Raw genomic sequence first — 114135 nt, 5'->3', positions numbered from 1 at the left:
GCTCTGCCATGCGGAAAACAGAAGGTTCCGCTTTAGAAGAACCCAGCTTTCCCAGCCTTTTTCCCTGCAAAATTGTTACAAAACTGTTATCAGATTTTGGCGCTGCTTCTGTTTAGATTCCACAACGAGCGTCCAGATGTCCGCTGCCAGCGGACATCCTGCTGTGAAATTTTCCCCCTCCGCCCCCTCAGCCTTGCAATCCCGCCTGAAATGGAGTACAATACGGGCATACCGTATTACATTAGGAAAAGGGGAAAGGGATATGATTCGTCACATTGTCATGTTCAAATTCAAGGATTCTGCCAACGGGAGATCCAAAGAGGAGAACCTGCGGGAAGCCAAGGCCCGTATGCTGGCCCTGGGAGAGGAGATTCCAGAGTTCACCCGCTTTACTGTAAGCTTCGGGGCAGGGGGGCAGGCGCCTGGGAATTATGACTATATATTAGTATCGGAATTTGACTCCCTGGAACAGCTAACCGCTTACCAGAAGCATCCGGCCCACGTGGCCTTTGGGCAGTTTGTGAAGGAGCTGCGGGAGCCGGAGGGCCGGGCCTGCATCGACTACGAAGTATGACGGCCGGAGAGAGGATTTCCTGCCTGCTTAAGGCAGAAGGCACCCCCCGGATGAGGGACACCATGGGGGCCGTCCTGCTGCTGGCCTGGCCCGCCATTGTAGAGCAGCTTATGATTACCCTGGTGCAATATGTGGATACCGCCATGGTAGGCTCCCTTGGATCTGCCGCCACCGCCGCCGTAGGGCTTACCGCCAGCACCACCTGGCTGTTCGGCGGCATGTTTAACGCCGCTTCCATCGGTTTTTCCGTACAGGTGGCCCAGCACCTGGGTGCGAGCCGGGAAAAGAGCGCCCGGGATGTGGCCTGGCAGGCGCTGGGTTTTGTGGGGATTTTCGGCCTGCTTTTAGGCAGCATTGCCGTTGCCCTGTCCTTCCCCCTGCCTGCCCTGCTGGGGGCGGAGGCTGCTGTACGGCCCCAGGCCTCGCTGTATTTCCGCATTATTGCCTGCGCCATGCCCTTCACCCTGGGGGCCAACATGTTCAGCGCCATTCTGCGCTGCGCCGGGGACACCAAAACCCCCATGGTGCTGAACCTGATGATAAACGTTTTAAATGTGGTGCTCAACTTCTGCTTGATTTATCCCGCCCGCACCCTCACACTGTTCGGCTTCAGCGTGCCTGTGTGGGGGGCTGGCTGGGGCGTGGCAGGGGCGGCCTTTGCCTCCGGGTGCTCCACCGCTGTTGTTTTCTTTCTATTTTTACTAGTCATGTTCCGCAGGCGATCCCCAGTGCAGTTAAAGTGGAAACAGCGCTGCGGCTTCCAGCGGGAGTGCCTGCTGGCAGTTTGGCGGCTGGGGCTTCCCGCCGCTTTGGAACGGGCTACCCTCTGCGTGGCCCAGATTGTGATAACCGCTGTGATTACCGGCATCGGCACTGTGGCGGTGGCGGCAAACCACCTGGCGGTTACGGCAGAGTCTATCAGCTATCTGCCTGCCTCCGGCGTGGCAGTGGCTGGCACCACTTTGGTGGGCCAGACCATGGGCGCGGGCCGCAAGGATTTAGCCAGGCGCTTTGCCCGCATGGTTTCCTGGATGGGCATTGCCATTATGACTTTAGGCGGGGCTGTGCTCTTTGCCTTTGCCCCCCAGCTTATTATGATTTTCTCCAAGGATCCGGAGGTTATCTCCCTGGGCGCCCAGGTGCTGCGCATTGTGGCCTTTGCGGAGCCGCTTTTCGGCGCTTCCATTGTGGCTTCCGGCGCGCTGCGGGGCGCGGGAGATTCCAAAGGCCCCTTCTATATCAGCCTTGCCACCATGTGGGGCGTGCGCATTACCCTGTCCTTGCTGCTGGCGGGACAGCTGGGGCTTGTAGGCGTGTGGCTTGCCATGGCGGCAGAGCTTTGCGCCCGGGGGCTTATCTTCATGGTACGGCTGTACCGGGGCAAATGGCTGGAGATTTCCCTTTTCAGGAGCTAAGATCTGGGGGCGCGGTCTTGCCTGCCGGCTCGGTCGGTTCGCGGCTTGTCTGCCGCAGGCAGACGCTCACCCCAAACCCCGCAAACCTTTTAAAAAAAGGTTTGATCCCAAAACTGGTTTATAGGAGGTGCGCCCTTGGAATATCATTTGGAACTGGGGCCATGGGGCCAGATTTTCCCTGTGCCCTGCGCCCTGGTGGACAGGCATTTAAAGCTTGCCGGGCGTGAGCAGCTTCAAGTGCTGCTGTGGGCCTTGCGCCATGCCGGGGAGGGCTTTTCCTCCCAGGGGTTGGCCCAGGCCTTAGATCTATCAGAGGAAAGCGCCCAGGAATCTTTGGAATACTGGGCGGACAGAGGGCTTCTGGCGGAAACCGCCCCCGGGGAGCTGTGCCCTGTCCCCCAGCCGGAGGCCCCTGCCCCCTTTGCCCCCGCGCCGCCCCCGGCCCCGGCACAGCAGGCGTCCCCGCCTGTACGCCAAATGCCCTTGCCTGCAGAACAGGCGCAAGCCCAGCCTGCGCCCGCCCTGCCTCCCAGGAAGCGCATGGTAAAGCCCGACACCGTGCAGCTTGCGGTGCGGCTGGAGGAATCAGACGGGCTGCGGTTTCTGATGCAGGAGGCGGAAAACGTGCTGGGGAAAACCCTTTCCCCAGCCATGACCACCCTGCTGCTCACTATCACTGATGACTACGGCCTGCCTCCCGAGGTAACCGTTATGCTGCTGCACTATGCCCAGGAGGTGGGGAAAACCGGTACGGCTTATCTGGACTCTGTGGCCCGGGACTGGGCGGAAAGCGGGGTGTTCTCCTTAGAGGCTGCCGACGCCAAGCTGCAGGATTTAAGCCAGCGCCGCCTGGCCTGGAACAAAGTGGCGGGGGCGGCAGGCCTGCCCAAGCGCTCCCCCAGCAAAAAAGAAGAGGAAGCCGCCCTGCGCTGGGTGGAGCAGTGGGGCTTTTCCCAGGAAATGCTTTCCGCCGCCTATGAGCGCTGCGTGGACAATACGGGAAAATTCAGCGCCGCCTATATGGACAGGGTGCTGGAAAGCTGGCACACAGCCGGCGTGCGGAACCTGGAGGAGCTTTCTGCTCACGAGGAAAAGAAAAGAGCCGCCCGGCAGGCAGAAAAAGCCCCTTCCCAGCCCTCAAAACCCGGGGCTGAAGGCGAGAAAAGCTATGATATCGACGAACTTGCCCGCATGAGCTTTTTCCACCTGCCAAAGGATTTGTAGCGGGCATGGCAAAAACCTGAACGGAGGGCGTTTATGGGATATGGACGAAAGATATATGACGAGGCCTGCAAGAAGCTGGAGCGCTCCCGGCGGGAGGCGGAAAGCGCGGCGGCCCGGAAGGCGGAGGATTTTTACCGCCTGTGCCCTGAGGCCCGGGAAATCAAGGCGCAAATGGGCGCAAATGCCTGCGGGGCCGCCAGGGCTGTCATACAGGGTGGCGACGTGCGCAAGGCCTTGGAAGGCCTGCGGGACAAAGGCCTTGCCCTGCAGCGGGAATATGAGCGCCTGCTTTCCTCTCACGGCCTTTCCCCTGCCGACCTGCAGCCCCCTTATGCCTGTCCCCGCTGCAAAGACACAGGGTTTGCGGACGGGCATATGTGCCAGTGCCTGAAGCAGATGCAGCGGGCCATGGCTTTTGAAGCCCTCAGTATGAACGCGCCTCTGGAGAAAAGCACTTTTGAGCGCTTTTCCCTGGACTACTATAAAAGCGATCCCCGGGCATTCCGGCAGATGGAAAACATCCTCACTGCCTGCAAGGACTATGCCGCCCGTTTCCGGAGCAACTCCTCCAGCCTTTTGTTCCGGGGGCCTACCGGCCTTGGCAAAACCCATCTTTCCCTGGCCATCGCGGGGAAGGCCATTGAAAAGGGATACGGGGTGGTGTATGGCTCTGCCCAAAGCTTTGCTGTGGCCCTGGAGCGGGAACGCTTTGACCGGGGCGGGCCGGACTCCCCTGGGGACACAAACTCCCAGCTTGTGTCCTGCGACCTGCTGATCCTGGACGATCTGGGTACAGAGTTCCCCTCCCAATATGTAAACGCGGCGCTGTATAACATTGTGAACACCAGAATGCTGGCGGGGAAGCCCACCATTATCAGCACAAACCTTTCCATGCAGGAGCTGGAGCAGCGCTACAGCCAGCGCTTTGCCTCCCGGCTGGCAGGGTATTACGGGATGCTGGAGTTTTTAGGTACGGACGTGCGCTTTCTCCGGGCGCAGCAGTATAGTTGACGGTGCATACCGATTTTCAAGCGCGTTTACTATATCGCTGAGAACTGCAAATTCCTTTTTCCTCCCATCCGCTTATTATGTGAAAAACCCCTTGCCAGCAGGCAAGGGGTTTTCTCTGTAAAGTATAATATGCAGCCATCAGGAGTTGGCCCCTTAACCCGCCGCTCTTTTCAAAAGCGCCTTACACCTTGCGCGCCGGTGCAAGCGGCTTTTTAATGATACATACCCCCATTTTCACGAACATCTCTTTCAAAAGGGGCAGCTTTGCCAAAGGGGCCATCCAGGGGCGAAGGGGCGCTTCCCGGTAATAGAAGGGCACAACCCCCAGATTCCGGAGGATGCCCTGAAACTTTTTCAGGGTCATCTTGTTAATATACCCGAAATATTCCTCCCCGTTTTCTTTTTGGGAAATGCGCAGGGAGATCCGTTCTTTCTCGTCAGGCATTCCCTTCACCAGTTCTTTATAGGCGTTCACCAGCATCTTTTCCGTAAAAAACAGATGCACCCAGGGCATGTTTATCACATCGCTGAGGTGCGCCCCGGTGGGATGGAAATAGGGCGGGAAGTTGATATAAATGGCCCCCTGGGGGCTTATAAGCCGCAAAGCCTCCTGCAAGGTGCGCTCCGGGTCGGACACATGCTCCATAAAGTCATTCATGATAATCGTGTCAAAGGAGCCGTCTGCAAAGGGCAGGCTGAAAGCGGAGGCCCTAATAAAGGTGAACCTGTCCTTATAGCCCAATTGTTCCGCCAGGGCATTTGCCTCCTCCTCATAGTGCTCCACCACGTCCACCCCTGTGACGTGCTTTGCGCCCAGGGAGCAATAATAAAGGCTTTTCCCTGCCGCGCCGCAGCCCATGTCCAGCACCAGCTTGTCCCGGAACATTTCCTCCGCTGTGCAGGCCTCCAGGAAAAATTTTATGGTGTCCCCGCCCTTGCGGTACTGCCACTGGGCATAGGTTTCCCGGCCCTCGTTCTGCAGGTTGAAGGGATGGGGCACCTGGGGGAATATTTTATTGGTAAGCTTGATGATCTGTGTGGCAATGCGCATAGCCTGCTCCTCCTGTCTGCGGCGCTCTCCTGTTCCAGTCTTTGCCTTCAGAGGGAGGATTATGCCGTTCCCTTACTGGAACGGCATAAAAGAGGGATCCCTCTTTTGGTATCAGGGCTATTTTACCATTTTTCTCCCGCCTTGTCAAAACAGGCGCTGCTGCTTCTCCCGTTGATCGATAATCTCCCCCGCCGCTTTCTCCAAATCAGGGAGGAAGGCGGCAAGGCTTTGCAGGCGGGAAGCGATATCTTCTTCCCGGGAAATGCCCAGATCCGCCAAAAAAGCCTGGAAGGCCGGCAGGCGCTCCCCGCTTAGGGCAGGGTTGTCCATGTCCAGGATGATGTGGCAGCGGGCAAAGGTGGCAAGCATCCAGAACACCGCGTCTTCCGGATATTCTGTGTCCAGCAGCTCCCGGCTGCCGCCAATAGCCACAGCCGCACCCTCCTGGGAGATATCCTGGCGGAAGGGGCAGCCTGCCGAGGGGCCTGTGGAGGCGCAGGCCAGGGAGAAGGTTTTTTCCAGCCCGTCCATATGTGTCAGGAGGCGCTCTTTGCCCAAAGGCTCCGGCACCAGCAGGGACAGCAGCCTGGGATAAAAGCCCTCCATGCCATAGGCTTTCAGCACCTGCCGGGCAGCGGGATACCGTTTGCGCACTGTGCAGTTTTCCAGGTTTGCCAGCAGGATGGGGAAACAGGCGATGGCTGTGGTGAAGGCCCAGCCGTTTGCCTTCTGGGCAAAGGACATGCCTTCCGGGCGGTATCCTGCCACAGCCTCCCGGATGCGTCTGTAAAAGCTTTCACAGCGGGCCTCAACCCATTCCCTTTTGGCATACGCCTCCCGCACCTGCTGGTGCAGGGCAGAGAGGGTTCCCTGGGGATCGTACAGGATTTCCCCGGCCTGGAGGGCATAGGCCAGATAGTGGGTGGAGAGCACATGGGGCAAATCCTGAAACTCTGTTTCCTCTATGGAGGAAATTTCCAGCAGCACGCCCTGCTCCCGCAGCTTTCCAAGCTTTGGGGGGCAGGCGCCTGCCTGCCAGACCAGCATTATATCAACGTCCGAGCTTTCGGGCCACTGGGCATCCTCCGCTGCCGCGAGATAAGAGCCGGAGACATAGGCGCCCGCAAGCCCTGGGGAATTTTCCCGGTATTTCTCCAGCCAGTTTTGGGCCGCTTTCTTAACGTAACTTTTTTTCACACGGATCCCCCTTTTGTTTTCAGTGAATTTTTGTTATACTATAAGAAGCGGCGGTTTTCCCCGCCTTTATCTCTCTGCTACTAATTTTAGTATAACATATCAAAGCCTTTGGCGGGAAGCGGTTTTTTGAAATCAGGAAGGAAGATGCTTTATGGTGCAGCCCCAGGCGCTGTCTATTATAAATGAGGTTCGCAAGGCCATTGTGGGAAAGGATACCATTATCTGCAAGGTGCTTATGGCCATGCTGGCAAAGGGCCACATCCTCTTAGAGGACAATCCCGGCGTGGGCAAGACCACCCTGGCCCTCGCTTTTTCCAAGGCCATGGGCCTTTCCTACACCCGGGTGCAGTTTACCCCGGAGGTGATGCCCACAGACGTGGTGGGCTATTCTGTTTTGAACAGCGCCACCGGGGAGCTGGAATACAGGCCCGGGGCGGTGATGGCAAACCTGTTTCTGGCAGACGAAATCAACCGCACCAGTGCCAAAACCCAAAGCGCCCTGCTGGAAGCCATGGAGGAGGGGCAGGTGACAGTGGACGGGGTTACCCGTAAGCTGCCCCAGCCTTATACAGTCATTGCCACCCAGAACCCCCTGGGTTCGGCGGGCACCCAGCCTTTGCCAGAGTCCCAGCTTGACCGCTTCATGCTGCGGCTGTCCATCGGCTATCCCACCCCGGATCAGGAAATCCAGATATTGAAGCAGACCGAGGGCCAGCGCCCGGTAGACTGCCTGCACCGCACTTCCTCCCTGGAAGATCTCCGGAAGATGCAGGAGGAGGCGGCCCAAGTGCATGTGGCAGACGATCTGTACCGCTATGTGCAGAAGCTGTGTACCGCCACCCGGGAGCACCGGCTGGTGCGGCTGGGGGCAAGCCCCCGGGCAGGAGGGGCCTTGGTGCGGGCGTGCCGGGCAAGCGCCTGGATGGCTGGCAGGGACTACGTAATCCCAGCCGACGTGGGCCTGCTCTTTTACAACGTGATGGAGCACCGCCTGGTGCTGGATCCCCAGGCAAGGCTTAATGACCGGGACGCGCACAGCGTGCTGGAGGAGATCTTCCACGATGTGCCTGCCCCCAAGCTTATCGGATAGGGGGCGCTTTATGCTGATAAACCGGCTGAGCTACCTTATGATCCTTCTGGGCACCGGGCTGTTTTTCATCTGCTTTGACGGGTATATCTCCTACTATGTCTTTCTCTTATCCCTGGCCCTGCCCCTCTGCTCCCTGGTTATCTCCCTGCCAGGGATGCTCACCATGCGGGTGCGGCTTTTCCTCCAGGAGGACGGCTCTATAGCCCGGGCGCGCAAGGGCCAAAGCGTGCCCCTGCGCATAGAGGCGCGCTCTCCCTGGCCCCTGCCCAGCGGACAGGTGCGTATGCGGCTGACTGTGGAAAATTCCCTTACAGGCGGGACGCGGCAGGAACACCTTATCCTTACGGTGGGCGGCAGGCCCCTGCTGCTGGAACACGCCCTGCACTCCGCCGCCTGCGGCCTTGTCACCTGCACCATCAGCAAGGTGTCTGCCTGCGACCTGCTGGGGCTTTTTGCCCTGCCTATCTCCCTGCGGGGGAAAAACCGGTGCTCTGCCTTTTTCTTCCCCCTGGTGTACAGCCCCGCCCTTTCCGTACAGCCCAGCCGCAGCCCGGACAGCGACGGGGATCGATACTCCCAGACAAAGCCCGGGGACGATCTCACCGAGCTTTTCGGCCTGCGGGAATACCGCCAGGGGGACAGGCTTTCCCGGGTTCACTGGAAGCTGTCCCAAAAAACCGGGCGGATGCTGGTGAAGGAGCCAAGCCTGCCTTTGGCAGACTGCCTGCTTTTCCTGCTGGATTTAAACGGCGCCGGGTCTGAAACGGACTTGCTGCTGGACGTGTTTGCCACCCTGTCCTCTTTTCTTTTGCAGCAGGAGGCAGCCCACCGGGTAGGCTACCGGGAGGGGCAGTCCCTGGCCCTTCTGGAGCTTTGCGAGCCGGAGGATGCCCGGCCCGCGTTGGAGGCTGTGCTCAGCGCCGGGGGGCGGGCGGCCCTGCCGCCCCTGCGGCGGGAGGATTTGCCCCGGGGGGTATCCCATGTGCTGTACCTATGCTGCACCCCGGACACAGAACGTGTCCGCTTCCTCCGGGATCTCTACCCTGCCGCCAGGTTCACAGGCTTCTGCACAGGCATAGAGCTTGCGGACTCCAACCCGGGCTTTATCCCTGTCCTGCCGGGGCAGGTGCCGGAAACCCTTAACGGCATGGTGCTGTAACTAGAGCGTGTACACACAAAGCAATCACACGCATCATTTCGGGTTATTTTCATGGGCTTCTGTGTTAGGAATCCCACAAAATCCCCTCGAAAATCTGCATATTCAACTTATGTGAACACGCTCTAAAATGAAGCAAGGAGGGTGAAACATGGCGAAAAAAAACGGAGAGAAGCCCCGGGAGGCCCTGGAACAGGATCTGCTTTTAGACAAGCCCCGCCTGCAGCTTCCCCGTTCCAACCCGGTTTTCGAGATATTCTTTTACACCCTCCTGGCTTTGCTGGGAGGCTTTGGGGCTTTGTGCTGCTTTTCCACTGCCTTTCACCTGCCCGTCTATCCTGCTCCCCTGCTGGCGGCAGGCACGCTGTGCGCCGTCCTGGGCGTTATGCAGTCCCTGCTGCCCCGGGGGCGGGCTGTGGTGTTTGCCGGGGGCATCCTCCTTTGGGGCGGCGCTATCCTGTACTTCTCTAAAGAGGCTGCCGAGGGTGCGGGCCGGGTTTTAAACCTTATCCTCCAGGCCTACAGCGAAAAGCTCCAGTTCCCCCTGCGGCAGTTTGCTGTGCCGGAAGCAGGGCAGGAACAGGTTTTTTATACTGCAACCGTTTTTACCGCCATGCTGCTGCCCCCCTTCTTCTGGGCTTTGGCTTGGACCCTTGTGCGGCGGAAAAACGGCCTGGGGGCCTTCAGCCTGACAGGGGCTGTGCTCTCCCTTTCCATGGCCCTTTCCATCCTTCCCGCTTTCTGGGCGCTGTGCATGCTGCTTTTGTTCTGGTGCGTGCTGCTGCTCAGCGCTACGGTGCTGGGCAGGCGGCACAGGCTTTTAGACGAGCAGAAGCGCTTCCTGGTTTCCGGGGCGGCTGTGCGCCCGGTGCTGCTGGTGCTGCTGCCCATCACTGCGCTGTGTATGCTGGGGGTATATCTGCTTTTCCCCCAGGAGGATTACGCCCGGCCCCGGTTTGTAAACGATCTGCGCTCCGGCATGGCAAACGGCTTTGGCCTGGAGGCAGTTCTGCAGGGGGGCCAGGGCACCAACAACAACCGGGTGGCCCTGGACAACCTGCGGGAGCGGGGATATTCAGGGAAAACCGCCCTGCGGGTAAAGTATGACTGGGAAAACGGCGGCGCGGGCCTGCGGGAGGATCAGCAAAAAGGCTACCTCAAAAGCTTTGCAGGCAGCGTGTATACCGGGCATAGCTGGGAGAAGCTTGCCCCGGAGGACATGGCTGCCCTGGAATCTTTCGCCGCCCCCGGGCAGGCCCAGACCATGGAAGCCGCCTTTCAGGCATATCTGCCTGTTTCCTCCTATCCCCTGGAATATGATTACACCCTTTCCGTAGAAAGCGTAAGCGCAAACCCCCGGTGTATCTTCTCCCCTTACGGCCTGTCCTCTGACGAAGAGGATTTATCTTCTTTCCGGGCCGTGTTTGAAGGGGACGGTTTTCTGCGCTCTGAAAACCTGTTTTCCGGCACCCCTGCCTATACCCTGGAGGGCGTAAGCCTGCCCAGCCAGCACCTGAGCTATGGCCTGCGGCTGGCAGAGCACTGGGAAGAAAAGCTGATTGACCATAAGGATGAAGCTTATGAACGGGCCTTTTTCGCGGATCAGCGCAACCGGGAGGCCTATGGCGATACAGTAAACAGGGAGGGCCTGCTGTTGCAGCTTGCAGGAGGCGATTTGGACAGGGCATCCCAGCGGCTGTTCCAGCCCCTCCAGGTAAAAGCCCCGGACTGGGCCAAAGCGCCCTTATCCCTGGAAGGGCAGGGCTTGGTAGACTTCACAGAACAATACAGCCAGTTTGTCTATGAAAAATACCTCCAGCTTCCCGATGGGTGCCGCCCCTTTTTAAGCAGGTTCCGCCAGTCCCATGGCCTTACCTCCCCTCAGGAGGCAGGGCAGGACTTGGCAGAATATGCCTATGACTTTTTCCTGGACCAATTACAGCAGGTGCTGGCGGAAGGGTATACCTATACTTTAAAGCCCCCTGTGATGCCGGAAGGGCAGGACTTTGCGGAGTTCTTTTTAAGCGAATCCAAAACAGGCTACTGCGTACATTTTGCCACCGCTGCTGTAGCCCTGTGCCGCTCTGCCGGCATACCCGCCCGGTATGCCGAGGGATATGCCGTCCCCTCCGGCTACAACGGCACCTGGGTGGACGTGCCCGACAAGAACGCACATGCCTGGCTGGAGGTCTACTACAGCGGGATGGGCTGGGTGCCAATAGAGGTCACCCCTGTTTCCCTGGAAGCCCCTGCCACCTACTATAACGCCCAGGCTCCCTCTGCCGGCACAGTGCCCGGGGAAGTTCTGGAGGGAGAGGAGCTGCCGGAAATCAGCGCAAGCCCTTCCCCCACCCCCACGCCTGCGCCCACTGCCTCCCCCTCCGCAGCGCCCTCTCCCAGCGCTGGGCCTGGAACAGGCAGCGGCCCGGCAGAGACGGAAGGAGAGACTTTCCCTTCTGTGCTTGCGCTGGTTTTAGGCATTGCCGGGCTTTTGGCCCTTTCCCCCGCGGCTCTGTGGGGCAACCGGTTCCTTCACAGGCACTGGCGGAAAAAGGCCTTCTCCCAGCGGGACAGAAGCAAGGCCGCCCTGGCCCTTTATGCCCACCTGTTAAGGCTTCACGCACTGGAGGCCTCCCTGTATTACGGGGAGCGCAAGCCTCCCCCCCACTGGGAGGAAACAGCCTTGAAAGCCAGGTTCGGGCGGGAGATGCTTTCTTTGGAGGAGCTGCAGGTTCTGGCAGCGGACGCGGCAAACCTGGAAGCCGCCTTAAAAGAAGAATTGTCCGGCGACCGCCGTTTCTATTGGCAATATGTCCGGGGCCTGCTGTGAGGAACTGCTACGCAACGGCCTATAGGCCGCGAGACGCTGTCTCGCGCTCTGCAACCCCTTTTAAAAAAGGGGTTGACCCTAAAACCATTTTTAATATAATTTTTGTATGCCCACAGCGGCAAAGCTGTTTTATTTAATATACACAAGGAGGTAAAACGGTATGAAAAAAGTAAAGCTGGGCATTATCGGCGTGGGGAACATCGGCACTACCCATGTGAAAAACATCACAGAAGGGCGGTGCCCGGAGCTGGAAATCACCGCCGTGGCAGACCGCAGGGAGGAGCGCCGGGAATGGGCCAGAGGCGTCCTGCCCGCCGGCGCCGCCGTATTTGAAGAGGGCGAGGCCCTGCTGCAAAGCGGCCTGTGCGAGGCTGTGCTTATCGCTGTCCCCCACTACCAGCATCCGGTTCTGGCCCAGGCGGCCTTCCGGCAGGGCCTGCACGTCATGTGCGAAAAGCCTGCCGGGGTGTACACCAAGGCTGTGGCGGAGATGAACGAAGCCGCGGAAAAGAGCGGCCTTACCTTTGGCATGATGTTCAACCAGCGCACCAACTGCCTGTACCGGAAGATGCGGGAAATGGTGCAGGGGGGCGAACTGGGGGATCTGAAACGGGTGAACTGGATTATCACCGACTGGTACCGCACCCAGATCTATTACGACTCCGGGGACTGGCGGGCCACCTGGGCCGGGGAAGGCGGCGGCGTGCTCTTAAACCAGTGCCCCCACCAGCTAGACTTACTCCAGTGGATCTGCGGCCTGCCTGTGAAGGTGCAGGCTTTCTGCCACGAGGGCAAGTGGCACGATATTGAAGTGGAGGACGATGTGACAGCCTACCTGGAGTTTGCAAACGGCGCTACAGGCGTGTTTGTCACCACCACCGGAGACGCGCCGGGTACCAACCGCTTTGAAGTGACGGGCACAAAAGGCAAGCTGGTGTGCGAAAATGACACACTCTCCTTCTGGAAGCTGCAGGAGGATGAGCGGGAGTTCTGCCGCAGCGCCAAAGAAGGCTTCCAGAAGCCTCCCTGCGAAATGGTGCCTGTGGAGACGGACGGGGAGAACCCCCAGCACGCCGGGGTGCTCAACGCCTTTGCCGCCCGCATCCTCCGGGGCGAGCCTTTGGTGGCGGAGGGCAAGGAGGGCATCCGGGGCCTGACCCTTTCCAACGCCATGCACCTGTCCTCCTGGCTGGAGAAGCCTGTGGAAATTCCTTTTGATGAAGAGCTGTTCTTCCAGGAACTGAATAAACGCCGGGCCAATTCCCGGCGCAAGGAGGGCGGAAACATCACCTTCTCTACAGAGGGAAGTTACTAACCCTTTGCTAAAATCACTAAAATTTAAATTTGCACTGGTTTTTTTCCCGGTACTATGCTATAATAAATTCACATAATATTCTTGCAGGCAGGGGAAATGCCCCGCGCATCCCTTGCCCGCACATTTTTTAAAGGCCGGGCTTTCTGTTTTCGGCCGGGAAAGGCTTGATACCTCATGAAACTGATTTTAGCAATTGTGAGCAATGACGACAGCGGCGCCGTGTCCTCCGCTCTCACCCGGGGCGGGTATTCTGTGACAAAGCTTGCCACCACCGGCGGTTTTTTGATGGCGGGCAACACCACCTTTATCTCCGGCGTGGAGGATGACAAGGTGGATGACGTTATCGGCATCATTTCCAAATACAGCAGCCGCCGCACCCAGATTGTCCCCAGCACCTCTACCATGGAGGTGGGTATGTATTCCTCCTTCCCGGTGGAGGTTACAGTGGGAGGCTCCACCATCTTCGTGCTGAACGTAGACCGCTTCGAAAAGGTATAAGAGCCTGTGGATTTTACAGGCTTTCTGGGGAACCCCGGTGTGAAAAGCGCTTTGTCCGACGCTTTTTCCGCCGGGCGTTTTCCTCATGCTCTTATCTTGCAGGGGGAGCCGGGCACCGGGCGGCGCACCCTGGCAAGGCTTATAGCCCAGGCCCTGGTGTGCCGCAGCCGGGACAAGGCCCCCTGCGGGGAATGCCCCGCCTGCCTGCGGGCCAGGGCTGGTTCCCACCCGGACATCCGCATTGTGGAGGGCAAGGGGGACAGCGGAAGCATTTCCGTAGAGCAGATACAGGAAATGGCTGCGGATGCCCAGCGGATGCCCGACGAGGCAGACTATTCGGTATACATCCTGGTTTTCGGGGAATATATTCTGGACGCACCCCAGAACAAGCTTTTAAAGCTTTTGGAGGAGCCGCCTGCCGGGGCGGTGTTCCTGCTGGTGTGCCGATCTGCCCGGGCGCTGCTGCCTACCATCCGATCCCGGGCGCAGGTTTTCCAGCTTATGCCGCCCAGCGAGGAAGAAGCCGCCCAGTGGCTGGAAGCCAGCAGGGACATAAGCCCTGGGGAGGCCCGCAGGCTTGCCTCCCTCTGCGGGGGGAATCTGGGCCTGATGCAGGGGGAGCTGGAAAGCGGCACAGCCAAAGAGGCTATGGAGGCTGCCACTGCCATGGCCCTGGCATTGCCGGGCCGGGGCGCCCACAATCTGCTCTGCGCCGCCGCCCCCCTTTTAAAAGACAGAGCGCTGTGCAGGCAGGCCCTTGCCCGGCTGGGGCTGATTTTCCGGGACGCCTGTATGCTGCGCTGCGGGGGCAAAACCTTGCTGGGAGGCGCGCCGGAGGCTGCCGACAAGCTGGCGGATCTGCCCCTAAAGCAGCTTGTGCGCCTGCCGGAGCTGGCAGAGGAAGCCCGGCAGAACCTGGAGCGAAACGCCAATACCAACCTGCTGGTTACCCAGCTTTGCGCGGGCTTGCGGGAAGCCATCGGAAGGACATGAGAAAAGGCGGAAGGGAAAATCCCTTCCGCCTTTTCCTTTTTATCGCCCTTTTGTCTGTACGGTGGCGCTGCACACCGCCCCGGCCTTTGCCGCCGCCAGAAGCTGCTCATAGCTGCGGCCCTTGCCCGTTTCCTCCACGCCGGCAGGCAGGAACTTTTCAAAAATGCACAGGTTTCCCAAAGCCTTAGCCTTTTTATAGTCCTGCTCGGTGCGCAGCGTCCAGCTTACCTCCTGCATCCCAAACAGCCTGCGCACCACAGCCAGGGACAGGATGTTCCGGTATTTAAAATTGTACGCCTCAAAGTGGGGACGGTTGTACCAGTTCGTCATCAGGTTCCGGGCAAAGAAAGCCCCGCTGGCGGAAAGCCCCTCATCCCCGGCCTTCATCCTGTCCATAAGCTGGCCCCGCACCAGCTCCGGGTGGTGGTCTTTAAACCACCGGACAATCCGGGGGTCAAAGGATTCCACACAGTACAGCCCTTTATACGCCTTTAGCTGCTCCATTGTCAGGGCACACAGCTCATTGGGGTCGTTATAGCCCTTCAGCTCAATAATCAAAGGCGTTTTGCCTCCCACAACCTCCAGCACCTCGGAGAACAGGGGCACTTTTTCCTCTGTGCCGAAAAGCTTATAGCCCCGCAGCTCCTCCAGTGTCATGCTGGAAATGATTTTGTCCACGCCGCAGCTTCTCTTGATGGAGTTGTCATGGTGCACCACTATCTGCTTGTCTTTTGTAAGCTGCAGATCAAATTCCATGCCAAAGCCCCCCAGCACTGCCAGGGAAAAAGCAGTGCAGGAATTTTCCGGCACCTTGTTTTCTATGTTGTGCAGGCCCCGGTGGGCATAATCATATTTTTGGAACTCCCGGAAGTCCGCCTTTTTCCCGGAAGGCGCAATGGCCCACAGCCATGCCCCTGCTGTTGCCAACAAAATAAGGACTGCCGCCGCAATTACAACGGCTAAAATGATTCCCGAACCCATACCAAAAACCTCCGGTGTTTTATCTATATTTTTTTATATTTTGCCCAAACAAGGCTTGCGGCTCCCTGTGCTATAAGCTATAATAACAGTAGCGGGCCAGCTACTATACTATACCGCATCTGGAACCTTTTTTCAACCGCTTTCGCAATGCGCGGGCAAATTAGTTTTTGGAGGAAGCCTTTTTACAAAAAGGCTTCCGGGGTTTGGGGTGAGCGTCTGCCATGTGGCCAAACGTTCGCGCTCCGCGCGAGCGTTTACAATCTGCGAACCGACCGAATCGGCAGATGAGAAGAGCCCCAAAGCAAAAGAAAGGAGCCGCCTATGAAATTTACAAAAGGCTACTGGCTGAACCTGCCCGGCGTGGAAAACGCTGACTGCGTGCAGATACGGCAGGTGAAAATCAGCGAAAAAGAAGTGTACCTCTATGCCGTGCCTTATGCCCAGGATCAGCGGGCCATGGGCGGCCCTGTGCTGGAGCTGTTTATCTCCTCGCCTGGAAAGGACATCCTGCGGGTGCAGGCATACCACTTTATAGGCAGCGCCAAAAAGGAGCCGCAGTTTGAGCTGGCCATGGAGGATCTGCCCCTGGACGTGGAGGAAACCAGAAAGGGGCTTATCATCCAAAGCGGCAAAACAAAGCTGACGATCACCTTAAACCCGGCCTCCTTTACCTTCTCTTATGACGGGCGGCTTCTCACCAAAATTGGCGACCGCTTCGGCCACGCCATGATAAGCACTATGAAAACCCCGGAAGGGCCTTTCATGCGGGTGCAGTTCGACCTGTGCGTGGGCGAACGCATTTACGGCCTGGGGGAACGGTTCACGCCCTTTGTGAAAAACGGGCAGGTGGTGGACATGTGGAACGAGGACGGCGGCACCTCCTCGGAAATTGCCTATAAAAACATCCCCTTCTATATGAGCAACAACGGCTATGGGGTACTGGTAAATTCCAGCGGCAAGGTGTCTTACGAAGTGTGCTCTGAGGCTGTTACCCGGATGCAGTTCTCTGTGCCCGGGGAAAAAATCGACTTCATGGTAATAGGCGGCAGGGAAGGCAAGGAAGTCCTGCAAAATTACACAGCCCTTACCGGCAGGCCCGCCCTGCCTCCCGCCTGGAGCTTCGGCCTGTGGCTGACCACCTCTTTTACCACCAGCTATGACGAAAAGACGGTGCGCAGCTTTGTGGACGGCATGGCAGAGCGGAGAATCCCTTTGCATGTATTCCACTTTGACTGCTACTGGATGAAAGAAAACGAATGGTGCAATTTCCAGTGGGATGAGTCCATGTTTGATGACGCCCCTGCCATGCTCCGCCGGATGAAGGAAGAGCGCGCTTTAAAAATCTGCGTGTGGATAAACCCCTACATCGGGCAGAAATCCCCCCTGTTCAGGGAGGCCATGGAAAAGGGGTATCTCCTCAAGCGGCCTAATGGCGACGTTTGGCAGTGGGATTTATGGCAGGCAGGCATGGGGCTGGTGGATTTCACCAATCCCGGCGCCTGGAAATGGTATCAGGACAAGCTGCGGGCGCTGCTCCAGATGGGTGTGGACTGCTTTAAAACAGACTTTGGGGAGCGAATCCCCACAGATGTGGCGTACTTTGACGGCAGCGATCCGGAGCTGATGCACAACTATTATACATACCTGTATAACAAATGCGTTTTTGAACTGCTGGAAGAATACAAGGGAAAAGGCCAGGCCTGTGTGTTTGCCCGCAGCGCCACTGTGGGCGGGCAGAGGTTCCCTGTACACTGGGGCGGAGACTGCACCTCCAATTACCTTTCCATGTGGGAATCCCTCCGGGCAGGGCTTTCCCTGTGCATGTCCGGCTTCGGCTTCTGGAGCCATGACATCAGCGGCTTTGAAGGTACAGCCCCAGACGGGGTTTACAAGCGCTGGGCCGCCTTCGGGCTTTTGTCCACCCATTCCCGGCTTCATGGCAGCCAGTCCTACCGGGTGCCATGGCTCTTTGGGGAGGAGGCTGTGGACGTGGTGCGCAAGTTTACCAACCTGAAATGCACCCTGATGCCCTATCTCTATTCCAACGCCGTCTATACCCATAAAACCGGCATTCCCTCCATGCGTGCCATGACCCTGGAATTCCCGGCGGATATTCCCTGCTATGATTTAGACCGCCAGTACATGCTGGGGGAAAGCCTGCTGGTGGCCCCGGTGTTCACCGATTCCGGCGACGTGAACTACTATCTGCCGGAGGGCCTGTGGACAAACCTGCTGGACAACCGCACTATAGAAGGGGGCCGCTGGATCCATGAAATACACAGCTTCATGAGCCTGCCCCTGATGGTGCGGGAAAACACCCTGCTGCCTATAGGCGGGGACGATGAACATGTAGAATACGACTACGGCAAGAACTTGACCCTGCACCTGTTCCACCTTACAGGCACTGCCAGCACCAGCGTGAAGGATATGTACGGCAAGGACATGCTGGACGCCCAGGCTGTTAACAAAAACGACCAGGTCACTGTCAGCTTCCAGGGCCGGGCGGAGAACCTTTCCCTGCTGCTGCGAGGCGTGGATCATGTAGAGAATTTGACAGGCGCCAGGGCCGAGGCTACAGAATGGGGCCTGCTGCTGCATGTCAATCCGGAGCTTCCTGATGTGTGCTTCACGTTTATCCAGTAAGCAGGCCACAAAAATGGTGGAAAAAAACAGGGCAGATAACGCTGCCCTGCGCCCCACCGCCTATTGAACTTTTTTAGCCTTTTTGCAAGATGCCCTAGAGTCTGTTTTAAAACCAGAGAAATGCCAGTATTTTTGTTCAGGGCAGGCGGTTTCAAGGCAAAAACCGCAAGAAATACTTTCGTATTTCGAGGATTTTTAACACAGAAACCGTTTGTTACTGGACAAAAAGACGGTTTTTCGGAGTTTTAAGACAGACTCTAATACCCATGCGGCAAAAGGGCCTGGATACACGCCAGGCCCTTTTTACTATTCCGTTTCGCCGGATTGGTCAGGACTTGTCCTTGGGCTTTGCCACCAGCGCCGCCAGATAGCCGAAGAATACGGCAGCGGCTGTTCCAGCCGCCCCGGCGGTCAGGCCGCCTGTGAACGCTCCCAGCAGCCCCTTCTCCTGCACAGCCTCCCGGACACCCTCAGACAAGGCCCAGCCAAAGCCGCACAGGGGCACTGTAGCCCCGCAGCCCGCGTAGTCCACAATGGAGCCATATATGCCCAAGGCACCCAGCAGCACCCCCACCGTGACAAACATCACCATAATCCGGGCCGGGGTCAGCTTGGTCAGGTCAATGAGAAGCTGGCCTATCACACAGATAAGCCCGCCCACCCAGAATGCGTTTATATATTCCACACTTGTCCCCTCTTCCTTTTTGGTCGGTTCTGTCTCTAGTCTTTTCCAAAAAGGGGTCCGCTATGCGCTGCCGGAATTATTTGTCTTTGGAAACATGCTGCTTTCCGAGCCCTTTCCGGCTATATGCCGATCTGTTTGCGTTTCCGCATAATAGCCGGATGCACTCTCATTTCTTTGCAAAAAACGACTTGACAAGCGGCGCATTTTGGCATATAATAAATATCGTTGTAAAACGCAGTGCGGGCGTAGCTCATCTGGTAGAGCGCCACCTTGCCAAGGTGGAGGTAGCGAGTTCGAGCCTCGTCGTCCGCTCCAAACAGTGGATATCCGTTTTAGCGGATGTCCACTGTTTTTATTGATTCTATAGCAAAAATTCGTCTACATGCCTCTTGGAGGCTTTTATAAGAAGCGGCAAAAATCTTAAAAGAGGAAGCTTTCCGTTATGAGGATAATTCTGTCAGGCAATTTTGTAAAGCAGCAGCTTGAAAGCAATATTTTCAAACCAAGCGACCATGCTATGGGAAGTAAGAGCGTGTGTTTTCAAGTTTAAACCCTATAGTAAAATATTCACAAAATAAGTTGACAATATTGTAAAAATACTGTATAGTAAATTTTGAAAGATACGCATCTTCGTTTTTCAAATTATGAAAGGAGAGAGTTGCATGAAAATCTTTAAGTATGGAAAAATGATCTTAGCAGGACTCTTGGTGCTTTGCCTTTGTATCCCCGCTGTAGCTGCCGAAGTTCCAAGCGAAGAAACAGCGGTAGATGCTTATGAAATGTTTGATGAGGTATCAGAAGGGATTGATACTATCCGAGAAATTCATTTCAATGTAACATATGTGGAGGATCCAGATGTTGTTGCGTATATTGAAAGAATGAAAAAGAATCCTAAAATTCAACAGACCGTACAGGAGGAAGCTACAGATCCAGAAGCTTGGTGGCGGTGGTTTGATTCTATGCCAGTTGAAACAGCAAGATTTATGAACCAAAAAGAAGCAATGGAATGGCTGGAAAGGTTTTCAACCATTCCAAGGGAGGAAAGAAGCTACTTAAGCTATAACCTTTTACGCCTAGACGTGAAAGAGCTGATGGCCCCTACTATATATGACGCGCCGGAAGGCTATCAAGGAATAAAGCCTTTTGCGGAAGAAATTGATCCGGGCGCAGGCTTCTTGCCTGTTGGTGGGTGGGAACATAAATTTGATTTCATCTTTTGGCATGAGGATAAAAAAGGCTAACAGCAAATTGCTATCTATATTCTTTAAACACATATGCTGATGGGGTAAATTACCAATCTGTCGGATATGCTTCTCAGGGAAAAATCCCAACAATGGCTGATGTTTATGCTAATTTCGACAAATATTTGAAGGAAGATGCTCCGCATTTTAATAACAAAATAATTGTTAGGACAACGGCCACAGCAAAACCGGGCTATGGACAATATAAAATAGTAGGTGTAATGTGTAAAGGCTGGGATTTCCACTTTTACAGACAAGATTCAGACGGGTATTGGTCACATAAAATGGGATACAACGATATCTCACAGTATGATGCGGCAGGCATTAAAATTTTGAACCCTGCGAATTGCAATAGAAATTACGGGCAAAAGTATAATAACTATTCTTCTTTTATGGGATATTACATGGTTACATATAAACGTTAGCAATGCCATTCGCATGGACAGCTGATTCAAAAATCAAAACCACGCGTGAAACGCGTGGTATGCACAAGCCCTAAAAGGGCATAGTACCAGCTACCTCTCAAGAGGTACTGAAAAGAGATCTTCCAAGTGCAATAACTGCCCTACTACCCGTAAACGGGCAGTCTCTACGTCCTTTGGGCGTTTTATTCTACACAATTCTCTTTTGTCATCTCGCTTTGCTCGATGCTTTATGCTAAAGCTTTTTATCCTCACCGGCTGAGCCGGTGGTTCTTCTAGCTAAAGCGACAAAAGAAGAACACCCCCTGCTTTTCAGGCAGAGGGTGTTCTTGCTTATTCTTATTCTACCGGGGTACAGCGGTTTCCAGGTTTTTAATCTCTGTACGGTACAACCGGGCATACAGCACTAGGGAAATTGCCAGGGAAACGCACTCAGCAATACCAAGTACGCGAACCGGATGCAGCGTTATCCTGCTGGAGCGGACGACGAGGCTCGAACTCGCTACCTCCACCTTGGCAAGGTGGCGCTCTACCAGATGAGCTACGCCCGCACTTGTTTTTACAATGTTATTTATTATACGCCAAAATGTATCAGTTGTCAAGCTGTTTTTAGCAAAGGGCGCGTCCCAGGTTGGACACGCCCGGATGTAAAAACTTGTTGCAATCCCTTCTGGGTTCTGGTATACTATAGTGCCACATTTTGAAAAGGAGTGAGCACACAATGACAAACTGGTATTTCCCAGAGGACAAAACAAGCCCGGTATTCACCGCCTATAACCATCTCCGCCGCAAGTTCCCGGAGGGGCAGGTGCCAAAGCTGCCGCCTAAGGCTGTGCTGTTCTGCCTTGGCAAAGGGCTGCCTGTTTTAAGGGAGCGCTTCCAAACGGAAACCGTTTTAGAGGAACTGACAGGCTTTATCACCCACACGCCTGTTTACAAGGTGCAGGGCCATGACAGCGTGTGCTTTCTCCATGGCGGCTACGGCGCGCCACAAGCCACCACAACCCTGGAGAGCATCCATGCCATGGGGGTGGAGGAAATCCTGGTGGTGGGGCTGTGCGGCATTTTTGTGCCGGAACTCCAGGTGGGGGATATCCTCCTGCCCCAAAGAATTTTAAGCGAAGAGGGCACTTCCCTCCACTATCAGGAGAAGCCGGGCTTTGCCCGGACTACCCCTCCGGCCTCCTCCCAAAGCCTGAAGGACTTCCTTCTGGAAAAGGGCTTCACCGCTGAGGAACGGGACACTGTTACCACTGACGCGCCCTACCGCCAGACCTTCCACAAAGAAGCCCTTTGGCGGGAGCAGGGCTGTGCGGGAGTGGACATGGAGGCCTCCGCTCTGGTGAACCTCTGTACCTATTATGGCATGAAAAGCACTGTGGCCCTGATGGCCTCTGACAAGCACCCTGTGCAGGAGGGGGACAAGCCCTGGGCCTGGGGGAGCCTGGACTTTAACAGCCTGCGGGATAATTTCATCGCGGCATGTATCGAATACAGCCTGCGGTAAGGAGCGAAGGAAAATGAAAGACGAGATTTGGGTTGTGAAGGTGGGCACCTCTACCCTCACATATGAAAACGGCCGGGTGAACCTGCGCCGGATGGAATGCCTGTGCAGGGCCTTGGCAGATCTGCAAAACGCGGGCAAGCGGCTGGTGCTGGTGTCCTCCGGGGCCATTGGCGTGGGCATGGGCAAGCTGGGGCTGAAAAGCCGTCCTGCCGAGACAGAAAAAAAGCAGGCCCTTGCCGCTGTGGGCCAGTGTGAATTGATGTTCCTCTATGACAAGTTTTTTGGGGAATATAACCAGACTGTGGCCCAGGTGCTGCTGACCGCCGGGGTAGTCCATGATGACCGGGGGCGGCACAACGTGGAGAACACCTTCCGGGAGCTGCTTACAATGGGAACCATCCCCATTGTAAACGAAAACGACACCGTGGAGACAAGCGAGCTGGAGGGCCAGAATTTTGGAGACAACGACACCCTTTCCGCTGTGGTGGCAGAGCTGATTGCCGCCGACTTTTTGGTAATCCTTACAGACACCGACGGCCTTTATGACAGCGATCCCCGGAAGAACCCGGCGGCAAAGCTTATCCCCCGGGTGGAAAACATCACCCCGGAAATAGAGGCCCTGGCCGGAGGCGCGGGATCCAGCCGGGGCACAGGGGGCATGGCTACAAAGCTGCGGGCCGCTAAAATGGCAGGGGCTAAGGGCATTCCCTGCGCAGTAGTTTCCGGGGCGGACATGGAGAACCTGTACAGGCTGCTGGAGGGAAAGCCAGCGGGCACCTTGTTTGCGGCAGGACAGGACTGACGGATGGAGAAGCATGGAAGGCTGATTTAGGTGGGCTGCCTTTTGAGAAGCCCCTGCGCTATATTTTACAAATACGCCTCTTGACAGGCCTGGCTCCACATGGTATATATAATATGAATATAGAAACTGCCACCGGGTAGGAATGTGATAGAGCATTCGCTGGCGCATCGTTAGGTCTTGGAAGATGCGCACGCGGGTGCTTTTTGCTTTGAAAGGAGTATCTGTTCATGGGCGCCTTTAAAAAATCCTTATCATACTTTACGAAAGGGGAGCTTGCCCTCTGGGGCGGATCAGCAGTGCTGGTGCTGGGGGCCTTTTTATGGTTCGACCGGAGGAATCCCCTTATTCTTGCCGCCTCCCTTCTGGGCGTCACCTCCCTGCTGTTCAGCGCTAAGGGGAATCCCTTCGGGCAGGTGCTGATGGTGGTGTTCAGCCTGCTGTATGGCTATATCTCCTGGGGCTTTGCCTATTATGGGGAGATGCTCACCTATGTGGGCATGACAGCTCCCATGTCCCTGTACGCCCTGGTTTCCTGGCTGAAAAACCCTTATGGCGGCAGGCGCTCCCAGGTGAAAATCCGCCGGCTTGCCTGCCGGGAAGTCCTGGTGATGGCTCTGCTGGCCTTGCTTGTCACCATGGTTTTCTATTTTATCCTGGCATGGTTTTCCACTAGGAACCTGCTGCCCAGCACCTTGTCTGTAGCCACCAGCTTTTTAGCTGTATACCTCACTGCCCGCCGCAGCCCTTATTTTGCCCTGTGCTACGCCGCCAATGATTTAGTGCTCGTCCTTTTTGGAGCCTGGCGGCGCTGGAGAACAGAGCTTATCTGTCCACAGCAGCCTGCTTTGCTGTGTTTCTCTTAAATGACAGCTACACCTTTGTAAATTGGCGGCGGATGCAGGCCAGGCAGGAGCAGGAGGCGGGAAAATGAAGTGAAAGGCGAAGTTTTCTTGCAAAGCGGGGCAGAGTTTGGTATAATGCCAGAAGGCAAAGATTTTATTGAGAGGAAGGCGGAAGGCTTTATGAAAGCAGCGGAAAAGACCATGGACATGATAACCGGCCTATGCAAGAACCGGGGATTTATCTTCCCCGGCAGCGAGATATACGGCGGCCTTGCCAACACCTGGGATTACGGCCCTTTGGGCACGCGGCTCAAGAACAACGTGAAGGACGCCTGGCGCAAACGTTTTATCCAGGAGCGGGAAAACAGCTTTGAAATCGACGCGGACATCCTCATGCATCCCCGGGTGTGGGAGGCAAGCGGGCACGTGCAGTCCTTCTCCGATCCCCTTTTAGACTGCAAGGAGTGCAAAATGCGCCACCGGGCCGACAATCTTATTGACGATTTCGATCCCGAGGCCCATGCCGACGGCATGACAAAAGAGGAGATGTTCCAGTATATCAAAGACCACAGCATCCCCTGCCCCCATTGCGGCAAGCACAATTTCACAGATATCCGGGAGTTTAACCTGATGTTCCAAACCTACCGGGGGGTGACAGAGAGCAGCAAAAGCGTTATCTATCTGCGGCCTGAAAACGCCCAGGGCGAATATGTGAACTTTTTAAACGTCCAGCGCACCATGCGTGCAAAGCTCCCCTTCTCCATCGGGCAGATAGGCAAGGCTTTCAGAAACGAGATTACCCCTGGCAACTTCACCTTCCGCACCATTGAGTTCGAGCAGATGGAGTTCCAAACCTTCTGCAAAGAGGGCACAGACGGAGAGCTTTACGAGCATTTCAAGGCATACGGCAAGAAATTCTTTGAGGACTTAGGCCTGCCCGCCGACTGCCTCCGTTTCCATGACCACGAGAAGCTTGCCCACTATGCCAAGGCCGCCTGCGACATTGAGTATCTGTTCCCCTTTGGCTGGGGAGAGATCAACGGCACCCACAACCGCACGGATTTCGACCTTTCCCGCCACCAGGAGTACAGCGGCCAGAAGATGGACTATCTGGATCCGGAGACAAACGAAAAGTTTATCCCTTATATCATTGAGTCTACCTATGGCCTGGATCGCACGGTGCTGGCCCTGCTGTGCGAGGCCTACGACGTGGAAATGCTGGACGAGGCGAAAAACGACAGCCGGGTGGTGCTCCACCTCCACCCCGCCATGGCCCCCTACAAGGCCGCTGTGCTGCCCCTTTCCAAAAAGCTCTCTGGTCCGGCCCGGGAAATCTACCAGGAGCTGAGCAAATCCTTTATGGTAGACTTTGATGAAACCGGATCCATTGGCAAGCGCTACCGCCGGGAGGATGAAATCGGTACGCCCCTGTGCATCACCGTAGACTTTGACACCGTAGGCGACAGCGAAAAAGCCGGGGACAACTGCGTTACCGTCCGGGACAGGGACACCATGGAGCAGGAGCGCATTCCTGTATCCGCCCTGAAGGCATATATCGAGGCCCGCATTCAGTTCTAAAGCCCCTGCGTAGATACGATACGCCTATACGGCAGGGTAAATGTCAAATGATTTGAAAGATTCTAAGTTTGCAGGAGACCTGCAGAACCCAGAGCGGGCCTGCTTTTCAATATGAAAAATGCGGAAAACAGATTGCATATTGATGGGAATTTTGCAATCTCGCAAAGTGGGATTGCAAAATTTTTACCCGCTTTCGGCGCAAAACCGTCAAGCGTTCATATTTACCTTTCAGGGGCGTTTAAGGACGTACACAGAACCTTTTAAAAAAACAACAGCCCTTTAAGCGAACGCATACAAACGCCGCTTAAAGGGCTTGCTTTTTGCCTTTAAGAGAGAATAACCCGTGCATTTTTTGCACGGGCCTTAGAATTCCTAGGTTTTCGGGCGTTTTGTAATCTAAGTGCTATTCCATCTTGCATGAGCTGTCCCTACCTTGCAGGTAGTGTCAACAATTTTTCGCACTTTATGAACCTGCATTGATAATCGAAATTGCCAGATGAGCGAGAATTTTGGGGGCTAGCCAAGGCAAATGTTTCGCAAACGCATATATGCGTTTGCACCTCTGCAAGAAAATTTAACACAAAGCGGCTTCAAAAAGGCCGCTCAGATGGTGGTTACAGGTTATGAATACAGACTCTCATAGTATGCTGCCTTGATCCAGCAAAATTTCCTCTCCTGTCAGGGCATGGATCATCACCTGCTCATAGTCCGGAACCAGCACGGTTTCCTGGGGATTGCTTTTCTCGGGGTAGGCTCTGGTGCGCAGTACGCCAAAGCGCCATGCAGGGGCCAGTTCCACCTCCACCCGGGACGCATCTGCCACAGGCACATATTCCAAGGCAATCTCCCGCACCTCAACAGCGTCCTCCAGAACGCCCTGCTGGTACAGTTCGTCCAGTTTGTTCAAAGCGCCTTCCAAGTCCAGGGCCTGGGCGGGGGTTTGGTTTTCGCCTACGTCAAAGACGCAGGAAATGTGCAGGCTGTGCAGGCCATCAGCAGCATACAGGGCCTCTATGGTGGCGCCGGGCAGGTAAGTTCCTTTGTCCACGCTGCCGTTTTCATGGGCTGTAACAGGCACGCCCTGTATATCCGTATAGAGCCTGTAGAAGTAACATTCCCGGCTTTCAGGCTCTGCGTTCCTTTCAGCAGGCAGTTCTTTCACAGGCGCGCCCTCCGCCTCAGAGGGCACAGCCCCTGCGTCCTCGTCAGCGGGAACCTCTGCAAGAACCGGTTCTCCTGCCTCTGCCTCCAGGGCATCCCTGCCGGCAGCGCCCCCTTCCTCCGGCATTTCCGCAGGGCTTGTCTCTTCCAAGCGCTGCTCTGCTTTCTGCAAGGCGCTTTCTTCCACTGCGTAGCAGTCATACTGGGAGGACACCTCCACCCCCAGCTTTCCCAGCACCTGGCGCAGTTCCTCATAGCCCTGTTGGCGGGAGGCAAAAGGCAGATCCTTATCAGCGGGGAACAGATCCCCGTTATACAGCCCATCCGCCTTGTCCAGGTGGAACCAGGGGGCCACGCTGCTGTACAGGCCGTCCTTATCATAAGTAACGGTTTCGCCCTGCACCATCAGGCTTTGACCGTCCTCTCCAGTAAAGAAATGGTACACAGCGCCTGGGATAAGGGATCCGGCTGCTGCCTCGTCCTTTTGGCAGGGGATTTCCCCTTCCCCCAGCAGCACGTTCTTTACGGCTTCCGGATCAAAGCTGTGAAGGGCGCCGCTATAGGAGGAGAGGCTGGAAAAGTCCACACTGCCGGGGCAGGAAACCACAGCGTTTACAGCCGCGCCGCAGGAAAGGGTGCGCTGGATTTCCCCGGAAGCTTCCGCTTCTGGGGCGGGCGTGCTGCTTTCCGGCAGGGAAGCGGAATGGGGGCTTGGCTCAGGATCGGCCGCGGGGACAGAGCTTGCAGGCTGGAAGGAGAGGCTGTCTGCCTGGGCGCTGCAGGCTGTCAGCGCCGCTGCCAGCAGGACAGGGAGAAAAACAGATTTCCAAAACTTTTTCATAACGTATCACCATCTGGTACAGAGCGCGGAGGGCTGTACCGTTCCTTTCTTTAAACAGTGTCGGGAAATTGCTTTTTGTGAATTCACTGTCTATTAGACGGAGAGCGGGGGCGTTTGGTCAGGCGGGTTTGCGGATTTTGAAAAAATTTTTTTCGGGGGACGGAAACAGGGATTGGGGGAAAGGGCAAAAGCATGGGAAAAGGCGGGAAAATTTTTGGTGAAAGAATAGAATCGCAAATTTATCTTGCGCCGGGGCGGGTTTTCCTGTATCATAGTATACTGATAATGAAAGCATATACACCTTGGACGAGACACAGAAAGGAAGAGATGTATGGGGAAAACCGGATATCTGGTGTTGGAAAACGGAAAAGTGTTTCAGGGCCGCCGCTTTGGGGCACAGGGAGAAGTGCTAGCGGAAGTAGTGTTTACCACAGGCATGACAGGGTATTTGGAAACCCTGACGGATCAAAGCTATTACGGGCAGGCAGTTGTACAGACTTTTCCCCTGATTGGGAATTACGGCGTGATTCCCGCTGATTTTGAAAGCGACGGCATCGGGCCTCGCGGGTATATTGTGAAGCATTGGTGCCAAGCTCCTTCCAATTTTCGTTCGGAAGGCAGCCTTGACACCTTTTTTTCGGAAAAGGGCGTTGTGGCCCTTTCCGGAATCGACACCCGGGCGCTGACAAAGCTGATACGGGAAAAAGGCGTGATGAACGGCATGATTACCGACAACCCCCAGGCGGTGGACATGGAAGCCCTGAAAGCCTATAAGGTGGAAGGGGCGGTGCGGGCCACCTCCACCAAGGAGGCCTATACGGTGCAGCCTGAAGGAGATGCGAAAAAGCGGATTGCCCTTATTGACTACGGCATGAAGCGCAACATCCTGCGGGAGCTGGTGCGGCGGGGGGCGGAGGTGACGGTGCTGCCCTGCACGGCAACGGCACAGGAAATCGCGGCCCTGGATGTGGACGGCATTATGCTGACAAACGGGCCGGGGGATCCGGCGGAAAACGTGGAAATTATTGAGAACCTCAAGGAAATCTGCGGGCTGCATATCCCCATGTTCGGCATCTGTCTGGGGCACCAGCTTCTGGCCCTGGCCCATGGCGGCCAGCGGACGAAGCTGAAATATGGACACAGGGGAGAAAACCAGCCTGTGAAGAACCTGGAAACCGGGCGGGTGTATGTAACCAGCCAGAACCATGGCTATGCCATTGTGGGAGACAGCCTGGACGAAAAGGTGGGCAGGGAGCTGTACCGCAACGTAAACGACGGCACCTGCGAGGGCGTGCGGTATCTCCAGCACCCGGCCTTTTCCGTACAGTTCCACCCGGAAGCCTGCGGCGGGCCGCTGGACACAGAGGAACTGTTTGACGAGTTTTTCGCTATGCTGGCAACGTGACGTTGCACCCAAGACGCGGGGGACTGACAGGGAACCCATCCGCCGCGAAAAGAGTTTTCGCGGCTTATGTTCTCCCTCGCGCCCCAGCCTGCTCCCGGAAACTCTATTCCGGATGGAGCGCAGCGTAAAGGGAAGTTTTAGAATCAAATCCTTTTTTAAAAGGATTTGCGGGTGTTTGAGGGCAGCGCCCTCAAGGTCGTAAAAGGAGGAAGCATATGCCATTAAATAAAGACATAAAAAAGGTACTGGTAATCGGATCCGGCCCCATTGTCATCGGGCAGGCGGCGGAATTTGACTATGCGGGCACACAGGCCTGCCGGGCGCTGCGGGAGGACGGCATTGAGATTGTGCTGGTGAACTCCAACCCCGCCACCATTATGACGGACAAGGCTATGGCGGATAAAATCTACATCGAGCCGCTGACCCTGACCACCGTAAAGCGCATTATTAAGAAGGAAAAGCCCGACAGCATCCTTTCCGGCTTTGGCGGGCAGACAGGCCTTACCCTCTCCATGCAGCTTGCCAAGGAGGGCTTTTTGCAGGAGCAGGGCGTGCGCCTGCTGGGGGCAGGGCCTGAAACCATTGACAAGGCCGAGGACAGGCAGCTCTTTAAGGATGCCATGGAGCGAATCGGCCAGCCCTGCGTGCCCTCCAAGGTGGTGACCACTGTGGAGGACGCGGAGGATTTTGCCGGGGAAATCGGCTATCCTGTCATTGTGCGGCCCGCCTTTACCCTGGGCGGCACCGGCGGCGGCATTGTGGAGAACCAGGAGGAGCTGCGGGAGGTTGCGGCAAACGGCCTGGCCCTTTCCCCCATCACCCAGATCCTGGTGGAAAAGAGCATTGCCGGGTGGAAGGAAATTGAGTTTGAAGTCATGCGGGACAGCAAAGGCAACACCATCACCATCTGCTCCATGGAAAACGTGGATCCCGTAGGCGTGCACACCGGGGACTCCATTGTTATTGCCCCCACTGTCACCCTTTCCGACAAGGAATACCAGATGCTGCGCACAGCGGCTTTGGCTATTATCAACGAGCTGGGGGTAGAAGGCGGCTGCAACTGCCAGTTTGCCCTGCACCCAACCAGTTTTGAGTACGCCGTCATTGAAGTGAACCCCCGGGTGAGCCGCTCCTCGGCCCTGGCCTCCAAGGCCACGGGCTATCCCATTGCCAAGGTGGCCACGAAAATTGCCATCGGCTACACCCTGGACGAGATTAAAAACGCCGTCACAGGCGTGACCTATGCGGCCTTTGAGCCTGCCATCGACTATGTGGCGGTGAAGTTCCCCAAGTGGCCCTTTGACAAATTCGTGTATGCCAAGCGGGAGCTGGGCACCCAGATGAAAGCCACCGGCGAGGTGATGAGCATTGCCGACAGCTTTGAGATGGCCCTGATGAAAGCGGTGCGAGGGGCGGAAATCGGCCTGGACACCCTGAACCTGCCGAAGTTTGACGGGGAGTCCCTTGAGAGCCTGTGGCACATCGCCATCCACGCCACAGACGAGCGGCTGTTTGCCATCTATGAACTTTTGAAGCGGGGCGTTTCGGTAGACGAAATCTATGAAAAGACCCTGATGGACAGGTGGTTCCTCCACAAGTTCTTAAACCTGCTCTCTTATGAGCGGGAGCTGCAGAAGGGGCAGCTTACGAAGGAACTGTACGTACAGGGCAAGCAGCTTGGCTATCCGGACGGGGCCATTGCCCGGCTTTCCGGCTGCGAAATAACCTGGGAGCGCAAGCCCACCTTTAAGATGGTGGACACCTGCGCCGGGGAGTTTGCCGCCCACACCCCCTATTTTTACGCCACCTATGACACAGAGGAAAGCGGCGGGGAGGACGAGGCCCAGGAGTTTATCCACCGCCACAAGGACAAGGAAAAAATCATTGTGCTTGGCTCAGGGCCTATCCGCATTGGCCAGGGCATTGAGTTTGACTATGCCAGTGTACACTGCGTGCTGTCTTTGCAGAAGCTGGGCTATGAAGTGGTTATCATCAACAACAACCCCGAAACTGTCTCCACGGACTTCGACACAGGCGACCGCCTCTATTTCGAGCCTTTGTCCCCGGAGGACGTGATGGACATCATCAAAATCGAGAAGCCCATAGGCGTGGTGGTGGCCTTTGGCGGACAGACCGCAATCAAGCTGACAAAGACCCTGGCGGCAAACAACATCCGGATTTTAGGCTCCTCTGCCGACACCATCGACATGGCGGAGGACAGGGAACGCTTCGACGCCCTGCTGGAGCGGGCGGGCATCCGCCGCCCCAAGGGCAGCACCATCATGACGGCAGAGGAAGCTTTAAACGCCGCAAGGCAGCTTGGATACCCGGTGCTCATGCGGCCCTCCTACGTGCTGGGCGGGCAGAACATGATTATCGCCTACTGCGACGAGGACATTGAGGAGTACATGGAGATTATCCTCGCGCACAAGCAGGACAACCCTGTGCTTATCGACAAGTACCTTTCCGGCATGGAGATTGAGGTGGACGCCATCTGCGACGGGGAAAGCATCCTTATCCCCGGCATTATGGAGCACGTGGAGCGCACAGGCATCCATTCCGGCGACAGCATTGCCGTGTATCCGGCCTCTGACATTGACGACGGCATGAGCGCCAAAATTGTGGCCACTACGGAAACCCTGTGCCGGGAGCTTCATGGCATCGGCCTGATAAACCTTCAGTATATCATCATGGACGGGGAGATTTACGTCATCGAGGTAAACCCCCGGGCCTCACGCACAGTGCCCTATATCAGCAAGGTGACAGGGGTGCCCATGTGCGATTTGGCCACCAAGGTGAGCCTGGGCTATAAGCTGAAGGACTTGGGCTTTGGCACCGGGCTTTACAAGCCCTCCCCCTATGTGGCGGTAAAGGTGCCTGTGTTCTCCTTTGAGAAGCTGACCGACGTGGACACCCACCTGGGGCCGGAGATGAAATCCACCGGCGAAGTGCTGGGCCTGGGCAACAGCCTGGAGGAGGCCCTCTATAAGGGGCTTATCGCCTCCGGGCACCAGATGCGCCGGGGCGGCGGCGTGTTTATCACAGTGCGGGATCAGGACAAGCCGGAGATTGGGGAAATTGCCAAGAAGCTTGCGAAAATGGATTTCACCCTCTATGCCACCACCGGCACTGCCATGGTGCTGTTTAAGGCCGGGCTTTCGGTGAAGATTGTGGACAAAATCCATGAGAATTCTTCCGACAACACCATCTCCCTGCTGGAAAGCGGCAAGGTGAATTACGTTATCTCCACCTCTGCCAAAGGCCGCAACCCGGCCCGGGACAGCGTGAAGATCCGGCGCAAGGCCGCCCTTTTGGGCATCCCCTGCCTGACGGCTTTGGACACTGCCAATGCCCTGGCAGACTCCCTCATGAGCCGGTTCACCCCGGAAAACACAGAGATTGTGGACATCAACAACTTAAAGGAAGAGAAACAGAAAATACCCTTTACCAAGATGTCCGCCTGCTCTAACGACTATATTTATATCAACTGCTTTGACAAGGGCAACGAGGTTGCCTCCCCGGAGTTCCTCTCCATTACCCTTTCCGACCGCCACAATGGCGTGGGCGGCGACGGCATTGTGCTGATGTGCCCTTCGGATAAGGCGGACGCCCAGATGCGCCTGTTCAATGTGGACGGCAGCGAGGGCATGATGGGCGGCAACGCCATCCGCTGCGTGGCAAAATACCTCTTTGACAACAAGCTGGCAGAGGGCACGCCTGCCGGGCAGGGCCGCTATACCCTGCACATTGAAACCAGAAGCGGCGTGAAGGAGTGTACGGTCATCACAAAGAACGGTGCCGCCGCCAAGGTGACGGTAGACATGGGCCAGGCAGAGCTTTCCCCGGAGAAGGTGCCTGTGCGGCTGGAAGGGGAGCAGATTGTAAATAAGCCTGTGTCCATTGACGGCAGCGTGTACAACATTACCTGTTGCTCTATGGGCAACCCCCACTGCACGGTATTTGTGCCCTCTGTGGACAAGCTGAACCTCACGAAGCTGGGTCCGCTGTTTGAGTTTGACCCCATGTTCCCCCAGCGGGTGAATGTGGGCTTTGTGGAGGTGATTGACAGCACCACCCTGAAAGCGCGGATCTGGGAGCGGGGCAACGGGGAAACCATGGCCTGCGGCACCGGCACCTGCGCGGCGGTAGTTGCCGCCGCCCTCAACGGATACTGCGAAAAGGGCAAGGACATCCGGGTGATTTTAAAGGGCGGCGAGCTGCATGTGAACTACACAGACGAAAGGGTGCTGATGACAGGGGACACCATCAAGGTATATGACGGCGTGGTAGAGGTCTAAGCAGGGGGAAGCCCCCTGCACCCCCGCAAGACCGCCTCCGGCGGCTTAAGGGATTCCATCCCTTAAGAATCCCACGCTTCGCTTTTCGCGCTCCGGCGTGCGGGGGCTGTACGCCCTGCCCGCGCCGGGGCGCTTGCGTTTTGAAAGATTGGAGGAAGATAGATGGAATACTATAAAAGCAAAGACTTGGTGATAAGCCCTATCCAGCCGGAGGACTGCAAGGCCCTCTCGGACGGATTTGCCGCCCAGGGCTGGGACAAGCCCCAAAGCCAGTATGAGGGCTACCTGCGGGAGCAGCGGGCGGGCGTCCGGCAGGTGCTGGTGGCCCGCTGGCAGGGGGAGGCGGCGGGGTATGTCACCCTGCGGCCAAAGGCCAAAGCAGGCCCCTTTGCGGGGAAGGGCTGGCCGGAGATTGTGGACTTTAACGTGCTGGAGAAGTTTCAGCGCAAGGGCATTGGCTCCCGGCTGATGGACTGCGCCGAGGCAGAAGCCGCGAAAACCAGCCGCATCGTCTGCCTGGGAGTGGGACTGCACAGCGGCTATGGCCCGGCACAGAGGATGTATATCAAGCGCGGCTACCTCTTTGATGGCACAGGCGTGTGGTATCAGGACAAGCACTTGGAGGAAGGCGCCCCCTGCGCAAATGACGACGAGCTGGTGCTGTATCTGAGCAAATACCTGCCAAAGAAAGAGGTGCGGCCCCTTTGCAAGGAAGAACTGGGAGAAGGCCTTTTCCACGATTTCTGCCGCTTCCAGCCTGTGGAGAAAGCGTGGCGGAAAGCGGAGGGACACTGGGAAATACAGGACGTGTGCTATACCGACCGCTGGGGAAGCGGCGAGCCGGAAAGGATAAGCGGCATTTTCCGCAGGCTGCTGGCAGAGGGCGGGCAGGTGTGGGGCGCGTTCTTAGACGGCAGGCTGAAGGGCTTTTGCGCGGTGGAAGGCAGGCTGAAGGGATCCCGGGGGCAATACGCGGACATGGCGGAACTGCAGGTTTCCTATGACTGCCGGGGCCAGCGGCTGGGCCGGGAGCTGTTCCAAAAGGCGGCCCAGTCCGGCCGGGCGCTGGGGGCGGAGAAGCTTTATATATCGGCCCACTCGGCGGCAGGGCCTATGGCGTTTTATAGGGCCATGGGCTGCGTGGAGGCGGAAGAGCCGGATCCCTTCCACGCGGCGGAAGAGCCTTGCGACGTGCAGATGGAATACCGACTCTAAGACAAAATTCCCGTTCCAGTGGGGGCGGGAATTTCTTTGTTGCCAAGGCTTCCCCCTTGGGGTATAATGGAAAAAAAGAAAGGATGTGGGCGGTATGATGAAACTAACTTGGCTGGGGCATTCCTGCTTTAAGGCGGAGTGCGAAGAAGGCTCTGTGGTGCTGGATCCCTTTGAGCCGGGCAGCGTGCCTGGGTGCAGGGACATACAGGAGGAGGCGGATCTGGTGCTGTGCAGCCATGAGCACCACGACCACGGCTATCGGGCCGGGGTGAAGCTGACAGGCAGGGAATGCCCTATACAGGTGACAGGCCTGCAAAGCTTCCATGACGGGGAGCAGGGGGCCAGGCGGGGGCCAAATGTTATCCACATTCTGGAGGGCGGCGGCGTAAAGGCCGCCCACTTTGGAGACATTGGCTGTATGCCAGCCCCAGAGCAGATAGAGGCCCTGCAGGGCTGCGATGTGGTTATGGTGCCTGTAGGCGGCTTTTACACGGTGGGGCCGGAGGAAGCAAAGAAGATTGTGGACGCGGTGGGGCCCCGGGTGGTGATTCCCATGCACTACCGCGGCGATGCCTTCGGCTTCGACGTGCTGGGCACAGTAGACGAGTATCTGGACATCTGCGGGCGGTGGGTGCGCTATGAGGGCGCAAGCATTGAAATCACCCCGGACATGCCCCGGCATACGGCGGTTTTGCAGTACGAATAAGGAGGCGCTATGGGCCGTAAAATTTTGCTGTGCGGCGGCAACGGCGCGGGGAAAACCACTTTAGGCAAAGCGCTTGCGGCCCTGTCCGGCTACACCTTCCGGGATACGGAGGACTATTATTTCCCCCGGCAGGAAGATGGCTATGCCTATGGGAAATCCCGCACAAAGGCCCAGGTGGCGGCGCTGCTGCTTCGGGATCTCAAGCGGTATGAGGATTTTATTTTCACCTCTGTGGTAGCGAACTTTGGGGAGGAAGTGCTCTCCAGGTTTACCCACGCGGTGTTTGTCTATGTGCCCAGGGAAGTGCGCATAGCACGGGTGAAGGACAGATCCTTTGGGAAATTTGGAGACAGGATGCGCCCCGGCGGGGATCTTTTTGAGAAGGAGCAGGGCTTCTTTCAGATGGTGGAGGCCCGCCCCCCGCGCCAGGTGGAGGACTGGCTGGAAACCCTGTCCCTGCCCATCCTCCAGGTGGACGGCCTCTGCCCTCCGGAGGAAAACGCCCGGCGAATACTGGATTTTCTGGGATAAAGCGCCGGCAGAAGCAGGCAGCAAAAAGGGATACTATCATAAGTATCCCTTTTTTGCCGCCCTTTTAGGGTTTATGGTCATGATTGAAAAACCATTAAAATATAGTTGCAAAAGCAACTATTGTTTGTTATACTTATACGTGCGGGGCCTCCCCGCGGAAATACATAAGGAAAGGAACGATTCCGGGCGCAAGGGGCAGAAGCTCTTCCCCTTTTATTAGGCATCCCGGATCGCGCGGCAGCTTTTTATGCGGATGATTTTCCATTACCTGAAGTTTTTTGTGCCCCGGATGAGCCTGGGGCTTGCCATAAAGTTTACCGGCGCCATTATGGATCTGGTGCTGCCCTGGATTCTTTCCTACCTCATCGACGAAGTGGCCCCCACCCGGGACATGGGCCAGGTGCTGCTGTGGGGCGGGGCCATGGTGCTGGCGGCTGTGCTGGCCCTTGTGACGAATATTGTGGCAAACCGCATGGCGGCCTGGGTGGCCCAGCACGCCACCCAACGCATCCGCCACGATCTGTTCCAGCGCATCTCTCTGCTTTCCTGCGCCCAGATAGACCAGTTTTCCATCCCGTCCCTGGAATCCCGGCTGACAAGCGACACCTACCATGTCCACCAGTTCATGGGCATGATGCAGCGCATGGGGGTGCGCGCCCCCATCCTGCTGATAGGCGGGGTGCTTATCACCCTGACCCTGGATCCGGTGCTCACCCTGGTGCTGGTGTGTACCCTGCCCCTTCTGGCTGTGCTGGTGTACACAGTTTCCAAAAAGGGCGTGCCCCTGTACACCCAGCTCCAGCAGGGGATAGACAGCATGGTGCGCACAGTGCGGGAAACCATTTCCGGCATACGGGTGATAAAGGCCCTGTCCAAAACAGAGTATGAGCGGGGGCGCTTTGACGGCATCAACAAAGAGGTGGTGCGCCGGGAGAAAAAGGCGGGCATTGTCATGGGCATCACAAACCCTATGATGAACCTGCTGCTGAACCTGGGGCTGACGGCGGTTATCATCACAGGGGCCTTCCGGGTCAATGCCGGGCTAAGCCAGCCGGGGAAAATTATCGCCTTTCTAAGCTATTTCACCATTATTTTAAACTCCATGATGGCGGTCACCCGGATATTCGTTATGTATTCCCGGGGTTCCGCTTCCGGGGGCCGCATTGCGGAGGTGCTGCACACAGCGCCCGATTTGCCCGTTGTGCCCAGAAAGCCGGAAGAAAGCCCCTACCATGTGGAGTTTGACCATGTGGTTTTCTCTTACGGCAAAAAGGAGGCAACGGTAGAAGATATCTCCTTTGCCTTAAAGCCCGGGGAAACCCTGGGCATCATCGGGGCCACAGGCTGCGGCAAGTCCACCATTATGTCCCTGCTCATGCGGCTGTATGACCCGGATGGGGGGAAAATCTCCATTGGGGGCAGGCAGGTGGATTCCCTGCCGCCAGAGGAGCTGCACACGAAATTCGGCGTGGTGTTCCAAAACGACGTGCTGTTTGCAGACACCATTTATGAAAACATAGATTTTGGCCGGGGGCTTCCCCGGGAGGCCATTGAAAAGGCGGCCCGGTGCGCCCAGGCTTGGGAGTTCATCTCCGCCCTGCCGGAGGGCTTAGGGCATATGCTCACCTCCAAGGGGACGAATTTAAGCGGGGGCCAGCGCCAGCGGGTGCTGGTGGCCAGGGCTTTGGCGGGTTCTCCGGAGATCCTGCTTTTAGACGATTCCTCCTCCGCCCTGGACTATAAGACAGACGCCGCCCTGCGCAAAGCCCTGCGGGAGGAATACACAGGCACCACCACCCTCATCGCGGCCCAGCGTGTCAGCTCCCTGCTCCACGCCGACCACATCCTGGTGCTGGAGGAAGGGAAGGCCATCGGCTATGGCACCCATGCCGAACTGATGGAAAGCTGCCCGGTGTATCAGGAGATTGCCCAGACACAGCTTGGCGCGGCTTAAGACTATAGGGCTTTGCCCCATACCCCACAGCCCCTTTTAAAAAAGGGGTTGACCCTAGGGCTTGTTTGAAAAATCGTAAACACCGTCTTTTTGCCCCAAACGGGACGCATGTATGCGCCTGCGGTTCTCTGTGTTGGAAATCCTCGAAATACGACAGTATTTCTTGACTTGCTGGTTCCTGTGAAAGCCCGTGTGCTCGGGTAATTAGTTTTCGAATCAAAACCTTTTTTAAAAGGTTTTGCAGGGGTTTGGGGATGGGATCCCCAAGGTCTTAGCCCGGCAGGAAAGGAGTGAGGGCCATGCCCATGCGGATGCCAAAAGGGCCTATTGAAAAGCCCAAAGACAGGAAAAAGGTGCTTTTGCGGCTGGGAGGATACATATACGCCCACAAGTGGCTGGCGCTGGGGGCCATCGGGCTGACGGCGGCCAGCAACCTGCTGGCGCTTTTAGGCCCTATGCTCTCAGGCAAGGCCATAGACGCCATCGGCTTGGTGCCCGGCGGCACGGACTTCCCGGCAGTCTTTACATACTGCGGGCTGATGGCTGTGTTTTACGCGGCCTCCTCCGGGCTTTCTTACGGGCTTTCCGTTTTGATGATCCAGTTGAGCCAGAAGATTGTGGAGCAGATGCGCAGGCAGGTGTTTGACCGTCTTACCACTCTGCCCGTATCCTATTTTGACAGCCACCAGACCGGGGACATTGTCAGCCGCATTTCCTATGACATCGACACAGTGAATGCCTCTTTGTCAAATGATCTGCTCCAGATAGCCGCCAGCGCCATTACGGTGCTTGGCTCCCTCATTATGATGATTGTCATCTCCCCGGTGCTGGTGCTGGTGTTTGCCGTCACCATCCCCATGTCCATCCTGTTCACCCGGTATATGACCTGGAAGGTGCGGCCCCTGTTTCACAAGCGCTCTGTCATGCTGGGAGAGCTGAACGGCTATGTGGAGGAAGTGATCACCGGGCAGAAAACCACCAAGGCCTACCACCAGGAGGAAACCATGACAGGCCGTTTTGACCAGCGGAACAAGAACGCGGTGGACGCTTACTACAACGCTGACTATTACGGCGGCATGACAGGCCCTTCTGTGAACTTCATCAACAACCTGTCCTTAGCCTTTATCAGCGTGTTCGGGGCCATCCTCTTCATTATGGGGAAGCTGACCATTGGCCCCCTTTCCTCCTTTGTGCTGTATTCCCGGAAGTTCTCCGGGCCGATTAACGAAATGGCGAACATTGTCAGCGAGCTGCAGTCCGCCTGCGCGGCGGCAGAGCGGGTGTTCCGCCTTATTGACGAGGAGCCGGAGCCTGCCGATGCCCCGAATGCCCTGCCCGCCCTCCATGTCCAGGGGGACGTGGCCATGAAGCACGTGAAATTCGGCTACAGCCCGGAGAAAACCATCATCCACGACCTGAGCCTCCACGCGCCCCCCGGCGCCCTTATCGCCATTGTCGGCCCTACAGGGGCCGGGAAAACCACCCTGATAAACCTTTTGATGCGGTTTTACGATCCGGACAGCGGGCACATAGAGCTGGACAGCCGGGAGATACGGGACATCACCCGGGAGAGCCTGCGGGGGGCTTATGCCATGGTGCTCCAGGACACCTGGCTTTTCACAGGCACCATCTTTGAAAACCTGGCCTATGGCAAAAAGGATGCCGGCCGGGAGGAGGTGGAGGCAGCCGCCAGGGCCGCCCATATCCACCGGTATATTATGGGCCTGCCCCAGGACTACGACACCCTTCTGGATGAAAACGGCATGAACATCTCCCAGGGCCAGAAGCAGCTTCTCACCATTGCCCGGGCCATGCTGCTAGACGCGAAAATGCTCATCCTGGACGAGGCCACCTCCAACGTGGACACCCGCACAGAGCGGCGGATACAGGCCGCCATGCGGGAGTTGATGAAAGACCGCACCTGCTTTGTCATTGCCCACAGGCTTTCCACCATCCAGAATGCCGACTGCATCCTGGTGGTGCGGGATGGGGACATTGTGGAGCAGGGCACCCATGGGGAGCTGATGGCAAAGGCCGGCTTCTACGCAGGGCTTTATAACTCCCAGTTTTTATAGCCCGGCAAAGGCAGGGGGCTGCCTATTATAAAAATTTGACAAACAGCCTTTGGTATGCCATCATATACCCAAAGGCTGTTTCTTTATGAAAGGAGGTGCTCCTATGACCAGAAAAAAGAAAATCCTTTTGTGGTGCATTGTGGTACTGGCGCTCCTTTTCTGCCTTGCCCCGGAAAGGCGGCTTTATAAGGATGGGGGCACAGTGGAATACCGGGCGCTGCTGTACCGGGTGACCCGGTGGCACGCCATGGTGAAGGTATCCGGCAATGTGGAAACCACGCTGGAGGGGCTGGAGGTGCGGATTCTGGGCGTCCCGGTTTACGATGGGCGGCATCTTGTGGAAACCCGCTATTGCGGCTAGCCGCTGCCCCCCAACCGCTGCCCTGCCCGCCGCCGCGTCTGGCTGCGCCAGACGGCCCCGGGCCAAGCCCCGGGCGGTCCGGCTTTGCCGGACCCGGCGGCGGGCAAAACCAAACTGCCTTATCCCTGGTTAAACAGCCAATTACACAGAAAGAAGGTTTTCCTTATGAAACTGAAAGCGCCTGTAAAAGGCATCTTTTTCGATTTAGGCTGGACGCTTCTGGCCCCTGTGTCGGGAAGCTGGATGTTTTCCCCCTTTGCCCGGCAGTATTTCCCAGAGGACATAATGGCCTCCCTGCCCCGGGAGCGGGTGCGGGCCGCCATGGAGAGAGGCCAGGAATACCTGAACACCCATCACTTGATGTCCACCATACAGGAGGAATACCAGGCCTTTAAAACGTATTTTACCATCCTCGCAAAGGATCTGCCGGAGCTGGGGTTAAGCGAAGGGGACATCAAAGCTGTGGCAGAAGAAAAAGCCTATAAGCAGGTAGACAACTTCTATCTGTTTGATGACACGCTGGAAACCCTGAACGCTTTAAAGGGCAGCTATAAGCTGGGGATTATTTCCGACACCTGGCCCTCCATAGAGCCAGCCCTGGAGCACTTCGGCCTTACCCCGTATTTCGACTGCGCCACCTTCAGCTACACCCTGGGGGTGTATAAGCCCGCCCCACGCATGTATAAGGACGCCCTTTCCAAAATGGGCCTGCCCCCTGCCCAGACCATCTTTATCGACGACTTCACCGGGAACCTGGAAGGGGCCAGGGAAGCAGGCATCCAGCCGGTGCTGATACAGGCAAAGCCCGGGGCGGAGGACAGGGAGGATATGGCGAAAATCAAGCGGATTGGAGAGCTGCTGTCCATCCTGCCCTAAAGGCGCTGACTGGAGAAAACCACAAAAAATCTCCAAAAAGGGGAAATCATAGTAGAAAGAGGCACAAAAAGAAAAAAATCCTGTCCCGCTCCTAACCAAACAGCCGGGGTCGCCGTCTAATGCATGTACAAAAAACGGGCAGCCCTTTTCCCCTGAAGGAGTGATAGGATTTGCAAAGCAGAAAGCACACACGAGGCAGAACCGCCGCCAGCCCTTTACGGCGCATTCGTTTTTTCACTATATTAGGCCTGCTTATCCCCCTTTCTCTGATAAGCGTGCTGATTTGGGCCATGGCCCAAATCCAGCCAGGCCCGTCTCCCTCCGGCGCCGCCCCCGCTTTTCCCAGGGACACCCCCAGCCTTATTCTGGCGGGCGAGGGGCAGGAAGCCTCCTGGCAGCTTCGCCTGGTAAACTCCACCCATCCCCTGCCTGGGGACTGGGATCCGGATCTTTCTGTCATCGATCCCATTACAGGGGAAAAGTTTGACAGCCGGGCCTTAGAATACCTGCGGGCCATGCTGGACGCCATGGAACGAGAGGGGCTGCAGCCCCTGGTGTGCTCGGGATACCGCTCCTATGAATCCCAGGAAGCCATCTTCCAGCAGAATGTGGAAACAGCCCTTTGCCAGGGCTATACCCAGGAGGAAGCCGAGGAGCAGGCCGCCCTGTGGGTGATGCCTCCCGGGTGCAGCGAGCACCAGTCCGGGCTGGCGGCGGATATTGTCTCAGCGGAGAACCAGAACCTGGACGAAACCCAGGAGGATACGCCAGAGCAGGCATGGCTTCACGCCCACTGCCAGGAATACGGTTTCATTCTCCGCTATCCCCAGGACAAAACTGAGCTTACCGGCGTAAATTACGAGCCATGGCATTACCGGTATGTGGGGGAAGAAGCCGCCCGGGATATCATGTCCCAGGGTCTCTGCCTGGAAGAATACGCTGCGCCTCCGACAGCCTAAGAACCTTTTTTGCAAAAAAGGTTCTTAGGAATCTCCAAAAAACTTCAAGCCATACTGAGGTGCCAGGGAACCCGCAGCCAAGGCGGCCCGGTTCTGTTCCTTTCCCGCGCTACTTCCCGCGTTTGTCTTTGGGAATCACCTTGCATTTGCCGCCAGGCCGGGCTGTCATAATGAACACCTCTGAAAGCTCCAGCCCCGCGCACCTTGCCTGCTCCCTTGCCCAGGCAGGGGTTTTCCCCACCAGCTCCAGGGAGTGGCTGGAAAGGCAGCCGTCGCTGACCACCACCACTTCCAGGGAGGCGGAATCCACCTTCACTCCGGCCTGTTTGGGGGTGAGGCTGTCGTTGGCCGCCTTTTTCAAGAGGCTCATGGCGCCGTTTGTCTCCACAATGGCATACTCCACGTCCTCCAGGGAGAAGCACCCGCTCTGGCGCAGTTCCTCAAACAGATCCTCCGTGCTCATACGGAGCCGGCGCAATTCCCCCTGGAGCACACGTCCCTTTTCGATGACTACAATGGGCTTGCCGCACACTGCCTGCCGGAAGCTTCCGCTTTTCAGCATCAGCAGGGACACCACGATTTCGCACAGCACCAGCGCTGCCATGGGAATAAGCCCGTTCCATAAAGGATCGCCCTGCTGCTGGATAGGCATCACCGCCAGCTCGGAAATCAGGAGGGTAACCACCAGTTCGGAATTCTGAAGCTGGCTCACCTGCCGCTTGCCCATAATCCGCACGCTGAGCAGGATGGCCCCATACATGATAAATGTACGCAGTAAGGATGTCAGCATAAAAAATCGCCATAGGATACAGCGTTCGCGCAAAGCGGGCCACCCGCCTTTTGCGCCCGGTATCATTCCTTTCTTCCCGTTATGTGACTATAGTATCCCAAGAAACGCCCAGTTTATGGGCGTTTCTTTCTGCATATTTTTGCTTTTTCCGGCGAATACTAGCCGTATAAAAGGGGGGCGCAGCATGGAAAGGGTATCGGCAAAGCTGGAGGAAAACAAAACATATCTGCAGGGCCAGTTTCAAAAATCCATGGACTTCATGCTCCGGGAGCTGGAGCTTTCCGGCACCGGGGCGGCGCTGTTTGCCCTGGACGGCCTGGTAAGCAAGCAGACCATCACCCTGAGCATTTTAAACCCCCTGATGGGCGCGCCTGTTATGCCCGGGGATGGGGAAATGAAGCTGAAATTTATTGAAAAGAACGTTTTAGGCTCTGTGGAACAGAAACGGGAAACCCAGATGGAGCAGGTGCTGCTGCTTTTGATGAGCGGCTTTGCGGTTCTGTGCATAGACGGCTGCGGGGAAGCGCTGGTATTTGGCGTGCAGGGCTTTGAAAGCCGGGGGCCGGAGGAGCCGCAGAACGAGGTGATGCAGCGGGGGGCCAAGGACGGTTTTACAGAAAGCTATCAGGCCAACATGGCCATGATACGCCGCAGGATGAAAACCACGTCCCTGAAGTTTGAGAAGGCCCAGGCAGGGAACCAGAGCCACACTCCCCTGGCTATCTGCTATCTGGAGGGCATCGCCTCGCCCCAGGTGGTGGAAAAGGTGAAAAAACGGCTGAAAGAGTGCGATTTGCAAACCGCCCTGGGGGCGGGATACCTGGCGGGCTTTTTAGAGCGGGGCGGGAGCGTTTTCACCGGGGTGGGCATGAGCGAGCGCCCCGACGTGGTGTGCGGGAAAATAGAGGAGGGCCGGGTGGCTGTCCTGGTGGAGGGCACTCCCAGCGTGCTGCTGGTTCCCTTCCTGTTTGTGGAAAATTTCCAAACCCTGGACGACTACCTCACCCGGCCCTTTTACGGCACCTTTATCCGCTGGCTGAAATACCTGGCCTTTTTCCTCAGCGCCTTCCTGCCCGGGCTGTACGTGGCGATTACCACCCACCACCCGGAACTGCTGCCGGAAAGCCTGCTTTTGAAAATCGCGGAGGCTGAAGCCCAAACACCTTTCCCGGTTATGGCGGAAACCTTGCTTTTATACTTCCTCTACGAAGTTTTGCGGGAGGCGGGCCTGCGGGCGCCCCGATCCCTTTCCGCCACTGTGAGCATTGTAGGGGGCCTGGTGGTGGGAGACACAGCGGTGTCGGCGGGGCTTGTCAGCGCCCCTTCCCTGCTGGTGGTGGCCCTCACCGCCATAGCGGGCTATGCGGTGCCCCGGCTTTACGAGCCTTTGGCCCTTTTACGGCTGGCCTTCCTGCTGGCGGGGAACTTTTTAGGGGTGTGGGGCGTGATGCTGGGGCTGGCGCTGCTGCTTTTGAACCTGTGCGGCTCGGAAAGCTTCGGGGTGCCCCTGCTGTCCCCGGTTGCGCCCTACAGCGGAAGCCTGGCCTTCCGGGACGTGTTCGCCCGGGCAGGCTGGCAGAAGCTTTCCCGCCGGGACGCCAAGGTGCAGGACATGCCCGGCAGCCGGGAAACAGGGCAATAAGGACTATCATTATATTATCCGGAAATGTATGGATACCGGGCCTGCAAGGCCGCTTACACCCCACAGCGGGGGCGGGTAAAGGTTTTGGGGATTCTTAAGGGGTATTTTCCTCAAAAATACCCCTTAAGCCCCCTGGCAGAAGGAGGAAACAGGATGGCAGAGCGGAAAATCAGCGCGGCGCAGTTTTTCATCAGCATGTTCGTGTCCCGGGTGGTGGTGACCATTGCGCTGAACGCCCAGTATACCGGGGGGGAAAATATGCTGGACAGCATGGTGTCTTATGTGCTTGCCATGGCCCTGGGGTTTATCATTGCCCTGCCTGTGTGGGGCCTGCACAGACGCAGGCCGGGGCTGGATGTCAGCCGGGCAGCGGTACTGGATATGGGCTTTGCGGGAAAAGCCGTGCCCCTCCTCTATTTTGCCTATTTTGTGGTGATAAACGGCGCGTCTCTGGCGCTGTTCCAGCTTTTTCTCATGGACATCATAAACCCCGCCTTTTCCGCCGCCCTGGTGACGGCGGTGCTTGCCGGGGCCGCCCTTTACGGGGCCTTGAAAGGCATTGAAACCATTGCCCGGTGCGCCACCTGCGTGTTCGTGGTGCTGCTGTTGGGCTGCGGGCTGGTGTTCGGCATTGTGGCCTGGCGGTTCTCCCCGGAAAACCTGGAGCCGCTTTTCTATAACGGCTTTTCCCAAACCTATGCGGGTGTGCTGCTCTTTATCGCCCGCACCTCCATCTTCGCGGATATGGCCATGCTCCTGCCCATGGTGAAGGGGAAAAAGGGGCTGGGCTTTGCCTGCTGGGCAGGGGGGACGGCGGTGTTTGTGTGCCTGCTCCTGTTCCTGGTGGTGGGGTGCCTGGGGCGGTACGCATACACCCAGAATTTCCCGGTGTATGCCCTGGCCTCCATCACCCAGGTGCGATCCATGCAGCGGCTGGACGCGGTTTTCACCGGCGTGTGGATGATGGGGCTGGTGGTGAAGCTGGCCTTTGACATGTACTGCTGCCGGCTGTGCGCCGCTGCCCTGCAAAAGGAACCGGGAGAGGCAAAAAGCGGGGCCTGGCTTTCCGCCGCGCTGATGCTGGGCCTGGCCCTGTGGGCCGCTATGTCCCCCCTGGCCCAAAGGTTTCTGCTGGACACGAGGATCCTTTTCCTGTGTACAGCGGCGGCAGGCTTTGCCATCCCCCTGCTGGTGCTGGCGGCGGACTTACTTTCCCGGCGGGGAGAAAAACAGACAAAAAAGGCCCCGTAAGGGGCGCTGACAGGAGGTATGGGAATGGCTCTATGGAAAAAAGCTTTGGCCCTGGCGCTTGTGGCGGCGCTGATGCTCTCCATGCAGGGCTGCGGATACCGGGAGCTGTATGAGCGCCTGCTGATACATGGCATCGGCGTGGACGCTGTGGAGGACGGCTTTTTGGTGACAGTGCGCTCCTCTGTGTCCCCCGAGGACGAGGGGGAGGAGTGCTTCACCAGCACCGGGAAATCTGTGCTGGAAGCCCTGACAAACCTCTCCCTTTCCACAGGCCGGGAGCCTTTCTATTCCCACAACTACCTGGTGGTGTTTGGGGAAACCTGCGCCCGGCAGGGCCTGGATAGCTGCCTGGATTTTTTCATCCGCTACTACAACACCCGCCCTGCGGTGCAGGTATATCTGGCAGAGGGGAGCGCGGGGGAAGTCCTCTCCTTTGAAAAGGACGGGAAGCTTTTACGGATGTCGGAGCTGCAGGAGCTGGGAAAAAGCGGGCAGCTTAACGGCAAAGCCGTGGGGGCACAGCTTCTGGACTTTGTAAACGGGGTGAAGCGGGAAGGATCTTCCGCTGTGCTGCCGGTGCTGCGGGCAGGAAAAGAGGGGGTGGAGATTGCCTCTACAGCCTATTTCACCGGCTATAAGCAGGCAGGCGCCCTGTCCCTTTCCCAAACACGGGGGTATCTGGCGGCCAAAAACCTGCTGGAAAAAGGGGAAGCTGTGGTGCAGGGCAGCTTCGGGGCGGCAACCCTGTCCCTTTCCCAGTCTAAAGGAAAGATAGATGCCCGGATAGACGGGGACGGCCCGGTGTTCACCATTTCCGTAGAGGCGCAGGCAGATATCAGCGCCGTTTCCGGCGGGCGCAGCCGGCTGGGGGCCGGGGAGTATGCCCAGATAGAGAAAGAGGCCGCCGCCCTGCTGGAAGGGGAGGTACTCTCTGCCCTGGAGCAGAGCGTGCAGGAGGATAACTGCGACATCTTTGGCTTTGGAAACCTGCTGTACCGACAGTATCCCGCTTACTGGCGCACCGCCAGCGCCGGGTGGCACGAGGAAATGGCAGCGTGCCGCTACGAGGTGCGCACCTCTGTCCAGGTGCTGCGGCTGGAAGGATAGGGCGTGCCTAAAATCCGGTTTTTCCCGCCTTGCCAGGCGGCCAAAACAAACCGGAAAGCTGGTTACAATCCGGTTACAAACCGCAGGTTTTTACCTCCAAATTACCACAATTCACAATTTATTCATGATTCTTTTCAGACAAAAAGCGCCCTGCATACAGGGCGCTTTTACTGTTTAAGGAAGTGCTGATTAAATCTTGTGCGCATATCGCGCCGCCAGATTTGCCGTCAAGATGTGTGCAAAGCCGTTAAGCGCGATTTAATCAATGGTCCCCTAAATCCCATTCAGCCAGTATTTCCTGTCCAGCGTCCGGTACTGCACCGCCTCTGCCGCGTGGGCGCTGCCGATGACATCGCAGTTGTCCAAATCGGCAATGGTGCGGGAAACCTTCAGCACCCGGTCGTAGGTGCGGGCAGAGAAGCCGAATTTTTCAAAGGCCCGGCGGAGCAGGCGGCCCGCCTCCTCGGTGGTGGGGCAGGCTTCCCGCAGCAGGTTCGGCGGCAGTTGGCCGTTACAGGTGAAGCCCTTGCCCTCATAGCGCTCTGTCTGGCGCTTTCTGGCAGCGTTTACCCTGGCCCGCACCTGGGCAGAGCTTTCCTCCTCCCCGGCAGAGGAAAGGGCCTCAAATTCTACGGGCATCACCTCTACATGGAGATCCATCCTGTCCAGAAGCGGCCCGGAAATCCGCCCCAGATACCGGTCTACTGCCCGGGGCGAACAGGTGCAGGGCCGGGTGGGATGGCCAAAATACCCGCAGGGGCAGGGGTTCATGGCGGCCACCAGCATAAAACGGCAGGGATAGCTGGCGTTGCCCCCCACCCGGGAGATTGTAACCACCCCGTCCTCCATAGGCTGGCGCAGCACTTCCATGGCGCTTTTGGAAAACTCGGGGAATTCGTCTAAAAACAGCACGCCCGCCTAACTCTGCATGAGATACCAATTAGCAAAACGCCTGTGGCAGCACCGAGCCGGGGACTTTACCCCCCCCCCCCCCCCCCCTCGTTTTCACATGACATAGGCAATTTTGTTGACCCCAACTACACCGCGTTTCATCACCTTGATGCTTATTGTGCTGTATTCAACCTTGCCTATAGAGACACGCTCTAAAGATACCCTTGGGATTTCACAACGCGCAATATCCTTTTCCTTAATTTTGATAACATCTAAGCCTATGTACTCCAGAATATCGGGCGGCAATTCGTAATTCTGGTCAACAAGCCCGAAACAGGTGAAGCCGGAATCCGCGCAGAAGGATAAAAACACCTTTTCGCCTACCTCAAGTGTGACGCTCGCTGCAACACTGCCAAGGAAGCTCCCTAACAGATAACCGACCACGGGGATTACTGGCTGGAGAGCAAGCCCTCCACCGATAGCCGCAGCGGAAACTATGACTTCTTTGGTCAATGCGTAGCCCATCTGTCCAGGAGTGCTTTTCCCGCAGGCAACATTAAAGCTGTATTTCATGGCATCCATAACTATGACAGTTATTGCACCAATTACTGTGCTATCAGCACCCATGAATGCTTTGCCAAGTTTTCCCGCTTGGCAGGCGATGGTCAAGCCAGATGAAACGGAGCCTCGGATAAACCCTGTTGCGGAAGCCGATATAGCTGTCCAGCCAGACCGCTTAAGCTGGGCAATATCTATCTCGCCATTTTTTATCAGGTAGTCAATGGCTTTGAATATCTCAGGAGCCATTTGAAGGACAAACGTAATGACGGCAGACGTATAACCTGCTTTAAGGGCCTGCTTAAAAATGTACTCTCTGGTAATCAAATCTAAGCTGATTCCAAAATTTGCAGCATCAAAGTCCTCTTCTTTTGCCAGGGCAGCAATAGCCTCGGATTCATCCTTCGTCAAAGGAATGGACTCCGTGCCATCACTGGCTTTGATCCTGTCACTTAGCCTTTCGAGGGTTTCTTTATAGTTCTGGTAGACAGCAGCACGATTCGGTCCTTCTTTGCCAAGTTCCTCATTCATTTTCCGGGTGAGGTAGGCAATCGCATCATCCATTTGATCTGAAGGAATGATGCGACCTTGCCCATAATAGACGGATTTGAGTAACTCTTGAGTCTCATTGGGGTAGCCGTATCGTGCGATGTACTCCTCAAAAGTCATCGGGCTTCCAGCTCTGGGTTTGCTTAAGTACTCATGATAGGCTTCGATCACATTTTTGGCCTGCATTGCGGCTGAACCCTTAGAGCCCTTCCCGCTGCCATAATATTTCAGACTAAAGGGGACCTTTGATCCGTCAGCCGCATGAAGGGTAACATCAACAGAAGCGTGACCGTTATCGCCCTCCCTAACGGCTTTAGCTACAGAATCTCGCAAAGCGGCATTTATGTTAAAGGTTCCGCTATGCCATGCCTCGGCTATGAATCCTTTTAGTTGTTCTGCCGCTTGATTGTTTGTTGAGAAAGCGTTAATCTCATCGTTTAGGGCTTGGATGGCATCTTCTACTCGTCCAACGTATGCAGCTCCGGCATCGGCACCCACTGCGGCTCCCCCATACTTAGAATAGAAATCCCAGCCCTCTTTCACCGCTTCAGTAACAACCATGGCTTATCCCTTCAAAAATTGGTCGAGGTGGTTGTAGTACAGCTCATTCATGCCAAGCATCAGCATTTGCTGGCGAACGATTTTCCCATCATCAAACCCGTCTTTTATCAAGCTGGCAGCGAAAGCTGGCCAGACAAAAGGCAAGAAAGCGGTCGCTAATCCCTTCCCCACGGTTCGTTTATTTAACCCCAGCTTCTTTTCCTTCTTGGTCACCCCATTTTTAACTTTAGTGCGTAATTCAGCCAAGAATTTCTCGTAGTTCTCTTTCTTCTTTAGGGCTTTTTCATCAATCGTCAAAAGAGCCTGAGAACCCGCCCAACCGTAGATGATGCCATATTTGTCATACTTAATGTCCATTATAGGCGACAACTGGTCACTACCCTTAATATCATCAATGAGCAAGACCTTAGACTTTATCGTTCCCGCCTCCTTATTTTGAATCCAGACTTTCTCGGTCCACGGCACGATTTCGACACTACCATCTTCGACACCGACAATCCTATCTTCATGGTCATCATCGGTTTCCAATAGCTTGCGAAGCTGGTTGATTGCCATTTCATCCCTGTTCTTGTAAACGACAATAAGTGTTTGCATAGCTTCTTTTCTCCTTCCAATCTATGATGTCAGTGCATATATGAGAGAATGTGTACTATGGTTAGACAATAGTCAGCTAATTATAGCACAACCTATCATAAAAAGTCAAAACTTCTGAGGCCGTGGAAACGGCTTTTTTTCTTTTGTGGAAGGCCCCCTTCCCTTCCGTCAAGTATAATAAACAGGCGCATTTTTGCGCCCCTACGCATCGGTTTATATGCGGGGAGGGAGGTGATTGAATGAAAGGGAAAAAGAAGGGGAAGACCGCAGGGCCGTCCAAGCAGGAGCGAAAGGACGCAGTACGCAAAAAGGTCCAGGAGGCGTTCTCTGGCGAGGTGAAGGTCGAAATCATACCAGCGACTTATGATCTTGAGCCGGAGGTGCCAAGGGTGCTGCGTGTGGCTGCTTACTGCCGCGTCAGCACCGACCAGGCCAGCCAGACCGGGAGCTACGAGTTGCAGGTGCAGTATTATGAGAATTACATCCAAAACCACCCCGGCTGGGAGTATGTAGGCACTTTTGCAGACGAGGGCATTTCTGGTACGAGTGTCGCCAAGAGGAAACAGTTCAAGGAGATGATCGAGGCTTGCAAGGAGGGAAGAATCGACCTCATCATCACGAAGGACATCCGCCGCTTTGCGAGGAACACCCTCGATTGCCTGTCCTACATCCGGCAGCTTAAGAAACTCGACCCGCCAGTTGGAATCCTCTTTGAGGACGAGCATCTGAACACACTGGATAGGGGCATTGACGCCATGCTTGCCCTGTTGAGCAGCGTTGCACAGGGTGAGTCGGAAAACAAGTCGGAGGCCATCAAATGGTCGTACAAGAGGCGTTTTGCCAAAGGCATGACGCTTGCTCCGACCTGGGCCTTGCTCGGCTATGACACCGATGAGAAAGGGAATATGTTCATTGTGCCGGACGAGGCTGATACCGTGAGATTCATCTACGCCAACTACCTTGACGGGGTATCGGTGAAAGAAATCGCCGCTATGCTGACCGCCGCCCAGGTGCCGACCGTGAAGGGCCTTGAGGTGTGGCCAGTAGGGAGCGTTTACAACATCCTCCGAAATGAAAAATACTGTGGGGATGTTATCAATCAGAAGACCGTCACCCCAGATTTCCTCGACCATAAGGTGGTCAAGAACCGGGGCCAGGAGCGGAAGTACATCGTCCGCGACCACCACCCCGCCATCATCGAGCGGAGCGATTGGGACAAGGTGCAAGCCATGCTCTCTGACCGCAGCCGCAGGCGCGGGCGGACGAGGAAGGACAAGCCCATCGAGCGGCTGGCAATCACCACTATCAAGCGGGGACGTTTGAAGGGCTTTGTCGTCCTTGACCCCCACTGGAGCCGAAAGGACTGGACGAAGGTCCTGTCCGCACTGAACATTCAAAGCGAAGAAAAGGAGAATTGATTATGTCCATGTTGAGCAAGTTCGAGGTCATCGAGATCGTGAAGCACGTCCCACCCATGTCCCTCATCATCGAGCCGACCAAGCTCCGGCAGACGCGGGGCATCGTGGAGGCGTTGGAGTACGCGCCGTTCGTCCACTACCTGCTGGACAGCGGCTCCAAGAAGCTGGCCATCCAGGTGACCACCGAGAAGGACCCGCAGAAGGTCGCCTTCTCCAAGGAGAAGGACGAGCAGGGCGCGTTGGCGGTGCTGTACCAGAACAGCAAGCTGGTGGAGACCATCCGGGCGGTCATGCCGGAGTGGGACCCCAGCAAGAAATACAAGGTCCCCGGCACCTACAGCAAGACGGACAAGGCCATCATCTTCGACTTGAAGAAGGGTGTGCCGTATGCCCGTGGGGAGCATAAGAAAAAGGGCGAGGCCACTGAGGAGTAAGCGAGGCAGGCCCGGATGAGAGGGGGCTGATAACGAAGAAAAGGGGGCGACCGCCAGCGTTGAACTGGTAGGTCGCCCCATTGCTGTGATTACACTTGTTAGTATCCCTTATTTGAGATAAGGCGCCTAATCATCGGGTTAGCTTGTCGGTCAGCCAAACGGTGATCTTCGGAGTCTGAGAGATAGGTCTTAATGTATGAATAAATCCCTTTGGTAATCTTGCAGGTTGAACCGCCGTTTTCGGTAATTCCGCCCTCGTTTAACGCCACATTGTTGCAACCACCAGCACAGAAAGGAAACACTTCACAGTTTTGGCATTTGTATCGCCGTTCGATTGCGCCCTCAAGAAGGCGGCGAAAACCATCGGATTGGAACGCATCGGATAATTTGTCGTAATCCCAAATGCTCCCCAGGCCAAACTCATCCGGAAAGTATCGATTACATGGAACAATGCTTCCATCATATCTTATGCCTAACCACTTGCCAAGACATGACGTATATTTACAAACACTCTTTTTCCCAAAAATGATGAATTTAAGGATTCTTTCAAAGTAGTCCACATGGACGTTGCATTTTGCATCTGCAATCCAGTAATCAAAGAATTCTTGTAGCCGCTGAATTGTATGTGATGCATCCAGAGCCAATTCAGAATCATTCACTGCTGTAGTGTGAACATAGGGGTTGATACTATAATTGGCGTTTAGACGTTTAAATAATTCATAACTTTCAATGAGAGTGTCCACATTTTTTCGGGACAAAACCATGATGAAACCGCAGGCTTTCCCGCGGCTCAGAAGTTTTTCCCGTCCAGCTAATATCCTTTCGGAGTCTCCTCTTAAATACTCATTGTTTATCCCATCAAATGAGCTCCCCACCCCGATATGGCTGCTACATAGAAAATCTGCCATATCATCGGTAAGAAGAGTCAAATTGCTCTGCATCCGATTTATTACATGAACACCAGGGTATGACGTTTGTAGCTGTAAGGCTTCTTCAAAAAAAGATTTACCCATGCAGAGAGGTTCTCCGCCATGCCAAATGATGAGCACATTTTGATAGCAGGCAAAAGTAATGTCATACAACCTACGTAGTGTCTCACCACTCATTCTTCCCTCTTTTTCGTGGAAACTACTATGGAAACAATAAACGCAATTCATGTTACAGCAATCCGTGGGCATTACCAAGAGATTAATTTTATTCTTCATTCCAGGGCCTCAGTAGTCATCGTGCGAATCCTCGTGCTTTGTATCGGTGTAATCATCGTAGTCATCATGGGTATCTTCGTGTTGAGTATCCGTATAGTCATCATGGTCTTCATGGTCGTCATACCAATCATCATCTGTGTGGGTATCACGGCAATACCAATCATCATCGTGATCATTACCTTCATCAGTATGGCGATTCCTGCAAGAATAGTCATCGTCATAATCGCTACCTCTATCTGTGTGATCATCATAACCGTAGGAAGATGAATACCCGGTTTGGCTCTCATACTCGGAAAACAGTTCATCGATGCTCATCAGCGCCCACCCCCAGTGAAGAGATATGGAATAATTCTACCATCCAGCGTTAATCAATCATATCACCGCACAAAGGTCATGTCAAGGCCAGTGCAACCACACAAATCCAGCCCTTATTGATTCAATTTCATGCCCAGAACCAAATACTGAAAAGGCTGACAGCAAAACGGGGGCGACCGCCAGCGTTGCACTGGAAGGTCGCCCCCGTCTTGGGTTGCTGGTGTCAGGTTATGTCCTTGGCCCGAAGCTCGGTGCCATCGAGCAGGAAGAAGTCGATGCTCCCGTCAGGGTGAACGAGGCAGCGTTCCAGCACCTTGTTCACGATGGCGGTGTCAAGCCCGGTCAGTGGCTCGGCATCGGCGGTGAGGTTAATGAGCTGCTCTGCGCGGTAGGCCAGGAGTGCGTTCTCATCGGCGCACTCGACTGTCCGCTCCCACTCCGGGAGGTACTTCTCCCTGTATGCCAGGAGATAGTTCCAGGCATCCACGAAGGCTTGATGTAAGGCCCGCTCCTCGATCTTCTCACAGCCGCAACCAGGCACTCCCTTCACCTCATAGTAACTGGAACACATCCAGACGATTTTCTTGGCGTTGAGGCGGGTCAGCGTCCGTCTGCGGAAAAGCCGACCACACTTTCCGCAGAACACCTTGGTGGAGAAGGGCTGCTCGTCCGTGTAGCGACCACTGGTTCGGAGCTGCCCAGCGTCCAGGTAAAGGCTCCGCCGCTCGATCTCCATCTGGACGATGTCCCACAAATCCTTGGGGATGATGGCCTCGTGGTTGTGCTTGACCCAAACCTGGTCAACCTCGCCATTATTCTTGACTGTCTTTTTACTGAGGTAGTCGGCGGTATAGGTCTTTTGGAGTAACGCATCGCCGGTGTACTTCTCATTGCGGAGGATGCCCATGATGGTGGACACACACCACTTCGGCTCTCCCATGACTCCGGGAACTCCCTCCTCCCGGAGCCGCCGAGCAATCACCCCAGGGCCGTTGCCGTCCATGAACTCAGCGTAGATGCGGCGAACAATAGCGGCCTGCTCCGGGTTTACCACCAGCCTCCCATCCTTGTCCTTGTCATAGCCGAGGAAGCGGTTGGTGTTGAGATGCAGCACCCCTTGGGTGAACAGGTAGCGGATACCCCAGGTGGTGTTCTCCGAGATGGAGCGGCTCTCGTCCTGGGCCAGCGAGGAGAGGATCGTGAAAAGCAACTCGCCGGAGCCGTCCAGGGTGTTGATTCCCTCCTTCTCAAACACCACCCCGATGCCCAGGTCTTTGAGCAGCCGTGTGTACTTTAGGCAATCCTGGGTGTTCCGGGCGAACCGGCTAATCGACTTCGTAATGACCATGTCAATTTTTCCGGCCTTGCAGTCGGCAATCATGCGGTGGAACTCCTCTCGGTGGCGGGTGTTCGTGCCGGTAATGCCACGGTCGGGGTAGATGTCCACCAGTTCATACTCCGGGTGCCGCCGAGCATAGTCGAGGAAATACTCCTTCTGGTTTTCAAAACTCAGGAGCTGATCCTCTTGCTCAGTGGAAACGCGGCAGTAGGCAGCAAGGCGGATTCTGTGCTGTCGGGTGGCGGCACGGTTGCGGGTTTCTGGCCTCGCAGGGATGTGAAGGACTTCTCTGGTTGGTGTGCTTACTCTTGGCATAAATCATCTTCCTTTCCATATTGGCACTCGCTGAATGCCTCGTATTCGTCTTTGGGGAGGGCGGTGAACCGATGCATCCCGAACTCGTCATCGTAGGGGATAACGGTCACTGGCTCATCGAACTCCCCCCAAGCTAACGTAACCTCCGCTGGGAGCCAGATGCCCTTGCAGGCCGCAGCCGACACCTTGATGTTGGTCTTGCAAGCCCAATACTCCCGGCGACCGTTGCTCCATTTGTGGATAAGCCTCTCGCCGCAGTAAGGGCAGAACAGTTTCCCGGTCATGGGGTAGTGGGTGCGGCAGGAGCGGGGTTGAGAAGGAGGGGGAGGTAGAGGGTTGTCCAGGTGTTCTCTCCGCTGGGCAAGGACGGCCTGGACTTCATCCCAGAGATCGGGAGGGACGATGGCATCGTGGTTGTGCTTGATGTACCACTGGTCTTGCTCCCCACGGTTCGGATGGCTGATGCGGCGGCTGTCTTTGACCGTTTTCTGCAAAACTAAATCGCCCTTGTACATCTCATTCCGAAGTACACGGGCGACACCAGTATCATCCCATTTCCCACCTTTGGGGGCCGGGATATTATTTTTGTTGAGATAGGCTTTGATTTTCGAGGCCCACACTCCCCTCGCAGCGAGGTCGAACATCAGCCTCACCACTTGGGCCTCGTCCTCTTTGACACAGAGGTTTCCCGCCCTGTCAGCGCAGAAGCCGTAGGTGCGCTCCGAAGCGGCTGTGCGAATCTGCTGGGCGAATTTGTGCCGGTACATCATCCTTGCGCCCTGGCTGGCACTCTCGCTCTCAGCCTGGGCGAAGGCCCCCTTGATGGTGAGCATCAACTCCCCGGAGGCGGAGAGGGTGTCGATATTCTGTAACTCGAAGAACACCGAGATACCCAGGGCCTTCAACTCGCGTGTGGCATCCAGCAGGGTGTAGGTGTTTCTGGCAAACCGAGAGATGCTCTTGACCAGCACCATGTCGAACTTCCCGCGCCGTGCATCTTGGAGCATCTGCTGAAAACCAGGGCGGTTTTCTTTATAGCCCGTTATCCCTTCGTCACTGTACACCCCAGCGAACTCCCAAGCAGGGTTATCGCTGATGAGCTGCTGGTAGTATGCGGTCTGGTTCACCAGTGAATCCTCCTGCTCCTCGGTAGCTGTGGACACGCGGGCGTAGGCACAAACTCGGAGCCGTTTGCCGGAATTTCGGTTTTTTCTGGGAATAATACGGATGCGCATGGGCCATCCTCCTTTCCTTTCGGGGTAGTCTATCTATCACTCTAAAGGGCCGATTAGTCAAGTAAAAGGTTGCGATTTTTTGAGTAATTCTCAAAGGCAAAAAAGGAAGGCCGGACTGATTTTGTCCGGCCCATTCTGGGGTTGAATGGTTAAAGCTGGTACTTTTTGATGATGTAGGCCATGTGCTGCTGTAACTCGAAAACTGCATTGTCTGGTAACTTCTGTGATGTCAGGGCTTTGGGAATCTCCAGTTTTGAGCGGCCCAGCTCATCCCGGACCAGTTGGATTTTGCCCTTTTCAAAGTTGATGTACTTGAGCGAATAGCCCTCGGTCAGCCATGCCTCCGCCATCATGTTGCAGTTCTGCCGTGGATACCACCAGTCCTTATTCTTCCTTGCGGATGCTGGCAGTGGTCTACCATCAATTTTTTCAATTTCCTTGAATGTCAGAGTTACCGAGGCAGCAGTACAGGCAGCAAAATACTGCTTCAGTTTAATATGCTTCCAGTTCTCCGGGATTTCCTTCTTTTGCCTCGTCCCCTTTGGCGGAGCCGCCTCGATTTCTCCCAGAGCTGCCATAACGTCATAGGGTGTCATGGCTCCAATATCCTCCATCGTCCTATAAACCTCAAAACTGCTCTGCTCACAGATTTTGTGGATATAAGCGGAGTTTTTTATCGATGGAGGCCGGGAGAGGTCTATCTGCACCACCGTGCGGGGTTGGTCTACCAAAATCGGGCGACCGCAGTAGAAACAGATGCCACCCTGCCGCTCCCACACGGCCCGATACTTCCCATTAACATTCCTGATATCGCTGGCATGGGTGCGGTGGTCAATGTAGTCCGTATCAAGGAATGGATTTGCATTTGTTTTGATTTTTGCGTGTTCCAGAAGCAGGGTGTCCGCCAGCCGGATGACACGGACGCTTTTATCTTCCGGCAAAGCATAGCAGTGGCGACCATCTGCCTCTTTGTACCAGTATCTGTCGATTACCTTTTTTTTCGCCAGCTTGGGGTGTTTAGCGAAAGCGGCCTCAAGCAGAGCGGCTTGCACGGCGGCATCGACCCGTTTGAATGCGTCTCGTGCATCGCTGTAACGATGGTAATTTGCCCAGCCACGCAGTTTTTGATTGACCAGAATGATAAGGTCACGCTGGGACTTCCGAAAGGTCTGAATCGTCTCTTTCAAGTTGGTGATGATCCTTTGGACGGCCCGCTCTGAAGGGTAAGAATAGATAAAGCCGTTCTTCTTGATGAACGTCTGCCCAAGGAAATCAAAGCCCTCGTCAACAGTGCGGATGTGTGTTTTCTCCTTGGAGAGTGTCAGGCCCCGTTCAGCAAGAAAGCTGGAGAGCAATTCGATGACCCTTTCCGCATCAGTACGGGTGCGTACCGTTATGAGGATATCATCCGCAAACCTAATCAGATTTCCGTTTGCAAAGTCATCTGGGTATTCTGTTCCAAACAGCCCGCGGTAGATGTATTTTTGCAGACCATCCAGCACATAATTCCCCAGATATGGGGATAGGTTGGCTCCCTCAGAGATACCTTCGCCCTCTGCTGGGAACAGCTCTCCGGCAAACACTATCCCAACGGAGAGCAGCTCCCGCAGCACCTTCTTGTCCATCGGAACATTTTCTAAGAGCCAAGAATGGTGAATATGCGAAAAGTATGCCTTGATGTCCCCGCAGACCACCACGCTCGGCGCATTGTTTCCTTTGAGGCTCTCCAGCACATAGGCTTGGGCATCTTGCGTTGAGCGGCCCGGACGGAAAGCAAAGGACTTCCTCTCTGCCTGGGCCTCTGCCACGGGGATGAAGGAGTATCCATAGAGGACATTAATGGCCCGGTCAAAGTAGGTCGGTATCCCGGACTTGCGCTCCTTGCCCGTGTTCTTCGATATGATGTTGATCTGGCGCAAAGGCTGTGCATGGTAGTCCTTTGAGGTCAGGCGCATTGCCGCCCTCATCATCTGGCCTGGGGTGCGCCATCGAACACCGTCCACCCCAGGGCCGGAGCCTGAGTTGGCAACGTGCCGGACAGCGAGGCACTTGATGTCCATGTCTCTGACGATGCGTTTTTGTATGTCGCCCACGGCTTTACTGTCCTTGCGAAAAGCCGCCTTTGTCAACTCCCCCTGCCAGCGTCTCAGCTTTTCCTCGGCAGCGGGCCAGTCGATATCGTCCCACAGTTTTCCCAACTGCTCATCTGTGAATTCAATGCCCATTATAGGTCAAGCTCCATCAGAATTGGGCAGTGGTCGGAGCCAAGAATGTCCGTCAGGTGTGCTACATCGACCAGCCGCGAGACAAGCCCATCTGAGAGGAAGAAGTAGTCGAGCCGCCAGCCGCGATTCTGCTCCCGTTTTTTCAGTCGGTTGCTCCACCAGGTGTAAGCCCCTTCCCTGTCAGGGTAAAGGTAACGAAAGGCATCGGTGAAACCGCTCTCCATCAGGGTTTCGAGGTTAGACCGCTCATCAGACGCATATCCCATCTGCGCCCAATACTGCCGAAGATTTTCTGGGTAAATGTCAATGTCCGACATAGCCACATTGAAGTCTCCACAGGCGACAACAGGCTTTTCCTCCGCCAGACTGCACACATACCCCCTGAACGCTTCATCCCATTCGGTGCGGAACTGGTGCCGTTGCAGATTCTTTTGCGAATTTGGTGCGTAGGCGTTCACAATAAATAGTTTAGGAAATTCCAGAGTGACCACTCGCCCTTCGCAGTCAAGGGCTTCCACGCCGAGACCCCTAATCTCACAGATTGGGGCTTTGCGGGTCATGGTGAGGGTACCAGAGTAGCCATCCCTCTCGCTGGGATTCCAGAAGTGCTGATACCCAGCCATGACCTGCGTTTGCTGCTTTGTTCTGATCTCCTGGCAACACACCACATCAGCTCCGAGAGCCTCGATAGCTTGAAATGAGTTGTGCTTCACACAGGACAACAGGCCGTTCAAATTCCAAGAAATGATTTTCATTTCAGACACCTCCGCGCCCATTATACTGATTTCTCACTTGGAACGCAAAGGGGCACCCCGCTGGCCTTGATGAGACCAGCGGGGTGTAGACACGACGGCTTAGATTTTCTGTGCGTAGTCGAGTGCAATCCAGCCTGCGCCGGACTTCAGCCTACCCCAACCCTTGGCAGAGCCAGGGCCGTTCTTGACCTCGGTGATGGTGAACACCCCGGCCCCGGTGAACTTCCCGGTCATGGCGGTGTCGGTGCCAGGGCCAGTGCGAATACGGAGGTCGGTGGCAGTGACCCTCACCTTGAAGGGAACGGCGGCAGGAGCCGGAGAAGCTCCGCCAGCGGTGGCGAGGATAGCCTTGAGGATGGTGACGATCTTCGCCCCGTATCCCGCGCCGGTGGCCCAGCCCTTGCCCTGGGGATTCTCTTTCTGGCCCAGCCACTCCACCACCTCGGCGCAGCCCCGCGCCACATACTTGAACCGGGGGTCGATGCACTCACCCTTCAGCGGCTCGGTGGAGGCGTAGGCTTTGAGGTGCTGCACCTGCGCACGGATGCCGAGCTGGGCCGTGGAGAAGGAATTACCCTTCAGCCCATTGGCGGTGACACCCATGCCGCAGAAGTTGTTCTGCTCCAGCGTGACGGCGGAGCCAGCGAAACCGAAGTTCCCGGTTTCCAGACAGGACTGCGCAAAAGCGATGTCGCCCCGCACACCCTCCGCTGCCCCCTCGGACAGATAGAGCGGCACCATGTCCAGAACGTTCTGGGCGACCTTCGGATTTTTGGCCTTGATGTAGGCTTTCATCTGCTCCGCAGTAGCCACCGCCGCACCCATGATCTTCGTGCCGGACACACCGCCGGGGGCAGCGGCCCCACCGCCCATTGCGGCCTTGACCGCCTTGCGGAAGGTGTCCATGGTGTAGGGCAGGCCGAGCTGCGTCCAGAGATGCTCCGGGTCACCGTGGTTGGAGGCGATGCCCCGCTTGCAGCCCTCCTTGTGGCTGACGATGACCCCATCCCCCAGCGGGTCGAGGGAGAACTTCCGGCTGAGCATGGCGAACAGCTCCACCGCCGCCTGATAGGTGCGCTTGGCAACGGCCTGGGCGGTGGCAAGGTCAGAGCAGGTGAAAGTGGCCCCACCCGTATACCTGATGCAGCCCGGTTCGCACATCTCCACCCCGATGTGGGTGTTGTTGCCGCTGGCCCCGCAATGCCAGCCTCGGTGGTTCCAGGGGAGGCACTGGTACACGGTGCCATCGTTGCCGTCAATGAAGCCGTGGACACAGGCCCGGTCGTAGCTGGCCTTGTTCCAGTTGCGGACGAACACCTGGGCGCTGGGCTGGGGACAGCCCACGGAGTGGAGCATCAGCCCCTTGACCGTGATCTTCCGGCCCGCGGTGTAGCAGGGATTTTTGGTGAGGATGGACTCGATCAGCTTCATTCCCCGTCACCGCCCTTCTCCGCCCGGTCGTGGAGCTGCTCCAGCACGTCCTTCAGCTTCTGGGGAACAGGCAGGCCCAGGTGGGCGGCGTTCTCCAGCAGGGACACACCCTCGTTGGACAGGTAGAAGAAGATGATGGCCGTCCGAAGCACCGAGCCTGTGCCGATGACCTGCACATCAAGGATGTTCGCCACTCCCACCAGGAAGAAGATCAGCACCTTCCGGCAGATGCCGCGAAAGCCGACCTCGCTGGACAGCTTTTGGTCGTTGATGGCGCACATGACTCCGGTGATGTAGTCCACCACTGTGAACACCACCAGGGCGATGAGCAGGCCGTCACAGCCGCCCAGAAAGTAGCCCAGCCAGCCGCCCACAGCGGTGAACACCATCTGGATCGTGTTCCAGAACTCTTTCATGGAAAATCCCTCCGTTTCAAAAATGTGTAATAAAAAAGGCCATCCGCCAAGCGGCGGACAACCCTTCATCCGTTATTCGGTTGTCTTGGCCTTGATGTAGGCCGGGATGCCGTCTTTGGTCAGCACGGGAAGCCACGCGCCCGCGCCGGTGAAATCCATCGTCCCATCGAACAGCAGCTTGCAGACCACGGGGACACCAGCGGTATTGAGCCCGCTGATATACAGCGCGTTCTCGCCGGGGAGATAGGTGATGCACCCATACTTCGCCACCAACCCCAGGAGGCCCATGGTGTCGATGTAGCCCCAGCCGCTTGTAGCCAGCTTGGAGCCGAACAGCAGCCCCGTCCCCACAAAGATGAACCACATGGACTGCTCCGCCACATAGCAGACGGAATCGGTGAACAGAACAGCCCTGGACGGGAGTTTGATGTTGATGTCTCTCCACTCCGGCAGCGTCCCGCCGTTGTACCTTCCATGCATCAGAGTGACCTTTCGGTCAACGAGGTCCACATTGTAGAGGTATTCGTTATTGGCCCCAGAGGGGAGCGTGATCATCTGGGGAGTGTAATTCTCAGCAATAAATCTTTTTAGATACTTACCCCGTGTGTCCTTTTCGATTGCCTCGTTCATGTCAGTGTAGCTTTCGTATGAGTAGTAGGGGTCACTCTCCGGGGTACCATAGAGTGACTGAGAGACAGAGGCGATGCTAAACCAGAACTTCATTCCATAAACGTTGTCATCTCGCACACCCAAATAACGGGAAGCATAGATGGCTTCGTTTTGATTTTTCGGAGAGAAACCGAATTTTGCCGCCAGCTTTGCTGAGTAGACATAGTTCATGTTGGTGCTGGCACCGCTGCAGTAGCCCTGCTGCTGTTGGGCGGTAGTGGCATATTCTCCTGCTTTCCATGTAATGTAGTAGAAATAGGTGTCGTTAATGGATAGGGACATCATTTTTGTGCCACCCACATCTACCACATAGGGGATCGTGAACTGGGTAGCGGTTTGAGTGACCGAACCGCTCCTATAAGTCGTAACCGCTGTCATTTCAATTGAGGACTCTGAACCAGAGAACGACACCAATTCAAATAGGAGAATCTTTGTCTGAGTACCGCCAATCTGTGTCAGGTACAGACAGCCACCGCAGATGGAGAGATAAACAGGGCTTGCGCTGGATAATGTTTCCGCACCAGAAACAGGGATGGTCTTGGCGGTGCCGGTGGGCGGAATACTGACCAGAAGGTGGGCATCCACCAGATAGGCCCAGATGGAGCCGTTGAACACACAGGTATTGGTGATGGCTCCGGCCTTTTCCGCTGTGTAGGCGGTGAGCAGGTCGGTGGCGGTCGGCTCTTTGTGGTTGAGCAGCGGGAGCAGTTCGGGGTAATCGTCCTCGCTCACAAAGCTGCCGTCACACTTCACCCAATCCGGGCCAGGGTCGGCGGCACTGTACTTGATGGTGCCGACCGGGGGCGGGAGATTCTCGGCCTTGTGGTTCAGCTCCTCCCGCAACTCCTGGAGGCCGTCCTCCAGACCGGCGATGCTGGTCTCGGTGTCGGTGAACAGGTCCTTCAGCACATCGATCTCGCCCACCACATCGCGGGCGGTGAACACGCAGGTGCCGTCCTGCACCGTGTCGCCCACCTGGGCGATGCCAGCGTACTCCACAGGCTCCGCGGCGGCGGTCATACCAGCAGTGGTGCAGTAGAGTGTTACCCAGCCAGGAGCTTTTTTGCAGGTCACGAAGTCGCCCTTGAAGTATTCGGTGGACCGCTGGAGGGAACTGGCCCCGCCGCTGCCGGAGGCCCCGGTGATCTTCTCGAAGGTCGGCACCAGGTTGGTGATGCCCGTCCGGGTCACACCGAAGGTCGCCAGTTCCAGGTCGTAGGCGGTGTTGTTGAAGTTCACGTCCTCGTCCCCGGTCAGGTCGGTCAGCACCGAGGCCGTTTCCGTCAGGAGCTGGATCGGCTCGTCCGCATTGGACAGGTCCATGTGGATGTAGAGCCGCCCTTGGAGGGTGCCGGAGCCGCTGTTGAGGATGACGCCAACCTCGCAGTCGTACACCTCGAAGAACCGCCCCTTGATCATGCCGAAGCCCTGGGACACATGGAGGACGTTGCCTCTGGCATAGGTCACGTTGCAGCCCTTGAAGATGCCGTTGGTGCCGATGACCGTCTGCTGGATGATGGCATCGTCCAGCGGGGTCACGCTGCCGCCGCGAAAGGTTTTCAAAACGATGTTATTGGCCATTGCCGCCCCTCCTTAGAATTTTAGTCAGGTCCAGCCGGACGGTGCCGAACACCAGCTTGGTGTTTTTCCCGCGCTCCCGCCCGGTGAGGATGCTACGATAGGCCACCCCGTCCGAGGTGATGTCCACCTCCTGCCCGAACTCTATCCGCTCCGGCTTCACCAGCCCATCGTCATTCGCCATGGTCAGCTCGATGAGGTTGGAGTAGGCCAGCCCGGAGAACTTGTCGTGGGCGGCGCGGATGGCGGCGGCATCGAAGGTGCTGCCCTCCTCGCTCTGCACCGCCTGCATCTCGCAGACCACAGGGGTGATGCGGTCCCGGTCGTAGGTGTCGTAGCCCAGGTCGGGGTGGAGGTAGTAGGTGCGGGTGGTGGCGTAGTCGGCGCTGTCGTACAGCACCAGTTTGTTTACATCGGCGCTGACCTGCTTGATGGTGACGCTTTTCTTGATGATATTCGGAAGGTCAGCCTCGATGGTGAGGATGCTTCCCCCGGCCCGGCCCACCGAGAGGTGTATCTCCCGGTTCTGGATGTCCAGCGCGGCCTTCACCAAAATGCCATACTTCTGCATGGCGGGGATGATGACCGAGTCCATGAGGTTGACGATGTTGTAGTGACCGCCGCTCTGGGCCGGGGTGATGCGGAGGCTCCAATCGGCAGTGGCGCTGGTATGGACTACGGACAGGCCGTGGATGTTCTGGAGCGTGTCCGGGTTGTCGATAAAGGTCTCACGCACCCGGTCGCAGATAAACTCCTCCAGCGTCCCCTGGCCCTGGGCATCCACGTCAAAGAGGATGGAGGTGTTCAGCAGCTCCACCAGGGGCTTGTAGGAGATGGTTTGGAGCCGCTTGGAACGGTCGGTGCCGTAGCCGATCTCGGTGACCACCCCGGCGTACTCCTCGCTGCCCCGGCTGATGCGGATGAAGTCCTGCTTCTGCACATTGGGCAAAGCCAGCACCGTGATGGTGTTCTCGTCCGAGGTAAGGTAGTCCTCTTTGTAGGTGACCTCGTTGACATTGGTGTTCCCGACCATGGTGAAGTCAGGCCGGAAAATCTCTACACTATACGGTCTCATACGAAATTTTCCCCTCCACCATCATTTTCACTGTGTTCAGCCCATCGTGGGAAACGGAAATGCGGTTGCTCCCATGTTTCAAATGGAAGAACCGCTCCGTGGTGAAATCACAGAGCTGATAGCGGTCGGCAACAATGTCATCCGCCGCTCCGCGCTCGGTAATGCTGTACGGAATGCCGGTGGCATCCACCACCAGCTTGTGGTCTGCCATGATGAGGCCCTCGTAGCGGCCCGTCTCGAACAGCTCATTGTCCACATAGTGCTTCCAGACCGGGTTGAGGCAGGGGCCGAAGATGGTGACCTTGCAGGGGCTGTCCTCGTAGCTGTCGCTTTCGATGACCAGGGTGTTCTGGGACACCTCCGCGTAGGAGTAGGTATAGGTGTACGGATACACCTTTCCGCCGATGGACAGCACCCCGCTCTGCCGGGTGACGCTCTTGTAGAACAGCCCGGTAGCGAGGAATGTCACATCGCAGATCAGACCGCCGCCGCCCTCCATCAGCTCCCCCTTGGAAAGCTCGGTCAGCCGGACAGGGACCCGGTAAATTTCATCGGTCTGGTAGATGAGGGTGAGCGGCACCGCCCGGACGAACCGGGAGAAATCACGGTAGGTCTGGTAGGCGGCGGCTCCGCCGAACAGGATGCGGCCCGACAGCTCCCCCTGGGAGAACAGCTCCTCCAGGGGGATGAAGTCGGTGCCGACCTGCTCGTATTGGGTGCCGTCCTTGAAGCCCAGGCCAGCGATGGCGTGAAAGAAGGAGGAGCGGCTGTTCAGGTCCCAGCCGTCCCCCACGCCATTGGTCAGTCTGAATTTTCGGATCATAGCAGATTCCTCCCCAGCGTTCTGTTCATGCCATCGGACAGTTCGCCCACCAGGGTGCCGGAGTCCAGCACGATCTGGCGGTTGGCCAGCCGGGGCAGGTATTTGGTGACCACCTCGTACATGGCGTCCAGCCGAGCGGACAGGTCGGAGCCATTGTCAGCAGCGGCAGTCTCGGTGTATCTCCCGCTGCCAGTCTTTAGAGCGTCTAAGCTGCCCGCCGCCACAGATACAGTTGGGGTGAAGGCCAGATCGTCCGCCACGCTGTCGATGGCGGCGCGGACGGCTCCCCGGCTCTGCTCAATGCCCCTGGCAAGTCCAGCCATGAAGTCGGGCATCCAGGACTCATAATCGGTGAGCGGCCCCTCGTCCGGGACGGAGAAGTGGAGGAAGGAGCGGATGGTGTCGCCCACGCTGCACACAGCGTCCTTGACCGCGCCGATGGCCCCCTTGATGCCGTTGACGATGCCCATGATAAGGTCGCGGCCCCAGCCCACGGCCTGTTTGCCCAGGCCGAGGATGTGGTCTTTGACGAAGTTGAAGCCGTTTTTTACCGCGTCCAGGACGTTCTTCATGGCGTTGGACACACCCTCCGCCAGCTTGGAGAACACCCCGGTGACGGCCTCCCGAATGGCGTTGACCACATTGGACACGGCCTCCTTCAGCGCGTTCCAGGCATTGACCACGGCCTCTTTCAAGCGGCCCATAATGCCGGAAACGGCCTCCTTGATGCCCTCCCAGACCGTGACCACTGTTTCCTTGATGGCATTGACCACCGTAGTGACAGCGGTTTTGATTGCCTCCCACGCTGCGGTGATAGCGGTTTTCACCGCCTCCATGACCGTCAGCACAGCGGTCTTTATTGCTTCCCATGCTGTGGTGATGGCGGTCTTGATGGCCTCCATGACCGTGGTGACCGCTGTCTTGATGGCCTCCCACGCTGTGCTCACGGCGGTCTTGATAGCATCCAGCGCCGTGGAGATGGCAGTCTTGATTGCCTCCCATGCAGTGGTGACAGCAGTTTTGAGCGCCTCCATCGCCGTGGTGACCACGCTCTTGATGGCCTCCCAAGCCCCGCACACCACCGATTTGATGGCTTCCAGCGCGGCGGTGAACACACCCTTGATGGCCTCCCAGATGCCGGAGAGGAACTCCTTGATCCCGTTCCATGCGGCCTGGGCCGTAGTGGAGATGGTTGTCCAAAGGGTGGACAGGAAGGTGGCGATGCCGTTCCAGATGGTCTGCGCCGCTGTGGAAATGGCTGTCCAGATGGTGGAGAGGAAAGTGCTGATACCGTTCCACACCGCCTCGGCGGTAGAGCGGATGCCCTCCCACAGCCCGGAGAAGAATGCGGAGATACCGCTCCAGATGGTCTGGGCGGTGGTCACGATGCCCGTCCACAGGCCGGAGAGAAAACTGCTGATGGCGTTCCAGACGGTTTCAGCTACAGAGCGGATGCCTTCCCACAGCCCGGAGAAGAACTCAGTGATACCGCCCCAGATGGTCTGGGCGGTGCTGACGATCCCTGTCCACAGACCGGAAAGAAACTCGCTGATGCCATTCCAAACCGCCTGGGCCGTGGAGGAAATAGCCTCCCACAACCCGGAGAAGAAGTCGCCGATGCCTCCCCAGATGGTCTGCGCCAAGTTGACGATGGCTTCCCAAGCCCCCTGGAAGAAGGAGGATAGTGCCTCCCATGCGGCGATGGCCGCACTCTTGATGGCCTCCCACAGCCCGATCCAGAACTCCCGGAAGCCCTCGCAGTTGTTCCAGAGGGCTACGAAGATGGCAATAAGGGCGGCAATGGCCGCGACCACCAGCCCGATGGGGTTTGCCGCCAGCAGCGTGAACAAGCCGGTAACTGCGGTCTTGACCACGGAGATGACCGGGCCGATCTTGGACACCACCGAGAGGATGGTGCCGACCGCCGAGATCACTTTGCCAATGACGATGAGGACTGGCCCCACCGCCGCAACGATCAGGCCGATGGTGACGATGGTCTGCTTGGTGCCTTCATCCAGGCTGTTCAGCCAATCCACGAAGGACTGGATGCCAGCCACAATGTTCTTGATGACTGGCATGAGCAGCTCCCCGATGGAGATGGCGAGGCCCTCCAGAGCCGACTTCAGAATGGTGAGCTGGCCTTGGAGGTTGTCCAGTTGCGTATCCGCCATCTGCTGGGCAGCTCCACCGCTCTCGGTGATGGACTGTTGGAGAGTGTCCCAGCTCTCGCCGGTGTTGGCGAGAAGGGCGTTGACTGCGGCGAGGTCGGTCTTGTTGAAGATGGTGGCGATGATGTTCGACTTTTCGGCGGCGGTCATGCCATCCATCGAGGTGTTGAGGTCGCCCAGCACATCGTTGAGGGAGCGCATATTTCCCTCGGAGTCGTATACATCCACGCCAAGCTGCTCCATGCAGGCAGCGGCCTTTTCTGTGGGGTTTTGCAGGGAGAGGATGACGTTGCGCAGATGTGTACCGCCTTCGGCCCCCTTGATGCCATTGTTGGCGAGGATGCCGAGGGCGGTGTTCAATTCGGCGGTGCCGCCCTTGACGGACTTCGCCGTAGCGCCGATGGTCAGGATGGCATCGCCAAGCTGGGCCACCGAGGTGTTTGTGGTGGACGAGGTCTTTGCCATCTGGTCCACCATGGTGGTGGCCTCGTCCGTCCCCATGCCCAGGGCAGACATGGCATCTGTCACCATGTCGGAGGCCGAGGCCAGGTCGATGCCGCCAGCCGCCGCCAGGTTGAGGACGGTAGGCAACGTGTCGCACATCTCCTGGGTGTCATAACCGGCGAGGGCGAGGTAGTTCAAAGCCTCGGCGCACTCGCTGGCGGAGAAGGCCGTCTCGCTGCCCATCTGCTTTGCCAGGGCGGAGAGGGTGTCCATGGTGTTGACGCTTTCGCCGTTGACCGTGGACATAGCGTCCTTGGTAATGCCCATGGTGGCCTGCACCTGGGACATGGAGGACTCGAAGTTGGCGGCGGTGGCAACAGCGGCAGTGCCGAGGCCCACCACGGGAGCGGTGACCGACTTGGTGAGCGTCTCACCCACCCCGGATACCTTATCGCCCACGGCTTGGAGCTTGTCGCCCACCTGCCCGATTTTTTGAAGAGCGACAGACGAATTTTCCGCCTGCCGCTCCAAATCCTTGAGTTTCTGTTCAGTTTCGATGATCTCCCGCTGGAGAGCGTCATACTGCGATTGGGTGATCTCCCCATTGGCAAGAGCGGAGTTGGCCTGTTCAGCGGCGGTCTTGAGGGTGGCCAGTTTCTCCTTGGTCTCGGAGACGGCCTCACCCAGCAGCCTGTGCTTCTGTGCCAGCAGCTCCGTATTGCCGGGGTCCAGCTTCAGCAGCTTATTCACATCCCGGAGGCTGCTCTGGGTAGTGGAGAGGGCCTTGTCCACATCCTTGAGGGCGGTGGTCAGTTTTGTGGTGTCGCCGCCTATCTCGACCGTGATGCCAGCGATCCGTCTTGCACCCACAAAAACACCTCCTTGTCAGAAAAATGGGCAAAAAGAAAGAGCCGATTTCTCGACTCTTTGAAATGATATGTGGTTTTGGGCCGGGTTTACTTACCCCAGCACACAGCGAATGACAGCATCCCTAATTCCCGGAAAGTCAGTTCTGATGTGGCGGAGATTTTGCAGCGAAGCCAGGCCGATGCTTTTTTGCCCTGCGCATCTATCGTCCAGGACCTTTGTGGATACAATATAGAAATCCCAATCGTCAAGCACGAGTGGGTCAGCAGTAGCCTTGTCCTTCGCTTTATAGTGGCAAAAGACATAGACATCCGACTGCCGTTTCTTTTCCCCAATAATGCCCTGCGCCGGGTCTGCGACCTCCTTGGGGGCGATGCCAAAGCTGATTTTTGATAGTTTGCCGTCATTCCAGGATTGCAGATATGAGGAGTTTTTCACCTCGACACGAATAAAGTCGTGCCTGCCAGCGGCGTCTTCCCATGAATAAGGGAACGTGATGTCCCAAGGTGCCCAATTCGTCCGGCCAGCAGATAGGTCTACCCCAAGGGCGGCTCCAACAACAAATTCGCAAAAAGAGCCGCGCAACACATTATCAAGCAGATCGGAGAAGCTCCAACGCCAAAAATCCAATACCGTGAAGCCTGTTTGTTCTTTTGAGAAAAGGAGAGGCTCGTCCCCCGATTTTACTATGCCCATATGACCGCTCCTAACGCTTGTTCTCATAGATCAGGGCCAGCACCCCAAGCCATGAAACCGTACTGCTGCCGCAGAGTCAACCATCAGGCATCAAAAACGGTCGAAATCTTCCTGGGTCGCCAGGGTTGCGTACTTACAGTCATCGTTGAGATGCTCCGCGAAAATGTCGTTGACCATGCCCACCGTCAGCAGGTCGAGGTCCCGGAGGGACAGCCCGACCTGCAAACAGCGGAGCAGGAACAACGGCGTGGTCATTTCCCGGTCAGTCGGGCGAAGTTTTTTTTAGACTGAACATCCGTCTGCACGTTCAGCCCCCACAGCTCAATGAGCTGGGGCAGCACCTGGTAGATGGAGAAGGTGTTGAAGCTGTCCAGCCAGTCCTCCGGGGAATCCGGGACGGCGGCGGGGTCGGCGTGCTTCGCCATGATGTAGGCGATGTTCTCGAACATCTCCAGAGAGAACATATCCAGCCCAGAGCCGCTCTCGGTGTTCTCGCCCACGCTCTTTTCCAGCGCGGCGAGGTCTTTATAGATGTCCCGGTGGAACTTCAGCCGGTAGATGCGGGGGATGGCGGCACTGGCCTTGAACGCCACCTCCTGGCCGTCGATCTCGATGGTGCGCTTGATACCCATATCTCAGCCCTCCTTTAGCCCTGACCGCCAGCGGCGGCATCCTCGTCCACAGCCGGGGTGTCGGCAGGCTGATAGACGCTCTTGTACCAGTTGTTGTAGACGCTGGCCGTGGTGGAGTCGCCGGTCTTGGCCTTCACATAGCCGGTGGACAGGGGCCGGGCCTTGACGGTCAGAGTCTCGGTCTGCACCTCCCGGTTCTCCTCGTTGGTCTTGGCGGAGATGGAGGGGCGGGAGGCGGAGCAGTTGTAGAGGACGTGGCGGATCTTCCGCACATCCCCATCGAACTCGAACAGCAGGGCAAACTTGCCCGTCTCGCTGGCAGCGTTCTCCAGCAGGACGCTGTTGGCATCCGTGGTCTCCATGAGGATGTCCCGCCGGAAGGACTCCGGGATGAGGGCCACCTCCAGGTCGCCGTCATAGCCCTGGTTGTTGTTGATGACGTAGTACTCGATGCCGTCCGCATAGAAGCTCTCCGGCTCCCCCTCGGGGTCCAGGGACAGGGACACCGCGCCGGGGAGGGCCACAGGGGTCGCCCAGGTGTACTTCCCATCGTTGTCCTGGGAGAGCGGGGCATAGTGGACGTTGCAGATATTGAACTTGACCTTGTTGCGCTTATTGGTGCTGCTCATGCAGATACCTCCATTTCATAAAGGACCTCGTACAGCTTTTCGCTGTCGATCCATGTCTCGCCTTTGCCATAAAAAATGCCGCCCTCATCCAGAGCGGCCTCGATCTGCTCCTCCAGAGCCGGGTCCTTTTTGTCGGTGTAGACCTCGATATGGAGGACATCCTGCTTGAAGTAGGCCACCCCATCGGCAGCGAAGTTGTCGGCCTTGGGATAGCGGTACACCAGGAAGGGCGGGTCCGGCCCCTCGCCTTCGGCAAAGTGGTCATAGGCGAAGGGGAACCCCAGCCGCTCCAGCAGAGCGGGAACATCTGCTCTCGTCATCCTCTCAGCTTCCTTTCCACTATCCCCAGCAGCTCCTTCTCCGCCAGGGCCTCGCCGGGGGCGATGTGAGGGAATGCCCTCGTCCTGCCGCCGCCCCGCTTGGCGTGACCGTTCTCCAGCAGATGGGTCAGCCGGTAGTGCTTTGCCGAGTGGACAGTGTTCACCAGTGATTGGGCGGTCTCCTCCACCTTGGTGACGGTCCAGCTCTTTTTGTACTTCCCGGTCTTGACCGGGGCGCGGGACTGTATCTCGGCCTTCACGTCCTCACTGACGGTACGGACGGCCTCTTTGACCTCGTCCGAGGCCATGGACACATATTCCTCAAGCTGGGCCATGACCGCGCCGGGGAACTGGTCGATGGATACCCTGTCACGAGCCATACCGTCACCGCCTTTCCCGCTGGGCGGTCAGCTTCAGCTTTTCATGCCGGAACTGCACATCGTCCACGCAGGTGATGTTGTAGATATTGCCGCCGAACAGAATGCGGAACTTGGTACTGTTTAGCTCCCGGAGGCGCTCACACCAGCGCACCTCGAACACCAGGGTGTCGCTGCCCAGCGTCAGCCCAGCGGCCCCGTACTCTTTCCCGGAGGCAAGGTTGGCGTAGGCTGCGCAGGACCAGTAGTCCACCCAGACGTTGGTGTGGTTGCCGATGGCATCGGTGACCACCTCGCTGTGCTGGATAGTGATGCGGGAGCGTAACTTGGCGATCTCCATCAGAAGGCCACCTCCCGTTCGGTAGCGAGGATGTAGCGGAGCATCCGGGTCAGCTCGTCCATGTCGGCATTCTCCCGGTGTTCGTAGAGGTAGGCCACAGCGAACAGTACCGCCACCTTGTTGATGGGGACAGGCTCCACAGCCTTCCGCAGCGTACCCTCGCACAGCGTTTCTGCGGCTCGGATTAACTTCCAAATGATGGTGTCATCATCGTCATGGTCGACCCGGAGGTACTTCTTGGCCTCCTTCAGCGAAACGGTCACGACCTCACCTCCTTAAAGTGGAGAGGCCCCGGTGCGTCTTTACCGGGGCCTCTGGGCTGATGCTTATCAGGTGCCGGAGCCGGAGCCGCTCTTCTGCTGGAGGACCTTGATGGCCTCCGGCAGCACCAGCTTGCCGTCCAGCCGCTTGGATGCCAGGAAACCGACCTGGCCGGACTCGGCATACCGCTCGTTCAGGCGGCGGAAGGTGATGCCCTGGCGGTCACCAATCCAGTAGAAGGAGAAGTCGCCGAAAGCAATGGACTTCTTGCCAGCGCCGATCTCAGGCACATACGGAGAAGTGAAGATGCGCTTGCCCAGAAGGGTATCGAAGGTACCCTCGTGGAGAGCGGGCTGCCACAGATACTGGCCGTTATTGTCCTTCAGCTTGCGGATGGCCTTGATGGTGGTGTCGTTCAGCACCCAGATGGCCTCCCGGCGGTACGCACCATCCAAGCTATAGAAGAGGTCGATGATCTCATCGGCGGTGATGGCGGTGGCGGACCCTGCGGTGACTCCGATCTGAGCGCCAGCGGTCTTGTCAAAGATGCCGGTGGGCTTGCCCACACCATTGCCGTTCAGGAAAGCATCCTCCTCGGTGTTACCGATGCGGCGGGCGAACTCGGTGGAGAAATACTTTTCCAAGTCGAAAGCGGCATCGTTCAGCAGTTCCTCGGAAACCTTGATGATCGTGGCCACCTTGTGGGCACCGATGAGCTGCTGGCTGAACACATCGTCAGCCTCGGTGATGGTGCCGCCCTCATCCACCCAGGCCGCAGTTCCCTTGGAGGTGACCACAGGGATTTTGTGGGTGCCGGAGTTGGTGGTGAAGACGTGGGCATGGTCACGAACGATGTTGTTCATTGAGAGGGCCTGGACCAGCGTATGCTCGAACTCGTCCGGCACCAGGTAGCCGCCCTCAGAATCGACACCCTCGCTCAACGCATCACGCACAGCAGAGGGGATGCCGTCCTTGGCCCGCACCTGGTTCCAGAAAGCCGCCTTATACTCGTCAGAGGCGAGGCCGGTCTTGCTGTCGGTTTTCGCAGTCTCAGGCTTGCCGGTGAGCGGCTTGGCGGTGGGGGCATTCATCTCGCGCTCGAAGGAGTCCAGCCGCTCCTGGCGCTCGATCTCGTGGCCCAGGTCAACGATCTCCTGCTCCATCTTCTCATAGGTCGCAGTGTCCTCGGCGGAGAGGATTCCATTCTTGCGGTGAGAGTCCAGGAAAGCCTTGGCGTCCTCCCAGGTCTTGGCGCGCTGAACGCGCAGGTCATTGATCTTGCTCATAAATTTTTCCTCCTTAAGGCTTGATGAGATTCAATCTCTTTTCGAGATCGGTGATAGGGGTACCCGCATGGTCTGTGCTTGGATCGTGCGCAGGAGCGGACTTTTTGCTGACCTTGGAGAGCAGCGAGTTAGTGACCGCCCTCCGGCTGAACGCAAAGCTGTTCTCGGCGGGTGCGGTGTCTTCGGCGGACTTGAATAAGAAGTCATCCGCAAAGCCCAGCTCGATGGCCTTGTTAGCGTTCATCCAGGTTTCTGCGTCCATAAGGTGGGACAGCTTGGCGCGGGAGAGGTTGGTCTTGATCTCATAGGCATTGATGATGCTCTCCTTGACCTCGGCCAGCATATCGATGGCCTTCTGCATTTCCTCGCTGTCCCCAATGGCAATGGTGAGCGGATTGTGGATCATCATCAGGGCCGCAGGGGACATGAGGACTTTGGTGCCAGCCATAGCGATGACGGACGCGGCACTGGCGGCAATACCGTCAATTTTCACGGTCACATCGTGGGGGTAATCCATGAGCATATTGTAGATTTGCGCCGCTGCCACACAGTCGCCGCCCGGAGAGTTGATCCAAACAACAATGTCACCCGTTCCGGCTTCCAGTTCTGCCCTGAATGCCTTGGGGGTGACATCATCATCAAACCAGCTATCCTCTGCGATGGAGCCGCAGAGATAAAGCGTCCGGGTGCCATCGCTGTTGCTGGCGAAGTTCCAAAACTTATTCACTTGTGCTTTCCTCCTTCTTCTCAGAATCGGTGTTGACATTTGCAAAAGCCCCCGCCTTTTCAAGCGGGAGCATATTGCCGTTGATGAGGTAAAGGTCGCCGCCTAATTCAGCCGGGATTCGGTCAAGATTCTCCAATTCCCGGATATCATTGGCGGACATCCAGCCGTTCTGACGAGCGGTGGCGTAGCCGCTCATTCTGCTGGCATAGTCGCCACGCAACAGGCCCTCCAGGGTGAACTTCACAAAAAACCGTTTCTTTTCATCGGTTGAGAGAAGGGAGCGTGTCAGCGACTGTTCCCATCGCACTACCCACGGGTCCAGCGTGTATTTCACAAACTCAAGGGACTGTTGCTCAATATTGGAGAAGCTGGATTTTTCCAGGTCGCCCACCATGTGGGGCGGCACCCGGAAGATACGAGCGATCTCATTGATCTGGAACTTCCGGGTTTCGAGGAATTGTGCCTGCTCCGGCGAGATGCCGATGGGCGTGTATTTCATGCCCTCCTCCAGAACGGCGATCTTGTTGGCGTTGCCGCTGCCGCCGAAGGTGGACTGCCAGCTCTCCCGCACCCGCTGGGGGTCTTTGATGGTACCGGGATGTTCCAGGACACCGCCCGGAGCCGCGCCGTTGGCGAAGAACTTCGCCCCGTACTCCTCACAGGCGATTGCCATGCCGATGGCGTTCTTCGCCATGGCAATGGGCGAGTAGCCCACCAGCCCGTCAAAGCCCAAGCCGGGGATGTGCAGCACATCAGCAGGATGAAGGCTTACTGTTGAGCCACTCAGGGTCGGCGCTTCATCGCTGGAACGACTGTACTGGTAGTAGAGCTGGCCGTTGGAATCCCGGTCAACCGTCATCTTGTTGGGCATCAACGGATACAGAGCAACAACCTCACCACGGCCATTGCGGATGATCTGCGCATAGGCATTGCCCCAGAGAAGCAGATGCGTCATGAGCGTCTCCCGGAATACAAAGGAACTCATCTCTGGGTTTGGCTCGTCATGGAGCAGCAGATACAGCGGGTGGTCGATGGCCTTCTCCTTCCCGCCGTCCTCGGTGTAGCGGTAGAGGCAGAGGGGCAGGCCCGCCACGGCCTCTGCCAAGACACGAACACAGGAATACACCGCCGTCATCTGCATGGCGGACCGCTCCGTAACTGATTTGCCGGAAGTCGTGCCACCGAAGTAAAAGGTGTAGCCGCTACCGACTGTTCGGTTTTGAGGGGCGTCCCGCGAACGGAACAAGCTGCTGAAAAAGCCCATAATAATCACGCTCCTTCATAGAAAATGGGAAAAGAAAAGCACCGCCCCTTGTGAAGTGGCGAGTGCTGTGTTAAAATCTGCATATGAAAAATTGGAGGTCAGGCCCATGTCGGAGGAAAAGAAATTGTATAAGCTGATTGGCCCAGACGGGAAGGAATACCTGTCTGAAACAAAAGGACTGCTCGGGGGCAATCGCAAAGCCAAAATCTATGGTCGGCTGGATTGCCCAGCCGCGCTCCGCAGCCTTTCCCAGGGCTACGCGGAGGTGCGTGTGTTCTTCAAAGATGAAGCGACCGCCCAAGCCGCTGGGTATCGTCCCTGTGGCACCTGCATGAATGCGCAGTTTAAACTCTGGAAGGCGGGGGTGCTGGACATCCCCAACAAGTATAAGCCGAAAGGCTGAACGAGCAACAGCCCCGGAGGGCTGTGCGTGTTGGCCTTAGAGGGTGATGATCCCGTGGAGCCGCCCCTCGCTGCGGTAGAGGTCCCTGCCATCCGAGGTGGTTTTCCAGAAGGTGTAGGTGACCTCGGTGTTCATCGGGAACCGGCCCTTCTCCTTCTTGCCGCTGGTGCTGACCATCTCGTGGAGCTGGACCCGGATGCTTTTCTTGTTGACCTTGGTGATGGTGCCGTAGTACCGGGTGGCGTCAATAATCAATCCAATGCACTGGCTCTTGTAGCCCTCGACCTTCATCCCAACCGCTGCCTTCATGTTCGTTTCCTCCGTTTTTTGTTTTCCCTTTCGGTGTACCCATATTCGCTCTAAACGGGGATAATAGCAAGTCCATTCATAGCATATAGTACACAATCCTGCCTCGACTGAATTGTGTATTTTAAAGGCGCAGTTTGCAGGTGAGCGGCCCAGAGCTGCTATTCTCATACTAAAAGGGGATGTTGATGTGGGCGACATTTATAAAAAGGCACAGCAGGATCAGACCAAAGGGTTTTACCAGGAAATCCTTGATAGGCTGGAGGGTCTGCCTGCTGACACGCCAAACTGGAGAGAGGTGTTGAAGGACACCATTGACGATATCATTCAACAAGCGGAGCAACCACTGCCGGAAAAAGAAGCATGGGATTTTTCACTGCAAAAATCACAGAGCGTATTTGTTGAAAGCGAGGGCCTCCTCATCCGCCCGATCAGGCCGGAGGACGAGGAATTCTACCGGGGTGTCAGAGTCCAGTATTCGCTCCTATATGAATCGGCGTACAAATCGGCAAAGGAGAAGAATCAAAGCCTGTTCATTACCGAGGTTTCGCCCCCGGAGGTGTTCTATTGCATCATCGAGGAAAACGACACCCCCATTGGCTACGTTGGCATTAAGGACACCAGCGTTGCCATCTGGGAAATAGCCATTGAGCTGGATGCGAAGTACACCAAGCGGGGCCTTGGGCCGCAGAGTATCCGCCTCTATCTTAACGAAGTTCAGCGCATAACCGGGAAGGGCGAGTTTCGTGCGGTGGTAGAGGTGGACAATGTTTCCTCTCAAAAGTGCTTTGAGGGGCTGGGAGCAGAACTGGTCGGCCTGTGCGATAGCGTAGTGCTGAAGACCGAGGAGGAGAAAAGCCGGTTCGAGGAGAGAAACCTTGGCCTCATAGACGCACACATGGAGGGCCTTGCAACCCGACTTGGTGTGGAGCCGAGGAAACTACTGAGCCACCTCCTCGAATACCGGCTGGCGTGTCCCCTGTCGGCGGCAGTCAGATGAACAGCAGACCCCTGGTATCATAAACAGAAGTGGCATCCTGGCTGCGGATGGCCCGGTCGAGGGCCATGATCGTTGCCACGATGCCATCTATTTTTTCTGTGGATTTGTCCTTGTCCGGCTTGATGTTGCCAGCCGGGTCCTGGTGCATGACTACGTTCTGGGCCATCCACTTCAAGACCGGGTTGCCGCCGTGGTTGATGCGTCCCTCCATCAGTAGCTTGTAAAGCTCCTTGGATGGCGGCGACATATCCTTGTAGCCCTGACCGAATGGCACCACGGTAAAGCCCATGTCCTCCAAATTTTGTACCATCTGGGTGGCATTCCAGCGGTCGAAGGCAATCTCCCGGATGTTATACCGTTCGCCCAAGTCCTCGATGAACTTTTCGATAAAGCCATAGTGAACCACGTTCCCCTCGGTGGTATTGATAAAGCCCTGTCGCTTCCACACATCGTAAAAGACGTGGTCACGGCGGCACCGCAGCTCCAGCGTTTCCTCCGGGAGCCAGAAGAATGGAAGCACGATATAGGACTCCTCCTCCGACCGTGGTGGGAACACCAGAGAGAGTGCGGTGATGTCCGATGTGCTGGAGAGGTCGAGGCCCCCAAAGCACTCCCGACCATAGAGATCGTCCAAGTCGATAGGGCGGTTCCCCCGGTCATAGATGTGCTCTGGTATCCAGCACACAGTAGCGGATGTCCAGATATTCAAGCGGAGCTGCTTGAACACGTTCTCCTCGGCTGGGTTGTCCAAGGCGTTCTGGTATGCCTCCCGCACCCGGTCGATGGAGATCGTGTGGCCCAGGGAAGGATTGGCTTTGTACCAGTTGGCCTCGTCCGTCCAATCGTCCTCAAGGCCCAGGCCGTACACCACGGGGTAGAACGTGGGGTCATTCTTCCTGCTGCCCAGCAGGTCGAGGGCCTTGGTATGCAGCTCATAGCAGATGCTGTTCTTGTTCGTGCCAGCGGTGGTGATGATGAAGAACAGCGGCTGTTCGCGGGCATCGCCGGAGCCTTTGGTGAGGACATCGTAGAGCTGACGGTTGGGCTGGGCGTGTATCTCGTCAAATACCAGCCCGGATACGTTCAGGCCATGCTTGGTGCCGGTCTCTGCCGAAAGCACCTGGTAGTAGCCGTTGTTGCTGTAGTTCACGATGCGTTTCTGGGCGGCGGTGATCTTGGAGCGGCGCATGAGGGCTGGGGACATCTGCACCATCTGCTTTGCCACATCGAAAACGATGGATGCCTGGTTGCGGTCACAGGCTGCGCCGTAGACCTCCGCCGACTGCTCATTGTCAGCGTAGAGCAGATACAGAGCCACCGCAGCCGCCAGCTCCGACTTGCCCTGTTTCTTGGGTATCTCCACATAAGCAGTGAGGAACTGCCGTTTGCCGTTCTCCTTCACGATGCCGAAGATGTCCCGGACGATCTGCTCCTGCCAGGGGAGCAGCATGAACGGGGTCCCGGCCCACTTGCCCTTGGTATGACAGAGGTTCTGGATGAAGGTGACGGCTCGGTCAGCCTTGCCCTTGTCGTAGTGGGAGCTGGGGAGCATAAACTTGGATGGGGTGTATTCGTAAGCCATCAGGAGCCACCTCCCAGCAGTTTCTCCATCTCGTCCGCTGGCTCCACCGAGCCGTCCCCGGCGATGATCCGACTCCGGGCGGAAGGGGTCAGCCCGAATTGCTCACAGAAGCGGAGCATGATTTTCATATTCGTCTGGGCGATGGACACCTGCGGCACTTGCTGGAGATAGCCGTTGGGGGTGCGGATCATGGAGCCATGCTGGGTGATGAACTCCTCCGCCTCTTTCCATCGGGCGTAGGCTTGGCAGTAGCCAGCGAATGCAGCCATGTCCAGCTCGGTGAGAATACCCATCTGCTCCAGCACCTTGCCCATGCGCCGCCACTCCCGCTTGGCCTCGGCATCCAGCCAAGCTGGGCAGCGGGGGGCTTTGCGCTCCGGCTTCGGCTCGTTGGCGTTCAGCGGGCGCTTACCGGGGTTGCCTTCCAGCTCTTTGATTGCGGTGGGCTTGGGTTTGCGGCCTCGGGTCGCCATCGGAACCGCCTCCTCTCTGAAAAAAGTGTATAAAAATGGCCTGCCCAGCGGCAAGCCAGTAACGAGCAGCAGCCCCGGAGGGCTGATGCTTCGGTGTATTCGGTTTTGGTTCAGTTCACCAGGGGCATCCGCTGTTCTCGCAGCCCCTCGTGTCGTAGAGCATATCCTCCACGTTGGCGTAGTGCTGGAGCCGGGCCAGTTCCTCCCGGAGTCGGTCGATTTCCCGGTACGTCTCATCGTAGGCCCCGGCTGGCGCGAATCCGCAGCCAAGCTCCTCGTCAACTTCGATCCACTGCTCCAGATCGTCAATCTTCTTGATGATCTCCTTTTTCTGCCTCGTCATCGTCCGCACCTCCCTCAGTGGGCCATCGCCCAGGCAATGGCGTGGCCGTTGTCCTCGAAGGTGTCCTCGGAGATGCTGACCAGTTCCACCCGGCCCTCGCAGGTGTGGTCGGCGGTGGTGAAGCGGTAGGTGGCCCCGTAGTAGCTCCGCCCGCTGGGGTCGTAGAAGTACCCCGCGACCAGGATGCGGTCGCCGAAGGTGAGGAGGGTGCCGCCGTTGTGCATCAGCCGGGTCTCAAGGTCCTCCGGGGTGGTGGCCTGGGGCAGGCGGTAGGTCTGGGCCTTGTTGGTGTTCAGCTTTTTCATGTTCGTTTCCTCCGTTTTCAAAGTGTGGTTTTCCCTTTCGGTGTACCCATATTCGCTCTAAACGGAGATAATAGCAAGTCAATTCCGGGCATAAACTACACAAAGAAACTCGGTGGAAACTGTGTATGTTATGGGGCCATATAACGAGGAACAGGCCCTTCCGGGCCGTCCTCCTGGGGGTGTGTCAGAGCTGGATTTCCTCGCCGGTGATAACGTCCACCACCTTGGTGCCCTCGCCGAAAGCGGCCCGCATCTCAGCCAAATCCTCTGCGCTGGGGGCCTTCCGGTTGGCCCGGTAGGATTCCAGGTCGGCCTCGACCTCGGCCTCTCGTGCGGCCCGTGTCGCGGCGCTGTCGGCCTTGTCGGTGACCAGGAGGAGCTTCTCCAGCAGGTCATCCATCAAGGCCCGTCCGATGCAGTTCCGAGCGACTCCGGCCTCGTCAATGGTGATCGCGCCGCTGTCCAGGTCGGCCTTGACCCGCTCCAGCTCGGCCTCGGCCTGCCGCTGCCAGTAGGCACCTAACTCGCCGCTCAGTTCCCTCTGAAATCTCGTTTTCATGTTCATGCCCTCCGTTTTGAAAATGTGGTTCCCCTTTTCGGGTGTACCCATATTCGCTCTTAATCAAGATAATAGCAAGATAATTCGGAGAGCTAAAGTACACAAATATCCGCGGTGGGGATCGTGTATCTTTCCTCAGTACGAGCAGCAGCCCCAAAGGGCTGTGCCGCCGCTGATGGTCAGCGGATGGGTTTGTACTTAGGGGCGGGAATCTTTCCAGTGGTGAGCCAGGCCAGCCAGCAGTCTTTGCAATCAACCAGGTCGCACTGTACCTCGCCTTCCTCGAAGGGCGGATGGCCCTTGCCCAGAATGGCGGCGATCTCACCAGCCGTGGTGCCGGGGGCCTTCAGAATTTCCAACCCGGTCCTCGGTTTAGTGCTCATGTCCACACCCCCTCTGGCAGCGGTGGATGGTGTCGATGATCTTGTCCTGCTCTTTGGTATCCACCCCGATGCTCTCCAGCGCCTCTCTGGTGCCGCAGTCGGGGCAGATGGGGCCGGAACCGTCCCTGGCCGTGGCCGGGGGTGCGGTGTAAGCCTGACCGCACCTGGGGCAGACCGAAATCCGAAAAATGTTGTCTTTCATCTCATCCCCTCCACGCTCCTCTGGATGGCGTCGGTCAAGTACCGCTGGCCGAAACCGAAGGCATCGTACCCTTCCCGGCAGACCCGCACATAGGCGGCAGAAGGGAGGCCAAGGAGCCGCTCCTCGTGCATGATGTAGACGAACACCCTGCGGCTGCGGACCTTCCCGGAGCGGATGCCCTTGATGGGCAGAACCATCTCGGCCTTGTAGTAAAAGGTGGGGAACCCCTCATAGTGGTCCAGGGCCAGCTCATCGTCCTCGCTGACCTCCCAAGCCGCTACCGGGACGCTGGCCCCAGCCTTCGGCTCGATGGTGAGGTAGGAGCCGGTCTTGCTCCCCTTGAACAGCAGCTCATAGTCGGGGATGACCGAGGTGCCGATGACCCGAGCCCCAGGGCAGCGTACTCGCATCTGCGGGATATTGAGGTTGCTGCCGTAGGCGATGTAGTACCGTTTCGCGTTTGCCATGTTCTGTACCTTCCTTTCCTTGGGCGCTTGCCCTTCTACCACCTAAAGCCCGCTCGGTGGCGGGTTTAGGGGGCCTGCGGCTAATGCCTTCAAGCGGCGCGCCCGTTGCGGAAGGCAGCATCCCCGGCGAGACGGCGGGTCAGCAGGTCGCGGGCGGTGGCGAATTCCTCGCCGATGAAGCCCAGGCGGAGGAGCCAGGTGCGCATGGCGTACTTGGGGTTGTCATTCTGCTGGGGCTTGGGGCTGGCGGCCTTGACCGACTTCGCCATCTGGCTGAGTGCGAGGCAAAGCTGAATGTAGCTCTTGAGCTGTCCGGCGTGGAGGCCGTTCCTGCGGTCGGCGGTGGGGGCGTCGAACTGGAAAAGCCGGAACTCGACCGTGCCCTTGGTGAAGGTGGCGTGGAGGTTGAGCATATGGTAGCGGCTGTCGTTATAGTGCTGGTTTCTGCCGTAGGTGGCGTTGTTGGTGCTGTACCAAATGTCGGCCAGTTCGCTCATGGTGCTGGGCTTGCGGCTGTTGACCGTCTCAATGAACCGGGGGCTGACCGTCCGGCAGTACCGGCTCATGCGGTAGTGGTCGAGGGCCAGGGCATCCGCCAGAAGGCTCTCGTGGCTGGCCATGATGTTCGCCAGGTTACGGAGGGTCTGGGCCGTGTGGCCCTTGGCCCCGATGTGGATGTGGACTCCGCACCCTCTGGTGTAGTCGCTCTTGGCTCCGGCCTTGCGCAGCCGCCGCACCAGCTCCTGGAGGGTGTCCATGTCGGCGTAGGTGAGGATCGGCGTGACCATCTCGCACTTCTCGCTGTCCGGACCCTCGATGCTCACGTCCCGCTGGAACTTCCACTCGCGGCCCTGGGCATCCCAGGCCGACCAGGTGTAGTAGCCGTTGCGGTAGGCGGTGTCCTCGAACCGCCCGGTGCCGAAGAACTCGGCGGCGAGCTTGGCGGCTTTCTGGCGGGTGATGCTGTTCATCTCCACCTCGACCCCGATGGTCTGCTTTTTCATCTCGGCGACCTGGTTTTTCATTTTCTCGTTCATGGTGCTGACCTCCGTTTTTGTGTATCCGGCGGGGTGTTTCCCCTTTCGGTGTACCCATATTCGCTCTAAAACGGAGATATAGCAAGTTGATTCGATTCGTAAAGTACACAAGGATTCTGGAGTGAAATTGTGTAGTTTATGACTCGGTTTGCGCCAGCGGGGCCAGGTTTTTACTCTCGCCGGTCAGGATGTCCAGCATGAACTTGGCCCCGGTGCGAAACCCGTCCATGTAGCGTTCCTCGGCGGTGGTGGTGCTGGTGGTGAGCTGGGCGGACACCAGCCGCTCCAGCGCGGCGAGGCACTCGCCGTCCAGACGTTCCCGGAGAAAGGATTCAGCATCGGATACCTCCTGCACCGCCTTTTTCAGCTCGGAGGTGTGCTTAATGGCGGTGGCATCCGGGGTAATGTTTCCGAGGTAGAACTCTCTGATGATGCTCCGCATCTCACCCGCCCACCTTTCTGCACTCGTCCACACCGAACAGAACGCTGAGGGAGCCGCCGCCATCCCAGGCAACCATGATCGAGCCAGTGTCATCCACACCCCGAACCGTCCCCAGGGTACCGATGGGCGGGGCCTGTTGGTCATCCATGCGGAGCAGCTCCACCCTGGTACCGGGTCGGTAGACCTCCCTCATTTGGGCAATGGTCTCACGGTCAGGGAGGCGCATTGTTCACCCTCCTCGCTGGTGGCGTTGCCCTGCTGGGTCAGCGGCTCCTCCGCCGTTTCCTGACCAGCATCGACCTCCGCTGGAGCGGGAACCGGGGCCTCTGCGACCTCGGCATCCGGGTCGGCAGCGGCTTTCTTGGCGGCACGTTTCGCCTTCTGGTTGGCGGAGAACCGCTCGGCATCCTCCTTGGTGCGGAAAGCGGTGTGGCCCTTCAGCCCCTCCAGCAAGGCCCGTCTGACCTCCTTGCCATCGGTTCCAGCGAAGCCAAGCCGGATGAGCCAGCCGCGAAGGTAGTATTTCTCGTTCTCCGGCTTAAGCTCGGCGGGGTTGACGCGGGTGGCGGTCTTGGCATTCTCGACCACCCTGTGGAGCAGCTCCGAGAGGGCTGCGTCCTTGGCGGGGTCCTCGGTGCTGGGGAAAGCGAAAGTGACAGTCTGCCCATCCAACGCAAGGCCGGAGATGGCGTTCTCGGTGCTGGCAATGGCAGCGAGGAGCTGGTCGGCCTGGTCGCACTCAGCGGTGCCGATGGCCTCCACCAGCTCATCGCAGATGCTGAATGTATCCCGCCGCAACACCCGGTTGAGAAGGTACTGCTTACTGTGGAGCGAGTAGATGAGGTTGCGGAGCTGAGTGCCGGTCAGCCCCTCGGCGGGAACCGGGACAGCGACCTGCTCCACCTCGCGGTCGAGCCAGCCGTTGGCCTCCAAGTGGCTGCGGAGGGCCTCCACCTGGTCATCGGGGCCGCTGATGGAGCCGTTGCGCTCCACCAGCAGGTCGCCGACCTTGTAGGCGAAGGTGGGAGGCCCATTGTAGGCAATCTCCACACCGAGGTGTGTGCCCAGGCTCTGAGCCAGGGCCTTGCGGTCAGGGGCATTGGTCTGAATGTTCATGGAAAATCCTCCTTTGTTTTGGGGTATGGTATTCATCACTCTAAAGCCCCAGAAAGTCAAGCGGTTTTTCGCTGGTCACCGCTCTTAAATGCACTGTTGCCGGAGAGGTTTCGCAGGAGGATTTTCCGTTCGGTTTTGAACTCGGCCCCGATGAAGCCCAGCCGGAGCAGGAAGCATCGGAAGGCATACTTGTCGTTCTCGGTGTCCCGGTCCTTGGCGGCGATGCGCTTCTGGGTCCGGGCCATCTCGCAGAGGCTGGCAATCAGGTGGGTGTAGGTCTTGACCTCATCGGCATCGAGGTCCTGGCCCCCGAACCAGGGGAAGGAGACCATGTCAGGCGTGACCTCGACCGGGAGGGCCTCAACCCCCAGGGCCTTTCGGATGAGCCGCCCCTTGGCGGTGAGCAGGTTGGTGAGGTTGGCCAGTGCCTCGGAGGGGAGGCTGGCAGAGGGGAGGGAAACCGTCAGGTCGCAGTCGTGGGCCTCGGCATCGCTGCTCTCGGTGGGAGCGGCCTCCGGCTCGTCAGCGGGGGCCTCGCTCTGCTGGGTGGTGTCAGCCTTGGTGATGGTGTCCTCGGTGTGGAACCCCTGGCCCTCCAGCTCCGCCATCAGCGCATCGATGTCGCTGTTGTAGCCCCGGTCCTCAAAGCTGACCGCGCCGTCCTTGCTGACGGTGATGTAGCCGATCTGGTAGGCGAAGGTGGGTGCGCCCAGGTACTTCTTGTCCGTACCCATGAAGCCGGAAATGTAGTCGGCGAGGCGCTTGCGCTCGGTGCCGGTCACGTTGTAGTTGATTGTCATGGTGGAAACCCCCTTGTTTTATTGTAGTCCCATATTCGCTCTACTGGCCCGGAATAGCAAGTTGTTTCCCACCATAACTGTGACAAATTACTCTGTGCCAAACTGTGTACTCCACACAATGCCCGCCAGGACAAAGAACACATTCGGCAAGGCGACCCCGTTCCCCCACATTTTATATTCTGCGGAATCGGAGTGGGGGGCCTTCAGCCACTTGACGATCTGGTTCCGGCTCTTGGGCCGTGGGGAGCCGCTGACCAGCTTTCGGTGTGTTTCCCAGATGGCAGACCAGGACTCGATGTCGGCTTCGGTCGGCTCCGGCGTTTCCAAGCCAGCACACCACCAATCCGGGAACCCTTGCAACCTGGCGCATTCGGTCGGGGTAAGCCTTCTCACATAGTAGCCGCTGTTGACAAAGGTAGGGTCTTTGTAGTCCCGTGCGTTCAGAGTGGGGGCCTTCTCCTTGTCTATCTGAGTAAAGGTGCAAGGAGTCATGGCGTAGGTTGGCCCTCCCACCACGGCGATACCACCCTGGTTACAGGCCGGATTGCCGCCGCCCTGGTCGAGTGTCCGGGAGGTGTCTGCCTCATAGATACCGGCATGGGGGTTTTCCGAAAGCATCCCGGCACTGAAAGCGGCACCGATGCTGAAAGCCCGAACCGCCGCGTCTGCGTCCTGGCAGGGGACAAACACAGTCTGGTCATTGTTGCAGGAGATGGTGGCGGATTTGTCCTCCTGGATGAGTGCGCCCTTGCCGCCGCCCTCGCAGCCGGAGCGAATCTTCAGCGTCTTGGGGGTGGGTGCCTCGCCGACCACGAAGGGCTGGTTGTTGCCCCCGGTGCCGTAGGTGGCGGACACAGTCGGTGCCGTGTCCAGAGGCCCCACATACCGGGTGTCCTGGCTGTGGTTTTCAAAGACCACACCATTCTGCTCTACGATGCAGGGTGGGTGCCCATCCATCTGAGCGCGAAGCGTACCAGCCACATCGACCGATATGTCCATGCGGGTGCCGCCTTGGTCGTTCAGGCAGATTCCGCCTGCCGCTCCAGAGCCAGCCGGAGAACCTCTGGCAGCTCTTTGCCACGAGCGGAAGCCCTCCGCAGAATACCCCGACAAGCCTTCGGACTCAAATAGTACCCTTCCGGCACCACGGGCTGCAAAATCTGCGACAAGGTAGACCCTGCGTCTTCGCTGGGGGACTCCCCAATGTTGCGCATCGAAAGTGCGGTACGCAACGCTCCATCGCTCTCCCATGTAAATGTCGGCGTAGGGCCAGCGGTCTTTCTCAGGCATAGGCACCTCGGCCCCCGGTTCGATGACCCCGATGACCGCATCGAGGACGGCTTTAAAGTCGAGGCCCTGGTTTGAGCTAAAGGCCCCGACAACATTCTCCCAGCATATCCAGCGGGGGTATCGTCCATTAGTCGCACACCTCATTTCTTTGACGATTCGGATGGCCTGGTAAAACAGCGAGGACTGAGCGCCATCCAGCCCAGCCCTTTTGCCAGCTATGCTCATGTCGGTGCAGGGGGAGCCAAAGGTGATGATGTCCACAGGCTCGACCTTCCCACCATCCATCTGGGACACATCCCCATAGTGCTTCATGCCGGGAAAGCGGCGGGTAGTCACCCGGATGGGGAACGGTTCGATTTCCGAGGCCCAGATCGGGGTGATGCCAGCCAGCAGCCCACCCAATGGAAAGCCCCCGGAGCCGTCAAACAGGCTACCGAGGGTCAGAGAGTTTTTCTGCTCCATGCGGCCCTCCTCAGAACAGCGGGATTTCTTCACCCACCAGCTCATCGTAGGTGTAGGTGGCACCGTTCCGCAGCACCGACACCCCATCAGAGGAGCCGACCTGCTCGATATACCGCTTGACGATAACATCCATAAACTTCTCGTCCAATTCCACCCCATAGCAGATGCGCCCGGTTTCCTGGCAGGCGATCAGCGTGGAGCCGGAGCCAAGGAACGGATCGAGGACGATGCAATTGGTCATGGTGGAGTTTTTGATGGGGTAGGCCATCAGAGCAATGGGTTTCATGGTGGGGTGATCCTTGCTGGCCTTGGGCCTGTCGTACTCCCAGATGGTGGTCTGCTTGCGGTCAGAGTACCACAGGTGCTTGCCGCCCTTCTTCCAGCCGAACAGACACGGCTCGTGCTGCCACTGGTAGGGAGAGCGGCCCAGAACCAGGGCGTTCTTCTTCCAGATACAGCAGCCGGAGAGGTTGAACCCGGCATCGGCGAAGGCCCGCCGGAAGGTCAGCCCTTGGGTGTCGGCGTGGAACACGTAGATGGAGGCATCCTGCTCCATGTTCTGCTCCATGTTCACGAAAGCGCAGAACAGGAAGTTATAGAAGTCGGCATCCGGCATATTGTCATTTTTGATCTTGCCAGCCGTTTCCTCCACATTCACGTTGTAGGGCGGGTCCGTCAAAACGAGGTTAGCCCGTTTGCCCTCCATGAGCAGCTTGAAGGTCTCCGGGAGGGTGGAGTCGCCGCAGATGACCCTGTGACGGCCCAGCGTCCAGATGTCCCCAGCCTGGGAGAACGCCGGATTCTTCAGCTCCTCCTCCACATCGAAGTTGTCCTCCTCGATGTCCTTGTTGTGGAGCTTGGAGAAAAGCTGGTCGATCTCCGGGGCCTCGAAGCCGGTGAGGTCGAGGTTGAACTGTGCGTCCTGCAAATCCACCAGCAGGTCGGCGAGGAGCTGCTCGTTCCACTCGCCGGAGATTTTGTTGAGGGCGATGTTCAGTGCCTTCACCTTGGCCTCGTCCTCGATGTGGAGGACAACGCACTGCGCCTCGGTATAGCCGAGGTCCTTCAATACGGTCAGCCGTTGGTGGCCCCCGATGACCGTCATGTCGTAGTTGACGATGATTGGCTCCACATAGCCGAACTCCTGGATGGAGTTTTTAATCTTCTGATACTCCTTATCGCTGGGCTTGAGCGCCTTCCGGGGGTTGTAGGCCGCGGGGCGCAGTTGACCGAGCGGGAGCGTTTGCCATTGCATTTCACTCATGCCGAATCCTCCTGACGCAGCCGGGGAGAGACATACGGCTCCCGACCTTCCTCCGCTCTCCAGAAGCGGTCGTGGATGTAGCACTCATGGCTGCAATATTTTCTGGTCTGGTTTCCGTAGGACTGAAAGGGCTGTCCGCAGTAGGCGCAGGTACCGTGGTAGGTGGCCTCGGCACTGTGTACGCTCTGCTCCGGGTGAGCTGCCCACCAGTGTCGTCTGCATTGATCTGAGCAGAACCGCCGCCGCCTGCCGGTGCGCGGCTGCTCCAGCGGCCTGCCGCACCCAGCGCAGGCGAGGCCCTTCTCGATCTGTTCCTTCATGTTCATGGTGAACACAGTAGCCAGCCCGTCCAGGCCGTGGCTCTTGCAGTAGTTGCGCACGATGTCGCGGGAAAGCCCGGTAGCAGAGGCGATGGCCTTGTAGCCCGCGCCCCGCATCCGCAGCCCGCGAATCTGACTCTCCTGATATTCCGTCATGGCTGTGGTATCCTTTCTTGGCGCAAGAAAAATGCCGCCGGGGAGAGGTAAAACTTCATCCCAAGCGGCAGTATTGGTGAACTTTTTCGCAAAACGGCGGTCAGCTCATTTTGCGAAAACCTATGGTGCGGAGGGGATTGGCCCACTCCGGCCCCGGCTCCGGGGGTGTCCCCCCTGGCGAATTTTGCGAAAAAACACAAAAGAGGGCGCCCCGGTCAGCAGGGGGAGGGCCGTAGAGATTTGGACCGCCCCTGGGGGCCACGGCTCAGTACCGAAACTCCTGGTAGCGATCTTCCGTCATAGTCTTTTGGTCGTGGCATCGCTTGCACAGCGGCTGCCAGTTGTCAGTGTCCCAGAACAGTTCGGGGTCACCGCGGTGGGGAATGATGTGGTCGACCACAGTGGCCTTGACCAGTTGGCCCTTCGTTTGACACCGAGCGCACAAGGGGTGCGCATGGAGGAAAGCTGTGCGGGCCTTCTGCCAGCGGCGACCGTATCCCTTCTCGGTGGTGGTCTTGGTGTCGTGCGCGTGGAGCGGTCGATGCTCCTCGCAGTACGCCTCACCGTAGGGGACCAGCCGACCACAGCCGGGGTGCTTGCACGGGGTGTTGGGTCGGCGCGGCATGGTCAGCCACCACCGTCCGTGTTCTGTCGGTTCATGAAACACACGCTCCTTTCCTATGTACGGACGCGGGGAAAGGATGGAAGCCGCGTCCGGCAAAGAAAAAGGACCCAAGAGGCAGTCGCCTCCGGGTCCCTACAGTCTTTGCGATTTTAATCATAGCACAGGAGAAATGAAAAGTCAGTATGCACTTAGTATGCGGTCACTCCTCTGGGGGAAAGCGGCGGAGCCAGTTCTCCTCTTGGTAGGTGTTGATGCTGTCGATCAGTCGAGCCAGATACGGCTTGGCCTCCTCCTCAGTGGGATACCACACCATTGACTGACCAAATCCATAGGAGCGCGTGTACTTTGCAGAAGGGATAGCCCATTTAGCCCGGTTGCGCTCACCCTCTGGGAGCAGGACGCAGTCTGAGGCTTTGGCCCGGATATTAAAACCGCGATCCTCCTCCGTTCCGTCTTCAAACTCGACTATCAAAGGTTGCAGGTCGCGCCAGACAATAGCGTGTTTATACCAGCCCACAACGGTGGTATCCTTCTGCTGCCGGGTAGCGCACCAAACCACAAGCACATCCTCCACAAAAGGCTCGTTTGCAAGAGCGGCACAGCCCTCGATGTTCTCGATATGGAACGTGTTTCTCCGGCCTCGGTTCGATTTCGGCTCCACAAAGCCCAGACATTCTTCTTCCGCTTCGCCCTCTATGAGCCTGGGCAGGAAATTGAACTCCTCATGCCCATATCCATGCTCCTGGACATACTTTCCCCCATTTAGGGGGACATCGGCATCGCAGTGGCCCTTGTAATACTTCATGCAGGAAATTTTACAGAATAACATCCTCATGTCGCGCACCCTCTCTTTCTGTCATTTGACCTTGATTGCCAAGGACACATCCCCGGCTTCATTGATTACAAGCTGGAGCGTTTTGATGTATTTGTCATAGAATTGCTTTCTTTCCGAGTAGGGCATCGTGATCCGGGTGACCCGGAGCGCATCGTCCAGCATGGCGTTGACATTCAACTTCACAGCTTGTTCCATGTAGATGCGCATCTCCCGGAACAGGGCGTTCATCTTCAGTTCTTCCGAATCGCCGGAATAGAAGTCATCCAGGTAGCAGTAGAAAATCCCGGAATCCGTCAATGCCGCTTTCATGTCGGGACCACACTTTTCCCGTTCGATCATAACCAGGAACCGCGCCCTCGGCAGCGAGGATATAAGGCCCCAATAGTCGGAATCGCTGGAAACGATAATGAAGGAGTCGATTTTATTCTCGTAGTGCTCCTGACAGGCCCTCGCCGTCAGCCTGATGTCCACCAGCGACTTATTCTGCTTGATCCGCTCGATAGTGATGTGTTCCACAGGAATACTGGTGAACTTCTCCAGGATGCTCCAAGCTGATGCGGTGTGGACATCATCAAAGAGGATGATGGTCTTGATTTTATCCAGGTATTCACGGTTCAGCCGCCGAAGGGTGGCACTCAGTTTGTAGGGGTCGGAATTCTCGCAATCGACCACCACGACCACCTGTTCGCTATCGGCAATGTAGTCGTAGATGTTTCCCTTGACGTAGCTACCGGCATCGGACACCTTGCTGTACTCGGTAAACTCATCATTATGCCACTGATAGAGGAGGGTCACGAACTTTTTGTCATTATACAGAATGTTCCCTTCATCTTGGGGAATCCAGTTGATATACATCTGATATGGGTAAAATGAGAGGCTCTCATAATACACCACTGCGGCATCCTTGGTATCCTTCTCGCTCAGACCGTTCGGCATGATGAAAAGATCACGCACATACTGCCAATCCAGCCAAAGCGGGAAAAGATGTTTGCAATTGTTGATGCGGTCTGAAATAATGCGGTTGATCTCCACAATATGGCCAGAGAGCATCGTGCTTGATTTTTTAATGAAGTTGATGCCGTCTGCCGTCAATTCGTTTATGGCAGAGGCCGACACATATTCCGGCAGAGAAATAATCGATTTCAAATCCATCCGCATTTTGTCATTTATTTTTTTAAAGTTTCGCTCGATGTCAGTTCGGACGATACATAAATTTCTGATAATTCTGGCGTTTTTATCCTGCGCCAGCTTTTGATAGACAGCCATTTGCGGCGACTCGTGTTCATTCTCAAATATCCGAAATGGAACACCTATTAGGTATGCGACTTTTGACACGATCTCGTATGTACTGTCTTTGTACTGAATTTTTCCAGTAGGTGGATGAGTCTGTTCAAATACTGCTGCTTCCATGATGATACCTCCTGCTTTATTTGCAAAAGCCCGTAGCAGCGAGGCTTTCGCCGGAACCAGTATACCATAGGCTTGGCCCTGTCAGCAAGTTAATAAACTTTGTCCACAGCCCCGATCTGGATTTGGAGAGCCTTGGTGACCCTCGCCATGATGCCGTGATCCTTGATGTGGCCCCGGCGCTCCACCAGCTTGCTTTTGTCGATGGCGGTCACCTGCTCCGCCAGGGCCACGCTGGGCTGTGTGAGGCCGTGCCGCTTGGAGCAGGGGATCAGCACATGGGTCGGCAGCGACCGCTTCTTCCGAAGCTGGCCAGTCAGCGGCACCACAGTCACCACGGGGGAGTGGGCGTTCGCCACATCGTTGCTCACTACCAAAACCGGGCGCACACCGCACTGCAAGGAGCTGCTGGTGTCGCATCCGCAGTTCACAAAGTAAATGTCCCCTCTTTTACACATTTCTGCTGCCTCCTATCGCAGTATGTAGTCCGCCATCTCCTTGTCATGGGCGGCGTAGAGTGCATCCAACTCGCAGATGGCCTTTTTTCGATATTTTCCGATGGTGGCCCGGCACACATGGTGCTTTGCCTCCACAACATCCCAGGTGAGCCGCTCCACGGTCAAATCCCACATCAACGGAGCCAGCTCCGGGGATATGGCCCGAATCGCCGAATGGAAAAAGTCTATCTCCTCCTCCAAGGCCAGCAGCTTGACGGTCAGGTGGTCGATCCAATCCCGGTTGATGCGGTGGACCCGGTCACGGAAGGAAATGGCGATGGAGGCCGTTTTATCCGTGATGTTGCTGGTCTGAACGCGCTCCCCCTCCGGGGAGGAGAAGGTCATGGAGTCAATGACCTCCTCCTCGGTGATCCCTTGAAAGTTGGCGAGTTGGTGCCGAAGGCAGTCCCGCTCCATGACCATACTGGGGTACTCTTTGATCATCCTTTCCACTCGTTCACTCATGTGACACCTCCAATCCGGGCCTTGACCGCAGCAATCAGAGCGGTCTGGCTCATGTCCTTTTTCTCCAGCGCATTCATGATGTCCTCGTCATGGGTCCCCGCCGCCACGATGTGCTGGATGACCACAGTGTGTTTCTGGCCCTGCCGCCAGAGTCGAGCGTTCAACTGCTGATAGAGCTCCAGCGACCAGGTGAGGCCAAACCATACGATGGTGGAACCGCCGTCCTGGAGGTTGAGGCCGTGTCCGGCAGAGGCGGGATGGATGAGGGCGACAGGGATTTTACCCTCATTCCAATCGGCGATGTCCTTCGGGGTGTCGATGGTGCGGACTTCGAACCGCTGGCGGATGCGCTCCAAGTCGTGCTTGTACCAATATGCCACCAGGAGCGGCTTGCCGTTTGCCGCCTCGATGATGTCCTCCAAGGCATCCAGCTTTCGGTCGTGGATATGGTGGACTTTGCGGTTTTCACCATAGACCGCGCCATTCGCCATCTGCACCAGCTTGCCGGAGAGGGCGGCGGCGTTCACAGCGTCCAGATCGCCGTCCTTCAGATGGAGAACCATATCCCGCTCGAAATCCTCGTAGAGCTTCCGCTCCTTGGTGCTCATCTTTACCTCGACTTGGCTGCTGACCAGGTCCGGCATATCGAGGAAGTCAGCGGCCTTCATGGAGATGCAGATGTCGGAGATCAGCTCGTAGACCTTCTCCTCCGCGCCATCCTTGGGCTTATAGCTGTAGATGACCTCGCGGTTGCGCTTATCCGGCAGGAAGAACCGCTCCCGGTATCCGCCCACGAACCGCCCAAGCCGCTGGCCCATGTCCAAAAGGTACATCTGGGGCCACAGGTCGAGGAGGCCGTTGGGTTGCGGGGTCCCGGTCAGGCCGATGACCCGGCTGATACGGGGCCGCACCCTTTTTAAAGCCCGGAACCGCTGTGCCTTGCTGCTCTTGAAGGAGGACAGCTCATCAATGACCAGTGTGTCGAAATCCCAGCGATAGTTGTCAACGAGCCAAGCGACATTCTCCCGGTTGATGATGTAAATCTTCGCCCTGCACTGGAGGGCGGCTCGGCGGTCCTTCTCGCTGCCCAGCACCAGCGACCAGGTGAGGCCGTCCAGATGCTCCCACTTTTTCAGCTCGGTGGGCCAGGTGTTCTCCGCCACTCGCTTGGGGGCCACCACCAGTACCTTGCCCACATCGAAGCTGTCCAGGAGCAGAGACCAGAGGGCGGTCAGCGTGATGACGCTCTTGCCCAGGCCCATATCGAGGATCAGGCCGCAGGCCGGATGCTCCAGCACGAAGTTCGTGGCGAAGGTCTGATAATCATAAGGCTTGTACTTCATCCATAATCTCTCCAATCTGCTCTTTGCTGTCCAGGACGTACACCCGGAAGCCCAGAGCGGTAAGCTGCTCGATGCGTCTGCGCTGGAGGGGCCGGGGCTTTTCCCCAGGAGCCTTGACCTCCACGAAGGCTAATTTACCACCAGGGAACAGCAGGAGGCGGTCGGGCACCCCATCCAAACCGGGTGACACGAATTTGGGTGCCAGCCCCCCACGCTTAACTGCCTCGGTGACGAGCCTTCGCTCTATGGCACTTTCCCTCACTGTTTCCGGCCTCCTGTTCCAAAATGCGTTTTTTGGCCTCAAAACCCCTATACGCGCATATAGGCGTGTTTTGGCCTATTCTTTTATATTTACCAATACCCAATAGGGAAAAGGTAGAAACACAGAAACAGAAAGCACCATGCCTCTTGCGAACACAGGGTTTCTCCCTGTTTCTGCGTTTGTAACTACCGTTAAGCTGATTTCGCTAAGAACGTTTTTTACTCCCGCACGAACGTTTTCTGAGGCCCATACAGAGGGAACCGGGTCTTGCTGTATTTGTTTGCGGTGGAGACGGTCCAGCCACCCAGCTTACGGAGGATGCCCTCGATCTCGTAGGAGTCCGTCCGCTTGATGTTCTCGCGCTCCTTGCCGAAACACTCACACCAAATCTCCATGCAGCACACCCGCTCCCGGCGCACAGTGCCGGTGGCAGCGGAGCCGGAGAACTCACCTCCGCCCAGGTAGCTCCTGCGCTGGTAGAGGTCCATGCTGGCCCAATTCTCCGGGAGAAGGCATTCCAGATACTGCTCCACCAACCCCTCGCGGTCATCGGTCTCCATGGCATCCTGCTGGGCCTGGTAAGCCTCCTCCGCCACATCGCCCTTGAGGTACAGCTCCTCCCCGGCCCGGTACCGCTCCAGAGCCTCGGCCCACACTTGGTCGACCTCCGTCAGCTCCCATGGATGTTTGGCCCCCAGACCAGTGACATTGACGGGCCAGAACCGCCGGTTGCCGGTCACATCCCGGAGAAAGCCCCGGTCAGCATTGCTGGAGCCTACAATGATATTGGTGCGCGGATGGCTCTCCACCACGGTGCCATATGCCTGCCGGAACTTATCATCCGACCGGCTGAGAAAGGACTTGACCGTTTCCACATCCACCTTCTTGATGCCGTTCATCTCGGCAATCTCCAGAATCCAGTAGCCCTGGAGCTTCTCGGCTGCGGTCTTGTCCCGCATATCAGCAATGGAGAGGGAGTCGGAGAACCACTCCCGGCCCAGCAGGGCGTAGAAGGTGGACTTGCCCATACCCTGGGGGCCGTTGAGGACGAGCATGGAGTCGAACTTGATACCCGGCTCATAAATCCTCGCTACCGCCGCGCACAGAGTTTTCCTGGTCACGGCCCGGACATAGGCCGTGTCCTCGGCACCCATGTACTCTACCAGCAGGGTGTCCAGCCGCTCGGTGCCGTCCCAGGTCAGGCCGTTCAGATATTCCTTTACCGGGTGGTAGAGCCGCTCGGCGGACACCACCGCCAGCAGAGCGTCCTTGAACTTGGAGGGCGACCACACGCCATAGACCCGCTCGAAGTACAGCTTGGCGTTGGCAAGGTCGGCGTCATTCCATCCGGGACGCACCTGCTTCCAGGGCAGCGGCCCAATCACATCAACCATGCCCTTGAACTCGTTGTAGACGATATTCTGGAGGTTGGGATCGTTGCGGACGATGGCGGCGATGTTGGTGAGGGTATCCTTCACCCGGCCCCGCTTGTCCAGCTCCAGCTCGGTCTGCCAATCGTCCCCGGTCTGGGCGGAGAACTCGGACTCCGCCACAGCCTGCCGCTCCTTGGCAAGCTGGAGCTTCACCTGGGTGTCCTGGACGGCGAAGTCCTGCATGGCCTGGAAGGAGGGCAGCTTGGAGGGGGGATCGTCCGGGTCGGCCTTGCCGTCCAGTGCGCCGAACTTGTGCAGCCGCACCACGTCAAAGGCGTTCAGCAATCGACCACAGGCCGGGTCGGTGGCATGGTGGCTGTAGGCAAAGCAGTCATCGTAAATGACCACGCCAGCATGGGAGTCGGCGGGGATGTAGTCGTACCGCCCCGGCATGGAGCTGTGCTTGTAGACGTCCGGGAGGAAGGTGTCGATGGCTGCGGTGATGGAGTAGGCGCGGCAGAAGGCCCCGACCATCCCTGCCTTGGTCAGCGGGTCGGCCTGCTTCTTGATTTCCCGCTGCACGATGACCTGCTGGCGGCGGGAGACAGGCCACTCCGCCGTGTTCCGCCAATCGGTGTACTTCGCCAGAATGGTGTCCGGGTCGAGGATGTCGCCATCGATCTCCTTACACACGAACTCGCCGTCCGAGGAGGTGGAGGGCCAGTACATCAGGCGGCTCGGCTCGTAGGTGGTGTCATCGAACTGCTCGATGCCGATCTCCTCCGCCACCTTCCGGGCCACCGCCATGTACTCGTCCGGCCCGACCTCGCGGGACAAGGGGATGATGAGCCGGAGCCGGGGGGCCTCTGGGGTGTGCTTGTGGGTGGAGTAGAAGTAGCAGCGGAAGGAGAAGAACATCTCCACCTGCTCGATGACCTCCGGGGAGGCGTAGTCCATGTCCAGCGACAGGGCCGAGCGGGTCAACACACAGTCCTTCTTCCTGCGGCCCCCCTTCAGAGTGCCGAGGACAAAGCCGCCGATGTCCTTGATGGCATCCTGCTGGGCCTTGGGCATCTTCTTGAACTCCGCCAATGTCTCGGCGGTCACCTTGGTCTGGAAGATGCGGTCGCGGAACTCGTCCAGCTCCATTTCCGACAGCCTCCATTTTTTGTCCATCCGGCTGTTGCCGATAGAAACCTTGATTTTCATAGCTACCTCCCCGCTGTCAGGTCACGGATGTTCCGGGTGAGCTGTGTGTGCTGCCGGGTCAGGGCCTTGAACCGCCGAAGCCGCTCCTGGTACTCCTTCGGGTCACACGGCAGCTCGTCCAGGGACCCCTCCATGCTCATGGCCTCCGCCAAGCAGGACTTGGCCTTGCGGACCAAAGCCGCCAGCAGCTCCTCCTGCTGGGCCTCGGAGCAGTAGGCCCGGACGAGCCGGAACAGCTTCTTGGCCTTGGTGTTCGTGCAGGGGAAGAAGGTCTCCACGTTGACCTCGATGTAGCCATTGGGATGGTCCACTCGGAAGGACTCAATGTTGCGGATGGCCTCGTATGCGGTGGGGTCTGCGTACCCCTCGGAGTTGTATCTGCTGATACCCATAATCAAGCCCCTTTCTCGATCAGCGGCAGGATGCCGTCCTCCTTCATCAGGCCGTAGATGAACAAACGGCCCTTCTGCGTCCAGTAGGTATGAACCTTGGTGTGCGGCTCTCCATCGGTGCCGAAATAGCTGTGGGTCTTGGTGCTGGTATAGCCCTTCTCGGCGTACCTCTGGTAGAGGAGCCAGATGTCACCCTGCTTGAACTGCACACCCTTCTCATGGAGCCAGCGGTTCATCCAGACCGCCGACTTGCCGTAGTCTTTGGCGATGGCGGAGGTTGAAATGAGGTCCTTGCAGTTCAGTACCAGGTCGTAGTAGCTGGCCTTGGGCTGCAACTCCGCAATCTGCTGGCTCTGGACAGCGATGGTGCCGGTCAGCTCGGTGTTCTGCCGGGTCAGCAGAGCCAGACGGTCATTGGCGAACTGCAAAGCCCGCGCCATGATCGCGTCCGGGCTGTTCCACGCGGCCTCCACTTGGAGGAAATACTGCCGCACCCGCTTCCCGATGTCGCTGCGCTGGATCATGCACAGCTCCTTCGCCATATTGATGGTGAGCTGGTGGTCAAGGATCGTTCGAGTCACAGTTCGCCCGCCCTCAGTGCGAACCTGCGCAAAATTGAGCGGGTTGAAATCGGTGCCTTCTACAAAACCGTACTCACACATCCGGGGAAACCAGTCTTTATAGGGTGTCCGAATTTGCAGTGCATCGTGCAGCTCCCGACCACTGACGGTGGGGCGGTCGCCGCCGCTGTAATTGATTTTCACAAGTTCATCCATATCAAAACACCTCAGTCTTTCTTATAGAACTCGCACTCATATCCGTCCGCCCGGAGCGGGAGGCCAGTGGCCCAGGCCGGAGCCTCGGACATGATGCGGCAAATCTCATCCACGGAGGACACACCCTCCGGCACCTCCACCACGGCCTCGTCATGGATGTGCATGACGATCTCGAATCCGGCGTTCCGCAGGCGGAGCATGGCGAGGGCCAACAGGTCGCGCGAGGTAGCCTGTACGATGTTCTCGGTCAGCTTGGGGCCGTAGGTCTCGATGCGCGACCACTTCTTGTTCTCACCCACACCCTCATAGGTGAGGCTCTCCCGATTGAAGCGGTTAGGCATCAGCCGGGGCTTGACATAGGAGAGCCGCCGCCCGGAGGGGAGGGTAATAAACATCATCCCAGAACGGCAGGAGAAGCACAGTGCGCCCAAGCGCACCTCGGTCTTGGCCCGGAAAGCCTTCATCGCCGAGGCATCCACGTCCCACCAGAATTTCACTATGTGGGGGTTGGCTCCCCGCCACTGATCCACCAGTGGCTGAAGCTCCTCCTCGGCCAGCCCCATGTCCAGAGCGCCCATGGAGGTGAGCGCACCTACGCTGCCGCCGTAGCCGAGGGCCAGTTCCGCGATTTTGCCCTTCTGCCGGAGATGGGCGTTCTGCCCATGTTTTTCCACAGGGACGTGGAACATCTTGCTGGCCGAGGCGCAGTAAATATCGCCACCCTGCTGGAAGGTGTCCAGCCGCCACTGCTCCCCAGAGAACCAGGCCAGCACCCTTGCCTCGATTGCGGCGAAGTCCGCCACGATGAAGCGGCACCCAGGCTTGGGGACGAAGGCGGTGCGGATCAGCTCCGAGAGGACTCCGGGGGTGGAGTCGTAGAGCATCTCCACCTGGTCGAACTCGCCCCGCTTGACCAGGCTCCGGGCCAGGGCCAGGTCAGGAATGTGGTTCTGTGGGAGGTTTTGCACCTGCACCAGCCGCCCGGCCCAGCGGCCTGTGCGGTTGGCACCATAAAACTGGAGCAGCCCGTGAACTCTGCCATCAGAGCAGACTGACCGCTGGATGGCCTCGTACTTCTTCACAGAGGTCTTTCCCAGCAGGAGCCGCAGTTCCAGCATCTGCCGCACCTCGCCAGTGGCCTGGGGGAGAAGGCCCTTGATGGCCTTTTTGTCGAGGCTGTCCACCTCAATCCCCCGCTCCGCCAGCCAGCCCTTCACCTGGGCCAGTGAGTTGGGGTTGGAAAGCCCGGTGAGCTGCTGGGCCTGGGTGGTAGCCCTCGCCTTGAACTCGGCGTCACAGCGTACAGCCTGGGCAGCAAGCCGCTGGTCGACCATGATGCCCCTGTCGTTGATCTCCTGGTCTAAACGGTACAGTTCCATCTCGCTGTCAGGGATGGGATAGTTGTGCATCTTCTGGCGAATCTCCCGCTCGGCATCCACATCCCGGATGCAGTAGGCTTTGAACCGCTCCCACAGCTCCGGGGCATCCTCCGGGCGGTTCCGGGTGCGGCCCCCATTGGCCTTGGTGGGCTTGCAGGGCATAGAGAAGTAGCGCAGAAGGGATACACCCTCCTTCAGCTTTTTCCGCTTGATGCTCAACACCTCGCCCACCCCGTCCAGGGTGAGGGGGAGGGCCAGCATCGCCGATTGGACGGCGGTACACTGCCAAGAGGCCGGAGAGAGCTGCCGCCCTAAGTAGCGGGAAATACACGTCCGCTCGAACGCGGCGTTGAAGGCTGTCTTGGTGACACTCTCATCCTCCAGAGCCGCCAGCACCCGGTCGGGGAGCTGCTCCCCGCGGGCAAGATCGACCACCTGGGTCGGCTCATCGTCAAAGGCATAGGCAAAGAGGAGGATTTCAAATCTGGGGGAATCCGAATAGGCGTACACTCCGCACTTCGGAAGGTCCACATCAGAAAAGGTTTCGATGTCGATTGCTAACAGGCTCATACTTGCCTCCTGATATGGCAAGGAGGGGTGGAGGCCCTCCACCCCTCTCGCCGAGTGTCGTGTGTTTGTCAGGAGAGGAAATCCTCGTCCTCGTCCGCCATGGCCTCGAAGTCATCGCTGGCCTTGGAGCGACCGCCGAGGGCCTCGCCGTCCTTCACGAACTGGACATTGCCCAGGCCAGCGGCGATGCCGCGGTTCCCGTTGGAGTTGTAGCCGTAGAAGGTGACGCTCACGTTGCAGTAGCAGCCGGAGTACACCTCGCTCTGGTCGATGATGGGCTGGACCTTGCGGTCCACCACCTGGGGGGCCTGACGGCTGTTGGCGTTGAGGAAGTAGCACCCGGCATACGCCTCGTCATCGGGCCGGTCGGTGTCGCCGTCCCGGAGCGGGGTCTTGAGGTTGGGGGGAATCTTGCCGCCCCACTTGCCCACGGAGTCCTTCTTGGCCTGCTCGATGGCCTTCTGGATGGCGGTGATGGTCTTGGCGTCCTTCTTGGACACAATCAGCGAGGCCCCATACTTGGGGTCGGAGCCGTTCACGCTGGTCGGCTCGAACAGGTGGGCGTAGCTGATGCGGCAGGGAATGATGACCTTGGTCGGATTGATAGCAGCCATGATTAAACCTCCTGAAATTCCGCAGTTGCGGTCGTATTGTTGATGGCGTTGCGCTTGTCGGAATCGGGGACGAGGGTCAACTTGCCCTGGGGCTTGTAGACCAGGGAGCCAAGGACCCGCTGGAACTCCTCCTTGCCCATGAGCCGCTCCATGTCGCCAATGCCGATGAGCGTTTTCTTGAAAATGTCGGTGTAGCCGCTGGCCTGGGCCGCAGCGATGACCTCCGCCTCGGAACTGTACTTCCGAACGGAGCGGCCCTCGACGATCTTGAAGCCGGGCCACTGCTTTCCGTGGATGATGGCCTCGTCCTGGGCGAAGGCATACACGTCTGCCGCCCACTTCGCCAGCTCGTCCGAGCGGCGGAGGACTTCGGCGACCTCCTCATCGTCCAGCAGGGCAGGCTGGCGGAACTCCATCTGGGCCAGCTTGAGGAACTCCTCGGCCCTGGCGCGGCACTGGTTTCGGGCCTTGCAGAACCGGCACCAGCTCCCGGCTGCGAACTCCCCGGCTCCCATGAGGGCCATCGCCCCGGTGGGGCGGAGGACATCCTCGCCCCACTGCTTCAGCTCTGCCGGGTCAATCTCCCAGGTGGAGCAATGGTCGAGCCTGGGCTGGAAGATGGTCAGCCGCACCACCTTGGGGTCGTAGAGCAGCTCGGCCTTGCTGAGAACGCCCAGGCCGTAGATCATAAGCTGGGGGTTGCGCTCGGCATCCACCTGCACACCCCTGCCCAGCTTAAGGTCGATGATGTGGATGTAGGAGTCAGTCACGATGACCATGTCGGCGGTGCCGAAACAGCCCTCCACATACTCGGAGGCATCGACCCTCTGCTCCACGGTGAATACGGGGTCTTTGCAGACCCGCCGCGCCTCCTCAATCTCGCCCTGGACGAAGGAAACGTACTCGTCCACGGCCTCCAGCAGCTCGTCCGAGTAGTAGTCGGACACGGGGCGGCGGGTGCGCTGCTTGAGGTACTTCTTGATGAGATGTTCGGCCATCGCGTGGCCAGCGGTGCCCTCGGCGGCATAGGCGCTCTCCTCATCCTGGAACTGCTCCTCCAGCATCAGGGAGGGAGGGCAGTGCAGGCGGCGGTTTGCTGCCGAGGGGGAAAATCTCGCATGAGTGGAAGGCATCAGAGCGCCTCCACTTCTCGGAGGAGGTCGGCGTAGTCCTCCGGCTTGACGCCAGACAGCTTGCCAGCGTCATACTTCATCAATAGGGCCTTGACCTGGGCGGTCTTGCCCTCATCGCTCTTGGCGGACATGACGGCGCGGACCTGCTCGATGGTGATCTTCTTGGTCGGCTCCGGGGCCGCTTCGGGGGTGGCCTCCGCTCCCTGTTCAGCCAGGGAGCGGTAGCCAGCCGCCAGCAGCTCGAAGCCTTCAGCCAATTGGCTGTAGACTTTCTTATCCATGTGTGATATCCTTTCTTTAGACGAGGGTCGCGCCCTTCAGCTCGGCGAGGAACTCGGCATCCACCCGGTCATCGATGGACAGCGTGTCCGGGGTGATGCGGTCCAGCCTCTCATCGTAGCAGCGGATGGGGATGCGCATCTTCTTGGCGATCTCCAGCTCGTACTTCATGCCCTTGGTGACCTTGGTGCCGATGAGCCACATCATGTCGCTGGACTTCAGCAGCTCGGCCCCCAGCTTGATGCCGAGGATGCGCTCGTCCGGCAGGTCATCGTTGAGGAACTGCGGATAGACCAGGTGGGGAATGACGGGGACGTAGCCGGTCTTAGCTGCGATGCGCCCAGCATCCCTGGCGACCTTGACGTTGTGCTCGATGTCCCCGCGGTACGGGGAACAGATGAAAACTTGCTGCATTTTACATATCCTTTCATACATTCGGGTGCATCCCGTTAGGTTGATGGTTGATGCCGCCGCCACCCGGTCGGGCGGGCGGTGGCTGTATGAGTGGCCACCTCATGGCTTAATGATAGCCCACCAGAGGGGGCTGCGTCCCGACTCGCAAAGTCGGATTTAACGCAAAAAAGGCCGTTTCCCAAGGCTCCGAACAGGGTCGGAACCTTGGAAAACGGCCTGGTACAAGGGACGAGCCATCCGACTTTGAAAGTCGGATGGCTCGAAAAAAATCATGTAATTTTGGACAACGGCTTGAATCCGAGGCTGGTGAGCATCTCATTGCACTCGTAGATGCTGTTCTGGGTCATGGAGCAGATGATGGTCTGAAACGCAATGTCCTCGATCTCCCCAGAGGAGAAGTCGTACTTAGCCTTCCGCGCCATATCATAGCAAAGCGGCGGCGGAAGTTGAAGGCCCACACACATGGCAAGAACGGTGCGGATATCAGGGTTGTTTTTAGCAGTGCCATTTTTGTATCGGCGAATCACATCCTCGTTGATGAGGCTGCGTTCTGCCAGCTTGCTGCTTGATAGATTCCGCTTCTTCATGTGATAGGCCAGAGTCGGCGAGAATCGGCTGGGCAACTCGCCCATGATGCTGGAGGTCTGCTCCACATATGTTTTGAACTCCTGGGTGTGGGAGGCGGCATCATCGACAGCCCGATTAAACGCATTATGCTCATATGCGGCCTCGGCTACATCCTCCTCAAGAGCCTGCCGGAACAGGCCGCACTCGGTGTAGTAGGATGCGCCGTAGTCCTTTCGCTTTCGATGGGTGATTTTGAAAGTCAGACAGCATTCGTCCATATGGCTCCGGGCATACTCGGTCATAAACGCGATGCCATAGGAGTTGTCTATGTACTTCGAGTGGTTGAGGACGAGGTGGGAGTCCACATAGACATACCGGCCCGACTCCATCATTTTGCGGAATTCCTGGTTGACTGCAAAGGATATGGCGATGTCCGCTGGCTCCACATCATAGGTCAGGTCTTTGCCAGGGCCTCTGGTGACGTAGCTCTGGATGTAGCCCCTACCCTTGTAGTTGAGGACACCGATGGCCTCTGTGTAGCCCAGGTCGATCATGCGGATTTTCGCCATCTGCTTGGACACGTCAAAGAAATCCGCAAGGGCGATGATGAGCCGCTCCATTATGTCTGCGCTGCTGGCACCCTTGTTTTGGGAAATTAGCGAGGGGAGCAGTTCCTCCATCTTCGCCCTGGTCTGTGCGGCTGGCATGAGGATGCGGGGGGTGATCGAGTTGGCCTGCCACTCCATCCACTCCAAAGGAGTACGCTTTTTCTCATCTCTGCTGCCTTCCTGTACCTGACACTGGATAGACTTGGCCTCCGGGTTATACAGCTTTTCCAGCTCAAAAAAGCGGCGGTGCAGGGACCAGTGGACACACTCGTGGACAACGGTACTGCGGTAGGTGCCGTAGGTGTACATGAAAAACACATTAGGGTCAACGAGGATCGTGCCCTCCTCCACGGGAACCTCCTTGTACTTCCCTACATGGGGGTCATAGCAGGGCACGATGCTGTCCGCAAAGAACACCTGCCCAAACAGGGAGTTGTTCTTGGTCAGATGCTCCTGCCGGACAGTGAGGCCCATGCGCTCTGTCAGAATTTCCACATCAATGGAAGTGGGCGCGGCGAGGGCCTCTGGATAATACTGCTGAAGGAAGTTTGTGGCAACTGCGTCCAGTTGGTCTTTGTAGATGATGGGCACCAGATAATCTGAGAGCTGCCCTGGCTTTTTATTACTGCTCCGCCGGTAGATGGTGAAACCGTGGATTCGGAGGTTTTTGATCCCATTGTCGATGTCACAGGAGCAGGCCACCCGGAACCACTGACCGGCAAGGTCGGACTCCACATTATGGCGGTCGCCCCCGGTGATCTCAATGTCCGCCTCCACCACTGCATCGAACTGTAGCTCGTTGCTGACCGTCCCGGTGATGTCCAGAAACTTGATGCGCATATCATCCAGCCGCGCCTCGGTCGGGTCTGGAACCATGCTGGAGTAGCACTCCAGACCCTCCGGCCCGTCCTCCACATGAGCGGAGAGGGCCTGATAGATCAGGTCATAAAATCTGTCGTTCACCACGTCACGAAACGAAGTGAGATTAGCCATCGACACACCCCCTATTTTCGGAATACGGTATCGGCGCGGCCCATCCACTTGGATGCGTCTCCGCAGCCTGCTCTGACTCCAATTATAGTACGGGACAGCCGTTTTGTAAATTGCTATGGTGATACCCCCTTATCAATCTTCATCATCAGTGTCCACATCGCCTGTTACAAACGGATTCGGGTCGAATCCATGCTCCCGGCAAAACCGTTCATAGAACTCCTTCATTTGGGCCTTCTCTTCTGGGGTGATTTGAGCCCGCTCTTTCTCCCACTGTTCACGGCTTGCCCTATTCTCTTCGACCGTCTGGATAGCCTCTCGGAGAATATCTGCGGGGGACCTCAGAGCAGGCAAACTTATGTCCTCCTCGGGAAGTTCATGACCGAATAGCCGCATCTCGTGCTGGCGGCGGATGGCATCCATCTTTTCCACAATGCGGGCAAACCGTTTTTCCACATTTTTTACGAAGTCGTTGCCATTCAACAGGCGTTCCCGCTCGGCATTCAGCTTCTGGTATTGAGCATCCTTCTCCAGTGCATCACCCAGGATCAGTGTTTCATTGATGTGTTCCATTGCCTCCCGCTCGTCCATGGCTGCGGCTTCGTCCCATGCCAAGTCGGACAGTTCATCCTGTCGGATGTCAACATAGTTCTCATAGACCTCATCGATGTAGCTTGTCAGCTCCTTGACCCGCGCATTGATAAAGCCGTGGAAGTAGGCTAACTCGTCCTTCCTCATTCCCAAGCAGGCCGCATCATACTTGTCGAGGAGCTTGGACAAGCCATCAAGAGCGTTCTCCACTTCACTGCGGCTGCTCCGAACAGTGTAGTGCATCCGCGCTGACATTTTCCGCCGTTGCTTCTCCACGGTGTAGCTGCTGAACCCTAACCCGGTCAAGATGGAGCTAAACCAATCGATGAGCTTCCTGGTCGTTTCCAGCGAGACATCATAGAAGTTGGCTTTCCGCAGGGCCTTGAAGTCGCTGGACGTGTAGTTGTCCAGCGCCCAAACTAAGAACGGGCCGCATTCCTCCGGGAGCCGCCAGGGGAGTTTGCTCGGCAGATTCGTGTCCGCATCCTCGCTCCCACCTTTGAGGAGGCTGGAGTCAATACCGACCGCGTCCACGATGTCGGCGAACTTGTCACGGTCCTTGGCAACATCGCCTACAATTTTTTGTTGCGCGTACAGTTCTTCAAAGGTAAATTTTTTCATCGGAAAATCACCTGTCCTTTCTTGATGAGCCAATCATAGCACAGTCGATGTGTGCCTGGAATACCAAATCCAGAATCGGTTTTTGGGATACTGGATGTTCACCTATACATCATCCCTGGCATACGAACCCGCTCCCGTCCATCCCCAGGCATCTTCAAATCCCCCATAAGAGCGGCGGGGTAGATGGCCTTCTTGCCGAACCGCCTCCGCAACTCCTCCACGACCCCCTCCAGCTTGTCCAGCCGATCCAGCTTTGCCACATCGGTGAAGAAGTCGATCTGCTGCGGCTCCTGCTCCGGGATAAGGCCGATGGCCCGGACGGTCACGGCCCGGATCGGTGTGTGCCACTCATACTTCTGACGGAGCAACTCCCGCGCCTTCTCTGCAATCACTCTGGGGCTGCGGCTGGAAATGGACAGCTTCGCCTGGAACTGACGGTATCCCAGCTCGTTGTTCCGAACTGAAAGCTGAACACCTGTCGCTGCCAGCTTGTGGAGCCGGAGCCGGTGCCCAATGTCCTGTGAAAGCTCCAGCATCACCTTCCACACCTCCTCCTCGTTGACGAGGTCTGTTGTGCAGGTGATGCCGTGTCCAATGGATTTAACTGGCGAAACGAACTCCTTGTGCATAACCATTGATGTGTCCAGACCGTTGGCATAGGTGCTGAGAGCGAGGCCGTTGACCCCCAGGAGCCGCTTGAGGAAATCCGGCTCAGTCTTGGCGATGTCGCCAATGGTGCGGATACAGTACCGCCCCAGCTTCTCTTCGGTGGCCCTCCCCACATAGAGAAGGTCGGAGGCCGGGAGGGGCCAGACTTTCTCCTTGAAGTCCTCCTTGGTGATCTGGGTGATGGCGTTGGGCTTTTTCATGTCGCTCCCCAACTTGGCGAATATCTTATTGTAGGACACACCAATACTGACGGTCAGACCAAGCTCGGCCTGCATGGTGCGCCGGATGGTTTCGGCAATCTCCATGCCGCTCCCAGCGATGGCCCTCGAACCAGTTACATCCAACCAGCACTCGTCCATCCCATACGGCTCCACCAGATCGGTGAACCGCTGATAGATGTTCCGGGCCAGAGCCGAGTATTTGAGGTACTGGTCATACTGCGGAGGAACCACAACCAGATTGGGGCAGCACTGCCGAGCCTCCCAATTCACCATCCCGGTTTTGACCCCGGCCTTCTTCGCCAGGTCGGACTTCGCCAGCACGATGCCATGCCTGTCCTCTGTTCTGCCGCACACGGCCACGGCCTTTCCCCGCAAGCTGGGGTCGAGCATCATCTCCACCGAAGCGTAGAACGAATTAAGGTCGCTGTGCAGTATAGTCCTCGATTCCATGATTTTTCTCCCCCTTTCGCACTTTTTTTCAAAAAACCTATTGACAACGTGCAACGCAATGTGTATAATTCACTTAAACTTCACCGTAACTTCATCGTCTATGGTAGCAGATGGATGAAGTTCTGTCAAGAGAAAAAGTGAAGTTGATGAAGTTACAGGTGAAATTTCTTGAAAGGAAGAGTCACGATGAATTTTTCCGACAAGGTTAAGCGGAGCAGAGAATTGCGCGGATTTACCCAGCAGACGCTGGCTGACGAGATCAATGTATCCAAGCGCACCATAGCGGCCTACGAGACCACAGGAGCGAAGCCGCGCCCTGCTACCATGCGGAAGTTGGCGGCGGCTCTGAAGGTATCGGTAGACTACCTCACTATCGATGAGGTGACCGACCCTGAGTACGGCTTGGAGAAACAGGGGTATGTTGACCAGGCGCGGGAGCTGTATGGTGCCCATGCCGCGAGGGAGATGAATGCGCTGCTGGAGCAGAACGCTGCGCTCTTTGCCGGTGGAGAACTATCCCAGGAGGCAAAGGATGACTTTTTTGCCGCAGTGATGAAATCCTATCTGGCCTGTAAAGAAGCCGCAAAAAAGACCTACGGACGTAAAAAGAGCTGACCCAAACAGGCCAGCTCTGAAGAATTTGCTTGGAAAGTCCGTTTTATAGGACACCTTATGTGCTAAGATTGACTTTGAGAAAGGGTGTGGGCGGAGCCAAGCGCAAATCGTACAATCAAATAGTACACGTCATGGGGGAGAAGGCCAGGTATGACAATGGACTATATCTTCCGCGAGGTTGAACGCCTCCAGCGGAAGTATCACGAGACCGACCCTTTCAAGATGTGTGACGATATGGGTATTATGGTGGCTTTTGAGCCGATGGGTGTTTATGAAGGAGCCTGCAAGGGCTTCTTCCTCGCTCAAAGCCGGAAGCGCATCATCACCATTAACGCCGATCTGCCGGAGCATCTGCACAGGCTTATCGCCGCACACGAATTGGGCCATGCGGTTCTTCACCGCAACGCAATGGGCGTGAACGCATTCCACGACTTCGAGTTGTTCGATGGTACTTCCACTATGGAGTACGAGGCGAATGTGTTTGCTGCCGAGTTTCTGCTCCCGGACGATGAGGTCTTGGAGCAGCTCAATGATGATGTGTCTTTCTTTGGTGCGGCCTCCCGGCTCCGGGTGCCGCCAGAGCTGCTGGACTTCAAGTTCCGGGTGCTCAAACGGAAGGGCTATAAAGTAATCGATCCGCCTCTGATGTGCCAGAGCAATTTTCTCAAGGGCATTGATGTGGGGGAGCAGTACGATGGAGGGTGTTGACATCAATGGAGCAAGATCAATGGCGGGACAGACTTACATACCGAAGTGATCTGGTCGCCCGTGTTACCCATTTGACAGGTAGCCACACAGCGAACGATGACGTGGCCTTCCAAGCCTTATGGAAAATCCTCACCGAGAAAAAGCTGATCGGTTCGGGGAACGATGGTTATATCATCGGGAATAAGAGGGCCGTGTGCTTTCAAGAGGTGCCTTTGATGGCGATGGCGGAAAACCTGTGGTTTGGGGAGCGGCTTGGTACACCGCCCAAATACCGAGCGTTCGGACTCAGGGTGAATCGGGGGGAACTGTATAAGAAGGGTGGTCGCCCTGTGCTTTATGGTGAACGGGACAAGCTCAAGGCCCAGATACCGCAGTATGAGCATTGGCGAATAGTCAGTATGGATTTGGACAAACCAGAGGAAATTGTAGACTGGACACACGAGCGCGAGTGGCGGTATCCGGGCGACTTTTCCTTTGAATGGTCGGAAATTGAAATCCTGCTGAAAGACCACAACTATTATACGAAGTTTGTGGAGAAGTGCTTTGCAGAGGGCAAGACCGACCTCTTGAAAAGCGTCAATGGGATAATCACACTTGATTCTGTCATTTCGTAGTGTTCTGGGGTTGAACACCATGGGCCAATATGCCAGGAGGCAAACAAATGGTTGACATTAAGGTCTATGTGGGGGCCAAGGCAAAATTCAATGCCGATGGCGTGATGATCCCCACCAGCGTTATTTGGGAAGACGGTCACGAATACATCATCGACAAGGTGACGGACGTTCGGCAGGCCGCGGCTATGAGGGCCGGGGGCCAGGGCGACAGGTACACCATCTGGGTCAACGGTCGCCAGAGCTACCTGTTTTTCGAGCGCAGTACGGCCTTGACCGGGAACAACATCGGTCGGTGGTTCGTAGAGCGAAGGGAGCGCATCAACCAAGGCCACGTCAGAGGACGGCTGGCCTAAAACATAGGAGGCACGAATATGGCAATCGATAAAGCAACTGTAGGTGGTAAGGATACTGCGGGCTTCAGCGAGGAGTATGAGAGGGGGTATGCCGCTGGTCGGATTTCCGCGCAGCCCCAATGGATCAGTGTGGAGGAGCGGCTCCCAGAAGCGGAGGGCGATTACTTTACTCTCTCTGAGTTGCAGTGCGATACCCCTGCGGCCCCGAAGGGAGCCATCGCTATAGACGAGGACGAATGCTGGAAAGATGGTCATTGGGAGCAGGATGATGAATTCTGGAAGGTCCTCTATTGGGCAAAACCGATGAGGTTTGATGTTCCAGAACACTTGGCAGAGCGTCCTCGGCTTGGATATTTATAATGATGTGACCATACAACGGAGGTAACTCGTGAGAATCAAATGTCCCAGGTGCGGCAGCACCAACACATCCCCACTTCGGGGCGGGGAGCGGTTTCGCTGTAATGACTGCGGAAGGTCGATCGCTTCACTGCCACGGTTCAACACGAAGTCGGGGGTGGCGGACTACCGGGAGGCCGTGAACGAGGTGCATTTTACGGTCGGCGGTTATGATACGGGGTACCCAGAGGTGTGGATGAGAAAGACTGCACAGGGTATTGAGCTTTCCGTTCGCCCCGGTCATGCCCAGGCAGATTGCTTTCTGCAAAGGGAAATGAGTGCGGACGAGTGGGTGGCGGTCGTGGACACCCTTTTCTGCAAGCTGTATCTCCATGAATGGAAAAAGCGGTTCATCGACCCGGACATTATGGATGGGGAACAGTGGGACCTTGTCCTGGAGCTGGAAGGGGGCCGGAGACGCACCTACAGTGGGAGTAATGCCTACCCTCCATATTGGGAGCAGTTGAGGGCTGTGTTCCAGCCGTTCTTCGATGAGGCTGGAATTACGTTCTAACAAAGCATAGGGCCGGATCATCGGATGGAGGATTGAATGGGCTTATGAAAATTGAGATGGGTGAGTCTTTGATTTATTCCTGGCTACGCCATGTGAAACATTGCCAAGTGGTGCAGACAAACTGGAAATGCTCCCCTCAGTGGCCTCTTGAGTATGAAGAAGAACTTCAAGAAATCTTATCAACGATTATCGGAGGGTTTCAGCAATACACCCCATTCAAGAAGAACACCAAGCTGGCCCAGGTGATTCGGCAAGGTGAATGCGATCTGTTGGGTCTGCGAATGGAAGAAGGAAAAGTGAAGGTCATTGCGGTTGATGTTGCCTTCCATGAGAAGGGCTTGAATTATGGGAGCCGTACCGAGACCGTAGGGAAAATTATTGAAAAGAGTATCCGCACCGCCCTTTGCATCTATGGCTATTTGAATGTAAGCGAAGCGCAGGTGCTCTTTGCGTCTCCCAAGGTCGGAGCGACCCTTGCGGGAGAGTTAGAATATGCACTTTCACTTGCAAATGCGGCGCTACAGTTTTTCGGTTTACACTTTGATTTTCAACTCATGGCGAATGATGACTTCAACAATGAGATTTTGCAGCCAGTCCTCGATTTGAGCGATGATGTTGCTGATACCTCGGAACTGTTTCTCCGAAGTTATCAGTTGACAAAGCTGTTCAAAAGCACTGACGGTGGCCAGAGAGAAAAAATACCTGTCGCCTCCACAATCGAAGCGACAGGTAAGAAAACTCAGGTGAAGATTGGTACTATGGCAAAGACTACCCTGCGCCACCTGTTGGAAAGCGGAGCCGCAACGCCAGAGGAGGTGGTTGCGCTCCAAACACTGGAAGGAAGTCGAGCCGCCTTTAACCTCGGATTCCCGTTACTTGTTCCTATAGATTCGGGCTATGCAAGAACGCGGTATTATGCGGAGCATTTAGTCATACGAGGACAGGAGTATGTGATGACCTCTCAATGGTATGAGTCGATGCGGAGCAAGCTCCAAGCCTGGATCGACTCGCATTCACCAGAGGGTCAGGGAGAATGACAATTATAGGCGGATAGCTTGAAGAACGAAAGAAGTATGCACGTCAATCACTCCGAATTATTGTGGCCGTCCTGAACCCTTTCCAGGAAAGGGCTTGTCCGCATCGATCACAGTAGGCTTGGTATTCGCGCTCCATTGTAATCCCGCAGCGAGGGCAGATGGGAAAGGTAGTATCACCAGTCCAGAAGTGGTGGAGCCGAACCGCATTGACCCGCATTGGAATTCGATATTCAATTTGCTCTTGGTGCCATTTCTGCATGACCGTGTTTACCAGCAACTCGTCCGGGGACGCATGGAAGCCGTAGCAGAAGTGTTCGAGCATAATTACCGAAGGGCAAGTTTTCTTTTGAATGATTCGCCCAAAATGGCTTGGAGAGCAAGAGCAGAGATGCGCCGCACGCTCAAAACTAAGGTTTTCAATTTCGCAGATGCGTTGGAGAGAACAGGAAAGGCTTTCTAAAAACATCTTGTAGACCCGCTTTCTTTCTATAAAATGTCTTTAGCTGCGTGAATAGTTAATTTTGAATGTGGGAGGGATGACCGTGAGCGGTGGAATCTTTGGTAGCCTGTTTGATTTCAATGGTGACGGCGAATTAGATGCCTTCGAGCAGGGTATGGAGTTTATGGCGCTCCAAGAAATGATAGGTGGTATCTCGGATGATGAAATGGATGAACTGGCGGCTGTGGGACTTTCCTACAACGATCTTCTGCTTATGGATGAGGATGAGCGCCGTGAGGTTTTGGAGGACGTTGGCCTTGACCCCGATGACTATATCTTTTGAGGGAGTGAGTCTGTATGAATAGGAGCATTGGTAAGGGCATCACAAAGCGGCTGTTCCTATTACTGACGGTCATTCTGACCTTTACGCTGTTTGCCACGGGGTGCGGTGATTCAAATAGCCCGCCCCCAGATGACTTGTCATCTATATCGAGCAACGTCAACACACCATCCCCTGCGGTTCCCTCTGCTTCTGACAGTGACGGTGAAACTGAGCCAGCCTCCAGCACAAATACAGAGGCTGACCCAGGTGAAACTCCTGCTCAATCAGAAGCACCATCATCGGTGCCAACAGAAGTCGCCGAAGGATCGTCTTTTGAAATTCATTACATAGATGTGGGCCAGGCGGATGCAGCTTTGGTTCTCTGTGACGGGCAGGCCATGTTGATCGATGGCGGGAACGCAGAGGACTCTAACCTGATCTATGCGTATTTGAAAAAGCTGTCTCTTGATCATTTGCAGTACATAGTATGCACACACGCGCATGAGGACCACGTTGGTGGCTTGGCGGGTGCGCTTAACTACGCCACAGTGGATGTGGCGTTTTCGCCTGTTACGAGCTATGATTCTCGGGCGTTTGGAAACTTTGTAACCTACTTGGATAAGCAGGGTGTGTCCATAACCATACCCAAGGCGGGTGATTCCTTTTCCCTGGGCAGTGCCACGGTAAGTATCCTTGGCCCCATCAACAGCTCGGATGATCCGAATAACACCTCTATTGTTTTGCGAATTGTATACGGCGACACCTCCTTCCTCTTTACCGGGGACGCAGAGCGCGAAGAAGAACAAGACATCCTAAATGCCGGATACACCCTTGACAGCACCGTTTTGAAAGTGGGCCACCACGGGAGCGAAACCTCCACCTCCTATGTGTTCTTGCGTGAGATCATGCCAGAATATGCAGTTATCTCCGTGGGAACCGGGAATAGCTACGGCCACCCAACGGATGCCGTTCTGAGCCGCCTCCGCGATGCTGATGTCAAGGTATACCGAACAGATTTGCAAGGAGATGTGATCTGCACCAGCGATGGCAAGACGGTCTCGTTTTCAGTGGCTCGGAATGCCGATGCAGACACTCTGGCCTCGGTTGGGCCGAACAGCACCCAGAGCGGTGGTAATACCGGGACCACGCAGCCGGAGCAGACGGTTACTCCCAGCCAGGAGGAGCCCACGAATGCCCCCGTTGGCACTGATTACATCCTCAATACCAACACTCACAAATTCCATTATCCCGGCTGTTCAAGCGTAAAACAAATGGCAGAAAAAAACAAGCAGAGTTTCACTGGCACCCGCGATGAAGTCATCGCAATGGGCTATGACCCATGTGGACGGTGCCATCCATAGAGAGGCAATAATTTAGACGGAGGTCGAGTCAATGAGTACAAAAATAAAGGGTGCAGAATATCCCCTCGCAAAAATCTTCAGTTCCGATTTTGACTATGAAATCCCCTCATTCCAACGGCCCTACGCTTGGACTGAGGAGGAGGCCGGGGCACTGTTTGATGATCTGTACGACTTCTTCAAAACCGAGGATGCCGAAGAACAGTATTTCCTCGGCAGCGTTGTGTTGGTTAAAGAGGAGGACAAGCCCCATTCCGAAGTGATAGATGGACAGCAACGCCTCACGACCCTCACCATACTGCTGTCCGCTATAACATCAAAGCTGACTGGCGATGCCAGAGATGATTTTAAGAGCTACATCATCGAGCCTGGGCGCGCTGCCTCTCAGGGATTGTCTTCCAAACCGAGACTGTGCATCCGCAAGCGGGATAATGACTTCTTTAAAAAGTACATTCAAAAGATGGATTTCGATGGCCTCCTTGCCCTTGATGCAGATGCGCAAGATACCGAGGCAAAGAAAAACATCGTTCTTAATGCGCGGTTGTTGTTGAGCCGAATTGAAGCGGAATTACACTCTTCCGATGAAATCATTCAGTTTGGAGCATTTTTGATTCAGAGATGTTTCCTTGTAGCAGTGACAACACCAACACGCCAAGCTGCATTCCGTATCTTCTCGGTCATGAACAGCCGTGGAATGAGCCTTTTGGCTACCGACATTATCAAGGCTGATGTGATTGGAGCGATTCCAGAAAGCCTCCATGCGGAATATAATGACAAATGGGAGGAGATGGAGGTCGAGGTCGGGCGAACTGGCTTTAATGACCTGTTTGGTCATATCCGTACCATTAAGACAAAGATCAAGGCGAAGAAATCCCTCCAGGATGAGTTTTATTCTCTGGTGCTTCCGAACATCAACAAGTCAACGGCAATCGACTTCATAGAAAACACACTCAGCCCCTTCACGGAGGCATACCGAGTCATCAGAGGCAGCGAGTACGTTTCTACCAGCGGGGCCGACCGGGTCAACGATATTCTGCATTGGCTGAACAGGATTGATAACTCCGATTGGGTGCCGGTCGCCATGCTATTCTACTCCCTCCATAAAGATGACCCCACGCTGATGGACCGATTCTTGCGGCGGCTGGAGCGACTGGCGGCATTTATGCGGGCGACCTCATGGGACGTGACCCATCGTATCGAGCGGTATTGCAACGTGCTTTCGGAGATTGAAGGCGGCGGAGAAGATTTCGGACAGGCCATTGAGCTGACGCAAGAGGAGAAGGGTGAATTCTTGGCGACCCTTAATTCCGATATGTATAAGATGGTTTCGAACAAGCGCAATTACTTGATCTTGCGGCTCGACTCCTTCGTGTCCGATGGGGCCGCTGCGTACAATTCCAAGGTGTTGACCATAGAACACGTTCTGCCCCAGACCGTGGCGGCTGGGAGCGGCTGGGAGGCCATGTGGCCTGACGTTGACGAGCGCACCTTTTGGCTACACAAGATTGGTAACTTACTGCCTCTGAGCAAGCGGCACAATTCCCAAGCCCAGAATTATGAGTTTGATGTGAAGAAGGAGAAATATTTCAAGGGCAAGGCCGGGACGACCTCGTATGCGCTGGCCTCGCAGGTTTTGAGCTACAGCCAGTGGACCCCCGCCATCGTGAAGACCCGGCAAGATGAGCTGATTGACATTTACAAGAAGAATTGGGACCTCTAAGTGAGGACTGAGGTGATACAAGGAAAGGGCTGGGCCAGGATGCCGTACAAGACTTCGCATTTAGCGCGCCACCGCCCGATTTGCCATTTAGCCCGGAAGCTATTCCTCTTTGGTACGAGATTAGCTAACGAGATAGGTTCGGGGTGAACGAGCGTCTACCCCGCCTCCAGCGAATCTTTCACTTCCCTGACCCTCCACTGCTCTCCATTTCTTGGCGGATCATTAGTTCCATCAT

At 56.9% G+C, this 114135-nt stretch carries 112 protein-coding genes, 2 tRNA genes and 1 pseudogene (1 of these 115 cut by a window edge); 46 read left to right on the top strand and 69 right to left on the bottom strand.

Annotated features, from left to right (window positions below; genetic code table 11):
* The first annotated feature begins 262 nt into the window (after window positions 1-262).
* The 4 genes from VSQ30_RS19040 (at window position 263) to VSQ30_RS19025 (ending at window position 4224) form a co-directional block, all read left to right on the top strand.
* Window positions 263-574, top strand: coding sequence for a Dabb family protein (locus tag VSQ30_RS19040; RefSeq protein WP_334466571.1), 312 nt, complete (start codon window positions 263-265; stop codon window positions 572-574).
* 50 nt (window positions 575-624) lie between these two features.
* On the top strand, window positions 625-1989 hold the full coding sequence (locus VSQ30_RS19035; protein WP_334466569.1) for an MATE family efflux transporter: 1365 nt from the start codon (window positions 625-627) through the stop codon (window positions 1987-1989).
* 135 nt (window positions 1990-2124) lie between these two features.
* Entirely contained in the window at window positions 2125-3213 is a 1089-nt protein-coding gene (locus tag VSQ30_RS19030) for a DnaD domain protein (protein ID WP_334466567.1), read from the top strand.
* A 33-nt stretch (window positions 3214-3246) separates the two neighbouring features.
* Entirely contained in the window at window positions 3247-4224 is a 978-nt protein-coding gene (locus VSQ30_RS19025; protein ID WP_334466565.1) for an ATP-binding protein, read from the top strand.
* A 181-nt stretch (window positions 4225-4405) separates the two neighbouring features.
* Here VSQ30_RS19025 and VSQ30_RS19020 read toward each other — a convergent pair whose 3' ends face one another.
* Both VSQ30_RS19020 and VSQ30_RS19015 read right to left on the bottom strand, forming a co-directional pair.
* Window positions 4406-5275: a class I SAM-dependent methyltransferase gene (locus tag VSQ30_RS19020; protein WP_334466563.1), complete on the bottom strand. Its 870-nt coding sequence runs from the start codon at window positions 5273-5275 to the stop codon at window positions 4406-4408.
* Window positions 5276-5419: 144 nt separating this feature from the next.
* Entirely contained in the window at window positions 5420-6472 is a 1053-nt protein-coding gene (locus VSQ30_RS19015; protein ID WP_334466561.1) for a hypothetical protein, read from the bottom strand.
* Between the two features lie 151 nt (window positions 6473-6623).
* On the opposite strand from VSQ30_RS19015, the gene VSQ30_RS19010 reads away from it, so the two are divergent.
* The 6 genes from VSQ30_RS19010 (at window position 6624) to VSQ30_RS18985 (ending at window position 14354) form a co-directional block, all read left to right on the top strand.
* A complete protein-coding gene (locus tag VSQ30_RS19010) occupies window positions 6624-7562 on the top strand; it encodes an AAA family ATPase (protein ID WP_334466558.1) in 939 nt (312 codons plus the stop codon).
* Between the two features lie 10 nt (window positions 7563-7572).
* Window positions 7573-8721 carry a DUF58 domain-containing protein gene (locus VSQ30_RS19005; protein ID WP_334466556.1) on the top strand — a complete coding sequence of 383 codons (1149 nt, stop codon included), beginning with the start codon at window positions 7573-7575 and terminating at the stop codon, window positions 8719-8721.
* 148 nt (window positions 8722-8869) lie between these two features.
* Window positions 8870-11548, top strand: coding sequence for a transglutaminase TgpA family protein (locus VSQ30_RS19000; RefSeq protein WP_334466553.1), 2679 nt, complete (start codon window positions 8870-8872; stop codon window positions 11546-11548).
* A 160-nt stretch (window positions 11549-11708) separates the two neighbouring features.
* Window positions 11709-12863 carry a Gfo/Idh/MocA family protein gene (locus VSQ30_RS18995; protein ID WP_334466550.1) on the top strand — a complete coding sequence of 385 codons (1155 nt, stop codon included), beginning with the start codon at window positions 11709-11711 and terminating at the stop codon, window positions 12861-12863.
* Between the two features lie 174 nt (window positions 12864-13037).
* On the top strand, window positions 13038-13361 hold the full coding sequence (locus VSQ30_RS18990) for a cyclic-di-AMP receptor (RefSeq protein ID WP_160643345.1): 324 nt from the start codon (window positions 13038-13040) through the stop codon (window positions 13359-13361).
* Window positions 13362-13367: 6 nt separating this feature from the next.
* Window positions 13368-14354, top strand: a complete 987-nt coding sequence (locus VSQ30_RS18985) for a DNA polymerase III subunit (RefSeq protein WP_334466546.1) — start codon at window positions 13368-13370, stop codon at window positions 14352-14354.
* A 39-nt stretch (window positions 14355-14393) separates the two neighbouring features.
* Here VSQ30_RS18985 and VSQ30_RS18980 read toward each other — a convergent pair whose 3' ends face one another.
* Window positions 14394-15335, bottom strand: coding sequence for a glycerophosphodiester phosphodiesterase family protein (locus VSQ30_RS18980; protein ID WP_334466544.1), 942 nt, complete (start codon window positions 15333-15335; stop codon window positions 14394-14396).
* Between the two features lie 321 nt (window positions 15336-15656).
* Between VSQ30_RS18980 and yicI the strand changes: the two genes are divergently transcribed.
* Complete coding sequence (gene yicI, locus VSQ30_RS18975) at window positions 15657-17978, top strand: alpha-xylosidase (RefSeq protein ID WP_334466542.1); 2322 nt, start codon at window positions 15657-15659, stop codon at window positions 17976-17978.
* A 328-nt stretch (window positions 17979-18306) separates the two neighbouring features.
* Here yicI and spoVAE read toward each other — a convergent pair whose 3' ends face one another.
* Window positions 18307-18663, bottom strand: a complete 357-nt coding sequence (spoVAE, locus tag VSQ30_RS18970) for a stage V sporulation protein AE (RefSeq protein ID WP_334466539.1) — start codon at window positions 18661-18663, stop codon at window positions 18307-18309.
* Window positions 18664-18902: 239 nt separating this feature from the next.
* Here spoVAE and VSQ30_RS18965 point away from each other — a divergent pair.
* The 3 genes from VSQ30_RS18965 to VSQ30_RS18955 all read left to right on the top strand — a co-directional run bounded on the left by VSQ30_RS18965 (window position 18903) and on the right by VSQ30_RS18955 (window position 20329).
* Window positions 18903-18978 (top strand) — tRNA-Gly (locus VSQ30_RS18965).
* Between the two features lie 347 nt (window positions 18979-19325).
* Window positions 19326-19904, top strand: coding sequence for a hypothetical protein (locus VSQ30_RS18960; protein WP_334466536.1), 579 nt, complete (start codon window positions 19326-19328; stop codon window positions 19902-19904).
* Between the two features lie 92 nt (window positions 19905-19996).
* A complete protein-coding gene (locus VSQ30_RS18955) occupies window positions 19997-20329 on the top strand; it encodes a hypothetical protein (RefSeq protein WP_334466534.1) in 333 nt (110 codons plus the stop codon).
* Between the two features lie 472 nt (window positions 20330-20801).
* On the opposite strand, the gene VSQ30_RS18950 is transcribed toward VSQ30_RS18955, so the two are convergent.
* Window positions 20802-20877: transfer RNA gene (locus tag VSQ30_RS18950), tRNA-Gly, on the bottom strand.
* A 170-nt stretch (window positions 20878-21047) separates the two neighbouring features.
* On the opposite strand from VSQ30_RS18950, the gene VSQ30_RS18945 reads away from it, so the two are divergent.
* The 4 genes from VSQ30_RS18945 (at window position 21048) to VSQ30_RS18930 (ending at window position 25055) form a co-directional block, all read left to right on the top strand.
* On the top strand, window positions 21048-21833 hold the full coding sequence (locus VSQ30_RS18945; RefSeq protein WP_334466531.1) for a nucleoside phosphorylase: 786 nt from the start codon (window positions 21048-21050) through the stop codon (window positions 21831-21833).
* Window positions 21834-21846: 13 nt separating this feature from the next.
* On the top strand, window positions 21847-22635 hold the full coding sequence (gene proB / locus VSQ30_RS18940) for a glutamate 5-kinase (protein ID WP_334466529.1): 789 nt from the start codon (window positions 21847-21849) through the stop codon (window positions 22633-22635).
* Between the two features lie 227 nt (window positions 22636-22862).
* Window positions 22863-23498 carry a nicotinamide mononucleotide transporter family protein gene (locus tag VSQ30_RS18935; RefSeq protein ID WP_334466528.1) on the top strand — a complete coding sequence of 212 codons (636 nt, stop codon included), beginning with the start codon at window positions 22863-22865 and terminating at the stop codon, window positions 23496-23498.
* Between the two features lie 159 nt (window positions 23499-23657).
* Window positions 23658-25055, top strand: a complete 1398-nt coding sequence (locus tag VSQ30_RS18930; protein ID WP_334466527.1) for a glycine--tRNA ligase — start codon at window positions 23658-23660, stop codon at window positions 25053-25055.
* Between the two features lie 637 nt (window positions 25056-25692).
* Here the strand turns inward: VSQ30_RS18930 and VSQ30_RS18925 are convergent.
* Window positions 25693-27057: a hypothetical protein gene (locus tag VSQ30_RS18925; protein ID WP_334466525.1), complete on the bottom strand. Its 1365-nt coding sequence runs from the start codon at window positions 27055-27057 to the stop codon at window positions 25693-25695.
* 331 nt (window positions 27058-27388) lie between these two features.
* Between VSQ30_RS18925 and VSQ30_RS18920 the strand changes: the two genes are divergently transcribed.
* From VSQ30_RS18920 to VSQ30_RS18875, 10 genes are all read left to right on the top strand, one after another.
* A complete protein-coding gene (locus VSQ30_RS18920; RefSeq protein ID WP_334466523.1) occupies window positions 27389-28462 on the top strand; it encodes a carbamoyl phosphate synthase small subunit in 1074 nt (357 codons plus the stop codon).
* A gap of 215 nt (window positions 28463-28677) precedes the next feature.
* Window positions 28678-32760: a carbamoyl-phosphate synthase large subunit gene (gene carB / locus VSQ30_RS18915; RefSeq protein ID WP_334466520.1), complete on the top strand. Its 4083-nt coding sequence runs from the start codon at window positions 28678-28680 to the stop codon at window positions 32758-32760.
* A 162-nt stretch (window positions 32761-32922) separates the two neighbouring features.
* Window positions 32923-33975, top strand: a complete 1053-nt coding sequence (locus VSQ30_RS18910; protein WP_334466515.1) for a GNAT family N-acetyltransferase — start codon at window positions 32923-32925, stop codon at window positions 33973-33975.
* A gap of 94 nt (window positions 33976-34069) precedes the next feature.
* Window positions 34070-34681: an MBL fold metallo-hydrolase gene (locus VSQ30_RS18905; protein ID WP_334466512.1), complete on the top strand. Its 612-nt coding sequence runs from the start codon at window positions 34070-34072 to the stop codon at window positions 34679-34681.
* A 9-nt stretch (window positions 34682-34690) separates the two neighbouring features.
* Entirely contained in the window at window positions 34691-35212 is a 522-nt protein-coding gene (locus VSQ30_RS18900) for an AAA family ATPase (RefSeq protein ID WP_334466509.1), read from the top strand.
* 247 nt (window positions 35213-35459) lie between these two features.
* On the top strand, window positions 35460-37166 hold the full coding sequence (locus tag VSQ30_RS18895; RefSeq protein ID WP_334466507.1) for an ABC transporter ATP-binding protein: 1707 nt from the start codon (window positions 35460-35462) through the stop codon (window positions 37164-37166).
* Window positions 37167-37465: 299 nt separating this feature from the next.
* Window positions 37466-39241 (top strand): ABC transporter ATP-binding protein, encoded by a 1776-nt coding sequence (locus tag VSQ30_RS18890; RefSeq protein ID WP_334466506.1) that lies wholly within the window; start codon window positions 37466-37468, stop codon window positions 39239-39241.
* Window positions 39242-39344: 103 nt separating this feature from the next.
* Entirely contained in the window at window positions 39345-39602 is a 258-nt protein-coding gene (locus VSQ30_RS18885) for a hypothetical protein (protein WP_334466504.1), read from the top strand.
* A gap of 165 nt (window positions 39603-39767) precedes the next feature.
* Window positions 39768-40478, top strand: coding sequence for an HAD family hydrolase (locus VSQ30_RS18880; protein ID WP_334466501.1), 711 nt, complete (start codon window positions 39768-39770; stop codon window positions 40476-40478).
* Between the two features lie 290 nt (window positions 40479-40768).
* The gene (locus tag VSQ30_RS18875) at window positions 40769-41437 is read left to right on the top strand and encodes a M15 family metallopeptidase (protein WP_502876332.1); all 669 of its coding nucleotides are present in this window, start codon (window positions 40769-40771) and stop codon (window positions 41435-41437) included.
* Between the two features lie 109 nt (window positions 41438-41546).
* Here VSQ30_RS18875 and VSQ30_RS18870 read toward each other — a convergent pair whose 3' ends face one another.
* Entirely contained in the window at window positions 41547-42227 is a 681-nt protein-coding gene (locus VSQ30_RS18870; protein WP_160642142.1) for a DUF421 domain-containing protein, read from the bottom strand.
* A 184-nt stretch (window positions 42228-42411) separates the two neighbouring features.
* Between VSQ30_RS18870 and VSQ30_RS18865 the strand changes: the two genes are divergently transcribed.
* From VSQ30_RS18865 to VSQ30_RS18855, 3 genes are all read left to right on the top strand, one after another.
* Window positions 42412-43869: a spore germination protein gene (locus VSQ30_RS18865; RefSeq protein ID WP_334466496.1), complete on the top strand. Its 1458-nt coding sequence runs from the start codon at window positions 42412-42414 to the stop codon at window positions 43867-43869.
* Window positions 43870-44022: 153 nt separating this feature from the next.
* A complete protein-coding gene (locus tag VSQ30_RS18860) occupies window positions 44023-45120 on the top strand; it encodes a GerAB/ArcD/ProY family transporter (RefSeq protein ID WP_334466494.1) in 1098 nt (365 codons plus the stop codon).
* Window positions 45121-45144: 24 nt separating this feature from the next.
* On the top strand, window positions 45145-46227 hold the full coding sequence (locus VSQ30_RS18855) for a Ger(x)C family spore germination protein (protein WP_334466492.1): 1083 nt from the start codon (window positions 45145-45147) through the stop codon (window positions 46225-46227).
* 273 nt (window positions 46228-46500) lie between these two features.
* Here VSQ30_RS18855 and VSQ30_RS18850 read toward each other — a convergent pair whose 3' ends face one another.
* The 3 genes from VSQ30_RS18850 to VSQ30_RS18840 all read right to left on the bottom strand — a co-directional run bounded on the left by VSQ30_RS18850 (window position 46501) and on the right by VSQ30_RS18840 (window position 49380).
* Window positions 46501-47139, bottom strand: coding sequence for an ATP-binding protein (locus VSQ30_RS18850; protein WP_334466489.1), 639 nt, complete (start codon window positions 47137-47139; stop codon window positions 46501-46503).
* Between the two features lie 93 nt (window positions 47140-47232).
* Window positions 47233-48786: a hypothetical protein gene (locus VSQ30_RS18845; protein WP_334466486.1), complete on the bottom strand. Its 1554-nt coding sequence runs from the start codon at window positions 48784-48786 to the stop codon at window positions 47233-47235.
* Window positions 48787-48789: 3 nt separating this feature from the next.
* Window positions 48790-49380: a hypothetical protein gene (locus tag VSQ30_RS18840; protein ID WP_334466484.1), complete on the bottom strand. Its 591-nt coding sequence runs from the start codon at window positions 49378-49380 to the stop codon at window positions 48790-48792.
* Window positions 49381-49619: 239 nt separating this feature from the next.
* Between VSQ30_RS18840 and VSQ30_RS18835 the strand changes: the two genes are divergently transcribed.
* Window positions 49620-50798, top strand: a complete 1179-nt coding sequence (locus VSQ30_RS18835; RefSeq protein WP_334466482.1) for a recombinase family protein — start codon at window positions 49620-49622, stop codon at window positions 50796-50798.
* A 2-nt stretch (window positions 50799-50800) separates the two neighbouring features.
* Complete coding sequence (locus tag VSQ30_RS18830) at window positions 50801-51232, top strand: hypothetical protein (RefSeq protein WP_334466480.1); 432 nt, start codon at window positions 50801-50803, stop codon at window positions 51230-51232.
* A 98-nt stretch (window positions 51233-51330) separates the two neighbouring features.
* Here the strand turns inward: VSQ30_RS18830 and VSQ30_RS18825 are convergent, their stop codons facing one another.
* The 23 genes and pseudogenes from VSQ30_RS18825 to VSQ30_RS18715 all read right to left on the bottom strand — a co-directional run.
* Window positions 51331-52410, bottom strand: coding sequence for a radical SAM/SPASM domain-containing protein (locus tag VSQ30_RS18825; protein WP_334467009.1), 1080 nt, complete (start codon window positions 52408-52410; stop codon window positions 51331-51333).
* A gap of 36 nt (window positions 52411-52446) precedes the next feature.
* Entirely contained in the window at window positions 52447-52752 is a 306-nt protein-coding gene (locus VSQ30_RS18820) for a hypothetical protein (RefSeq protein ID WP_334466478.1), read from the bottom strand.
* A gap of 223 nt (window positions 52753-52975) precedes the next feature.
* The gene (locus VSQ30_RS18815; RefSeq protein ID WP_334466476.1) at window positions 52976-54406 is read right to left on the bottom strand and encodes a recombinase family protein; all 1431 of its coding nucleotides are present in this window, start codon (window positions 54404-54406) and stop codon (window positions 52976-52978) included.
* Complete coding sequence (locus VSQ30_RS18810; protein ID WP_334466474.1) at window positions 54394-55641, bottom strand: recombinase family protein; 1248 nt, start codon at window positions 55639-55641, stop codon at window positions 54394-54396. The genes VSQ30_RS18815 and VSQ30_RS18810 overlap by 13 nt, the downstream gene beginning before the upstream one ends.
* 149 nt (window positions 55642-55790) lie before the next feature.
* Window positions 55791-57866: a reverse transcriptase domain-containing protein gene (locus VSQ30_RS18805; protein WP_334466473.1), complete on the bottom strand. Its 2076-nt coding sequence runs from the start codon at window positions 57864-57866 to the stop codon at window positions 55791-55793.
* The gene (locus VSQ30_RS18800) at window positions 57866-58621 is read right to left on the bottom strand and encodes an exodeoxyribonuclease III (protein WP_334466471.1); all 756 of its coding nucleotides are present in this window, start codon (window positions 58619-58621) and stop codon (window positions 57866-57868) included. The genes VSQ30_RS18805 and VSQ30_RS18800 overlap by 1 nt, the downstream gene beginning before the upstream one ends.
* Before the next feature lie 99 nt (window positions 58622-58720).
* Window positions 58721-60052 (bottom strand): N-acetylmuramoyl-L-alanine amidase, encoded by a 1332-nt coding sequence (locus VSQ30_RS18795; RefSeq protein WP_334466469.1) that lies wholly within the window; start codon window positions 60050-60052, stop codon window positions 58721-58723.
* The gene (locus VSQ30_RS18790; protein ID WP_334466467.1) at window positions 60049-60468 is read right to left on the bottom strand and encodes a phage holin family protein; all 420 of its coding nucleotides are present in this window, start codon (window positions 60466-60468) and stop codon (window positions 60049-60051) included. Before VSQ30_RS18790 ends, VSQ30_RS18795 begins: the two co-directional genes overlap by 4 nt.
* A 72-nt stretch (window positions 60469-60540) precedes the next feature.
* On the bottom strand, window positions 60541-62718 hold the full coding sequence (locus VSQ30_RS18785) for a hypothetical protein (RefSeq protein WP_334466465.1): 2178 nt from the start codon (window positions 62716-62718) through the stop codon (window positions 60541-60543).
* Window positions 62708-63790 (bottom strand): hypothetical protein, encoded by a 1083-nt coding sequence (locus tag VSQ30_RS18780; RefSeq protein WP_334466463.1) that lies wholly within the window; start codon window positions 63788-63790, stop codon window positions 62708-62710. The genes VSQ30_RS18785 and VSQ30_RS18780 overlap by 11 nt, the downstream gene beginning before the upstream one ends.
* Window positions 63777-64613, bottom strand: a complete 837-nt coding sequence (locus VSQ30_RS18775; RefSeq protein WP_334466461.1) for a phage distal tail protein domain-containing protein — start codon at window positions 64611-64613, stop codon at window positions 63777-63779. Before VSQ30_RS18775 ends, VSQ30_RS18780 begins: the two co-directional genes overlap by 14 nt.
* Window positions 64610-68095, bottom strand: coding sequence for a phage tail tape measure protein (locus VSQ30_RS18770; protein WP_334466459.1), 3486 nt, complete (start codon window positions 68093-68095; stop codon window positions 64610-64612). Before VSQ30_RS18770 ends, VSQ30_RS18775 begins: the two co-directional genes overlap by 4 nt.
* Before the next feature lie 90 nt (window positions 68096-68185).
* Window positions 68186-68788 (bottom strand): hypothetical protein, encoded by a 603-nt coding sequence (locus tag VSQ30_RS18765; protein WP_334466457.1) that lies wholly within the window; start codon window positions 68786-68788, stop codon window positions 68186-68188.
* 90 nt (window positions 68789-68878) lie between these two features.
* A complete protein-coding gene (locus tag VSQ30_RS18760; protein WP_322204373.1) occupies window positions 68879-69043 on the bottom strand; it encodes a hypothetical protein in 165 nt (54 codons plus the stop codon).
* Entirely contained in the window at window positions 69040-69420 is a 381-nt protein-coding gene (locus VSQ30_RS18755) for a hypothetical protein (protein WP_334466450.1), read from the bottom strand. The genes VSQ30_RS18760 and VSQ30_RS18755 overlap by 4 nt, the downstream gene beginning before the upstream one ends.
* 14 nt (window positions 69421-69434) lie before the next feature.
* Window positions 69435-70049 carry a major tail protein gene (locus tag VSQ30_RS18750; RefSeq protein ID WP_334466448.1) on the bottom strand — a complete coding sequence of 205 codons (615 nt, stop codon included), beginning with the start codon at window positions 70047-70049 and terminating at the stop codon, window positions 69435-69437.
* Window positions 70046-70369 carry a hypothetical protein gene (locus VSQ30_RS18745; RefSeq protein ID WP_334466446.1) on the bottom strand — a complete coding sequence of 108 codons (324 nt, stop codon included), beginning with the start codon at window positions 70367-70369 and terminating at the stop codon, window positions 70046-70048. Before VSQ30_RS18745 ends, VSQ30_RS18750 begins: the two co-directional genes overlap by 4 nt.
* A complete protein-coding gene (locus VSQ30_RS18740; protein ID WP_334466443.1) occupies window positions 70366-70749 on the bottom strand; it encodes an HK97 gp10 family phage protein in 384 nt (127 codons plus the stop codon). The genes VSQ30_RS18745 and VSQ30_RS18740 overlap by 4 nt, the downstream gene beginning before the upstream one ends.
* A 4-nt stretch (window positions 70750-70753) precedes the next feature.
* Window positions 70754-71086, bottom strand: coding sequence for a phage head closure protein (locus tag VSQ30_RS18735; RefSeq protein ID WP_334466440.1), 333 nt, complete (start codon window positions 71084-71086; stop codon window positions 70754-70756).
* Complete coding sequence (locus tag VSQ30_RS18730; RefSeq protein ID WP_334466437.1) at window positions 71086-71349, bottom strand: head-tail connector protein; 264 nt, start codon at window positions 71347-71349, stop codon at window positions 71086-71088. The genes VSQ30_RS18735 and VSQ30_RS18730 overlap by 1 nt, the downstream gene beginning before the upstream one ends.
* Before the next feature lie 66 nt (window positions 71350-71415).
* Entirely contained in the window at window positions 71416-72633 is a 1218-nt protein-coding gene (locus VSQ30_RS18725) for a phage major capsid protein (protein WP_334466434.1), read from the bottom strand.
* Window positions 72634-72646: 13 nt separating this feature from the next.
* Entirely contained in the window at window positions 72647-73360 is a 714-nt protein-coding gene (locus VSQ30_RS18720; RefSeq protein ID WP_334466431.1) for a head maturation protease, ClpP-related, read from the bottom strand.
* Window positions 73356-74624: pseudogene (locus VSQ30_RS18715) on the bottom strand (phage portal protein); the annotation flags it as partial. The pseudogene VSQ30_RS18715 and the gene VSQ30_RS18720, both read right to left, overlap by 5 nt.
* A 106-nt stretch (window positions 74625-74730) precedes the next feature.
* On the opposite strand from VSQ30_RS18715, the gene VSQ30_RS18710 reads away from it, so the two are divergent.
* On the top strand, window positions 74731-75027 hold the full coding sequence (locus VSQ30_RS18710) for an Ada metal-binding domain-containing protein (protein WP_334466429.1): 297 nt from the start codon (window positions 74731-74733) through the stop codon (window positions 75025-75027).
* A 36-nt stretch (window positions 75028-75063) separates the two neighbouring features.
* Here the strand turns inward: VSQ30_RS18710 and VSQ30_RS18705 are convergent, their stop codons facing one another.
* Window positions 75064-75336, bottom strand: a complete 273-nt coding sequence (locus VSQ30_RS18705) for a hypothetical protein (RefSeq protein ID WP_334466426.1) — start codon at window positions 75334-75336, stop codon at window positions 75064-75066.
* Window positions 75337-75523: 187 nt separating this feature from the next.
* On the opposite strand from VSQ30_RS18705, the gene VSQ30_RS18700 reads away from it, so the two are divergent.
* The gene (locus VSQ30_RS18700; protein WP_334466424.1) at window positions 75524-76333 is read left to right on the top strand and encodes a GNAT family N-acetyltransferase; all 810 of its coding nucleotides are present in this window, start codon (window positions 75524-75526) and stop codon (window positions 76331-76333) included.
* Here the strand turns inward: VSQ30_RS18700 and VSQ30_RS18695 are convergent.
* The 34 genes from VSQ30_RS18695 to VSQ30_RS18530 form a co-directional block, all read right to left on the bottom strand.
* Window positions 76326-77915, bottom strand: a complete 1590-nt coding sequence (locus VSQ30_RS18695) for a terminase large subunit (RefSeq protein WP_334466422.1) — start codon at window positions 77913-77915, stop codon at window positions 76326-76328. The two genes, VSQ30_RS18700 and VSQ30_RS18695, sit on opposite strands and share 8 nt — an antisense overlap.
* The gene (locus tag VSQ30_RS18690; protein WP_334466419.1) at window positions 77915-78388 is read right to left on the bottom strand and encodes a phage terminase small subunit P27 family; all 474 of its coding nucleotides are present in this window, start codon (window positions 78386-78388) and stop codon (window positions 77915-77917) included. Before VSQ30_RS18690 ends, VSQ30_RS18695 begins: the two co-directional genes overlap by 1 nt.
* Window positions 78389-78503: 115 nt before the next feature.
* Window positions 78504-78731 carry a hypothetical protein gene (locus VSQ30_RS18685; protein ID WP_334466416.1) on the bottom strand — a complete coding sequence of 76 codons (228 nt, stop codon included), beginning with the start codon at window positions 78729-78731 and terminating at the stop codon, window positions 78504-78506.
* Between the two features lie 14 nt (window positions 78732-78745).
* Window positions 78746-79057: an Nmad4 family putative nucleotide modification protein gene (locus VSQ30_RS18680; RefSeq protein WP_334466415.1), complete on the bottom strand. Its 312-nt coding sequence runs from the start codon at window positions 79055-79057 to the stop codon at window positions 78746-78748.
* 163 nt (window positions 79058-79220) lie between these two features.
* Window positions 79221-79595 (bottom strand): hypothetical protein, encoded by a 375-nt coding sequence (locus VSQ30_RS18675; RefSeq protein ID WP_334466413.1) that lies wholly within the window; start codon window positions 79593-79595, stop codon window positions 79221-79223.
* Window positions 79596-79774: 179 nt separating this feature from the next.
* Complete coding sequence (locus VSQ30_RS18670; RefSeq protein ID WP_334466410.1) at window positions 79775-79978, bottom strand: hypothetical protein; 204 nt, start codon at window positions 79976-79978, stop codon at window positions 79775-79777.
* A complete protein-coding gene (locus tag VSQ30_RS18665) occupies window positions 79968-80180 on the bottom strand; it encodes a hypothetical protein (RefSeq protein WP_334466407.1) in 213 nt (70 codons plus the stop codon). Before VSQ30_RS18665 ends, VSQ30_RS18670 begins: the two co-directional genes overlap by 11 nt.
* Window positions 80177-80647 carry a gamma-glutamylcyclotransferase family protein gene (locus VSQ30_RS18660; protein ID WP_334466405.1) on the bottom strand — a complete coding sequence of 157 codons (471 nt, stop codon included), beginning with the start codon at window positions 80645-80647 and terminating at the stop codon, window positions 80177-80179. Before VSQ30_RS18660 ends, VSQ30_RS18665 begins: the two co-directional genes overlap by 4 nt.
* Before the next feature lie 89 nt (window positions 80648-80736).
* On the bottom strand, window positions 80737-81684 hold the full coding sequence (locus VSQ30_RS18655; protein ID WP_334467006.1) for an amidoligase family protein: 948 nt from the start codon (window positions 81682-81684) through the stop codon (window positions 80737-80739).
* Window positions 81685-81820: 136 nt separating this feature from the next.
* Window positions 81821-82126, bottom strand: a complete 306-nt coding sequence (locus tag VSQ30_RS18650; protein WP_334466403.1) for a DUF6809 family protein — start codon at window positions 82124-82126, stop codon at window positions 81821-81823.
* A 1-nt stretch (window position 82127) separates the two neighbouring features.
* Window positions 82128-82352, bottom strand: a complete 225-nt coding sequence (locus VSQ30_RS18645) for a DUF4314 domain-containing protein (protein WP_334466400.1) — start codon at window positions 82350-82352, stop codon at window positions 82128-82130.
* A complete protein-coding gene (locus VSQ30_RS18640) occupies window positions 82316-83281 on the bottom strand; it encodes a hypothetical protein (RefSeq protein ID WP_334466398.1) in 966 nt (321 codons plus the stop codon). The genes VSQ30_RS18645 and VSQ30_RS18640 overlap by 37 nt, the downstream gene beginning before the upstream one ends.
* A 17-nt stretch (window positions 83282-83298) precedes the next feature.
* A complete protein-coding gene (locus VSQ30_RS18635; protein ID WP_334466395.1) occupies window positions 83299-83976 on the bottom strand; it encodes a virulence protein in 678 nt (225 codons plus the stop codon).
* Between the two features lie 153 nt (window positions 83977-84129).
* Window positions 84130-85794 (bottom strand): DNA cytosine methyltransferase, encoded by a 1665-nt coding sequence (locus VSQ30_RS18630; protein ID WP_334466392.1) that lies wholly within the window; start codon window positions 85792-85794, stop codon window positions 84130-84132.
* 10 nt (window positions 85795-85804) lie between these two features.
* Window positions 85805-87049, bottom strand: coding sequence for a site-specific DNA-methyltransferase (locus tag VSQ30_RS18625; RefSeq protein WP_334467003.1), 1245 nt, complete (start codon window positions 87047-87049; stop codon window positions 85805-85807).
* A gap of 5 nt (window positions 87050-87054) precedes the next feature.
* Entirely contained in the window at window positions 87055-87534 is a 480-nt protein-coding gene (locus VSQ30_RS18620) for an RNA polymerase subunit sigma-70 (RefSeq protein WP_334466389.1), read from the bottom strand.
* 265 nt (window positions 87535-87799) lie between these two features.
* Window positions 87800-88159, bottom strand: a complete 360-nt coding sequence (locus VSQ30_RS18615) for an HNH endonuclease (RefSeq protein WP_334467000.1) — start codon at window positions 88157-88159, stop codon at window positions 87800-87802.
* Between the two features lie 199 nt (window positions 88160-88358).
* Entirely contained in the window at window positions 88359-88994 is a 636-nt protein-coding gene (locus tag VSQ30_RS18610; protein WP_334466386.1) for a hypothetical protein, read from the bottom strand.
* Between the two features lie 21 nt (window positions 88995-89015).
* Window positions 89016-90404: an NYN domain-containing protein gene (locus VSQ30_RS18605; RefSeq protein WP_334466382.1), complete on the bottom strand. Its 1389-nt coding sequence runs from the start codon at window positions 90402-90404 to the stop codon at window positions 89016-89018.
* 89 nt (window positions 90405-90493) lie between these two features.
* Window positions 90494-90859 (bottom strand): type II toxin-antitoxin system PemK/MazF family toxin, encoded by a 366-nt coding sequence (locus tag VSQ30_RS18600; protein ID WP_334466379.1) that lies wholly within the window; start codon window positions 90857-90859, stop codon window positions 90494-90496.
* A 12-nt stretch (window positions 90860-90871) separates the two neighbouring features.
* Window positions 90872-91363: a hypothetical protein gene (locus VSQ30_RS18595; RefSeq protein ID WP_334466377.1), complete on the bottom strand. Its 492-nt coding sequence runs from the start codon at window positions 91361-91363 to the stop codon at window positions 90872-90874.
* Window positions 91360-92706 (bottom strand): SNF2-related protein, encoded by a 1347-nt coding sequence (locus VSQ30_RS18590; protein ID WP_334466374.1) that lies wholly within the window; start codon window positions 92704-92706, stop codon window positions 91360-91362. Before VSQ30_RS18590 ends, VSQ30_RS18595 begins: the two co-directional genes overlap by 4 nt.
* Window positions 92687-92968: a VRR-NUC domain-containing protein gene (locus tag VSQ30_RS18585; RefSeq protein WP_334466371.1), complete on the bottom strand. Its 282-nt coding sequence runs from the start codon at window positions 92966-92968 to the stop codon at window positions 92687-92689. The genes VSQ30_RS18590 and VSQ30_RS18585 overlap by 20 nt, the downstream gene beginning before the upstream one ends.
* 218 nt (window positions 92969-93186) lie before the next feature.
* The gene (locus VSQ30_RS18580) at window positions 93187-95544 is read right to left on the bottom strand and encodes a virulence-associated E family protein (protein ID WP_502876331.1); all 2358 of its coding nucleotides are present in this window, start codon (window positions 95542-95544) and stop codon (window positions 93187-93189) included.
* An 8-nt stretch (window positions 95545-95552) separates the two neighbouring features.
* Window positions 95553-95942, bottom strand: coding sequence for a hypothetical protein (locus tag VSQ30_RS18575; protein WP_334466365.1), 390 nt, complete (start codon window positions 95940-95942; stop codon window positions 95553-95555).
* Window positions 95943-95944: 2 nt separating this feature from the next.
* Window positions 95945-96718, bottom strand: coding sequence for a phage antirepressor KilAC domain-containing protein (locus VSQ30_RS18570; RefSeq protein WP_334466362.1), 774 nt, complete (start codon window positions 96716-96718; stop codon window positions 95945-95947).
* Between the two features lie 11 nt (window positions 96719-96729).
* Window positions 96730-98667: a DNA polymerase gene (locus VSQ30_RS18565; protein ID WP_334466360.1), complete on the bottom strand. Its 1938-nt coding sequence runs from the start codon at window positions 98665-98667 to the stop codon at window positions 96730-96732.
* Window positions 98668-98735: 68 nt separating this feature from the next.
* Complete coding sequence (locus VSQ30_RS18560) at window positions 98736-99281, bottom strand: DUF2815 family protein (protein ID WP_334466357.1); 546 nt, start codon at window positions 99279-99281, stop codon at window positions 98736-98738.
* Between the two features lie 2 nt (window positions 99282-99283).
* Window positions 99284-100414 carry a DUF2800 domain-containing protein gene (locus VSQ30_RS18555; RefSeq protein ID WP_334466356.1) on the bottom strand — a complete coding sequence of 377 codons (1131 nt, stop codon included), beginning with the start codon at window positions 100412-100414 and terminating at the stop codon, window positions 99284-99286.
* Window positions 100414-100695: a DNA ligase gene (locus VSQ30_RS18550; RefSeq protein WP_334466354.1), complete on the bottom strand. Its 282-nt coding sequence runs from the start codon at window positions 100693-100695 to the stop codon at window positions 100414-100416. Before VSQ30_RS18550 ends, VSQ30_RS18555 begins: the two co-directional genes overlap by 1 nt.
* 16 nt (window positions 100696-100711) lie before the next feature.
* On the bottom strand, window positions 100712-101107 hold the full coding sequence (locus VSQ30_RS18545) for a DUF7768 domain-containing protein (RefSeq protein ID WP_334466352.1): 396 nt from the start codon (window positions 101105-101107) through the stop codon (window positions 100712-100714).
* A 269-nt stretch (window positions 101108-101376) separates the two neighbouring features.
* Window positions 101377-103275 carry a helix-turn-helix transcriptional regulator gene (locus VSQ30_RS18540; RefSeq protein ID WP_334466350.1) on the bottom strand — a complete coding sequence of 633 codons (1899 nt, stop codon included), beginning with the start codon at window positions 103273-103275 and terminating at the stop codon, window positions 101377-101379.
* A gap of 132 nt (window positions 103276-103407) precedes the next feature.
* Window positions 103408-104484, bottom strand: a complete 1077-nt coding sequence (locus tag VSQ30_RS18535; RefSeq protein WP_334466348.1) for a hypothetical protein — start codon at window positions 104482-104484, stop codon at window positions 103408-103410.
* 98 nt (window positions 104485-104582) lie between these two features.
* A complete protein-coding gene (locus VSQ30_RS18530) occupies window positions 104583-105824 on the bottom strand; it encodes a DNA polymerase Y family protein (protein WP_334466345.1) in 1242 nt (413 codons plus the stop codon).
* Window positions 105825-106010: 186 nt separating this feature from the next.
* Between VSQ30_RS18530 and VSQ30_RS18525 the strand changes: the two genes are divergently transcribed.
* The 11 genes from VSQ30_RS18525 to VSQ30_RS18475 all read left to right on the top strand — a co-directional run bounded on the left by VSQ30_RS18525 (window position 106011) and on the right by VSQ30_RS18475 (window position 113900).
* Window positions 106011-106439 carry a helix-turn-helix domain-containing protein gene (locus VSQ30_RS18525; protein WP_334466343.1) on the top strand — a complete coding sequence of 143 codons (429 nt, stop codon included), beginning with the start codon at window positions 106011-106013 and terminating at the stop codon, window positions 106437-106439.
* A gap of 150 nt (window positions 106440-106589) precedes the next feature.
* Window positions 106590-107147, top strand: a complete 558-nt coding sequence (locus VSQ30_RS18520) for an ImmA/IrrE family metallo-endopeptidase (protein ID WP_334466341.1) — start codon at window positions 106590-106592, stop codon at window positions 107145-107147.
* A gap of 5 nt (window positions 107148-107152) precedes the next feature.
* On the top strand, window positions 107153-107761 hold the full coding sequence (locus VSQ30_RS18515) for a hypothetical protein (protein WP_334466339.1): 609 nt from the start codon (window positions 107153-107155) through the stop codon (window positions 107759-107761).
* Between the two features lie 47 nt (window positions 107762-107808).
* A complete protein-coding gene (locus tag VSQ30_RS18510; RefSeq protein ID WP_334466336.1) occupies window positions 107809-108114 on the top strand; it encodes a hypothetical protein in 306 nt (101 codons plus the stop codon).
* 18 nt (window positions 108115-108132) lie between these two features.
* Entirely contained in the window at window positions 108133-108474 is a 342-nt protein-coding gene (locus VSQ30_RS18505) for a hypothetical protein (protein ID WP_334466333.1), read from the top strand.
* 28 nt (window positions 108475-108502) lie between these two features.
* Complete coding sequence (locus VSQ30_RS18500) at window positions 108503-109024, top strand: hypothetical protein (protein ID WP_334466330.1); 522 nt, start codon at window positions 108503-108505, stop codon at window positions 109022-109024.
* A 44-nt stretch (window positions 109025-109068) separates the two neighbouring features.
* Window positions 109069-110061 carry a hypothetical protein gene (locus VSQ30_RS18495; RefSeq protein ID WP_334466327.1) on the top strand — a complete coding sequence of 331 codons (993 nt, stop codon included), beginning with the start codon at window positions 109069-109071 and terminating at the stop codon, window positions 110059-110061.
* A gap of 94 nt (window positions 110062-110155) precedes the next feature.
* Window positions 110156-110521: a hypothetical protein gene (locus tag VSQ30_RS18490; RefSeq protein WP_334466324.1), complete on the top strand. Its 366-nt coding sequence runs from the start codon at window positions 110156-110158 to the stop codon at window positions 110519-110521.
* Window positions 110522-110603: 82 nt separating this feature from the next.
* Window positions 110604-110843, top strand: coding sequence for a hypothetical protein (locus VSQ30_RS18485; RefSeq protein ID WP_334466321.1), 240 nt, complete (start codon window positions 110604-110606; stop codon window positions 110841-110843).
* Between the two features lie 14 nt (window positions 110844-110857).
* Window positions 110858-112183: an MBL fold metallo-hydrolase gene (locus VSQ30_RS18480; RefSeq protein WP_334466318.1), complete on the top strand. Its 1326-nt coding sequence runs from the start codon at window positions 110858-110860 to the stop codon at window positions 112181-112183.
* 31 nt (window positions 112184-112214) lie between these two features.
* Window positions 112215-113900 (top strand): DUF262 domain-containing protein, encoded by a 1686-nt coding sequence (locus tag VSQ30_RS18475; protein ID WP_334466317.1) that lies wholly within the window; start codon window positions 112215-112217, stop codon window positions 113898-113900.
* A gap of 178 nt (window positions 113901-114078) precedes the next feature.
* On the opposite strand, the gene VSQ30_RS18470 is transcribed toward VSQ30_RS18475, so the two are convergent.
* A protein-coding gene (locus VSQ30_RS18470; RefSeq protein ID WP_334466315.1) for a helix-turn-helix domain-containing protein crosses the window boundary here: on the bottom strand, window positions 114079-114135 show its 3' portion. Its footprint extends 291 nt past the window's final position; only the last 57 of its 348 coding nucleotides appear in the window; the start codon falls outside the window, past its right edge; it ends in the stop codon at window positions 114079-114081.

This window comes from Acutalibacter sp. JLR.KK004 (assembly GCF_036941085.1).
Lineage (GTDB): Bacteria > Bacillota > Clostridia > Oscillospirales > Acutalibacteraceae > Acutalibacter.
This window is presented reverse-complemented; position numbering and strand designations above follow the sequence as displayed.

Bases quoted from the DNA above. Each gene is read 5' to 3' on its own strand.
- VSQ30_RS19040 (WP_334466571.1), top strand. From the start codon at position 263: ATGATTCGTCACATTGTCATGTTCAAATTCAAGGATTCTGCCAACGGG.
- VSQ30_RS19035 (WP_334466569.1), top strand. From the start codon at position 625: ATGAGGGACACCATGGGGGCCGTCCTGCTGCTGGCCTGGCCCGCCATT.
- VSQ30_RS19025 (WP_334466565.1), top strand. From the start codon at position 3,247: ATGGGATATGGACGAAAGATATATGACGAGGCCTGCAAGAAGCTGGAG.
- VSQ30_RS19020 (WP_334466563.1), bottom strand. From the start codon at position 5,275: ATGCGCATTGCCACACAGATCATCAAGCTTACCAATAAAATATTCCCC.
- VSQ30_RS19010 (WP_334466558.1), top strand. From the start codon at position 6,624: ATGGTGCAGCCCCAGGCGCTGTCTATTATAAATGAGGTTCGCAAGGCC.
- VSQ30_RS19005 (WP_334466556.1), top strand. From the start codon at position 7,573: ATGCTGATAAACCGGCTGAGCTACCTTATGATCCTTCTGGGCACCGGG.
- VSQ30_RS19000 (WP_334466553.1), top strand. From the start codon at position 8,870: ATGGCGAAAAAAAACGGAGAGAAGCCCCGGGAGGCCCTGGAACAGGAT.
- VSQ30_RS18995 (WP_334466550.1), top strand. From the start codon at position 11,709: ATGAAAAAAGTAAAGCTGGGCATTATCGGCGTGGGGAACATCGGCACT.
- VSQ30_RS18990 (WP_160643345.1), top strand. From the start codon at position 13,038: ATGAAACTGATTTTAGCAATTGTGAGCAATGACGACAGCGGCGCCGTG.
- VSQ30_RS18980 (WP_334466544.1), bottom strand. From the start codon at position 15,335: ATGGGTTCGGGAATCATTTTAGCCGTTGTAATTGCGGCGGCAGTCCTT.
- yicI (WP_334466542.1), top strand. From the start codon at position 15,657: ATGAAATTTACAAAAGGCTACTGGCTGAACCTGCCCGGCGTGGAAAAC.
- VSQ30_RS18960 (WP_334466536.1), top strand. From the start codon at position 19,326: ATGAAAATCTTTAAGTATGGAAAAATGATCTTAGCAGGACTCTTGGTG.
- VSQ30_RS18955 (WP_334466534.1), top strand. From the start codon at position 19,997: ATGGCTGATGTTTATGCTAATTTCGACAAATATTTGAAGGAAGATGCT.
- VSQ30_RS18945 (WP_334466531.1), top strand. From the start codon at position 21,048: ATGACAAACTGGTATTTCCCAGAGGACAAAACAAGCCCGGTATTCACC.
- proB (WP_334466529.1), top strand. From the start codon at position 21,847: ATGAAAGACGAGATTTGGGTTGTGAAGGTGGGCACCTCTACCCTCACA.
- VSQ30_RS18935 (WP_334466528.1), top strand. From the start codon at position 22,863: ATGGGCGCCTTTAAAAAATCCTTATCATACTTTACGAAAGGGGAGCTT.
- VSQ30_RS18930 (WP_334466527.1), top strand. From the start codon at position 23,658: ATGAAAGCAGCGGAAAAGACCATGGACATGATAACCGGCCTATGCAAG.
- VSQ30_RS18925 (WP_334466525.1), bottom strand. From the start codon at position 27,057: ATGAAAAAGTTTTGGAAATCTGTTTTTCTCCCTGTCCTGCTGGCAGCG.
- VSQ30_RS18920 (WP_334466523.1), top strand. From the start codon at position 27,389: ATGGGGAAAACCGGATATCTGGTGTTGGAAAACGGAAAAGTGTTTCAG.
- carB (WP_334466520.1), top strand. From the start codon at position 28,678: ATGCCATTAAATAAAGACATAAAAAAGGTACTGGTAATCGGATCCGGC.
- VSQ30_RS18910 (WP_334466515.1), top strand. From the start codon at position 32,923: ATGGAATACTATAAAAGCAAAGACTTGGTGATAAGCCCTATCCAGCCG.
- VSQ30_RS18905 (WP_334466512.1), top strand. From the start codon at position 34,070: ATGATGAAACTAACTTGGCTGGGGCATTCCTGCTTTAAGGCGGAGTGC.
- VSQ30_RS18900 (WP_334466509.1), top strand. From the start codon at position 34,691: ATGGGCCGTAAAATTTTGCTGTGCGGCGGCAACGGCGCGGGGAAAACC.
- VSQ30_RS18895 (WP_334466507.1), top strand. From the start codon at position 35,460: ATGCGGATGATTTTCCATTACCTGAAGTTTTTTGTGCCCCGGATGAGC.
- VSQ30_RS18890 (WP_334466506.1), top strand. From the start codon at position 37,466: ATGCCCATGCGGATGCCAAAAGGGCCTATTGAAAAGCCCAAAGACAGG.
- VSQ30_RS18885 (WP_334466504.1), top strand. From the start codon at position 39,345: ATGACCAGAAAAAAGAAAATCCTTTTGTGGTGCATTGTGGTACTGGCG.
- VSQ30_RS18880 (WP_334466501.1), top strand. From the start codon at position 39,768: ATGAAACTGAAAGCGCCTGTAAAAGGCATCTTTTTCGATTTAGGCTGG.
- VSQ30_RS18875 (WP_502876332.1), top strand. From the start codon at position 40,769: ATGGCCCAAATCCAGCCAGGCCCGTCTCCCTCCGGCGCCGCCCCCGCT.
- VSQ30_RS18870 (WP_160642142.1), bottom strand. From the start codon at position 42,227: ATGCTGACATCCTTACTGCGTACATTTATCATGTATGGGGCCATCCTG.
- VSQ30_RS18865 (WP_334466496.1), top strand. From the start codon at position 42,412: ATGGAAAGGGTATCGGCAAAGCTGGAGGAAAACAAAACATATCTGCAG.
- VSQ30_RS18860 (WP_334466494.1), top strand. From the start codon at position 44,023: ATGGCAGAGCGGAAAATCAGCGCGGCGCAGTTTTTCATCAGCATGTTC.
- VSQ30_RS18855 (WP_334466492.1), top strand. From the start codon at position 45,145: ATGGCTCTATGGAAAAAAGCTTTGGCCCTGGCGCTTGTGGCGGCGCTG.
- VSQ30_RS18845 (WP_334466486.1), bottom strand. From the start codon at position 48,786: ATGGTTGTTACTGAAGCGGTGAAAGAGGGCTGGGATTTCTATTCTAAG.
- VSQ30_RS18840 (WP_334466484.1), bottom strand. From the start codon at position 49,380: ATGCAAACACTTATTGTCGTTTACAAGAACAGGGATGAAATGGCAATC.
- VSQ30_RS18835 (WP_334466482.1), top strand. From the start codon at position 49,620: ATGAAAGGGAAAAAGAAGGGGAAGACCGCAGGGCCGTCCAAGCAGGAG.
- VSQ30_RS18830 (WP_334466480.1), top strand. From the start codon at position 50,801: ATGTCCATGTTGAGCAAGTTCGAGGTCATCGAGATCGTGAAGCACGTC.
- VSQ30_RS18825 (WP_334467009.1), bottom strand. From the start codon at position 52,410: ATGCCCACGGATTGCTGTAACATGAATTGCGTTTATTGTTTCCATAGT.
- VSQ30_RS18820 (WP_334466478.1), bottom strand. From the start codon at position 52,752: ATGAGCATCGATGAACTGTTTTCCGAGTATGAGAGCCAAACCGGGTAT.
- VSQ30_RS18815 (WP_334466476.1), bottom strand. From the start codon at position 54,406: ATGCCAAGAGTAAGCACACCAACCAGAGAAGTCCTTCACATCCCTGCG.
- VSQ30_RS18810 (WP_334466474.1), bottom strand. From the start codon at position 55,641: ATGCGCATCCGTATTATTCCCAGAAAAAACCGAAATTCCGGCAAACGG.
- VSQ30_RS18805 (WP_334466473.1), bottom strand. From the start codon at position 57,866: ATGGGCATTGAATTCACAGATGAGCAGTTGGGAAAACTGTGGGACGAT.
- VSQ30_RS18800 (WP_334466471.1), bottom strand. From the start codon at position 58,621: ATGAAAATCATTTCTTGGAATTTGAACGGCCTGTTGTCCTGTGTGAAG.
- VSQ30_RS18795 (WP_334466469.1), bottom strand. From the start codon at position 60,052: ATGAAGCTGATCGAGTCCATCCTCACCAAAAATCCCTGCTACACCGCG.
- VSQ30_RS18790 (WP_334466467.1), bottom strand. From the start codon at position 60,468: ATGAAAGAGTTCTGGAACACGATCCAGATGGTGTTCACCGCTGTGGGC.
- VSQ30_RS18785 (WP_334466465.1), bottom strand. From the start codon at position 62,718: ATGGCCAATAACATCGTTTTGAAAACCTTTCGCGGCGGCAGCGTGACC.
- VSQ30_RS18780 (WP_334466463.1), bottom strand. From the start codon at position 63,790: ATGAGACCGTATAGTGTAGAGATTTTCCGGCCTGACTTCACCATGGTC.
- VSQ30_RS18775 (WP_334466461.1), bottom strand. From the start codon at position 64,613: ATGATCCGAAAATTCAGACTGACCAATGGCGTGGGGGACGGCTGGGAC.
- VSQ30_RS18765 (WP_334466457.1), bottom strand. From the start codon at position 68,788: ATGGGCATAGTAAAATCGGGGGACGAGCCTCTCCTTTTCTCAAAAGAA.
- VSQ30_RS18760 (WP_322204373.1), bottom strand. From the start codon at position 69,043: ATGACCACGCCGTTGTTCCTGCTCCGCTGTTTGCAGGTCGGGCTGTCC.
- VSQ30_RS18755 (WP_334466450.1), bottom strand. From the start codon at position 69,420: ATGGGTATCAAGCGCACCATCGAGATCGACGGCCAGGAGGTGGCGTTC.
- VSQ30_RS18750 (WP_334466448.1), bottom strand. From the start codon at position 70,049: ATGAGCAGCACCAATAAGCGCAACAAGGTCAAGTTCAATATCTGCAAC.
- VSQ30_RS18745 (WP_334466446.1), bottom strand. From the start codon at position 70,369: ATGACGAGAGCAGATGTTCCCGCTCTGCTGGAGCGGCTGGGGTTCCCC.
- VSQ30_RS18740 (WP_334466443.1), bottom strand. From the start codon at position 70,749: ATGGCTCGTGACAGGGTATCCATCGACCAGTTCCCCGGCGCGGTCATG.
- VSQ30_RS18735 (WP_334466440.1), bottom strand. From the start codon at position 71,086: ATGGAGATCGCCAAGTTACGCTCCCGCATCACTATCCAGCACAGCGAG.
- VSQ30_RS18725 (WP_334466434.1), bottom strand. From the start codon at position 72,633: ATGAGCAAGATCAATGACCTGCGCGTTCAGCGCGCCAAGACCTGGGAG.
- VSQ30_RS18710 (WP_334466429.1), top strand. From the start codon at position 74,731: ATGTCGGAGGAAAAGAAATTGTATAAGCTGATTGGCCCAGACGGGAAG.
- VSQ30_RS18705 (WP_334466426.1), bottom strand. From the start codon at position 75,336: ATGAAGGCAGCGGTTGGGATGAAGGTCGAGGGCTACAAGAGCCAGTGC.
- VSQ30_RS18695 (WP_334466422.1), bottom strand. From the start codon at position 77,915: ATGGCTTACGAATACACCCCATCCAAGTTTATGCTCCCCAGCTCCCAC.
- VSQ30_RS18690 (WP_334466419.1), bottom strand. From the start codon at position 78,388: ATGGCGACCCGAGGCCGCAAACCCAAGCCCACCGCAATCAAAGAGCTG.
- VSQ30_RS18685 (WP_334466416.1), bottom strand. From the start codon at position 78,731: ATGACGAGGCAGAAAAAGGAGATCATCAAGAAGATTGACGATCTGGAG.
- VSQ30_RS18675 (WP_334466413.1), bottom strand. From the start codon at position 79,595: ATGAAAACGAGATTTCAGAGGGAACTGAGCGGCGAGTTAGGTGCCTAC.
- VSQ30_RS18670 (WP_334466410.1), bottom strand. From the start codon at position 79,978: ATGAGCACTAAACCGAGGACCGGGTTGGAAATTCTGAAGGCCCCCGGC.
- VSQ30_RS18665 (WP_334466407.1), bottom strand. From the start codon at position 80,180: ATGAAAGACAACATTTTTCGGATTTCGGTCTGCCCCAGGTGCGGTCAG.
- VSQ30_RS18660 (WP_334466405.1), bottom strand. From the start codon at position 80,647: ATGGCAAACGCGAAACGGTACTACATCGCCTACGGCAGCAACCTCAAT.
- VSQ30_RS18655 (WP_334467006.1), bottom strand. From the start codon at position 81,684: ATGAACGAGAAAATGAAAAACCAGGTCGCCGAGATGAAAAAGCAGACC.
- VSQ30_RS18650 (WP_334466403.1), bottom strand. From the start codon at position 82,126: ATGCGGAGCATCATCAGAGAGTTCTACCTCGGAAACATTACCCCGGAT.
- VSQ30_RS18645 (WP_334466400.1), bottom strand. From the start codon at position 82,352: ATGCGCCTCCCTGACCGTGAGACCATTGCCCAAATGAGGGAGGTCTAC.
- VSQ30_RS18635 (WP_334466395.1), bottom strand. From the start codon at position 83,976: ATGGGTACGGACAAGAAGTACCTGGGCGCACCCACCTTCGCCTACCAG.
- VSQ30_RS18630 (WP_334466392.1), bottom strand. From the start codon at position 85,794: ATGGAGCAGAAAAACTCTCTGACCCTCGGTAGCCTGTTTGACGGCTCC.
- VSQ30_RS18625 (WP_334467003.1), bottom strand. From the start codon at position 87,049: ATGCAATGGCAAACGCTCCCGCTCGGTCAACTGCGCCCCGCGGCCTAC.
- VSQ30_RS18620 (WP_334466389.1), bottom strand. From the start codon at position 87,534: ATGACGGAATATCAGGAGAGTCAGATTCGCGGGCTGCGGATGCGGGGC.
- VSQ30_RS18615 (WP_334467000.1), bottom strand. From the start codon at position 88,159: ATGCCGCGCCGACCCAACACCCCGTGCAAGCACCCCGGCTGTGGTCGG.
- VSQ30_RS18610 (WP_334466386.1), bottom strand. From the start codon at position 88,994: ATGAGGATGTTATTCTGTAAAATTTCCTGCATGAAGTATTACAAGGGC.
- VSQ30_RS18605 (WP_334466382.1), bottom strand. From the start codon at position 90,404: ATGGAAGCAGCAGTATTTGAACAGACTCATCCACCTACTGGAAAAATT.
- VSQ30_RS18600 (WP_334466379.1), bottom strand. From the start codon at position 90,859: ATGTGTAAAAGAGGGGACATTTACTTTGTGAACTGCGGATGCGACACC.
- VSQ30_RS18595 (WP_334466377.1), bottom strand. From the start codon at position 91,363: ATGAGTGAACGAGTGGAAAGGATGATCAAAGAGTACCCCAGTATGGTC.
- VSQ30_RS18590 (WP_334466374.1), bottom strand. From the start codon at position 92,706: ATGAAGTACAAGCCTTATGATTATCAGACCTTCGCCACGAACTTCGTG.
- VSQ30_RS18575 (WP_334466365.1), bottom strand. From the start codon at position 95,942: ATGGGTATCAGCAGATACAACTCCGAGGGGTACGCAGACCCCACCGCA.
- VSQ30_RS18570 (WP_334466362.1), bottom strand. From the start codon at position 96,718: ATGGATGAACTTGTGAAAATCAATTACAGCGGCGGCGACCGCCCCACC.
- VSQ30_RS18565 (WP_334466360.1), bottom strand. From the start codon at position 98,667: ATGAGCCTGTTAGCAATCGACATCGAAACCTTTTCTGATGTGGACCTT.
- VSQ30_RS18560 (WP_334466357.1), bottom strand. From the start codon at position 99,281: ATGGCTGCTATCAATCCGACCAAGGTCATCATTCCCTGCCGCATCAGC.
- VSQ30_RS18555 (WP_334466356.1), bottom strand. From the start codon at position 100,414: ATGCCTTCCACTCATGCGAGATTTTCCCCCTCGGCAGCAAACCGCCGC.
- VSQ30_RS18550 (WP_334466354.1), bottom strand. From the start codon at position 100,695: ATGGATAAGAAAGTCTACAGCCAATTGGCTGAAGGCTTCGAGCTGCTG.
- VSQ30_RS18545 (WP_334466352.1), bottom strand. From the start codon at position 101,107: ATGCAGCAAGTTTTCATCTGTTCCCCGTACCGCGGGGACATCGAGCAC.
- VSQ30_RS18540 (WP_334466350.1), bottom strand. From the start codon at position 103,275: ATGGCTAATCTCACTTCGTTTCGTGACGTGGTGAACGACAGATTTTAT.
- VSQ30_RS18535 (WP_334466348.1), bottom strand. From the start codon at position 104,484: ATGAAAAAATTTACCTTTGAAGAACTGTACGCGCAACAAAAAATTGTA.
- VSQ30_RS18530 (WP_334466345.1), bottom strand. From the start codon at position 105,824: ATGGAATCGAGGACTATACTGCACAGCGACCTTAATTCGTTCTACGCT.
- VSQ30_RS18525 (WP_334466343.1), top strand. From the start codon at position 106,011: ATGAATTTTTCCGACAAGGTTAAGCGGAGCAGAGAATTGCGCGGATTT.
- VSQ30_RS18520 (WP_334466341.1), top strand. From the start codon at position 106,590: ATGACAATGGACTATATCTTCCGCGAGGTTGAACGCCTCCAGCGGAAG.
- VSQ30_RS18515 (WP_334466339.1), top strand. From the start codon at position 107,153: ATGGAGCAAGATCAATGGCGGGACAGACTTACATACCGAAGTGATCTG.
- VSQ30_RS18510 (WP_334466336.1), top strand. From the start codon at position 107,809: ATGGTTGACATTAAGGTCTATGTGGGGGCCAAGGCAAAATTCAATGCC.
- VSQ30_RS18505 (WP_334466333.1), top strand. From the start codon at position 108,133: ATGGCAATCGATAAAGCAACTGTAGGTGGTAAGGATACTGCGGGCTTC.
- VSQ30_RS18495 (WP_334466327.1), top strand. From the start codon at position 109,069: ATGAAAATTGAGATGGGTGAGTCTTTGATTTATTCCTGGCTACGCCAT.
- VSQ30_RS18480 (WP_334466318.1), top strand. From the start codon at position 110,858: ATGAATAGGAGCATTGGTAAGGGCATCACAAAGCGGCTGTTCCTATTA.
- VSQ30_RS18475 (WP_334466317.1), top strand. From the start codon at position 112,215: ATGAGTACAAAAATAAAGGGTGCAGAATATCCCCTCGCAAAAATCTTC.